The sequence below is a fragment of the Neotabrizicola paludis genome (genome assembly GCF_044142105.1).
Classification (GTDB): Bacteria; Pseudomonadota; Alphaproteobacteria; order Rhodobacterales; family Rhodobacteraceae; genus Pseudogemmobacter.
On the sequence record NZ_JBGTYM010000012.1, the window covers coordinates 1 to 109,040 of the forward strand.

Sequence of the window (109,040 nt, forward strand, 5' to 3'; positions counted from 1 at the left end):
GTCAGGATGCCCCTGATCACGGGAGAGAGCCAGCGCCAGTACTATCAGGGCCTGACCTTTGTTTCTGAGGCGACCGGCCTTGAGAGCGAGGTTCTGGACTCCACCATCGGCAGTTCTGGCGGTGCGCATATTCAGGTCAAGATGCGCCAGTCGGATTTCCCAACCCTGCCGGTCGTAGCCGGCGGCGCGCATTGTCGGGTTCCAGACAGCGCTGCCGCGAATGTTCTGGTAGACGGATGGTGCGACTGGTTCAACTCTTCGTCGCCGCAGGCGGGGTACTCGTCCTACAATCCTTCCCCGAACAAGACGTACTCCTATGGCGGCGTGATCTCCGGCCGCATCCCCGACGGATATCGTCCGATCGAAACGCCCGGCGCCTTCCTCTACATGGCAAAGGCTCTGGGCTTCTGGCCGACTGGCGAGGCGCAATATGAAATTGCCCTTAAGGCGACCGTTAACACGATCCGCCCGAATTTTCCCGGCCCAGGCCTTATGAATATCCCGTGGACCGGAACATCATTCGGTCGTCAGGTGTGGGAGGCGCATGCCGCTACGCTAGGCATTCCGACCTGACCTGCGCCGGAGAGCAACTGCCCCTGAAATCGCCATGAGAAGCAGCGGGGCGGTTGCAGGCAAGGGGACGGGCGATGGTGAAACATCCCAAGTTCCGCCAGTCCCGAAGGTGTAAAACCCTTCCTGATTGATCCAATATCCACTCCAGTCGTTGAGGGTAAGATATTGGCCTTCCCAATAGGCATCCCATTCAAACCATAGGTCTACAAGCTTTCCGGCTGCGTCGGTCTTTATCCTAAGGACTGTCGTTGACCATCCTGTTGGCCATTGAGGAAGTCCCAACACGGGCGGGATCAGATCATCAAGCCATTCAGATCCATCGCCCGTGTCATAGTCTTGGAAGATGTCCAGATTTTTGAAGGATGGCACATCCAGGACGATCTGAGGATTTTCGAAGCACTCGAACTCGCCTTCGCCGTAGCAGTAGGGTTCATCCGCGATGAATGTCAGGGTGTAGACCGCCGCCCCCGCGTTGCCCGCCCAGATCGCAGCCGCAGCTGCCAGCAAAATCGCCCGCATGGAAACCCCCGTGAAAATGACCGGGGCCATGGACGCACGCCTGCACGATTCGGGGAAGGGGGTTTGCGCTAACCGCGCTCTGCGGATGCGGCGGGGATGCGTCAACCATCACCACAAATCCTCCGAAAACAGTTCATGATCTCCGCCTGTCTGCTTTGGGTCTTGTCCTGCCATATGCGCGATCTGGCGGGCCTGCACCCTGTTCACAAAACGACCTTTTGACGTGATAAACCCCTGCACTTCAGTTACCCGATACGCCTCCTCTACGAAGATGGACGCGCAGGCCAAAACCTGTCCGTGCCTTGCGGGTTGTGGTAGGGATATGGTTACGCCCTCAATCTGGATTGCGGCGGCGACGATGCGCTCCGTCATCCCCGCCCTCCCATCTCGCGCAGCACATCGTCGGCGGTGATTTTGCCGATGTTTTCTGCATCATTGAAGTCGTAGACGGCTTCCCGCGCTATCTCCAGCGCCTTCTGCACATGCGCCCGGATCACCCGGTCAAGGGCTGCGGTGCTGGAAGTGGTGGCGAGGGCGCGGATGATATGTGAGCATAGACCGGCTGACCGGCGGTAGTCACGGTTGAAATCCAGCGTGTTTCCAGCGATCTTGTCGCAGTGCTTCGCCGCCTTCTCCAGCGCCACCGCCCGCGCGGCCAGCAGCCGGTCGTATGCGTCGGGGGTCAGGGTGATCGTGGCGGTGGGCCTTGAGCATTGCCCACACGCTTCCCAATCCCATTTCCCGTGGACGCACTGACCGCGCCAACCTTTGCCGTATGTGGCATCCAGACCAGCCTCAGCGGTTTTGGCCATCGCCTTCCACATGTCTCGGTTGGCTTCCAGCCGGTCCAGTTCGTCATGCAGCGCCGCGTTCTCGGGGGTGTGCGGGCCAAGGTGGTCGCGGAGGGTCATAGCGGCTTCCAGTGCGTTGGCGTGTAGTAGACGTAGACGGTCAGGTCCGGGAAAAACCAAAGCGGTCTGGTCTTGCCGGGTTCGCGCGTGACCTTCACGAGGGATTGTTCGTTGCGCGCACCCTTCTCGTCTTCGATCTTCGTCATGACTTCGACGCCTTCCGGCGCTGTTTCAATCGGTTGCCAGTCTTCCATCACCCCTCTCCCTTCTCTGCTTCTGCGATGGCGGCGCGGGCACGGATTGCCGCCATGATTTCCTTGATCGTGGTCCATGGCACGTAAGTTTTGGCGGCGACTTCATTGCCATCTTCATCCGTGCTGATCGACTGGAAGCTGAACTCGCCCATGTAGGCGGCCTTCGTGTCTCCGCTTGGGGTCAGCGCCTCCACCAGCTTGCGGTTCTGGGCCTGTAGCGCGGTGATGCGGTCGGCGGCTTCATCCCAATCTGCCGCAAGTTTTGCGTCGTTCTCGGCACATTTCTTATGGTTAAGACCAAGGCGTACTGCGAACGTGTTGTGTGACCCATCCCGTCGCGCAAAAGCCTCCAACTGTGGCTTAAGGGCTTCGGCCACTGCTTCGTTATTTATTTGGATTTCTCGCTCATCTTTGGCGCGCTTACGCAGCCGTTCCACCAGATCGTCAGCCATGGTCAGCCTCCATCATGTGCTTGCGGGCGCGGACTTCCCAATCGTGAAGGTCGCGCTGAAACTGATCTTCCGCCCATAGCTGCGGCGTCAGGCTGCGGGTCTCAATGTGCCGCCACGGGTCGCAGGTGCAGTTGTGGCGCTCGACATAGGCATCAAACCGGCCAGAGGCCTGCCATTCCTCGGGTTCAGCCGATGCGCCAAGAGTGTCCGCGCGCCGCTGGATGGCGTCCAGGTTTCGCCCGCGAACCGTCAGGTTAAGCGCCTCGTTCAGCAGATCGCGGCAGGTGGGGCACCCGTCAGCCATGGTCTGCGCCCTCCGATGCGGGCGGAACCCACGGGATGATCGGATTGTCGTAGCCCAGCATCAGGGGGTGCTTAGGGTGGCCGCATTTCGCTGGAGCACCGATGCTGTAAGGATCAAGAGCCGCCCCTCTGATCATGGTCAGCACGTTCAAGAAGCGGTTCCGCTGCATCCGGGGCTGCTTGCCGAGCGGCCCCCACGCGCAGATCACTTGGTCGCTCTCCGCTAGGATTTCGATCAGGTGGTGATCGTTCTGGGGTCCAATTGGATCGACTACCGCCCCCAACTGCCGCACGTCGGTAGCCCTAAAAGCGAACAGATTTCCGACGATGATACGCCCCCAACCGTTCCTGCGCCCGAAGCCTTTCAACTTGCGGATAGTCGCATCATCTTCTGACGCATCTGCAGTCGAGGGATTCACCATGATTACGGCGATGGTGCTGCGGCCCCCAAGGTCGCGTTCGAGGCGGTAGCGGTATCGCCCGCACTCGCTGATGACGGCGCTGGACTGGCGAAACAGATCGGACATCACGTGCCCTCCGATGTGGGCGGGGACCGATCAAAGACAATGCGTCTGATCCGCCCCGGAAACGACTGTACCACATAGTCCATCAGACCAACTGCATCCTCGTAGGTTGAGCAAGCAAACCCGCAGTCGCCCCAACGCGGATTGATAGGATCAACTCCCTTCCACACCTTCCATTCTTCGATCCGGTAAGTTCCTCGACCGCCCCACCCATCACCGGGCGACACGAGGGCTGCGCGGATGCGGGCTTCGATGGCTTGCTTGGCGTCCTCTGCGGTTGCGAAACCGCCGTCAACGAAAGTCGCGCAATATCCGGGAACGGACCAAAGCGCCTGCCACGGTCCGTTGCCGTATCGCTCGACGCGGAACGATCCGAAGAGCGGGGCAGTTGCCCGCCAAGCGTAACCGTCAAGGTCTTCCCAGACGAGATTGACCTGCACCCCTTGCCCCCGGCGCGCCAGTTCGGCCTCGGCGGCCTCCGCGCGGCGTTGCATCTGACAATAGGTTCCACCGCCGTCGTGATAAACCAGCCCCGTCTTGCCGTCGGTGAATTCGCACTGCCATGACGCCAGCGAGAAATTCTCCGCCTCCAACGCAGCGCCACGGGCGCGCATGGCGGCGGCAATTGCCTCGATCATTTCGCGCGCTTTGAACGCATCGACTGACCGCGCAATCGTGATCCGCTCCCCATCCTGCGGGTAAATGGCTAGCCCCCAGCCGATGCTGCCATCTGGTTCTGGCAACTCTCCTGCAAATAGAGCCGCATCACCAAGCCCGACGCTGATCCCAACGTCCGGTCCAGCGTCATCGCCGCTTGAATGCCAAACGGTTTCGCCGCTCTGATACATGTGCGCCTCTGCCAGCGCGTCCAGTTCTTCGGGGGTGGTCATATGCGGTCCTCCGCAGGAATGGGCCATTGGCACAGCAGCGCGTAACGCTTCCAGTGCCCTTCGGCGTTGTGCTGGATGGTGACTTCGCCATCGGCCCGATACTGCTGGGCGTAGTGCCAGATGTAGCCCTCGGCATTCTCCCCTTCGGCCCGCGCGACGGTCATGCCGTTCTGGCGAATGCGGAAAGCGATATTCTTGGTGGTCATGTGCGAAGTGCTCCTTGGTTCGCGGAACCGGACAGAACAGCAACCCATGCCGAAGGTGCGTTCGCAGGTTCGGTAAAAAGCGGTGGTTTCGCGGGGATACGGGCGGTTGCGACCGCCGCGCTTCGTTCACATCGAAGTGCGCGGCGGTTCAGGTCGCGATTTTGCAACGCGGAGCGCAACCCATTGACGTGCAACGGGGTGATATTTTGCACCTGAAGGGCGTTAAGGCCCTTATTTTGCTGAGAAATGGCGATCCTCCCGCGATCGCCAATCATCGCCTGCGCCTTGACCTCTCAGGTCTTTGACGGAGCGCCCCCTTCGAAACGGTTGCCGTGGCGATAGTCGCAAGGCGCCTCTTGCATCTGCAGATGCAGCCCGCTGCCGGTATAGGGATGGGCGCGGGCGAGGTCTTCGTCGAAATCGATGCCTAGGCCGGGCGTTTCGGGCGGCAGGATATAGCCGTCTTCCCATGTGATCGTGTTGCGGATCAGCGCCAGATGGAAGGCGCCGCCGGTCTGGATCGTCTCGGCGATCAGCAGGTTCGGGATCGAGACCGAGAGGTGGATATTCGCCGCCCATTCCACCGGACCGGCGTAAAGATGCGGCGCCAACTCGGCATTGAAGATCTCGGCAATGGCGGCAAGTTTGCGGGCCTCAAGGATGCCGCCCAGGCGGCCAAGGGCGGGTTGCAGGATTTTCACCCCGCCGGCGCGCAGGAGCATGCCGAATTCGGTCTTGGTGGTCAGCCTTTCGCCCGTGGCGATGGGAATGCGGACCTGTCGGGCCACTTCGGCGAATTCCAGCAGGTTGTCGGGCGGGATCGGCTCTTCATACCAGAGCGGGTTGTAGGGTTCCAATTCCCGCCCCAGCCGGATCGCGCCGGGGGTGGAGAACTGGCCATGGGTGCCGAACAACAGATCGGCGCGGTCGCCGACGGCCTCGCGGATTTTCTTGCAAAAGGCAACCGAGCGGGAAATGTCGGACATGGCCGGCTCATGGCCGCCCCGGATGGTATAGGGGCCGGCCGGATCAAACTTGACAGCGGTAAAACCCTGGGCGACGGCCTTGGCGGCGGCATCGGCCTGCCAGTCTGGGTTGACCCAGAATTCAGTCTGGTCCTGGTCCGGCTCGGGGTAGAGATAGGTATAGCTGCGCACGCGGTCATTCATCCGCCCGCCGATCAGCGCCCAGACCGGGCGGTTGCGCGCCTTGCCCAGGATGTCCCAGCAGGCGATTTCCAGCCCCGCGAAAGCGCCCATCACCGTGGGGTCGGGGCGCTGGGTAAAGCCCGAGGAATAGACCCGGCGGAACATTAGCTCCAGATTTTCGGGGTTCTCGCTGCGCATGTGGCGGTCGAAGACATCCTCGATCACCGCTTGCATCGCCCTGGGGCCGACGGTCGAGGCGTAGCATTCGCCATAACCGACGATTCCGGTATCGGTGGTCAGTTTCGGAAAGATCCAGTAGCGCCCGCCCCAGCCGGGCGCGGGTGGCGCGACGACGAAAATCTCGAGATCCTTGAGCTTCATGGCCGGGCCTTTCGCTTGGCGAGGCGGTCCGGGGATTTCACACCCCCGCACCCCCTTGGGATATTTGGGAACAGAAGAGGAGGCTAAGAAGGATTTCGACGCGGTGCGAAGGTGAATGCGACATGATCAGTCGTGTTCAGACGATGGTCCTGGCGATCCGGTCGATGAGCCGGGCGAGATTTTCGGGACGGGAGAAGAAAGGGGAATGCGAGGCGGGCAGGTCGAAGCGGTTCTCGGGCGGCAGGGCGGCGGCCATCTCGGCCTGTTGCGCGGGCGGGATTGCGTGGTCTTCGCTGCAGCGGATGTAGAATTGCGGGCGGGTGGACTTGCCCGGCGGATAAGGCGTTTCATGCGGGGCGCGGGGTTCGGCGCAGAGATGGCGCGCGGCCAGGACGCGGTCTTCGGGCGGGCAGTCGTGATAGAACAGCGCCTCTACTCCGGCCGGGTCGAAACTGTAAGACAGGCGGTCCGGCGACAGGCGCAGGGCCGGGCCGAGGGGATTGTCGGGCCAGGCGCGGCGCAGATCGGCCAGGCTGCGTCCGGCCTGCGGCAGCCAAGCGGCAAGATGAATCACAGCCCTAATCTTGCTGTCGTCAAGATTGGCGGCGCGGCTGGCGGGGTAGCCTGCGGCGGAATGGGCGACAAGGATGGTCGGGCCGGTCAGGGCGGTGAGGATGGCCTGGGCTTGGGCGTCGAGCGTCGTGGTAGTGCCGCCGCGCCCGGGCAGGTCGATGGCGCGTGCCGTGTGTCCAAGGTCCGCAAGGGCGGGGATCAGCCGGTGCCAGCACCAGGCGCCGTGCCCGGCACCATGGATCAGCAGCACGTCAGCCATGGCCGATGCGGGTGAGGAAGGCATCCAGAACCGCGGCATATTCGGCGGGGCGTTCCGCCATCGGAAGGTGGCCCGCGCGCTGGATCAGGGCGAAGGTGCTGCCGGGGATCAGGTCGGCGGTCTCGCGCACCAGATCGGGCGGGGTGGAGCCGTCATTGCCGCCGGCAATCGCCAGTGTGGGCAGGCGCAGCGTGGCGGTGGTTTCGTAAAAATCCGTGCCGGCAATGGCACTTGCGCAGCCGATCCAGCCCTTGGGGTCGGTCGCCAGCATGCGCGCGCGCAGGGCGGGCATGGCCGGGTTGTTCTGCCAGCCACGGCCGAACCAACGCGCCATCGTCGGCTCGATCTGGGCGGCAAGACCGTCTTCCAGAACGGTCTTGATTCTGTCTTCCCATTGTCTTCCAAGGCCGATCCGGGCGGCGGTGTTCGACAGGACCAGCGCCCGGACGAGATCAAGCCGCTTGACCGCCAGGCCCTGCGCGATGAGGCCCCCCAGCGAGACGCCCAGAAGAACGGTGTCGCGCAGGCCGAAATGGTCGATGACCCTTTCGGCATCGCGGATCAGCGCGCCCATCGCATAGGGAGGGTCAGGCACGTCCGAGGCGCCATGGCCGCGCAGGTCAAGCCGCAGGATGCGGTGGCGCGGGAAGGCCTCGACCAGAGGGTCGAACAGCGTGAGATCGGTGCCGAGCGCATGCAGGAAGACCAGCGGCGGGCCGTCTTGCGGGCCGTCAAGGCGGGCGTTGACGCGAAGATCGGGCAGGAAAACGGCGGGCATGTTCGGATTCTTCAAGATTTTGGAGGTAGACGGGCCAAATTCGGGCCCGGAATGTTCGATTCATGCAGCAAAGCGGGCGATGACCTGGCTGAAAAGCGCGGGGTCGACATTGCCGCCCGAGACCGTGCAGACCACCGTGTCGGGCAGATCGGGGGCGAAAAGCGCGGCGGCCAGTGCGACAGCGCCACCCGGCTCGGCCACGATGCGCAGATGCTGGAAGGCCAGCGCCATGGCCTGTAGCGCCTGATCGTCGCTGACCACGAGGCCAGGCCGGGCATGGGCCTGCAGGATCGGCAGGGTCAGCTTGCCGGGCGCGGGGGTCAGGATGGCGTCGCAAAGCGAGCCGGTCGTGGCCGGATTGCGCTGGGGCGTGCCGGTGGCAAGCGAGCGGGTCATGTCGTCAAAGCCCTGCGGCTCGACCGGGTGAACGCGCAGACCGGGCGCACGGGCGGCGAGGGCAAGGGCGATGCCGGAGGTCAGCCCGCCGCCGCCACAGCAGACCAGAACCTCGGCCCGGCTGATGCCAAGGGCCTGCGTCTGGGCGGCGATCTCAAGGCCCGTCGTGCCCTGTCCGGCGATCACAAGCGGGTGATCGAAGGGCGGAATCAGCGCAAGGCCGCGCTCGGCGGAGAGGCGGGCGGCGATTGCGTCGCGGTCGTCGCCGGCGCGGTCATACAGCACGACCTCGGCGCCATAGGCCCTGGTATTGGCGATCTTTACCGCGGGTGCGTCGGAGGGCATGACGATGACCGCGGTCATGCCATGCGCGGCGGCGGCCCAGGCGACGCCCTGGGCGTGGTTGCCCGAGGACATGGCAAGGACGCCCGGCGTGCCCTTGGGCAGGGCCGAGATGGCCGACCAGGCGCCGCGCGCCTTGAACGAGCCGGTCACTTGCAGGCATTCGGCCTTGACCAGAATGCGGCGGTTGGCAAGCCGGTCGAGCAGCGGGGCCGAGAGCATCGGCGTCTGGCGGACATTGCCGCGCAGACGGAGGGCGGCGGCGTCGATATCGTCGATGGTCACGGTCATTGCATTGCCTTCAGCCAGGCCGCGAGGGCCGCCACGGATTCGGGTTCATCGAGAAAGGGCACATGGCCCCGCCCGGGAACACGGGCGAGGATCGTGTCGGGCCGGATCTCCAGCATCCGGGCGATCGTGGCCTGCGACAGAAGGTCGGTGCCATCGCCGTAGATCAGAGCGACGGGCAGGCCCTGGCTGGCCGCCCAGCCGCGCCAATCGCCCCGGTGAGGTGGGGTGTATTCGGCGGCAAAGCCGTCGCGTAGGGCCGGGTCATAGGTGATGCGCAACCCCGCCGGTGTTTCGCGGTAGAAGCGGGTGACTTCGGACAGCCATTTGCCGGGGGGAAGCGGGCCGAAGCCGGGCATGGCGGCGGGCATCTTCTCGGCCAGGTCGGCCAGAGTTTTCGGGGCCGGATTGCGGCCGAGATAGAGAAAGATGCGGTCCAGCCCTGCACGGGGGATCTCGGGGCCGATGTCGTTGAGGCAAAGGCCGCGCAGGCGGTCCCTGGCGCGGACCATCAGGTCGAGGCCGATGAGCCCGCCGCGCGAGGTGCCCAGAAGGGCGGCGCGGGGGATGGCCAGATGGTCAAGCAGCGCCAAAGCGTCATCGCCCTCTTGCGCCAGCGTGTAGGTTGCGGGGCCGGTCCAGGCGCTTTCGCCGCGCCCCCGGTAATCCATGCGGATCACCCGGCAGCCAGCCAGCGCGGGCAGCGCATCGTCGAAATCATGCCGCTCGCGCGTCAGGCCCGAAAGGCAGAGCACGGGCAGGCCGGGGCCGCCCGTATCGTCATAGGCAAGGGTTGCGCCGTCGGGGGCGGTGAAAAAGGCCATCGGCGGCTCCTGCCTTGGGTCGCGGGCAGAGTTGCATGGGGGGCGCGCAAGGGAAAGGGGTGGCGGCGGCGGGGAAAACGGCGCGACATTTGCAGCGCTTGCCCCGCAAGAGCCTGCCGCTTAAACCCGGTCGCCAGATGACCGCAAGCGAGACGCCCATGGCCCGCCGACCCTCGACCGCCCCGACTGAAGACCGCCCCAGCTCGCGACAGGTGGGGGCGCTGTCGGGCCTGGCCCCGTTCATCCGGCCCTATCGCAAGCTGGCCCTTGCCGCGCTGGCGGCCCTGATCCTGACGGCCTCGGTCAGCCTGGTGCTGCCTTTGGCGGTGCGCCGGGTGGTGGATGGGTTCAACACCGCACATGTCGGCCTGCTGGACGATTATTTCCTGGCCTTTCTGGCGATTGCCGGGCTTTTGGCGCTGGGCACCGGGGCGCGCTATTACATCGTGACCCTGTTGGGCGAGCGGGTGGTGGCCGATATTCGCCGCGCTGTCTTTGACAAGGTCATGGGCCTCTCTCCGGCTTTTTTCGAAAAGATCCTGACCGGCGAGGTGCTGAGCCGGATCACCACGGACACGACGCTGATCCTGTCGGTGATCGGCTCTTCGGTGTCGATCGCGCTGCGCAACCTGCTGATGCTTCTGGGCGGGCTGGTGATGCTGATGCTGACCTCGGCCAAGCTGACCGGGCTTGTGCTTCTGGTCGTGCCGGCGGTGGTGGTGCCGATCATCGTGCTGGGGCGGCGGCTGCGGGTTCTGAGCCGCGAGAACCAGGATTGGATCGCCTCTTCCTCGGGTTCGGCCTCAGAGGCGCTTCTGGCGGTCCAGACGGTGCAAAGCTTTACCCATGAGGGGCGCACGCGCGGCGCCTTTGCCGAGGTGACGGAAAAGGCCTTCGGCTCGTCCAAGGCGCGCATCCGCACGCGGGCGGTGATGACGGTGATCGTGATCTTTCTGGTTTTCTCGGGGGTTGTCGGCGTTCTGTGGGTTGGCGCTCGGGACGTGCGGACAGGCACGATGTCGGTGGGTGAGCTGATCCAGTTCGTCATCTACGCGGTGATGGTGGCCGGATCGGTCGGCGCGCTGTCGGAGATCTGGGGCGAATTGCAGCGGGCGGCTGGGGCGACCGAGCGGCTGGTGGAACTGCTGGCCGTAGAGGACAAGGTGCAGGATCCGGCCCATCCGCGCGCGCTGCCGCAGCCGGTGCGGGGCGAGATCGCCTTTGAGGATGTGAGCTTCCGCTATCCGGCGCGGCCCGAGACCTCGGCCCTGAACGGGGTCAGCCTGCATGTGCGGCCGGGCGAGACGGTGGCGCTGGTCGGGCCGTCGGGGGCCGGGAAGACCACGGTCCTGCAATTGTTGCAGCGTTTCTACGATCCGCAGGAGGGGCGGATCACGCTGGATGGTGTCGATCTGCGCGAGATGCGGCGCGACGCGTTCCGCAAGTCGATTGCGCTGGTGCCGCAGGATCCGGTGATCTTCGCCGCCTCGGCGCGCGAGAACATCCGCTTCGGGCGGCCCGAGGCCAGCGATGCCGAGGTCGAGGCCGCGGCGCGGGCGGCGGCGGCACATGAGTTCCTGAACGCGCTGCCGCAGGGTTATGACACGTTTCTGGGCGAGAGGGGCGTGATGCTGTCGGGCGGGCAGAAGCAGAGGGTGGCGATCGCGCGGGCGATTTTGCGCGATGCGCCGGTGCTGCTGCTGGACGAGGCGACGAGCGCGCTGGATGCCGAAAGCGAACGCGCGGTGCAGGCGGCGGTGGAGCGGCTGGCCGAGGGGCGCACGACGCTGGTCGTGGCGCATCGGCTGGCGACAGTAAAGCGGGCCGACCGGATCGTGGTCTTCGAGCAGGGCCGCATCGCCGCAATCGGCACGCATGACGAGCTGGTGGCGCAGGACGGGCTTTATGCGCGGCTGGCCCGGCTGCAATTCACCGAAGGCGCGGCCTGAGTCTTTGCGCGTCGGCGACGTTGCGTCGGCAAGCGCCGTTTGCTGTTGGCAAAGCGCGGAGGAGACCTCACATTCCCCGTAGGGAGAGGCCGTGCGGCAGAATGCGGCCAGAGACGTCAGGGGAGGACCGGATGACCAGTTTCGCCACTTTGGCCGATGTGAAGGCGCTTGAGGCAGAGGCGGCCAATTGGGCCGACCGCGATGTCGCCCGCACCATGTATCAATTCGTCACCCGAGCCCGCGATGCCCATGGCGCGCGCCCGGCGATCAGCTACCAGCTTTTCTCGGCCCCCGATGCCCCCAAGGTCACGCTGACCTGGACCGAATTGCATGGCCGGGTCACCCGGGCCGCGAACCTGTTCCGGTCGCTGGGCGTGGGGCCGAAGGATGTAGTCGCCTATATCCTGCCCAACACGATGGAAACCGCGGTCACCCTGATCGCGGGGGCGGTGGCCGGGATCGTCAACCCGATCAATCCGCTGCTGGAACCCGAGCAGATCAGCGCCATCCTGCGCGAGACCGGCGCCAAGGTCGTGGTCACGCTGAAGCCTTTCCCCAAGACCGATCTGTCGCAGAAAGTGGCCGAGGCGGTGAAATTCGCGCCCGGCGTGAAGACCGTGGTCGAGGTTGATCTGCTGACCTATCTGAGCGGCCTGAAGAAGCTGATCGTGCCGCTGGTTCGTCCGAAGAACCCGGTTCGGCACCATGCCCAGCTGATCAATTTCCATACCGCGACCGCCGCCCAGCCCGCCGACCGGCTGACCTTCGACGACCCGCCCGAAGATCGCGTCGCCGCCTATTTCCACACCGGTGGCACGACGGGGATGCCGAAGGTGGCGCAGCACAAGGTTTCGGGCATGGTCTATAACGGCTGGCTCGGCTCGACCATCCTGTTCCGGGAATCCGACGTGCTGATGTGCCCGCTGCCGCTGTTCCACGTCTTCGCGGCCTATCCGATCCTGATGTCGGTGATCGGGGCGGGGGCGCATGTCGTCTTTCCGACGCCGCAGGGCTATCGGGGCGAGGGGGTGTTCGACAATCTGTGGAAACTCTGCGCCCGCTATGGCGTGACCTATCTGATCACCGTGCCCACCGCGCTGTCGGCGTTGATGCAAAGAAAGATCGATGCCGATATCTCGACCCTGCGCGGGGCGTTTTCGGGCTCGTCACCCCTGCCGCTGGAACTGTTCGCTCGGTTCGAAAAGGCGACCGGCATACAGATCATCGAGGGCTATGGCCTGACCGAATGCACCTGCCTTGTCGCCTGCAACCCACCTGCGGGGCAGAAGAAGATCGGCTCGGTCGGGCTGCCCTTCCCGCATACCCATGTCCGCATCCTGACCAAAGAAGGGGCCATCGGATTCCGTGAATGCGCGGTCGATGAAGTGGGCGAAATCTGCGTCGCCAATCCCGGCGTCTATGAAGGCTCGACCTATACCGAGGCCGACAAGAACAGGGATCTCTTCGCCGAGGGTCGCTTTCTGCGCACCGGCGATCTGGGCCGGATCGACGCGGATGGCTATCTGTTCATCACCGGGCGGGCCAAGGACCTGATCATCCGGGGCGGTCACAACATCGACCCGGCCCTGATCGAAGAGGCGCTGATGGGCCATCCGGCAGTGGCTTTCGTGGGCGCGATCGGCCAGCCCGATGCCCATTCGGGGGAATTGCCGGTCGCTTATGTGGAGCTGGTCAAGGGCGCCAGCGTGACCGAGGCCGAGCTTCTGGCCTTTGCCGAATCCCATATTGCCGAGCGTGCCGCCGTGCCGAAGCGGATCGAGATCCTGGACGAATTGCCCAAGACGGCGGTGGGCAAGGTCTTCAAGCCCGACCTGCGCCGCCGGGCGATCACCCGGGTCTTCGATGCTGCCCTGGCCAAGGCCGGGCTGCCCGCTACGGTCTGCGCCGTGGTCGAGGACAAGAAGCGCGGTCTGGTGGCCCAGGTCAAGAAATCCGGCGAATGCGACGCGGCCGAGACGAGCCGCGTGCTAGGGGCCTTTCCCGGCGCATGGGACTGGGCGGATTGACGCCTCGCCAGGCCCGCGCCCGTCTTTGATGATCCCCAGGGGGGGAATGCGGCGGTCGCCCATCGTTTGGCAAGCCGTCGGCGCTGGGGCGTGAACGCCCCGGCGGCCCGCCAAGGCCCCGCAGATGACAGGTTTTTTCATTTGCCTGGCCGCGATGCAGGACGCAAAGTACACGCGATCATCACGACGCCTTGAAGGATTTCTCCGATGAAGATTGCCAGCTTCCTTGTCGCTGCCGCGACCACGGCGGCCTCGGTTCTGCCCGCCTTTGCCACGCCGCAATCGGAAGTGCTGTTCTCGCACAAGAACTGGCAGGTCGAACTTGTGGCCTGGGATGACGGCGGATTGGGCTGCGTCGCTCAGGTTTCAGCGCCGGGCGAGAGCTTCTCGATCTGGACCTTCCAGGATGAAAGCGTACAATTGCAATTCTATTCGACGTCCTGGAGCTTTGGCGAGGGCTCGACCGCCGATCTGGTGGTGCAGGTCGACCGCAAGCCGTCCTGGAACCTGACGGCGGCCGAGCTTTATCAGAATTCAGTGCTGTTCACCCTGCCGAACAGCGATGCCGGGGTCGAATTCATCACCGAGATCGCGCGGGGCAACCGGTTGTATTTGCGCGACAACAAGGGCGGATCGGTGCAGGATTATTCGCTGTCCGGGTCCAAGGCCTCGATCGACGCGCTGATCGAGTGCGGCAATGTGATCACACAGAAAAGCCCGTCCAACCCGTTCAATTGAGCGCCAGCCCGGAAGGGCCGGATCTTTCGACGGAAAACCGGAATGCGGTCACATCTGGTCGGTGTCGATCCAGATCGTCACCGGGCCGTCATTCACCAGCTCCACCGCCATATCGGCGCCAAAGTTGCCGGTTTCGACCGGCAGGCCTTCGGCGGCAAGGCGTGCCGCGAAATGTTCATAGAGGGCGCGGCCGCGTTCGGGCGGCGCGGCGGTCGAAAAGCCCGGACGGTTGCCGCGCAGATCGGCCGCCAGGGTGAACTGGCTGATCACCAGGGCCGCGCCGCCGATGTCGCGGATCGAGAGGTTCATCTTGTCCTGATCGTCGCGGAAGATGCGCATCTTGGCCACTTTGGCGGCCAGCTTTTCCGCCTCGGCCTCGGCATCGCCCTGCATCGCGCAGACCAGAACCAGCAGGCCGCGCCCGCAGCGCCCGATCACCTGACCCCCGACCGAGACTTGCGCGCGGGTTACGCGCTGAAGGATCGCCCTCACAGCTCGTTGGCCCAGGGCGGGTTGGCCCCGGCACGGCTGACGGTGATGGCAGCGGCCCGGGTGCCCAGCGACAGGGCCTGATCCAGAACACCTTCGGTCAGCGCCCCGACCCCCGCCTTGGTCAGCGCGCCCGCCTGATGCAGCGCGGCCAGGACGCCCGCGTTGAACGTGTCGCCCGCGCCAACTGTATCGGCAACCTCGACCTTGGTCGCCGCGACAAAGCGGTTCTGCGCTGCCGTCACCGCCCGCGCGCCCTTGGCGCCTTCGGTGATGAAGACGGCTTTCGGCCCGCGCGCCAGGATGCCCTGTGCCAGCGCGGTCAGATCGCCCGCGCCTTCCAGCCAGTGCAGATCCTCGTCCGACAGTTTCACCAGATCGGCCCGGCCGATCATGCGGTTGATGCGGGCGCGATAGGCCTCTTCCTTGCCGGCGATGAACCCGGGGCGGATATTGGGGTCGATCATGGTGACGCGCCGTCCGCATTCGCGGATCTGCAACTCTTCATAGGTCGAAGCGGCGGGGTCGTTGACCAGGGAAATCCCGCCGAGGAACAGCGCCTGCACATCTTCGGCCAGGATCGGCAGTTCGGCGGGAGACAGCATCCGGCCCGCCGTGCCCTCGTCATAGAAGGCATAAGTGGCCTGGCCGTTCACCAGTTTGACGAAGGCGACGGTGGTGGGCCGGTCAGACCGCGCCAGATAGCGCAGGTCGACCTTCGACGCGGCCAGCGTATCCGCCAGAATATCGCCCAGCATGTCGGTCGAGACGCCTGAGAAGAAGGCCGAGGGCGCGCCGAGGCGGCCCAAGGCGATGGCGGTGTTGAAGACGGCTCCGCCCGCATAGGGGGCGAAACAGGCCTCGCCCGCGGTCGAGACCCGCGGCAGCATGTCGATCAGTGCTTCGCCGCAGCTGAGAATCATCGGCTTTCTCTCCCCCAATCCCGCGCGCATGCTAGCCGGTTCCGGGCGGGTAGCGCAAACAATCGCTCATGACGTGAAGTATTGCTCAAGATTGCCGCGAACACGGTCCAGCGGTGTGGCGCCGGATGTATCGGGCACGAAGGTTTTGCCAGTGATCATTTCATAGGCCTCGACATAGACCTGCGCCGTGCGGGCGATCATCTCGGACGGGATTTCCGGGACGGGGTCCTTGTAGGGGTCGCAGCGGGCCACGACCCAGGCGCGGATCACATCCTTGTCGAAGCTGGGCGGGCGGGCGCCGGTCTCGAAAGCCTGCTGATAGCCATCGGCCAGCCAGTAGCGGCTGGAATCGGGCGTATGGATTTCGTCGGCCAGCAGAATGCGGCCCGTCTCGTCGCGGCCGAACTCGTATTTGGTGTCGACAAGGATCAGACCGCGATCCGCGGCCATCTTCTGGCCACGGGCGAAAAGCGCCAGCGCATGGGCCGAGACCTCGTCCCATTCGGCACGGGTCAGAAGCCCCTGCGACAGGATCTCGTCCTGGGTCAACGGCTCGTCATGGGCGCCGTCAAAGGCCTTTGACGTGGGGGTGATAAGCGCGGCGGGCAATTGCTGATTGTCGCGCATTCCGTTGGGCAGCCGGTGGCCATACATCTCGCGCGCGCCGGCCTTGTATTGCGTCAGGATCGAGGTGGAGGTGGTTCCCGCCAGATAGCCGCGCACCACCACTTCGACCGGCAGGATCTCGACCCGGCGCCCGATCACCACATTGGGGTCGGGATAGGCGGTGACGTGGTTGGGGCAAATATCGGCGGTCTGATCGAACCAGTAGCGCGCGGTCTGGGTCAGGACCTGGCCCTTCCACGGGATCGCCGCAAGGATGCGGTCGAAGGCCGAGATACGGTCGGAAGAAATCAGGATGCGGCGGCCCGCCGGATACCCGGGCGAGGGCGGCAGATCATAGCAATCGCGGACCTTGCCGTAATAGGGCGCGGGAAGCTCGGGGATATGCGCCTGCGGCAGGACGCGGGTCAGATCAAGGGCCATGCGAGCCTCCGGTTGCTGCCGCGCTTTTCGGGCCGGGCGGGAGAGGAGTCAAGTTGCGGGCGGCAGGATCAGGATGGCGCGGAAATCGTTCACATTGGTCAGGGTCGGTCCGGTGACAACCTGCGCGCCGATGCGACCGAAAAAGCCATGCGAGTCGTTTTCGGCCAGAGCCGCCTTGGCCTCATCCGTGTGGCCCTTGAGGGTGGCCGGGCCGATCAGCGCGCCCGCCACCTCGGCGGCGCCATCGACCCCGTCGGTGTCGCAGGCGATGGCGTGAATCTGGGGATGGCCGTTCAGAGCCAGGGCAAGCGCAAGGCAGAACTCGGCATTCGGCCCGCCCGAGCCGGCGCCGCGCCGGGTGACGGTCAACTCGCCGCCCGAAAGCAGCAGCCGGGGCGCGTCGCCGGGCCGCAGCGTCGCGGCGATTGCCATCGCCTGCGCGGCCTGATCGGCCGCGACCTCGCGCGCTTCGCCTTCCAGCCGGTCGCCCAGCACCGTAACCTCGCAGCCCGCCGCGCGGGCGCGCTGGGCGGCGGCATCAAGGCTTTGCGCCGGGGCCGCGACGACGCGATTTTCGACACGCGACAGGCGCGGATCGCCGGGCGGGACGACGCCGGTCTTGCCCGCCAGCACGGCCTGAACCGATTGCGGCGCGGCAATCTGCCAGCGCTCCAGCACGGCGCGGGCCTCGGCGGCGGTGCTGGCATCGGGGACGGTGGGGCCAGAGCCGATCAGCGCCGGGTCATCGCCCGTCACATCCGAGATCATCAGCGCCAGCATCCGCGCCGGATAGGCGGCGGCGGCAAGCTGGCCGCCCTTCACCCGGCTCAGATGCTTGCGCAACAGGTTCATCGCCGAAATCGGCGCGCCTGAGGCCAGAAGGGCGGCATTGACGGCCTGTTTCTCAGCCAGGGTGATCTGTCCCGCCGGTGCCACCAGCAGGGCGGACGCCCCGCCCGAGATCAGCGCGACGACCAGATCGTCCGATCCAAGACCTTGCAGCAGGTCCAGCATCCTTGCGGTGGCGGCCGCGCCTGCGGCATCGGGCACGGGATGGGCAGCCTCGACGATCTCGATCCCCCGGCAGGGGCGGCCATAGCCGTAGCGGGTGATCACCAGCCCCTCACAGGGGCCCCAGGCGGCCTCAAGCGCTTCGGCCATGCGGGCGCTGGCCTTGCCCGCGCCGATGACCAGCACGCGGCCCGGGGGGCGCGGCGGCAGGTGCGAGGCGAGCATCCGCATCGGATCCGCCACTTCCACGGCAAGGTCGAACAGGCTGCGCAGGAAGGGGGCAGGTGTCATCGTTTGCTATAGATCCAGGCTGCCACGCCTGCGACAATTGCCGCAGCCAGGACGGCAAAGGCGATCTTCCAGGCCGACCAAGGCCTTTCGCCCTGCACCTTGCCGGTCTGACCGTTGACGAGGAAGCGGTAGCTTTTGCCGTTGTACTTATAGGCCGCCAGCCAGATCGGCAGCAGGATGTGCTTGAAGGTCTCGTCCGACCAGTCGGTGTCGATGGTATCGACCCGCTGCTCGTCGCCCCCGATATCCTGAAGCACGTCCTGATGGATCACCCAGGACATCTCTTCCTGCGCCTGATCATGGGCGGGGGCCAGATCGACCGTATAGCCTTCGGCATCGAAACCGGCGAGGTAATCGGGCGCGTAGGGAACAAGGGCGGAGAGGCTCCAGGGCGCAAGGCCCTTGGCCATGCCTTGCGGCAGGCTGGCCGAACCGAGGATCAGCACATCGTCGAAATCGCGCGCCACCCGGCCCGAAGCGGGATACCAGCGCGTCTTGCGCACCCGTTCCTGGCGCTGCACCGAACGGCCGTTTTCCCGCACGGTGACGGTGCGTGTCTCGTAATAATACTCGCCGCGCTGACCGCTATAGCGGCTGCGCGTCTCGGCATCGAAGGTCCAGTAGGGCGCATAGACGCCGTTCATCGCACGGCCCTTGCGGGCATATTCCATCAGCGTGTTGGGGGCGAACCACAGGCTGCCCATCCAGCCCACCATGGCCTCGCGCGCCTGCCTTTCGGTCAGCGCGAAGGGCACCAGCGCCTGCGGCTTGATCTGGCGATGCGCGCCGCTGTCAAGCACGACGGGCGAGGCACAGAAAGGGCATTCCGTGGCATGGGTGGCGCCCTGGAATTCGATCAGCGCGCCGCAGCCGGTACAGGTGGCGGTGCGGACCTCTTCCATCGCGCCGCGCGGCAGGTCGTCGCGCAAGGCGGCCAGAAGGTCATGCTCGGCCAGCGCCTCGGCCTGGCCGCGCGCATCGCGGGCCGGGATCTTCTGCACATGGCCGCAATGATCGCAGACCAACTCGGTCTGGCCCGGGGCGAAGCGAAGCTGCGCGCCGCATTGCTCGCAGGGCCAGCGGAATTCCTGTTGTCCGGTCATGGTCGATCAGGCTTCGCGGATCAGGGGGCGGGGGGTGGCGGCGGAACCTGCGCGAAAAGCCGGGCCAGTTCGGTATCGGCGGCGGGCTTCCAGCCCTCCATCCCGGCCGACCAGACCATGCTGGCGCGGCCCAGCGCGCCCGAGGCTACCATGCCGGACAGGTCGGCCTCGGAGAAGGGGCCCTTGGTCGCGCCGTTTTCGGCGACATGCCACTGCTTGCCCGCCGGCGGCGGGGGCGGCGGGGCAGAGGGATTGGCCGGGGCGGCACCCCAGGGGCCCATGTTCTGCGCCATACCCATGCCCATGCCGGCGGCCATGCCCGCGCCCATCATGCCGCCAGCCCCGGAGGCCGGATTGGCCAGCGCCTCGGCGGCGTTGAACTGCATGTATTTGTTCAGATCACCCGCCACGCCCATCGAGGTGCGCTTGTCGAGGACCTTTTCGACCTCTTCCGGCAGGCTGATGTTCTCGACATAGAATTCCGGGATCGACAACCCGTATTCCGCCACTTTGGGGGCGATGCGGGTGGCGATGATCTTGCCCAGATCCTCAAGATTCGCGGCCATGTCGAGGACGGGGATGCCCGAACCCGCCAGAACCTGGCTTGCCGCCTGCACGATCATGTTGCGGATCTGCATCGAGACTTCGTCGGTGGTGAATTCGCCATCGGTGCCGACGATCTCGGTCATGAACTTGCCGGGGTCGGTCACGCGCATGGAATATGTGCCGAAGGCGCGGATGCGGACCGGGCCGAATTCCGGGTCGCGCGCCATGATCGGGTTTTTCGTGCCCCATTTCTGGTCGTTGAAGCGCGTGGTCGAGACGAAATACACCTCGGACTTGAACGGCGACTGGAAGCCGTGGTCCCAGTGCTGCAGCGTGGTCATGATCGGCATGTTGTTGGTCTGCAATTCATAGAGCCCCGGACCGAACGTGTCGGCCAACTGCCCCTCATGGATGAAGACCGCCGCCTGGCCCTCGCGCACCGTCAGCTTGGCGCCCATCTTGATCGCCTGGTCGCGCCGGTCAAAGCGCCAGACCATCGTGTCGCGCGTGTCGTCGAGCCAGGAGATGACGTCGATGAACTCGCCCTTGAGGAAATCGAAGACCATGGCTTTGTCCTTCCAATTCGCAATCAGACCCGGGAATGCGGGTCAACTGTTCCCGCCGAACAGCCGGCGTGCAAGCGATTCCACGATGGGCCGGGCCTCGGCCAGCCGCATCCCCGGCCGCAAGGCCGGATCGTAGAGGATGCGCAGCATCATCTCGTCCTGCTTGGTCAGCAGCGCGAATTCCTCGTCATCGTTGAAGATCGAGGGGCGCGCCTTGGGGCTGTCATTGGCCAGGCCCAGCCCCTGCGCGATTTCCTCATGGAAGCAGGATTGGCGCAGCAGGTCGGGATGCTCGGCGCGGACCACGGCGACGGCGCGGTTATAGGCGCCGGTATTGCCGGGCGAGAGCGCATAGACCATGCAATAGGTCGTCCGCGGCATCTGGGTGACATCCGATATGTCGCGCGACGACAGGCCCGGCATCGCTGCGGCAAGCTGTGGCGCCAAGGCCTCGCGTTCGTCTTCCGAAACGATGAAAATGGTGAAATTCACCTCGCTGTCCGCCAGGGCGATCGGATGGCCGGTCAGACGCGCCAGATGCGCCAGATAAGAGGCGATCCTTGCCCGGTCGGTGGCCTGCCGGTCGGGCGGCACCGAGGCGCCGAAGCGCAGGCCGACGCGAACCGGCACTTCCCACTTCCGCAGGATCGACGAGGTTTCGCCGCGCACGAAGCCACCGCCGGCACGAGAATATTCGTCATAAAGCGCCACGCGGAGGAAATTCTCGGCCAGGATGCGGTCGTCGAAGGGCGTGTCCGGCCCGCCGCCATCGGTGCGCATCAGCCCCTCGGCCAGAAGTGCGCGCTGCACCTCGGAAAAATAGGCCCGGGCGGCGGCGGATTTCGCCGTCACCGCCGCCGGAGGCGCCGCGACGGGCCGCGCCGCCGGGGCGGGGGACGTGGCGACCACGGTCGGATCTACGCAGCCCGACAGGGCCAGCGCAGTCAGCGCGGGGGCAAGAAGCAGGAAGCGAACGGGATGCGTCAAGAAAAGTCTCGGTGCCGATGGGTCAGGTGGGATTTGCAGGCGGGGTCGGGGGCGCGGGGCGGCGCGCGCTGGCAGAAGCGAGGGTCTCGCGCAGTTCGACCTCCATCTTCGTCAACTCGATCTCGGCGGCGGCGCGCTTGGCCTTGCCCTCGTCGGCGATGCGCAGGCTGTCCTCGATGGTGGCGATCAGCGTCTCATTGGCCTTCTTGACCGTCTCAATGTCGAAGATGCCGCGTTCCATCTCTTCGCGCACCACACGGTTCGCTTCGTTCAGGTTCTTGGCATTGGCCTCAAGCAGTTCGTTGGTGAGATCCGAGGCCTCGCGCACTGCCTCGGCCGCCTCGCGCGAGCGCTGGATGGTCACGGCCTGCGCCAGTTGGGTTTCCCACAGCGGCACGGTGTTGACGAGGGTCGAGTTGATCTTGGTGATCAGGCTCTTGTCGTTTTCCTGCACCAGCCGGATCGACGGCAGCGACTGCATGGTCACCTGGCGCGTCAGCTTCAGGTCATGGACCCGGCGCTCCAAATCGTCGCGTGCGGCGCGCAGGTCGCGCATTTCCTGACTTTTCAGGATTTTGTCGTTTTCCGCCGCCGCGGCGATCTCGGCCTCTTTGGCCGGGATGACCTTAGCATCCACTTCGGCGAGCTTCGCCTCGCCGGCGGCGATGTAGAGACCGAGTTCATTGTAGAAGGTCAGGGTCTTGGCATAAAGCAGATCGAGCGACTTCACGTCCTTCAGAAGCTTGGTCTCATGGCCCAGAAGGTCGTCGGTGATCTTGTCGATCTGGCCCTGCACATCCTCATATTGCGCCACGAATTCGGCAAAGGGCGCGGCCTTGCCCAGCAGCCGCTCCCACCAGCTGGCCTCGCGGCGCAGATCCAGTTCCTCGGCCGAAAAGCCGCGGATCGTGGTGACGATCTTGCGCAGGCTGTCGCCCGCCGGGCCGACATCCTTGTTCTTCACATCCTGAAGCATTTCCTGGCTGATGACCTGCAATTCCGCCTGCGCACCCGAGCCGAAGGAAATGATCGACTGGGTGTTCGACAGATCCAGCTCGTCCATCCGCTTGCGGATCGCGGCGGCCTGATCGGGGGTCGCGGCGTCCAGCGGCACGATCTCGCCCGTGGGTTCGGGCAGAAGGACGGCAGAGACTTTCTCGACTTCGGCCAGCAGGGTTTCAGCGTCGTTGCGGGTGGCTTCACTGGTCATGGCCTGATCCTTCTGGATGGGGCGGCACTGCCGCTGTCTGACAGATGCGGCGCGGGGCCGCTAGCGGGTCTCGAACTTAAGCCGGTCGCGCAACACTGATATTTCGATGTCAAGATCGCTGTGGTCATTCTCCAGCAGCGCCTTGGAGCGGTCGGCGAAGGTGGTTTCAAGGTCGGTCAGCAAGGTCTCGTAATCCGTGCGGGCCTTGGGATCCTTGGTATTGGCCCAGAGATCGGCGAACTTGACCGTCGCGTCACGGGCGCCGGTCAGATAGACCGACAGATATTTGCGGGCGGCGGTCAGGTCGCCGGGGTCTTCCTCGACCCTGCGGAACAGGGCGCGGGCCGATTGGGCGAAGGCGTCGACGCGGGCTTCCAGCGTGGCATCGCCCGCGCGCAGGATCGCGTCTTTCATCTGGGCCAGGGTCTTTTCCGCCTCGGAAACCGCCCGGGCGACCCGCTCGGTCTGGAAGCGGTCGATGCCCTCCATCCCCTTGTCTTTCATCGGGTCGGCGCCGAAGGCCCCGAAATGCAGGCCGGCGCCGAGCAAGCCGTATAGCAGGGGCATCAGCGTGATTCCCTGGCCGATCACGCCACCCAGCGCCAAGGCCACGCCCGTCACCACCGCCCCGGCCGCGAGGCGCGGAAAGGCCGGTCGGCGGGCGACTTTGCGGGCCTCGAAGGCGGCGCGGGCGCGCATGCCTTCGCGGGCCAGCCAGGCGGCAAGGATCAGGGCGCCCCCGGCCAGCAGGCCAAGCATCATCGCCGAAGGGCCGTCACCGAAGGCGGGGAAGAGGAAGGCGAAGGAGAGAAGGAACAGAAGGTACGCCCGCCATTCGCCGGGCGCGCGGCCTTCCGGGCGGGCCACGGGCACGCTGTCCCAGTTCAGGCCGGGTTCGGGTGCGAGCTTTTCGGGCGCGACGCCTGCGCTGCCGCCCTGTCCGGGGCTGTATTTTCCGCCGTAGCGTTTGGCCATCACATGCCTCCCGATCCGGCGATGTAAAGGATCAGCGCCGCAAGAAGCGCCAGGGAGAGGGTGCGAAGGCCGGTCTCGGACATGCCGCTATTCTCGAACGGTTCAAGGTCTGGTCACGCGCGATTGTTCACGCCTCGGGCCGATCCTAGCGGATGGATTTTCCGCTTGCCAGCGAAGAGGCGGGGGCGGGCGGGGGAATGGGCGGGAATTCTCCCCTTGCGCGGTCCCGGGGCGCGCAGAGAGGCGTCCCGGTCTTTCCACTGCCTATTTCCGCCGCGGCCCGCCCGCTGGTGCATTGCGCGTGGGCGCATTGCGGGTCGCGGGCTTGCGGCTGGATGGTTTTCCCGGGGCAGGCGGTCTGGTCGCGGGTTTCTCGGCCGGCTTCGCCGGGGCCTTGGCATAGGGTTTTGTCGCAGGCTTGGCCGCGCCGGCAGCGACCGATCTTGCGGGACGGGCGGTGGTCTTGCGCGCGGGGGCTGCGTCCTCCTCGCCCGGCAGGCGGGGGCGGACAGCCTCTTTCCAGGCGGAAGAGAGCATGCGCACCCCGTCGCCCGGTTTCTGCGGCTTGGGCAAGGGTTTGCGCGGGGCAGGGGTCATCTCTACGGCGGGCTTGCCCGCGCCGCGCGGGCCGGGTTTCGCGCCAGGAGCGGCCGGGGACCGGACCGGAACCTTGTGCGATGACCGTCTCGGTCGGGCGGGACCTGTGGTGTCATGCTCCTCGGGCGACAGACCCAACTGGTCGCGCAGGACCTTGGGGCGCACCTCCTCGACCTCGCCGGGCTGCAATTCGCCCAGGCGGAAGGGGCCATAGGAGGTGCGGATCAGCCGGTTCACGTAAAGCCCGATCGCGTTCATCGCGCGGCGGATTTCACGGTTTTTGCCTTCGCGCAGGCCCACGGTCAGCCAGGCATTCGCGCCCTGCACCCGGTCCAGCACAACATGCATCGGCTGGAATTTCTCGCCATCGACCACGATTCCCTTGCGTAGCGGATCCAGGTCGGGATCGACCGGATTGCCGTTCACCCGGACGCGATACTTGCGCAGCCAGCCGGTCGAGGGCAGTTCGAGGCGGCGCTTCAGTTCTCCATCATTGGTCAGCAGCAGAAGGCCCTCGGAATTGAGGTCGAGCCGACCCACCGACATGACGCGGGGCATATCCTCGGGCAGATGGTCGAAGACCGTGTCGCGACCTTTCTCGTCGGAGGCAGAGGTCACCAGCCCCTCGGGCTTGTAATAAAGCCAGAGCCGCGCCGGTTCTTCCGCGGGCAGGGGCTGCCCAGAGACGGTGATGCGGTCCTTCGCCGTCACGTTCAGCGCCGGGCTGTCGATGCGCTTGCCGTTGACGGTGACCTCGCCCGCCTCGATCAGCCGCTCGGCCTCGCGCCGCGAGGCAATGCCGCGGCGAGACAGGACCTTGGCGATGCGTTCGCCTTCGGGCGTCGCGGCGGCTACCGCTTTGGGGGTTGATTTGTCGGCCATCCGGGGAAACCTTTCGCGGGCGGAGAACGCGCCCCGGGGGTTTTCCACCCCCGGACCCCCGGAGAGTATTTGAGCCAAGATGAAGGTGCAATGAGCGGTTTCCGGTCTTTCATGGAGGCGGCGCTGGACGAGGCGCGTGCGGCAGGGGCGCGGGGCGAGGTTCCGATCGGTGCGGTCGTCGTGGCGCCGGACGGCGCGGTGGTGGCGCGGGCGGGCAACCGGACACGGGAATTGTCGGACCCGACAGCCCATGCCGAAGTCCTGGCCCTGCGTGCGGCCTGCGCGGTGGCGGGGTCGGAGCGGCTGCCCGGCCATGATATCTACGTCACGCTGGAGCCCTGCCCGATGTGCGCGGCGGCGATTTCCTTCGCGCGGGTGGCGCGGCTTTACTATGCGGCGGCGGACCCGAAATCGGGCGGCGTGGCGCAGGGCGCGCGGGTGTTTTCGCATCCGCAATGCCACCATGCACCCGAGATCTATGACGGGATCGGCGGGGCCGAGGCGGAGCTTCTGTTGAAAGAGTTCTTTGCCGCGCGCCGCGGTCAGGACGGGGTTTGAGCGTTTTCGGCCAGTTTCACCATGACCCAAAGCGCCCGGTTGACCGGGGCAGAAAGGCCAAGCGCCTCGGCCCGGCGCAGGACCTCGCCATTCAGATAGTCGATCTCGGTCTTGCGGCCGCGCATTATGTCTTGCGCGGTCGAGGAATATTGCGCCTGCATCTGGGTCGCGATCCCTTCGGCCATCTGCATCAGGTTGGCGGGCAGGGGCACGCCGGAGGCTTCGGCGACAGCGCGGCATTCGTCGATGATGTCGGCCATCATTGCATAGGCGCCGGGCTGGGCGGCGATGCGGCCATAGGGCTGGCGGGTCAGCGCCGAAAGGGCGTTGAAGGCGCAGTTGATGGTGAATTTCACCCATTGTGCGACCCGGGCCTGGTCTGAGACCTCGACCTTGATCCCTGCGCCGCGCAGGATGGCGGCGGCCTCTTCGGCGCCGGGGCCGGGGGCGAAGATCAGTTCGCCCCGTCCGTGATGGCGGACATGGCCCGGCCCGGCCATATCGGTCGCGACATAGACCACGGCGGCGATGACGGGGCGGTCCAGCGCGGCGGAAAGCGTCTCGGGGTTGGAAATGCCGTTCTGGAAAGACAGGAGGATGGCGTCGGGGGAAAGATGCGGCGCGATCTGGCGCGCGGCCTCGGCGCTGTCGCCGGATTTTACCGCGACGATGACGATCCTGGCGCCCGCGACAGCGGCAGGATCGGCGCTGGCGGCAAGCGGCACGCTGATCTTCTGACCTGCTTTTTCAAGGATCAGGCCGCGCTCCGCCACCGCTTGGGCCAGGGCGGGGCGACCGATCAGGGTGACAGGCAGGCCCGCAAGCGCCAGTTCGGCGCCGTAATAGCAGCCGACGGCGCCCGCCCCCATGATCGCGATCTTCGGCTGGGCCATGGGGATCTCCTGTTCTCGGGCTGCGGGCGGCACGATAGGCCGCCCCCTGGGCAAGCGAAACCCTTACCAGGTGATCGGATCCATCACCTCATGCTCGATCAGGCTGACGCCGGCGGGCAGGCCGGAGCGCAGCTCGGATGTATCCTGTGCCAGAAGTGGGAAGGTGCGGTGGTGGCAGGGAATGACCCAGCGGAAGTTGAAATACTTCCGTGCGGCCCAGGCGGCGCGGGCCATGTCCATCGTGTAATGGCCGCCGCAGCAAAGGATGCCGATATCGGGCTGGTGCAGCTCGGCCATCCATTCCATGTCGGCCATGATGTCGGTATCGCCCGAGACATAGATCGTGTGGCCTTCGCCCGAGATCATGAACCCCGCTGCCGACCCTGCGGGCAGCAGGCCCCTGCCGGTGAAGTCGATCGAGGCGGAATGGGTTGCATTCACCATCGTGACCTTGGCGCCGTTCAGAGCCAGCGTACCGCCTTTGCCGAAGCCGATGGTCTCGCATCCCCCTTCGGCGTTCAGCCATTCCGAGACTTCATGGATGCAGCAGACCGCGATTCCTTTTTCTTTGGCGATGGCGGCCGCATCGGCGGCATGATCGCCATGGGCATGAGTCAAAAGCACATGAGTCGCGCCCTCGAGGGCCTTTTCCCGTTGCGCCTGAGGAAACATCGGGTTTCCTGTCAGCCAGGGATCGACCAGCAGCACGGCCTGTTCGATTGCGATGCGAAAGCCGGAATGGCCCAGCCAGGTGATTTCCATCTTGTGTCTCCTTTTCGCGAATAGTTCGCGCAAGTTTTTGACAAAATTGTCTAAATGATGCCTGAGCCCGTCTCGGGCGCCCTGCGGGCAATCCGCATGGCGTCATGCACGCCTGCTCTGTGGTGCCGGGTGTCCCGGGCGCGGCTGTGCGTTTGACTGCGCCGGTATCGACCACTTGTGGGACTGACGCAAGCCGCGAGGCAGTATAAACTGATCTTGTATCTGTGTGCGCCGAAGGGCGGGTTACCGTGTTTGTAACGATTGACGCTTATTGCGAGCGCCATGGGCCTGGCCCGTGGCAGGAACCGCTGAATATGATCGCCTGTCTGGCGTTGTGCATGGCCGCGCTGTGGCTGACGCGGCGCCTGGCGTACAATCCGCCCTATCGGCGTCTGGCATTGGCCCTTGCCGGGGTCGGCGTCGGAGGGCTGTTCCTGCATGGCTATGATGTCGTGGCGTCGCAGGTGCTGGGCCTCGGCATGATTGCGCTCTTCGCCATTCTCGCGATCCATCGGTTGACTCAGGACTTTCTCGATCTGAGCCCGATGCAGGGCGCGTTGGTGACGGCCATCTTCCTGCCCTTCACCTTGTCGGCGATCCCACTGATGGCCTTGGCGAAAGGGGCGCTGGGCAGTTTGGGGCTTGCGCCTTTCCCGATCCTGCTTCTGGGCATGGCAGCGCTGCTGCAACTGCGCAATACGCAGCTGTCGGGCGAGTTTCTGCTTGCGGGCATCGGGCTGGCGGGGGCGCTTGCGCTGCGCGGGCTGGACCAGCCGCTCTGCGCGACCGTGCCCATCGGGACGCACTTCCTTTATATCCTGCTGGCGGGCGGTATCCTTCTGCGGCTTGTGGCCGTCGCGGCGCGCCACGCGCTTGCAGGCCGGGCCTAAAGGCGGCTAAAGGGGGCGAAACCCTGCCAAAGCCGCCCGGCGCGTCCGGGAGACCCTGGAGATCCCTGATGTCGATCGACATTGATACGGCGCGCAAAGTCGCCAAGCTGGCGCGGATCCGCGTCGAGGAAGAGGCGCTGCCAGCGCTGGCCAGCGAATTGTCGGGCATACTGACGTTCATGGAACAGCTGAACGAGGTGGATGTGACCGGGATCGAACCCATGGTCAGCGTCACGCCGATGCGGTTGAAGCGGCGGCAGGATGTGGTGACCGATGGCGGGATGCAGGAGGCCGTGCTGAAGAATGCGCCCCTGGCGCATGAGGGCTTTTTTGCCGTGCCGAAGGTGGTGGAATGAGCGCGAATACCCTGACCATCGCCGCGGCGCGTGATGCGCTGCGCAAGCGCGAACTTTCGGCGGTCGACCTGACCATGTCCTGCCTGACGGCGATCGACGCGTCCGACGGGCTGAACGCCTTTGTCCACAAGACCCCTGAGATCGCGCTGGAACAGGCCCGCGCCGCCGATGCGCGGCTGGCCGCTGGTGACGCGCCTGCGATGTGCGGCATCCCCCTGGGCATCAAGGATCTGTTTGCCACCAAGGGCGTGGCGACGCAGGCGGCGTCGAATATCCTGCGCGGCTTCAAGCCCGAATATGAATCGACCGTGACCACGAAGCTGTTCGAGGCGGGTTCGGTCATGCTGGGCAAGCTGAACATGGACGAATTCGCCATGGGCAGCTCGAACGAAAGCGCCTGCTACGGCAATGCGGTCAATCCCTGGCGCGCCAAGGGGTCGAATATCCAGCTGACGCCGGGCGGCTCTTCGGGCGGTTCGGCCGCGGCCGTCGCGGCCGATCTGTGCCTTGCCGCAACGGGGACCGACACTGGCGGCTCGATCCGTCAGCCTGCCGCCTTTACCGGCATCACCGGCATCAAGCCGACCTATGGCCGGGTCAGCCGCTGGGGCATCGTGGCCTTCGCCTCGTCGCTGGACCAGGCCGGGCCGATGACGAAATCGGTGCGCGACGCGGCGATCTTCCTGCAAGCGATGGCAGGGCATGATCCGAAGGATTCGACCAGCGCCGACCTGGCCGTGCCTGATTTCGAGGCGGCGCTGACCGGCGATATCCGAGGCAAGGTGATCGGCATTCCGCGCGAATACCGGCTGGACGGCATCCCGGCGGAAATCGACGCGCTTTGGCAGCGCGGCATCGAGATGCTGCGCGATGCGGGCGCCGAAGTGCGCGACATCAGCCTGCCGCATACGAAATACGCGCTGCCCGCCTATTACGTCATTGCGCCCGCCGAGGCATCGTCGAACCTCGCCCGCTATGACGGTGTGCGCTATGGCCATCGGGCCAAGCTGGCGCAGGGAGACGGCATCACCGAGATGTATGAGAAGACCCGCGCCGAGGGCTTTGGCCCCGAAGTGCAGCGTCGGGTGATGATCGGCACTTATGTCCTGTCGGCGGGTTTCTACGACGCCTATTACAACCGCGCCCGCAAGGTTCGTGCCCTCATCAAGCGCGATTTCGAGACGGTCTTTGCCGAAGGCGTCGATGCGATCCTGACGCCTGCGACTCCCTCCTCGGCCTTTGGGCTGGGGGCGATGTCGACGGCCTCGCCGGTCGAGATGTATCTCAACGACGTCTTTACCGTGACGGTGAACCTGGCCGGTTTGCCGGGCATCGCTGTGCCGGTGGGTCTCGATGCGCAGGGCTTGCCCCTGGGCCTGCAACTGATCGGCAAACCCTGGGACGAGGCGGGGTTGCTCAATCACGCCTATGTGCTGGAGCGCGCGGCGGGCTTTGTGGCAAAGGCGGAAAAATGGTGGTAAGGGGCGGAAAAAGGGCGCTTCGCGTCCGCTGAACCCCTGCCCATGATCCCTGCACAGGCCCTGCCGATGATCCGCCGCTCCGCCGCCCTGATCGCCCTTCTTTCCGCTGCCGCCTGCACGCCGTCAGTGCCCGATTCGGGCGCTGGCGTCGGATTTCAGGACTACAACACCTATATCCACGGCGCTTCCGTGCCTCCTGCCGGCACAACTGCCGCACCCGCGGCGGGTTTTGACCCTGCCGCGGCCTCGGCCGCGATCGACCGCGCCTCGGGCGTGACCCCGGCGGCCCCGGCTGCGGCGGCGGGCAGCACCGTCTACACGCCCCCTGCCGCCACCGACGGCGCCCGGCCGCGCGGCAATGCGCCCGCTGGCATCAAGGAAGAATCCGGCGAGATGGCCCATGCCAATACCGGCATCTCGGACGAGCAGGATTTCAGCGCCGTCTCGGCGCGTGAGACCATTGCCAGCGACAAGGAACGGATCGAGCAGAACCGGGCGCAATATGTCGTGGTCCAGCCGAAGGACCTGCCGGTCCGTCCGGGCGATACCGGGCCGAACATCGCCGACTATGCGCTCAAGACCACGAATGATCCGGGCACGGCTCTGTATCACCGCTCGGGCAGCCTGAGGAATTCGGCCAATTCCTGTGCCAAGTTCTCCTCACCCGATCTCGCCCAGCAGGAATTTCTCGCCAAGGGCGGGCCGGATCGCGACCGTCTGAACCTTGATCCCGATGGCGATGGCTTTGCCTGCGGCTGGGATCCGCGCCCCTTCCGCAAAGCCTTGCAGTGAACGGCTTCCCCTCGCCGAATTTCGGCGAGCGGCGCGAGGGCGTGAAGCCGTCGATCATCGTGATCCATTATACGGCCATGGCCAGCTGTGCCGAGGCAAGGGCGCGGCTGTGCGACCCTGAGGCCGAGGTTTCGGCCCATTGGTTGATCGCGGAGGACGGCGCGGTCGAGGCGCTGGTGGATGAGGCCGCGCGGGCCTGGCATGCCGGGGCCGGGCATTGGGCCGGGCTTTCCGACATCAACAGCCATTCCATCGGCATCGAGCTGGCAAACCGGGGCACCCACCCATTCCCCGAGCCGCAGATGGCGGCGCTTGAGGGGCTGTTGCGTGACATCATGGCGCGCTGGGCCATTCCGCCTGTGCGCGTCATTGGCCATTCCGACATGGCGCCTGCCCGCAAGACCGACCCGGGTCCGCGCTTTGACTGGCGGCGGCTGGCGATGCAGGGGCTTGCGGTCTGGCCGGGCCCCGCCGAGATTCCTACGGGCGCGACGTTGCGCGATCTGGCAGGGGCGGCGGGCTATGATCCGGCTCTGGACGAGGGTCTTCTCTTGACCGCCGTCCGGCTGAGGTTCCGGCCTTGGGCGCACGGGCCGGTGGACGAGGCGGACCTTGCGCTCCTTGCCGGGCTGGTGCGTTTCGCCGTTGACGGGGCGGGGCCAAGCGCCTAAGCCGCCGCTTGCGCGGATGGCCGGATGACCGCGAGGGGCAACCTTCGAGGAAAGTCCGGACTCCATGAAGCAAGGGTGCCGGGTAACGCCCGGCGGGGGCAACCCCAGGGAAAGCGCCACAGAGAACAGACAGCCCCGCTTGCGGGGCCAAGGTGAAACGGTGGGGTAAAGGCCCACCGCGGGACGGGCAACCGGACCGGCACGGCAAGCCCCACCCGGAGCAATGCCGAATAGGGGCCTCGCGCGGGTCACGTGTCCGGGCGACCGGAAACCGCCGCAGGGATGCTTCAGCCCGAGAGGCCCGGGTTGGCAGCTGGATCCCGTCCGCAAGGGCGGGGCGAGAGGAATGGTCATCCAGAGGGGGCAACTCCTTGGACAGAATCCGGCTTACAGGCCATCCGCGCGTTTCAGCATAGGACGGGGCTGTGCCCACGCCGCCTGCGGCCTTGCCCGCAAAGTAACCCTGGCCACGATGAAGCGGTGCGGGCGGGGATGGTCTTTGCTTCCGCCCGGCTGCTAAACGGGGCTGTAGAGCGGCAAGGGAAAGGGCAGGGCGATGACGGCAACGCAGGCGGAAGACGGGATTCATCCGGTGGCGCAGGAGCAGCCGCCTTTCGCCCAATATCTTGGCCTGCGGATCACGGCGGCGCGGCCTGACCGGGTCGAGGCGGAAATGCCGGTTATCCCCGAGTTGATCAACCGCAATGGCGTTCTGCATGGCGGGGCGATCATGGGCATCGCCGACAATCTGGGCGGTACCGGGGCCTTCATGAATCTGGGCCCGGATGAGGGCACGACGACGGTGGAATCGAAGACCAATTTCCTGCGCGCGGTGCCGCCGGGCGATCTGTTGCGGGCGGTGTCCGTGCCCCTGCATATCGGTCGGAAGACCCAGATTTGGCAGACCACGCTGCTGCGTGGCGATGGCAAGGTGGCGGCGATCGTGACCCAGACCCAGCTTACGCTGCGCCCGGGCGACCGCGGCTGAGGCGGGGCTGCAAAATCCCGCCGCAAAGCGCGGTTTCGCTGTTGACTCTGCCCGTCCCGCGACTAAAAGGCGGGCTTCAAGGATTTCGCGGGGAAGCATGGCTTTCCCGGCACAGGAGAGACGACTATGGCGAAGCCGGCGACGATCAAGATCCGTCTGAACTCGACGGCGGGCACCGGGCACTTCTATGTGACCAAGAAGAACGCCCGCACCATGACCGAGAAGATGGTTGTTAAGAAATATGACCCCGTGAAGCGGGAGCATGTCGAATACAAGGAAGGCAAGATCAAGTAGGATCTTGTCTGCCTGACTGGATGCAGGGCCGCCCTTTCGGGCGGCCTTTTCATTTGTTCCCCGGCGCGAGGCCGGCCCGGACGGGTCTTGCCGACGATATAAGCGCCCGCTCACCCGATCGCGCGCGGTTGCGCTTGACCTTCAGGCCCCGTGGATGTGCCGTGCCGGTGCAGCATGAAAAGGGGCGGCACATGGAGCGGAATCACCGGGAAGAGCATTATGTGGCGCGCGTGGGCTGGCTGCGGGCGGCGGTTCTAGGGGCGAATGACGGGATCGTCTCGACCGCCTCGCTGATCGTGGGGGTGGCGGCGGCGTCCGGCCGGGCCGAGGTTCTGGTGGCCGGTGCGGCCGGGCTTGCGGCAGGTGCGCTGTCCATGGCGGCGGGCGAATATGTCTCGGTCTCGTCCCAATCCGATACCGAGGCGGCCGATATCCGACGCGAGCGGGCGGAGATCGACGCCGACCCGGCGGAAGAGTTGCGGGCCCTGGCCGGTATCTATGAAGATCGCGGCGTGCCGCCCGACCTGGCGCGGCAGGTGGCCGAGGCGCTGCATGCCAGGGACCCGTTGGCCGCCCATGTGCGGGACGAACTGGGCATATTCGAGCATAACGAGGCGCAGCCCCTGGTGGCGGCCGCAGCCTCGGCCCTGACATTCGGCCTTGGCGCTGCCCTGCCCCTTGTGACGGCCACGCTGGTGCCAGAGGCACAGATCGCGCTTTGGGTCACCGCACTGTCGCTTGTGTTTCTGGCTGTTCTTGGAACGGTTGGGGCGCGGGCCGGAGGCGCGCCTGTCCCACGGGCCGTGGCGCGCGTGACCTTCTGGGGGGCCGTGGCGATGGCAGTGACCTGGGCGGTCGGCCATTTCTTCGGGGCCGTGGTTTGATGGATCGGCTTGGGTTAATTAAAAAGGCCGGGGTTTCCCCCGGCCTTTTGTCTTTCGGACTTGCTGCGCTTATTCGCGGTTGCCCAGGAATTGCAGCAGGAACATGAACAGGTTGATGAAGTCGAGATAGAGGTTCAAGGCACCCATGATGGCGGCCTTGCCCAGCCATTCCTGATCCATCGAAGCGGCATGCTGGATGTAGGTGTTCTTGATGTTCTGGGTGTCCCAGGCGGTCAGACCCGCAAAGATCAGCACACCGATGGCCGAGATAGCGAAGGCAAGACCTTCCGAGGCCAGGAACCAGTTCACGATCATCGCGACGATCAGGCCGATCAGACCCATCATCAGGAAGGCGCCCATCGGGGCCAGATCGCGCTTGGTCAGATAGCCGTAGAGCGACAGCGACGCGAAGGCGATTGCCGTGATCAGGAAGGTCTGCGCGATCGAGGTGCCGGTGAAGACCAGGAAGATCGACGACAGCGACAGACCCATCAGCGCCGCATAGGCGTAGAAGTACAGTTGCGCGGCTGCGGCCGACAGGCGGTTGATCACCGCGCCGAACAGGAAGACCATGGCCAGCGGGGCCAGCATGATCACCCATTTCAAGGGCGAGACGTAAAGCGCATAGCCAAGGCCGGTCAGATATTCATTGGCGCCGATCTGGTATTCGGTGGGGGTCGAGGTCACCGACAGCCCAGCCAAAGCCCAAGCTGCGCCGCCCGTGACCAGCATCGCCACGGACATCAGCCCGTAGACCTTGTTCATATGGGCGCGCAACCCTTCGTCGATCTGGGCGCGGGCGCCTACGCCGACGCCACGAACCGTGTCAAATTGAGCCATTAAAGCCTCCGATGTTGTCCCTAAGGGCAACGCCGATTTGGCCGGCGGTACCGCATCCGCGAAATATCGGAACTCTTGGCGCATATTTCAAGAATTTCCGTCTGGAATTTCGCGCGGTTGCGGGCACTAGGGTGCTGGAGAGCGGTCAGTCATGCCAATGTGCCGGGGAATCCCAGGCCGAACGTTCGGTTTCTGCCTCGGCCATGGTGCGGGTGATGCCGATATCAGACAGCAGTCGGTCGTCGAGAAGCCGCAGGCGCGCCTTCTGCCGTGCCGTCTCGCGCCAGGCGAGAAACCGGGCGAAAAGCGACAGGCGCAGCTGGGGTTGGCGGGATGTCTTGCTAGCGGTGGTCGCGGGAAACATCTGAGTGGCCTTTCATCATCGTTTGCTTGGCTGGTTCGGCTTAGCATCAGGATGCTTGATGAATACGCCGTGACTGGTTATGATGAAAACGAATGTTGGTGATGAAGTAGATCAAGGATCGTGATATGCCGCGCAACCTCGACCTGACTGCCTTGCGTGCCTTTGTCACCGTTGCCGAAGTGGGCGGGGTGACCCGGGCGGCGGGTTTCCTGAACCTGACGCAATCGGCGGTGTCGATGCAGATCAAGCGGTTGGAAGAGGCGCTGGGCCAGACGTTGTTCCTGCGTGCGGCGCGCAAGCTGGCGCTTTCGTCAGAGGGTGAGCAATTGCTCTCCTATGGCCGCAGGATGCTGGCGCTGAATGACGAGGCGCTGTCGCGGATGGGGCTGGGCGTCTATGACGGCGAGATCCGGCTGGGCGTGCCGCATGACGTTGTCTATCCGATGATCCCCGTGATCATGAAGCGTCTGGCGCAGTGCTATCCGCGGGTGCGGATCAACCTGACCTCCTGTTTCACCGTCTTGCTGAAAGAGGGTCTGGCGCGCGGCGACTACGATGTGATCCTGACTACAGAAGAGCAACCGGGTGCGGGGGCCGAGATTCTGGGCAGCCGGCCGATGGTCTGGATCGGTGCCATCGAGGGCACTGCCTGGCAGCAGCGCCCGCTTCGGCTGGGTTTCAAGAACAGTTGCATCTTCCGCCCAGCTGCGCAGGCGGCGCTGGATGCGGCGGGGATTCCCTGGGAAATGGCAGCGGGCGGCGAAAGCGAGCAGGTGGTCGAGGCGACGGTCGCGGCAGATCTTGCCGTCTCGGTGCGGATGCTGGGGAACATCCCCGAGGGCACGGCGCCCATCGCGGGCGACAATGTTTTGCCCGCTTTGGGTCAAACACAGATTTGCCTCTATTCCGGTGATCAAAGACGTGACGAGGTGATCGATTGCCTCTTGTCCGAGCTGCGCTGCGCCTATTCCTGCTGATGGTCGACGCGCAGCACGATCTTGCCTGTGGCCGCGCGGTCGCGCAAAAGCGCCAAGCCTTCGGGCAGCCTGTCAAAGGGCAGGATATGGCTGACATGGGGGGCGAGGCGACCGTCTTCCCACCAACGGATCAGCTGGGCCAAGCTGTCTGTCATCACCACGGGCGCGAAATCGGCATAGGCGCCCCACCAAAGGCCAGCGATGGTGACATTGCGGACGAGAAGCTGGTTGAGCGGCACTTGCGGCACCTCGCCGCCAGCAAAGCCGATTGCTAGCATCCGCCCGCCCGGCCGGGTCGCGCGCAGTGCCGCATCGAAGCCCGGGCCGCCGACCGTGTCATAAGTGACATCCAGGCCGCCCAGGGCGCGAAGGGCGTCTTTCAGGCCTTCGCCGCCTGGATGCGCCTCGCTGTCGATCACCGTTTCAGCCCCTGCTTTGCGCGCGATTTCGGCTTTTTCGGGTCCGCGCACCGAGGCGATGACCCGGGCGCCCAGCAGGCGGCCGATCTCGACAGCGGTCAGCCCGACCCCGCCCGCAGCGCCGGTGACGAAAAGCGTCTCGTTCGCTTGCAGCCGCGCGAGATGCGTCAGCCCGAGGTGCGAGGTGCCGTAGGCGATCTGGAACCCGGCTGCGATGGAAAAGGGCATGGCGGCGGGCAGGGGCAGCAGCCGGTCGACGGGGACGACGGCATATTCCGCAAAGGCGCCGAGGCCGGCATAGGCTGCGACCCTTGTGCCAGCTGGCGGCGCCATGGTCTCGGGGCCGACCCGCATCACCGTTCCCGCCAGTTCAAGCCCCGGCACGAAAGGCGGCGCGGGGCGGGTCTGGTATCGGCCTTGCAACATGAGCAGATCGGCGAAATTCAGGCCAGCCGCCGCGACGCGCAGAAGCACTTCGCCCCGCCCGGGTTCAGGACACGGAATTGCCGTGATCTCTGGCTGCGCGTAAAGCTTGGCAACGGTCCAGGCCTGCATATTGCCCTCATTTCCAGCGATGATATCGGGCAGAGACTAGCGGGGCGTCGCGCCAGACGCCATTGGATCGGATGTCGCGCAGTCGCGGGAGTGGGGTCTACCGGCACTCAACCGTTAAGATTGTTGCAGAAAGGGTTTCAAATTGCAATGCATTTTGCAAAACGCGCAAAAGGCGAGTGCTGTCAAGGTAAGGCATACCGTGACGTTAATCCTGACAGGGTGCGGAAAGATTGCACGATCGAATAATTGCACCTGTCGAAATGGACAGGTTTTTACGAAGATTGGGGAAAACTTCCGTTTCTTTCAGGATTCGACAGTGTTGGCACGGTTCTTGCTTATCAACAAGTGAGGGGACCCGCGCAATTTCTGCGCAACCACGGAGTGAAGTATGAAGCATCCTGTTGACGCCCATGTAGGGAAACGCATCCGCCACCGTCGTTGGATGGTGGGAATGACCCAGCAACAACTGGCCGACAAGGTCGGAATCAAGTTCCAGCAGATCCAAAAATACGAGACCGGCATGAACCGTGTCAGCGCCTCCCGCCTTTGGGATATCGCGGATGCGCTGGGTGTCCAGATCGCCTTCTTTTTCGAAGGCCTGAACGAAAGCGAAGCCGCCCAACCCGCTCAGGGCGATATGATGGCCGACAAGGAAGCGCTGGAGCTTGTCCGTTCCTATTATGCGATTCCCGAGGCGCAGCGCCGTCGCCTGTTCGATCTGGCCCGCGTCTTGTCGGACGCCGCCTAGCTGAACCCTTGAGGGTCAGGGGGGCGAAGACGGCTTCCCGGCGGGTCGCGCAGCGCCTGCCAGTGCCCTTGAAGGCCAATCCAGCGTCTGAGGCCATTTGCCCAAGCTTGACCCCACCCCCGGCGAGCGATAGCGCCGGGGGTGGCGTCTTTTAAAGCGCAGGGTTTGCGGGGGAAACATGGACATCGACAGCGCTTTGGCGGCCGAACTGGCCGATGTGGCCCATGAGCTTGCGGATGCGGCACGGGCGGCGACGCTTCTGCATTTTCGCCAGGCTGGGCTGGACGCCGAGAACAAGGAAATCGAGCGCTTCGATCCGGTGACCGTGGCTGACCGCCTGTCAGAACGGCAGATGCGCGACATTCTGGCACGCCGCCGCCCGCAGGACGGCATTCTGGGCGAGGAATATGGCACCAGCCCGGGCACCAGCGGTCTCTGCTGGGTGCTGGACCCGATCGACGGCACGCGCGGCTATCTGTCGGGCACGCCCACCTGGGGTGTTCTGATCTCGGTCGCCGACGCGACTGGCGCCGCCATGCGCCCGCTCTACGGCCTGATCGATCAGCCGCATATCGGGGAACGCTTTGAAGGCGGCTTCGGCCTTGCCCGGCTGGCCGGGCCGCGCGGCGAGATGCCGTTGCGCACGCGTCCGGCGCGGGCCTTGTCCGAAGCCATCCTGTTCACGACTTTCCCCGAGGTCGGTACGGCTGAAGAAGGCGCTGCCTTCCGGCGGGTGGTGCCCAGGGCCAGATTGGTGCGCTATGGCATGGATTGCTATGCCTATGCGCTGATTGCGGCGGGTCAGATCGACCTTGTGATCGAAGCCGGCTTGCAGGCCTATGACGTGCAGGCGCCCATCGCGGTGATCGAGGCGGCGGGCGGCATCGTCACCGACTGGCAGGGCCGGCCCTGTCCGATGGGCGGCCGCGTCCTGGCCGCCGCCAATCCGCAGATCCATGCCGAGGCGCTGGCCTTGCTGAACGCCGGCTGACTTTGGCTGGCCGTGCCGGGCAATGGTCCGCATTTTACGCCCGCAATGATTGAGACCGCGTCGCCTTTGCGCTAGAACCGCAGGGCGGCGCCCGAGTCCTTCCCCCCTTCTGTCGGCCCGCCGGTCCCGATCAACCGAAGGGGCGGCCCGCTGGGGCCAAGGGGGAAGGCATGGCCGATATCCTGATCCGCAACGCAACCGCGATTGTCACGATGGATGCCGCAAGGCGCGAGATCACGGGGGGCGATGTCCTGATCCGCGGCGGCGTGATCGCCGCTGTCGGGCAGGGGCTGTCAGCGCCCGCCGGTGCCGAGATCGTTCAGGCCCAGGGCTGCGTCGTCACGCCCGGCCTGGTCAACACCCATCATCACCTGTTCCAGACCCTGACCCGTGCCGTGCCGGGCGGGCAGGATGCGCTGCTCTTCGGCTGGCTCAAGACGCTTTACCCGATCTGGGCGCGGTTTGGGCCGGAGGAAATGCGCAGCTCGGCCCGGATCGGGCTGGCGGAACTGGCGCTCTCGGGCTGCACGCTGACATCGGATCATCTCTACCTCTTCCCCAATGGCGCGCGGCTTGAGGATACGATCGAGGCGGCTGCGGAGGTGGGGCTGCGCTTTCATCCGACGCGCGGCGCGATGAGCATTGGCGAAAGCGCGGGCGGTCTGCCGCCGGATGCCTTGGTCGAAACCGAGGCGGCGATCCTTGACGACATGATCCGGGTCGTCGATGCGTTCCACGACCCATCTGAGGGCGCGATGGTGCGGGTCGGGCTGGCGCCCTGTTCGCCCTTTTCGGTCAGCCGCGAGTTGATGCGCGACGCGGCGCTTCTGGCGCGCGACAAGGGCGTGATGCTGCACACCCATCTGGCCGAGAATGACGAGGATATCGCCTATTCCCAGGCCAATTTCGGCTGCCGTCCGGGGCAATATGCCGAAGAGCTGGGCTGGACCGGGGACGATGTCTGGCACGCCCATTGCGTTAAGCTGGATCGTTCGGAAATTGAACTTTTTGCCCGGAGTTTGACGGGTGTCGCCCATTGCCCGTGTTCGAATTGTCGCCTTGGCTCTGGCATCGCGCCTGTGCGCGCGATGCGGGATGCAGGGGTGAAAGTGGCGCTGGGCGTCGATGGCTCGGCCTCGAGTGATGCCAGCAACCTAGCTGCCGAAATGCGCATGGCGCTTTTGTTGCAGCGCGTGGCGCGCGGGGCGGATGCGATGGCCGCGCGCGAGGCGCTGGAGATTGCGACGCTGGGTGGAGCGCAGGTTCTGGGCCGGTCTGATTGCGGCAGTCTGGCGCCCGGCAAGCGGGCGGACTTGGCGATCTGGGATCTCAGCGGCATCGAGGCGTCCGGCGCCTGGGATCCGGTGGCGGCGCTGGTCCTGTGCGGGCCGCAGCGGGTGCGCGACCTTTTCGTCGAGGGCCGCGCCGTGGTGCGCGGGGGGCAAACGGTTCGGTTGGACCTGCCGCGCGCGCTGGAAGATCAGGCGCGGCTGGTGCGGCGCCTGGCCTAGCGCCGGCTGCCGACGCCGATAAGGCCGGTCAACAGCAGGATTAGCGCGCCGGCACCCCATGCCCAGGCGCCCATGCCCAGTACATCCGAGACCGAGTTGAAGATCTGGCCAAGGTCATTGCTGTCGGGCAGGGGCAGGCCGACAGACAGCGCGCCGTCACGCGCCTGAAGGAAGCCATAGGCAACAATCCCGGCGGCCAAAGCGCCGGTCAGGAAGGCCAGTGCCCGCGAGGGCAGGCCGACAATGGCCAGAAGGACGTAAAGCGCGGCAAGAAGGAAGGTGCCAAGGAAGCACAGCAGCGGGGGCGGTGCCTGCTGCACGAAATCCCGCACTTGTTGGATGTCAGGGTTCAGTCCCTTGATCAGATCATAGGGCACGAAGCTGCTGCCGGGGCCCTGAAGCGCCAGCCAGGGCAGGAAAAGGCTGATCACCATGGCGGCGGCGGCAAGAATGGAAAGGGCGCGCATCTTGGGCTCCGATCTGTGATGCGGTCATGTGACCGGGCGGCAGGGCTTTGGTCAAGTCACTCGCGCGGCGGCGGTTCCGGCCGCAAGATCCGCAGGGGGTGAGGATTTCCGGCTTTGCCAGCCGTGCCGAGGCATGGCACATCGACGGCAGAGTTGAAGGAACCCGTTTCATGCACCGCTTTCTCAGACCGCTTTCCGCCGCTGTCTTCGCCCTTCCCATGCTTTGTGCCACGTTTGCTTCTCCCGCGCGGGCCGAGACCGCTCTGGGCGATGTCAGCGGCAACTGGGCGGGCGCCTCGGGCCAGGGCTTTGTGTTCCGCGCCGTCTTGACCGATGAGGGGGGGCAGGCACGGCTGCGGATATGGCAGGGCATGGACGCGGCCAGCCTTCAGGGCGAGGCACAACTGGATGTTGCTCCGGTTGTCTATCGCGACAATATCGTCGCGGGGGACAAGCAGGGGCTTGAGCTTGCCGTGGGGCAGGATGCGAGCACGCTGAAGATCGTGACGGACAGCGACGACGAGCAGTATCGCTTTCAGGAAACCGTCTCGGTCCAGTTTCTGGACTTCCAGTTTACGGTCGTCGCCTATGATGTGATCGTGACGGATTTCACCGATCCGGCGCAGAGCTATGCCTGTTCGGTCGATCTGCGCGCAAATTCGCGCGTCGTGAATGGCGTAGCTGAAAGCCTGCCGCCCCGTGGCTTTGAGGAGGACAACCTGTCCTCCTGGGGACCGGATGCCGCTTTGAGCAAGGGCCTCTGTCCCGCGCCGGGCTGAGGCAGGCGCCGCGCGGGCTTGAGCGGGGCAGGGGCGCGGGCTATGAGGGGCCATGAGCCATGATTACGCCCGCCAGCGCCGCGAGACCTTTGACACGTTCCGCCAGTCGCGCGGGGTGAAGCTGCCCGAACGCGCGGTCGTGGATTTTGCCTTCTTCGTCGAAGAGAACGACGCCGACTGGGCGCGGTTCGAGCGTGTGCTGCGCGCAAAGGGCTTTCGTTCGAAACGGCTGAAGGATGGCGAGACGCTGATCGCTTCGGTCGGGCCGATCGCCGTGACGGCCGAAGAAATCTGGCAGTGGGAAGAGCTGGCGACGGGAATCGCGCTTCAGTTCGATTTTTATCCCGATGGCTGGGAACTCGATCTCTGACTTCGCGTTGTCTGGTCGCGGGCGCCTGATGGCGGCCCGCTGCCGAGGCCTGCCCCGGTCAGCGGCGGATTATCGCGCATGCAGCACACGGGGCTGTTTCAGCGTGTTGCATCCTGCGTGAGCCTGCGGAAAGTAACCCCCAACGAAAAAACACCGTCTGGGGGACAGATGCTGGGGAAACGTTCGGGCGCCTTCGCGCCGCGGTTGGTTCTTGTTTGCGCGATGCTGGGGTTGCTGGGCGCCTGCTCGACCACGATGTCGACGAAATCGGCCCCAGACACACTCTCTCTCAAGGAAATTGGCATAGACCCCGGTCGGCAGGCCTTGGCCTTTGTCGAGGTCAAGGAAAAGAAGGCCAGGGGCCAGCGCGTCTGGTGCGTGCCTTATGCCCGTACCCTTTCGGGCGTCGAACTGCGCGGCAATGCCGGAACCTGGTGGAACGCGGCGAAAGGCGTCTATGAGCGCGGCCATGAGCCCGAACTGGGCGCCGTGATGGTGTTCTCGTCCACCAAGAAGCTGCCGATGGGCCATGTCGCGGTCGTGTCGGACGTGGTCTCTGACCGCGAGCTGCTGATCAATCACGCCAATTGGAAGCGCAATCAGGTTTCGACTGCGATGAAGGTGGTGGATGTCTCCAAGGCGGGCGACTGGTCTTCGGTCAAGGTCGAAAGCCAGCCCGGCAGCTATGGCCGCGTCTACCCGATTTCGGGCTTTGTCTATCCGACGCCCGCGGGCTGAGACCAAAGACAATCATTGGGACGCCGCCCATCCGGGCGGTGTTTTTCTTTGGGGATCAGAGTTTTCTGCCGTTGATCCAGGTGGCTGCAATGGCGCGGTCGTCGCCCATCATGATGGTTGGGAAGATTTGTTGCCAGATCGTCTCGGCCCGCCGCGTCGCCTGTTCGATGGCGGGGGTGGAGACGAGATCGACCACGACCAGATCGGCCTCCATGCCGGGGGCGATATTGCCGATGCGCTCCTCGGCCCGCAGGGCGCGCGCGGAGCCCTGGGTCGCCAGCCACCAAAGCTGGGCCGGGTGCAGGGATTGGCCGCGCAACTGCGCCACTTCATAAGCCGCCGCCATGGTGTGCAGCATCGAGAAGTTGGATCCGCCGCCGGTGTCGGTCGCCAGCCCCACGCGCAGGTGGCGCGCCAGTCCCATGTCGAACAGGCCCGAGCCGATGAAGGTGTTCGAAGTCGGGCAATGTACCAGGCTCGCCCCCGCCTCGATCAGCCGGGCCTTTTCGCGTTCCGTCAGGTGGATCGCATGGCCATACAGCGCGCCCTCGCGCAGCAGTCCTTGCGTCTCGTATGTGTCCAGATAGTCGCGGGCCTGCGGATGAAGCGCATGGACCCACTCAATCTCGTCGGTCTGCTCGCTGAGATGGGTCTGCATCAGGCAGTCGGGGTATTCGGCCCAAAGGCCACCAAGCGCCGCAAGTTGCTCTGGCGTCGACGTGGGCGAGAATCGCGGCGTGATGACATAGGACAGGCGATCGACGCCGTCCCATCGGTTCAAGAGCGCCTTCGACTCGTCATAGGCGCGTTGCGGCGTGTCGCGCAAACCCTCGGGCGCATTACGGTCCATGCAGGTCTTTCCAGCGTAAAGACGCATCCCGCGCGTCTGAGCGGCTGTAAAGATCGCATCCACGCTGGCTGGATGGATCGTCGCATAGGAACAGACGGTGGTCGTACCGCGCGCGGTGATCAGATCGAGATAGCGTTCTGCGATGTCCTTGGCATAGGCGGGGTCGCAAAAACGCATCTCCTCCGGGAAGGTATAGAGGTTCAGCCAATCGATCAGGCGCTTGCCCCAGGAAGCGATGATCGCCGTCTGCGGATAGTGGACATGGGCATCAATGAACCCGGCCGAGATGAGCGCGCGGCCATAGTCATGCAGTTTTGCTAGCGGATGCGCGGCGCGAAGGGCGCTTGCGTCGCCGACAGCCACGACCTTGCCCTGATCGATCAGAACCGCGCCCTGCGCCAGATGCCGCGCGGCAGCCTCGCCCATTTCGAAGGGGTCGCCGGAAAAGGACAGAACCTGTCCGCACAGAAGATCGGCCATCTCACGCTCCGCATTGATACCGCCAGAATAAGCCATGGCGTGTGAAAGGGAATCCGCCCATTGCCCCTGTTTCCCCGAAACACCTTCCGTTAAGGTCCGCGCAATCGCGACGGGGGCGGCATGGCGGAAGACCGGGCAGAACTGGACGAGGAAGAGGCGGCGATGGAACGCCTGACCGCTGTTCTGGCCGCGGTCGAGGCGGGCGATGTCGCCGCCATTGCCGCCCTGCTCGAGCCGTTGCACGCCGCAGACATCGCCGACCTTCTGGAGCAGATCGACCCCGACGAACGCGATGCGCTGCTAGCGCTGTGGCATCCCGCCGACGATGGCGAGGCGCTGGGCGAGGTTCTGTCGGAACTGTCCGATTCGATCCGCGAAGAGGTGATCGAGGCGCTCCCCGAGGCGCGTGTTGCCGAAGCGATGCGCGAGCTTGAAACAGACGATGTCGTCGACATCCTGGAAGATCTGGACGAGCCGGCGCAGGAAAAGATCCTTGAGGCGCTGGATGACAGCGACCGCGTCGCCGTCGAACAGGCGCTGTCCTACCCGGAATATTCCGCCGGACGCCTGATGCAGCGCGAGACGGTGGTCGGGCCAGAGCATTGGACGGTGGGCGATGCGATCGATCATATGCGCGCGGCCGACTGGCTGCCCGACCAGTTTTACCATGTCATCCTGACCGATCCGCGAATGAAGCCGACCGGCTATGTCACGTTGGGGCGCATCCTATCATCGAACCGTGACGTGAAGCTGAAGGAGATTGTCGAAGACAGTTTCCGCACCGTCGAGGCGACCGATCCTGAGGCCGATGTGGCCTATATCTTCAACCAGTATCACCTGATCTCCTGCCCGGTGGTCGATGAGAGTGGCCGTCTGGTTGGTGTGATCACCATCGATGACGCGATGAATGTGCTGGATGAAGAGCATCAGGAAGACATGCTGCGTCTGGCCGGCGTGGGCGACGAATCGACCGTCGCCGATGGCCCGGTCGAGACGGTGAAGCAGCGCCTGCCCTGGCTGGTGGCGAATCTGTTCACCGCCAGCTTCTCGGCCATCGTGATCAGCCAGTTCCAGTCGACCATCGCCGGGCTGGTGGCGCTGGCCGCTTTGATGCCCATCGTCGCGTCGACCGGCGGCATCGCGGGCACGCAATCCCTGGCCGTGGCGGTGCGGGCGCTGGCGACGCGCGACCTGACGCGGGCCAATGCGGGGCGCGTGGTGCGGCGCGAGCTGTCGGCAGGGGTGATGAACGGGCTGGGGCTGGCCGTGATTCTGGGCCTAGCGGGTGTCGTGATCTTCGGCGACTGGCATCTGGGTTTCGTACTGGCAGCAGCGATGATCGCGAACCAGATCGTCGCGGCGCTGGGCGGCGTTCTGGTGCCGCTGACGCTGGATCGCCTGGGTCTTGACCCGGCGCTGGCCTCGGGCACCTTCGTGACCACTTTGACAGACGTGATGGGCTATTTCGCCTTTCTCGGCCTTGCGACCCTGGTGCTGATATGACCGATCTTTCCGCCGTCAAGACGGACGCCCGCGCCCGCGCCTTCGCGGCGCGCAAGGAAGCCCACATGAAGGGACAGGGGCAGGCAGCGGAAATCCTTGCAGATTTCCTGACAGCCTATCAGCAGAAACCTTTGGCAGGCTATATGGCCATGCGGACCGAGATCGACCCCATGCCCGCCATGGCGGCGCATCAGGGGCCGGTGGGCGTGCCGGTGATCCTGGGGGCGGGGCAGGCGCTAAAGTTCCGCGAATGGGCGCCGGGCTGTGCGCTGGTCGAGGGGGCGTTCAAGGCGATGATCCCCGCCGAGGGTGCCTGGATTGAACCGGAAGTGCTGATCGTGCCGCTTGTGGCCTTTGATACCCGTGGCTATCGGCTGGGCTACGGTGGTGGCTTTTATGACCGCACGCTGGAAGGGTTGCGAGCCAAGCGCCCGACCCTTGCCGTCGGCTTCGCCTTCGCCGCGCAGGAGATGGAAGCAGTGCCGATCGAGCCGACCGATCAGCGGCTTGACGTGATCGTGACGGAAAGGGGCGTTCTGACCTTCTGACCCTCGGGTTTCCCGTTCTTGCGCGGCGCGGAAGGCGCAGCCATTCTGGTGCCAGTTAAGGAGATTTCCATGACCCGCTTCTTTGCCCTTTCATTCGTCCTTGCCTTGCCGGGCGCGGCCTTGGCCGAGTGCCCCGAGATCATCCAGAAGGCCACTTACAATTCCGGTGCCGTGGTCGAGGTGGTGGAGCGCAAACCCGACTCGTTGCTCTATCGTCAGACCGTGGTGGAAACCGGCAAGACCGTCGAGATGACGGTGCAGGCTGCGTTGTTCACGCTGACGGCGCTGCGCGACGGTGAAGGGGCGGTCTTCGACTGGAAGACGGCGTTACCCGGCGTGGCCGATCTGGTGCCCGGCGCGACATTTCGTGCCGAAGCGACACTAACCACGCCGGGATTCCTGCCGCCGCGTCCCTTTACTGCAGATGTCGAAGTGCTGGGCATGGAAGATGTCACCGTCGCGGGCTGCACCTATCCGGCGCTGAAAGTGCTTGTGAAGAACAACGAGGCGGGCCGCCCCCTGGGCGACAATACCAAGTGGATCCACCTCCCCAGCCTGATCACGCTGAAAAGCGAGATTGCCGAGAAGGGCGACGTCAAGGGGCAGGAAGTGATCGCCCTGGAATAGCTCGCGCGACTCGGGGTCTCGGGATAGTCTAGAGTTGCGCTTGCAACCTTTGTCCCCGAGGTTCGCCATGCAGTTACGCCTTGCCCTTCTTTCCTGCGCCTTGATCGCCGGACCGGTGCTGGCCGATTGTCCCACCTCCAGACAAATGCCGTCGCGCGTGATCTTTGGCGATGCTTTGGTGGAAGAGGGTTTTCAGATCACTGATGAAAATCTGGAGTCTGTGACAACATTTGCCGATGGCACCGTAACGATCATGCAATCGGCCTACGGGCTTTACACGCGCAACCTGATCAGCGGCGATACGGCGATGAGCTGGGCCTGGACCCCGCCGGATCTGTCGGCTCCGCAAGACCTGCCGCTCGAAAAGGACGTCGTGCTCAGTGCCGTGGTCACGGATCCAACCGGCGCGCATCAGCTGGCGATCCGCTATACATTCCGCTCGCATGGGGCAGAGGATCTGGCGGTGGGCGTTTGCAGGATTGCGGTCATCCATCTGGATCAGCGCCAGGACTTTCTGGACGGCAGCGGCACCATCGTCAGCCAGGTCTGGATTGACCCAGAGCGCATGATCATTCTCAAGACCGAGCGCGACAAACTGGATGGGTCGGGCGCGGTGGTCGACCACAAGGCGAGTCAGGCCACCGCCTTCGAGCTTTAGCGCGCGATCGCCTCTTGCTTGACGAACATATTGCCCCAGGCCCTGTCGATCAGGTCGGGGGTCATCTGATAGGGGATTCCCTCGAATTCGCACATGGCGATCATCTGGTCGATCAGGAAGGTCGGCATGTAATTGGCGTAGTTCATGTTGATGGTGGGGAAGCGATCCTTCAGCAGATGCATCAGGGCCTTTTCATCCAGCGGCATCTTCTTCTTGCGGGCGACCATGGCGAAGATCTTCAGGAAATTCGCCTGATCCGGCCCGTCGATCTTGATCTTGAAGAAGATCCGGCGCAGCGCGGCGCCGTCAAAGATCTCGTTCGGGTGGAAGTTCGTCGAAAAGATCACCAGCGTGTCGAAGGGCACGGTGAATTTTTCGCCCGATTGCAGGGCAAGGATGTCGCGGCTTTCTTCCAGCGGCACGATCCAACGGTTGACGATCTTCTGCGGCGGTTCGGCCTGCCGGCCAAGGTCGTCGATGATGAAGATGCCGCCAGTGGCCTTGAGCTGCAAGGGCGCCTGATAGGTGCGCGCGGTGGGATTATAGGCCAGGTCCAGCATATCTAGCGAGAGTTCGCCGCCGGTGATCACCGAGGGGCGTTCGCAATAGACATAGCGGTTGTCGAAACGGTTCGAGGTGCGGCGCAGGCTGTTTGGGTCATCCACCGCGGCTTCGGCGGCGGCATGGACGATCGGGTCATAGACCGAGATGATCTGCCCGGAATATTCGATGGCGCGCGGCACATAGACCTTGTCGCCGATGGCGGCGCGGATGCCGTGCGAGATACTGGACTTGCCATTGCCGGGCGGGCCATACATCAGGATCGACCGGCCCGAGGTCACGGCCGGGCCAAGGTTGCCGATCAGGTCCGGCGGCAGGATCAGATGGCCCATGCCTGACAGAAGCTGCTCGCGGGTCAGCTTGATGTTGCGGATCGACTGGCGCTTGATCTGCTCGGCATATTGGTCCAGCGGCACCGGGCAGGCGCCATAATATTCCGATTGCGACAGCGCGTCCAAGGCGCGGCTTTTGCCGGCATCGGTCAGCTGATAGCCCATCTCATTGCCGGCATTGGCATGGAGCGTGCCGGTCGCTTCAAGCAGGCGCTGGCTGCGGGCAAGATCCACCAGTTCCTGCGTCAGCGGCACGGAAAGGCAGATCGATTTCGCGATGGCCGAGACGAGGTCCAGATTGGTGCGGAACATCGTCTTGAGAAGGAGGTCGCGCAGGATGACGGTGTTGATTCCAGTCTCGGCCAGCGAGCGCGGGTTGGCAGGGGGCTGCACGCCCGATGGCACCGGCGCCGTATTGACCTGGACGTTCATCTGTTGCCCCCGAAATGACAATGACCGGGCAGATTGCCCCGCCATGCGTCATGCCCGAGAAAAATGTCAGCCTTTGGGCAGGAAGGCGGCGAGCAGATAGAAAAGCACCATTCCAGCCAAGGCGAGGCCCATGGGGAATTTCTTACTGGTCCAGCTTTTCCAGTCTGGGGTCGCCGCGCGGAAGGCGGGCATGTGCTTCATCGCCCGATGCGCGGCAAAGGCCGCCAGCGAGCAGGTGGCATAGAGCGCGCCGATCAGACGGATATCTCCGCCCACGAAGATTGGTGCCATGGCGGCCGCGAATTTCGCATCTCCCGCCCCGAAAAGCCCGATGATATTCGCCAGGAACCCCGCCACCAGCACAATGGCCAGAAGCGCGAAACCCCAGAGCCAAAGATTCAGGGGCAGGGCGATCCAGCCCAGAAGTGGCCAAAGCGCTGCCATGGCCAGAACCGCCTTGTTCGGGATCTTCATGAACTTCATGTCAGACCAGGCGACCCAGATGCAGATCGGGATCACGAAGGGCAGGAAAACCAGCGCAAGCCGGACCGGCGGCAGGGCGAACTCCATCCCTCAGCCCGCCACGTTGGCGTCCAGCGCCGCAAGGCTGCGCGAGGCAGCCTCGAAATATTGCGGATGGGTGTCGATCGCCTGCTGCAATAGCCCCTTGCCGACCGAGACATCGCCATTCTTGATCGCGGCCAGCGCCATCGTGTACAGCAGCTCGGCCCGTTCGGTCTGGCTCATCTCGACCACCGGCAGATCATATTTGCGCTGCGCGGCGCGCGACAGGACAAGGTTGTTCTTGGCGGTGAAGAGGCCCGGCTCATAGGTCAGCGCTTGCTGGAACAGCTTTTCTGCGCCGGGGTAGTCCTTGCGCGTCAGCTTCGAGAAACCCCAGTTGTTCAGCACGCCTGCGGGCTTGGCGGTCAGACCGGCGGCGATTTCGTAGAAGCTGTCCGCCTTCTTCCAGTTCTTGTCGCTGTCGGCGATCATCGCCTCAAGACGGTAGCGGTCATAGGTTTCGTGGGTGGGCGGCACGCTGGAGAGCGTGGCCTTGGCCTTGTCCCAGAGATTGGCGCGGATCTGTGCATCGGCCAGCATGACCTTGTCGTCATTGGTGCCCTCGGCGCTGGCAACGACCGTCTCCCAGACCTTCGCCGCCTCGAGCGGCTTTTGGGCGCGGACCAGAGACTTGGCAAGACCGCGCATCAGATCGACCCGGCCGGGATCTTTCTGAAGGGAGTTCTGGAAATAGGCTACCGCCTGATTGGGGTCGCCCACGGTCAGCATAATGTCGTTGAGATTGCTCTCGTCGATCACGTTCACGTCCTTGACCGCCCGCTGCACTTCGGCGTCGGACATGCCCTTGTTGCAAGCGGCAAGCGCGGTCGTGCCGGCAAGGCACAGAACAAGCAAAGCAGGGTGGCGCATTTCGCGTCCTTTTCGTTGACTGCCCGTCTTCTATCTTTGTCCTCGCGGCCGGGGCCGGGGGTCTTTCGCCGTTCTTATCGCTCTAGAGCTGGGTCAGAAGGACATATTGCCCCTTCTCCCTGCGCACGAGCTGGAACGTGCCTGCGTCTTCTTCCTCACCGGCATCATAGGCCGGGGTCTCGCTGCGCGCGATAGCCAGTTTGAGATTTTCACGGATCGAGTCAGATTGGCCACTGTCAAGCGCATAGGCCTGCTGGAAGACAACACGCGCTTCACCGACCTTGCCGCGTTCCATCAGCACGCAGCCCAGGTTGTTCAGCGCGGGCACGAAGGTCGGGTCCTGCTCCAGCGCCCGCCGCAAGATCTGTTCGGCCTGGCCCAGACGGCCCAGCGCCAGATTTGCCGAGCCGATGGCGGACAGCGTGTCGACGGTGATACCATCCTCGCCCGCCGCGCGCAGATAGGCTTTGAGCGCAAGTTCAGGTTCGCCCGCCGCCATCAGCCGGTGGCCGACGAGCAGGCCATCGACGCCCGCGCCGCGCGGATCGGCGCCATAGGGAGTGTTGCGGCTTGCCCCGCCGCCAAACAGGCCAGAGCCGCCCGTGTTGCCACAGGCGGCCAGGAAACTTGCAACGATCAGCGCGGTTACGCCTGTTCTTGTCACACTGCCCTCACGGGCCGCCAGTCCCCATTTGCCCCAGCATCGTGGCGATGCCATAGACCGAAGGACCGATGAGGATGATCATCAGCGGCGGCACGGTGAACATCATAGTGCCAAGAGTTAGCTTTGTCGGCAACATGTTTGCCTTTTCCTCGGCGCGCATCACCCGTTTGTCACGCATATCGGCCGAATAGACCCGCAGCGCCTCGGCGATCGACGTGCCGAAGGTCGCCGACTGGACCAGCGTCGTCACGAAGGAGGCAACGTCGGGGATGCCGACACGATCCGACATGTCCTTGAGCACGGTGACACGCTCTTTGCCGGCCTTGACCTCATGCGCGACCATCTCGAATTCGTCGGCAAGGGCCGGATAGCCCGCACGGCTTTCATTCGCGACTCGGATGATCGACTGATCAAGCGACTGTCCCGCCTCGACGCAGACCAGCATCATATCAAGCGCATCGGGGAAGCCCTCGATAATCTCGTTCTGGCGTTTGGTCATGCGCTTGTTGACCCAGTACTGCGGCAGGTAATAGCCGATGGCACCAGGAACGAGGGTGTAGAGGATCATCGACTGGGTCGAGACTTCTGTCGTGGCCGATTGAACCAGTGCATAGATCAGCCCCAGCGCCAATGCGCCCACGCCCAGCACCATCTTGGCGGCGTGAAACACCCGCACTGCGCCTTTGTCGGGATACCCCGCGCGCAGCAGCTTCATCCGCACGGCCGACAGTTCCTCGGCCTTTTGCGGCTCAAGGAAATGGGCGTATTTCTCAAGCTTGTCGGCCTGGCCGCCGCGACGAAGCTTCTTGTCCTCGCCCACCGATTTCGGGCGGGCTTCGTTCTTCAACTCGGCGAAGCGGTCGCGTTGCTTGCGCAGCATCGTTGGCAGGGCGACGAGGATCAGCAGGACGCCCAGCATCCCGACCGCGATCAGCGGCCCCAGCGGCCCCAGCTTGTCGACGAGTAACGTGTTGACGGTGGACAGCATGGCGCGGCCTCAGACCTTGATGTTGACCATGATCTTCATGAAGATCACGTTGATGACGAGGAAGGCGCAGACCACCAGCGCCGCCGGAATGAAGGCCGCGGTCTGGCGGACATCGTCGTAATAATTGGGCTGGATCACGTTGATCATGACCAGCGCCAGGATCGGGAAGGCCGACAGGAACATGCCGGACCATTTCGCCTCGGCGGTGATGGCGCGAACCCGGCGGAACAGCTTGAAGCGTGCGCGGATCACCTTGGCCAGACCTTCCAGAATTTCGGCCAGGTTGCCGCCGGATTGCTGCTGGATCGTCACGGCCACGGCAAGGAAGCGCAGGTCCTGGCTGTCCATCCGCTCGGCAAAGGCCTTGAGGCTTTCCGAGACATCGCGGCCATAGGCGGCCTCGTCGGCGATCACGCCGAATTCGGACCCCAGCGGATCGGGGATTTCCTTGGCGACGATGCCGATGGCGGAGGAGAAGGGGTGACCGACGCGCAGGGATCGCACCATTAGTTCGACCGCGTCGGGAAGCTGTTCTTCCAGAAGCGACATGCGGGCCTTGGCCTTCTTGTTCACCCAGAAATAGACCCCGCCCACGCCCATCACGATGGAGACGATCACGCGCACTCCCATTTCGGCAGCGGTGCCCACGGTCAGCAGCAGGAAGGCAAAGACCGACAGGCCAGCCATGATGCCGATCAGCGCCTTGGGCGAGAAAGCGATGTTCGCGCGCTGCGCCTTCTTGGCAAGGATCGAGTAAAGCGGGATCGAACGCGAAGCGAGGTGCTGGTTCATCTCCTTGCGGAGCTGCTCCAGAACCTGTTCGCGGTTGCCGTTCTTTTCCAGAAGCGTCAGGCGGCGCGAAATGCGGCTGTTGAGGCTGATCGACTTGCCGAAGACGGTCAGGTAGATGCCTTCGACAAGGACCACCACCGCCACGAAGATCATGATGTAGATCAGCGGTGCTGCCGAGATTTCCATGGTAGCTCTACCTCTTAGACGATCGGTTCATAGATCGACGGCGGCAGGTCGAAGCCCCACTGCCGGAAGCGATCCGAATAGGCGCTGCGGATGCCGGTCGCGTTGAAGCGGCCGATGATCTTGCCCGAAGGCTCGATCCCGAGGCGCTCGTAGCGGAAGATTTCCTGCATCGAGATGACCTCGCCTTCCATGCCGGTGATCTCGGTGATCGAGACCATGCGGCGCGAGCCATCCTGAAGGCGCGAAGCCTGCACGATCAGGTTGACGGCCGAGGCGATCTGGCTGCGCACGGCCTTAAGCGGCATTTCGATGCCGGCCATGGCGACCATGTTTTCCAGACGTGAGATGCCGTCGCGCGGGTTGTTGGCGTGGATCGTGGTCATTGAGCCGTCATGGCCGGTGTTCATGGCCTGAAGCATGTCGATGACTTCCTCGCCGCGCGTTTCGCCGACGATGATCCGGTCGGGGCGCATCCGCAGGGCGTTGCGCAGGCAGTCGCGCTGGCTGACCGCGCCCTTGCCTTCGACGTTGGCGGGGCGGCTTTCCATCCGGCCGACATGGACCTGCTGAAGCTGAAGTTCCGCCGTATCCTCGATGGTCAGGACGCGTTCGTGATTGTCGATGAAGGACGACAGCGCATTGAGTGTGGTGGTCTTGCCGGAACCCGTGCCGCCCGAGACGATGATGTTCAGTCGCGTTGACACGGCGGCCTGAAGATAGGCGGCCATTTCCTCGGTGAAGGCGCCGAAACGCACAAGGTCCATGACCTTGAGCTTTTCCTTTTTGAACTTTCGGATCGAGACCAGAGAGCCGTCCACCGCGACCGGCGGCACCATGCAGTTGAAACGCGAACCGTCTGCAAGACGGGCGTCGCAATAGGGGTTCGATTCATCGACGCGGCGGCCCACGGCCGAGACGATCTTGTCGATGATCCGCATCAGGTGGCGTTCGTCGCGGAAGGTGACGTCCGACAGTTCCAGCTTGCCCGCGCGTTCGACGAAGACCCGTTTCGGCCCGTTCACCAGAATATCGTTGACCGTCTCGTCTTTCAGAAGCGGCTCCAGCGGGCCAAGGCCCATGACCTCGTCATAAAGCTCCTGCACCAGGATGGCGCGGTCGTCCTTGTTGAGCGCGATGGACATCTCGTCCAGCGCCTCGCCGGCAAGGGCCGAGATCTCGCCCTTCAGATTCTGTTCCGAGGCATGTTCCAGCGCGGCAAGGTTCAGCGTCTCGAGCAGGCGTTTGTGGATCTCGAGCTTTAGCTCCATCAGCCGCTGCTTGCGTTTGGCCTCCTTGTCCGCGGCCACGGCCTCAGCCGGGCTTCGCGCGGACTGAGTGGGCGAGACGGGGCGCATCGCGGTCGGGTTGGGCTTCGGCGCGGCCTGCGCAGCCGCTGGGGCGGCAGCGGTGGGTCGGGCGGCGGGCGCTGCGTCTTTCTTGAAGCGGCTGAACACGTTTGGGATCCCCCGGGTTTACGACCTGGCGCTCGCCGCGGCCTTGTTCAGGTCGTAGAGCGATTTCGCGAGTTTCTGCAGTTCTTTGCGCAGCGGGTTCTTGGCCGCGCTTTCGGCCAAAGGCAGGCCGTGGTCATTGGCCTGGGTGACCTGCGCGCCGCCGTCGGGCAGTTGCACTTCGATGTCGATGTCCAGACTTTCCGCCATGCGCTTGACCCGGCTTTTCGCCGAAAGATCGGTGAAGCGGGGTGCACGATTCAGAACATAGCGGAGCTTTTCGAACGGCAGGGCCTCGGCCTTGAGGGCGCGCACGAAGCGCAGAATGTTCTGCGCCGACCGCAGGTCAAGGTCGAGAAGGCCGAAATAGACATGGCTGCGAGTCAGCACCGCCTCGGTCCAGGACACCACGGTCGAGGGCATGTCGATGACCACGAAGTCGAAATTCGCCAGCAGAAGATCGATCAGCCGACCCAGATCCTCGCCCGAGATGATGTCGAGCGGAAGCATGTCGGCCGGGGCGGTGAAAACATAAAGCTTGTCATTGTAGGTTTGCAGCGATTTCAACAGGCTGTCGCTGTCTTGCGCGCCGGGATCGGTCAGAACCTCGAAGATGGCTTCCTTGCGGGGCAGGTCGAGATAGGTGGCGATTGAACCATATTGGAAATCGAGATCCAGCAGGCAGACACGCGGACCGCCGGTCTTGGCCACCGTTGCCAGTTCCCAGGCCAGGTTGGTCGCGAACGTGGAAGAGCCTGTGCCGCCGGCCATGCCGTGAACCGGCAGCAGAACGCCCTGACGGTCGCCCTTGGCCTTGAAACTGGGCGCGGGGCCTGCGCCATCCTCGACCGGGGCCGCTTCCGGTGCGACGGGGACAGGTGTGGCGGCTGTGGGTTCCGGCTTGCGGATACGCTCGACCGCATCATGCAGCGCACCTTCGGGCAGGGGGTAAGGCACAAAATCGTCGGCGCCCAGGCGCATCAACTGATGCAGGGCCATTGGACTGATCTCGGACGCGACAAGAATGACGCGTACCCTCCGCGCCTTGGCGGCGCGGATCACGGCGGAAATTCGGCTCAGATCACCTTCGTCGGCGGCATCGACCGCGACAGCGATGAATTCCAGCGTTGCGGAGTCCGGCTGGTCCAGAAAGATGGCCGCATCGTCGAAGCTCAGATCCCCCCAGGCTTCGCCCAGTTCGGATTCCATATCGTCGATGAGGATCTCGAAATTCTGAACGTCGCGTGAAACAGTGCACGCGACGATTGGCGCCGGATCCGGTTGCAAGGTCGCCACGCTTGTCATCTGCCTCACGTCCTTTCAGTGGCGGCATCGCAAGGCTTTAGCTGCCACAGGAATGCGGCAAGAATCGTACAGCCCCGGACACGCGCAACAGGGTCTTCTGACCCCGAATGATCGTTCCCATTGCCGACAAGGTGCAGGGCGATAGCGGCGAGATTGGGGCCGAAACGGCAATAATCCATGGAATCTTGCGGTCGCGTTAACCCGCGGACTGTTAACCGAAATTCATCCACAGAAATCTGCCAGAAATTCGCTTTCTGCGACGCAGCATCCGCATGAAAAAGGCCGGGCGATGGCGCCCGGCCGGAGTATTCCACGCATTTCCCTAAACAGTCTCAGCCGCCCGAGGGGTTGGTCTGCGTGACGACTTCGATATTGGCCGGGTGGGGCCGCTCGGCCAGCGAGCTGGTGGTGGCCGGATTGGCATAGGTGCGCCACACGATCTGGGCATATTTGCCGTTCAGGACCATCGGATTGTTTTTCACGAAGCCGGACACTTCGGTGACGGTGCGGCGGTTGCGCATCTCAGGCTCGCTGGTCTGGATGATCGGGCGGGTCTTGCCATAGCTGACCAGCGCCTCAAGCCGCGAGCGCGAGATGCCCTGCGCCACGAGGAAATTGACCACGGCCTTCGCGCGGCGCAGGCCCAGATTGTAATTGTAGCCCTGGCTGCCGACGAGGTCGGTATGGCCGAAGACCTTGAAACGGACTTCGGGGAACTGCTTGATGAAATTCGCCTGTTGCAGCAGAACCTGCTGCGCCTCGGGCGAAAGCGTGGCGCTGTCGAAGGCGAAGTTCACGGTATCTTCGACTTCGGCATTGAACCGCTGGGCCAGCGCGACAGTATATTCCATCTCGCCGGTCATCAGCAGCGTGTTGTTCATCGTGGCATTGCCGAACTGGCCCTTGTCCACTTCGGCGCCCATCTCCTTGTCGAAGCTGGTCGAGGTGTCGCCGCAGGCCGCAAGGGCCAGAAGGGCGGTCGTCGCAAGTAGGCTTCCCAATCCGCGCTGCATCCGCCTCACTCCATCACATAGCCGTAGGGCGACGAGAAGTCCTGCCGGGCCACTTCGCCCGCGGCGCCCTTCTTCGGCTTGCCCGCAACTTCGCCGTAAAGGAACAGCTCACGCTCGGTCGGGATGCGCACCCGGTCGGTCGGCAGTGCCAGCACATCGCCCGAGACCGGCGTCACCAGATGCGGCGTGACGATGATGACCAGTTCCGACTGCGCCCGGTTGTAATCGGCCGAACGGAAAAGCGCGCCCAGGATCGGCACATCGCCCAGCCACGGCACTTGCGCGTTGATGTTGCGGAAATCGTCCTGCAACAGGCCCGCGATGGCGAAGCTTTCCCCATCGCGCATCTCGACCGTGGTCGAGGTCTCGCGGCGCTTGAAGGCGTTGACGGTTAGGCCATTGGCCTCGATCGCGGTCGTGGTGTCGATCGAACTCACCGAGGCGTTGATCGTCAGGTTGATGATGTCACCATCAACCACCACGGGCGTGAAGTTGAGTTCGACCCCGAAAGGCTTGTATTCGATCCCGATCCCGTCGCTGTCGGGCACGGGAACCGGATATTCGCCGCCGGCCAGAAATTTGGCTTCCTGGCCCGACAGCGCCGTCAGGTTCGGTTCAGCTAGGGTGCGGACCATGCCCTTGCTCTCAAGTGCTTCGAGCAGCACACCGAATTCCAGCGCCCCCGCGGAAAAGCCCAGGCTCATCCGTCCCGCCGCCTCATTGGGCGAAGTGATCGATTTGCCTGACATGAAATCGCTGAGCTTCGTGCCGTCTGCCAGAACGCCGGTGCCGATCCCGCCGCCCACAGAACCCGAATTCGAAATCACACCCAGCGAGGCCGAAAGGTTCTTGGCGACCGAGCGTTGCATCTCGGCGAAGCGTACCTTGAGCATCACCTGCTGCGTGCCGCCGACCACCATCAGGTTCGACACGCGGTCGGGGGCATAGCGACTGGCCAGGTCAAGGGCGCGGTCAAGCTTGGCGGTCGAGCTGACAACGCCCGACAGCACGATGCCGTCATTCGCGGTGCGTACTTCGATATTCTCGCCCGGCAGAATCTGGCGCAGGCGTTCCTTGAATTCCGCGATGTCGGGCGTGACGTGCACATCGACATTCGAAATCAGCTTGCCCTCGGGCGACAACAGCGTCAGCGTTGTCCGCCCGGGCGCCTTGCCAAGCACATAAATCGTCTTGTCCGACAGGGTCGAGATATCGGCGATGCCCGGATTCGCGATGGAAAGTTCCGAGAAGGGGACGTCGCTTTCGACGACAACCGCGCGGTTCATCGGCACGTTCAAGGCGCCTTGGGCCTGTCCGGTCATCACACGCAGAACTTCCGCATGGGCCGCACTGGGAGCGGTCGTTGCCAAGGCAACGCCGATCAGTCCGGCCGCAATGGTCTTTTTCATGCTCATGTGATCTGCCCTTTCGATCACGCCTCTGGTTTTCGGGTCTTTTCGCCCATCTTTCCGCATCACATTGCCGGATGCAGCCTTTTTTTGCAAGAATCAAACCCTTGGGGGGGGATCTTGATGTGGATAACTTGCAACAGAACCTTAATATGGTGAACGCAAAGCAGCACGGCCCCCAGATACGGTAGCCGCGCTGCCTGATTTATGCCGTCTCAATTGGTGCAGGGGATCGGCATTTCCACCACGTCGGCGCCCTTGCGGGTCTTGATGGTGCAGACTTCGGGGGCCCGTTCGACTACCACTTCCTGCTGCTGAATGCCGAGAAGCGAGTTGCTGTCCACTTCAACCAGGCCCGAGACTGCATCCTCGGGCGAGGCAACCAGCGACATCGCCAACCGACCCGTGGCCTGGGCCTGCGCCAGGCGCGCGACCTGTTCGGGCGTGCCTGCCACTGTCACCGTACGGGCATTGCCAGCCAGCATCTGGCCTTCGCCTGAGGCCTGGTCCACGGCGATCACGCGGATCGCGCTTTCGATCAGCCGGGTCACTTCGCCCCCGACCGAGGAACTGCTCGTGCCGGTCCAGTAGATGTCGATGTGATCGTCCGGGGCCACAAAGCCTGCAACGCCCGAGGCGACGTCGACCTTGATCTGGAAGGCCCGCATCCCCTTGTCCAGCTTGCCGGTCAGCCCGGCCACTTCGCCCGGCTCGGTCACGCGGCTGACCAGGAGAATTTCGTTCTGTTCCATCGAGCGCATGATGAAGCGGGGCTTCTGCTGATCATCGCCGAACAGCGGCGGCACAACCACCGGCGCGGGATCGCCTTTCTTGGCCGGGGCTGCGGCGGGGGTGGCCGCTGCAGGGGCGGTGTCGCCCTCTTTCGGCACGCGGAAGGCGCCAGCGGGCAGGAATTTCTCCTGCACATAGACCGAGACCACATCGTCCTTGGTCAGTGGGTCGCCGTATTTCATCGGTTTGCTGACGGCATAGACCTCAACCAGCTTGCCGGTCTTCTCGCGATAGGCCGTTGCCTTGGCCAGCGCGTTCTGTGTTTGGCTCATATAGCCCTGCGCCAAGTAGACCGCAGCGCCCGCAAGCGCCATGCCGACCACCAGCACCAATGCGAAAACTGCCCGCATTCCCGACCCCTTTTCATCTTTGCCGACGGCCCATGCCGCGGCAGTCTTTCCGGTTGTCGCCTGTCCGGCGCCATTCGGCCCTAGTTGAGGAAATCACCGTATTCTTCGGCTTTGGCACCGATCGATTCCGAGACACTGACCAGCGCGTTGCGCATGGGCGTGAGCAGAAGCACAACCTGAACTCCCACGATCAGGGCGGTCAGCACGACCCAATCGACCGTGATGGCACCGTCATCGTTGCGGGCAAAGGACCTCAGTCTGGCAAGCATCTTTGCAATCTCCATATCCCTCGGGCCATCTGCCTGCCCATTTCTGGCAAGCTGCCCGGAAAATGCGGCGAAACTATGGGGTGGCGGCGGGCTTTTCAGGGGCTTTTGGTGCAATTCCCGCAGTACTTCCGGCCTTCGCGGCAAGGCCGCGCCCCTTGCGGAGACGCGGCCTTGGTCTGTCCTGGGTGCCGGGCTGAACCCGGCGCGGGATCAGAAGTTGTCGTCGGCGGCTTCGATCTCGGTGGCGATCGAGCTCGACAGGTTCTTGATCGCCGGCTGGATGGCGCCCATGACGATCAGGCCAAGGCCCACGATGGCGGCGGTCAGCACGACCCAGTCAACGGTCACGGCGCCGTCTTCGTCTTTCTGGAAGCGCTTGAAGATGTTCAGCAGTTTCATGGTCAGGTTCCTTTCACGTTACATCGAGTTTCGTTTCATCCTCCCGGTCGGACCTGGCGCAGCCTCTGTTCTGCGCCACCCGGTTCCGGTCGGGATGAGACGATATAGCCCCCCGATCGTGGCAAGGTTTTGGTCTGGCGGCCGCGGATTGGGGCATTTTCGGGGTCATTTTTCAGCATTGCTCAGATTCGCTGCCACAGACGGCATGTGCGTGAGGGACGGGCGGAACACGGCAGCGGCAGGCAATGACGCGCATCTGAAACAGAGAAGGGTGGGGCGCCGCGGCAGCGTTGCGATCCTTGGCTCCAGGCGGCAGTCTGAATCGAAAGCCAAAGGCCGCGCTCCTTGCGGAGGCGCGGCCCTGGTCTATCCTATATGCCGGGCCAAGCCCGACGCGGGATCAGAAGTTGTCGTCGGCAGCTTCGATCTCGGTGGCGATCGAGCTCGACAGATTCTTGATCGCCGGCTGGATGGCGGCCATGACGATCAGGCCAAGGCCCACGATGGCGGCGGTCAGCACGACCCAGTCAACGGTCACGGCGCCGTCTTCGTCTTTCTGGAAGCGCTTGAAGATGTTCAGCAGTTTCATGGTCAGGTTCCTATGCGAGGGGTTCGGGGGCATTCCTATCCGCCGGGCATCTTCGGATCCGATCTTGTGTCGGGCGATCCGCCTTTCGGGATGAAGCCAGTAAGCCGGTGAATGTTGGCGGGAATTTGGAAAACGAAGCGGAAATTAAGGTCATTTGGTGAAACCTTTGGGCCAGTTTCGCGGCGTTCCCAATGGGTCAGGCGGCGCGTGAGCGAAGAAGAACCAGGGCGGAAAAACCAAGGACCGCGCCCCTTGCGGAGACGCGGCCCTAGTCTGTCCTGGGTGCCGGGCTGAACCCGGCGCGGGATCAGAAGTTGTCGTCGGCGGCTTCGATCTCGGTGGCGATCGAGCTCGACAGGTTCTTGATCGCCGGCTGGATGGCGCCCATGACGATCAGGCCAAGGCCCACGATGGCGGCGGTCAGCACGACCCAGTCAACGGTCACGGCGCCGTCTTCGTCTTTCTGGAAGCGCTTGAAGATGTTCAGCAGTTTCATGGTCAGGTTCCTGTCAAGGTTCAGTTGCAATCTTGTCCGCCAGGCATTTCCCGTCCGATCTTGCACCGGGCGATCCGCCTTTCGGGGTAGGTCCCTTAAAGCCGCCGATCATGGCTGGATTAGGGAAGATTAACCTTGAATTAAGGTCATTCAGGGGAAGTCTTGCGCCGTTCCCGGGGCGGGCTGCCAGAAACCGACGTGGCATATCGGTCTATGTCGGGCCGGAAAGCGCGAGGAGTGCCAGGATTCACTTTGCGAAAAGCGCTGCTTCTGCCAGTCTGGCGGCAATCAAAGCGGGCAGGCATCGCAAAGATGCGCAGACTGACAGGCATATTGACGCTGGGCCTTGGTGTTCTGGCCGCGCTGTCCCCGGCGCGGGCACAGGAGGATTTTACCTTTCGCCGCGTCAAGGTCAGCGATGCGGTGCCCGGCAAGCGGATCACCGTGCAGATCGACCCGGTCGAGCAGGCCCGCCGTCTGGCCGCCACCGCTTGGAAAGACCCGGCTTTGTCCAGCGCTACGGCACCCGCCGCTCCCGAGGCGCTGCCGGACGGTTCCATCGCGCCGGCGCCGTCGTCGAATTACGCCTGGTTCTGGGACAAGGTGCCAACTGGGCTTGGCAACGCCCAGGACCGCTTCGAGCTGGCCATGGCCTCGCTGGCGCAGGGACCGGGCGGAGCGGCCGTCCGCGCGCCGCGGATGCAGTCGATGCAGACCATCGCAGATGTCTATGGCAAGGACATTCTAGTCGCGACGCTGGACACCGACGTCTCGCCCGCGCTGGTGCTGGCGGTGATGGGGATCGAAAGCGCGGGGCGCAAGGACGCGGTATCGAACAAGGGGGCAACCGGGCTGATGCAGCTCATGCCGGCCACGGCGGAGCGTTTCGGCGTTACCGACAGCACCGATCCGGTGCAGAACATCAAGGGCGGCGTGGCCTATCTGAACTGGCTGATGAAGGAATTCGACAGCGATCCGCTGATGGTTCTTGCGGCCTATAATGCGGGCGAGGGCGCGGTTAAGGCCAATCAGGGCGTCCCGCCCTATGCCGAGACGCGCGACTACGTGCCCAAGGTTCTGGCGGCCTTTCAGGTGGCGCAGGGCCTGTGCCTGACACCGCCGATGCTGGTCAGCGATCCCTGTGTCTTCAAGGTGAATGCGGCTTCTGGCGGTTGAGACGCTGGACTGTCCGCCTGCGGCCCCTGGCGCGTTGCGGCGCCAGGGTGAAACTCAGGCCTGAAACACATCCGCCCATTCCGGGTGTTTCTTGCGCTGGGCATTCACGAAGGGGCAGAGGGGCACGATCTTGAATCCCTCGGCCCGCGCCGCGGCGACCAGCGCCTCGACCAGCGCCAGCCCCGCGCCGGTGCCGCGAAAGGCATCGGGCACGCCGGTGTGATCGGCGATGATCAGCGTCGGCGTGGTGATCGAATAGGTCAGCTCGGCCTCTGCGCCCTCCTTGCGGATGACGAAGCGGCCCTTGGTTTCGCCCTTTTCGCGGGTGACGATGTGTTCAGTCAACGAGCGTCGCCTCCGTCGCTGCGCGCATCTCGGCTTCGGTCACGCCATCGGCAAGCTGCACGATCTTCAGGCCGCCCGGCACCACATCCAGCACGCCCAGATTGGTGATGATCCGATCAACCACGGCCTTCCCGGTCAGGGGCAGGGTGCATTGCTTGAGCACTTTGGACTCGCCGTGCTTGGAGGTGTGGTCCATGACCACGACCACCCGGCCCACGCCGGCGACAAGATCCATCGCGCCGCCCATGCCCTTGACCAGCTTGCCGGGGATCATCCAGTTCGCCAGGTCACCATTCTCGGCCACTTCCATCGCGCCCAGGATCGCCATGGCAATCTTGCCGCCCCGGATCATGGCGAAGGAGGTGGCGGAATCGAAAAAAGCGGTCTGCGGCAATTCGGTAATGGTCTGTTTGCCCGCATTGATCAGGTCGGCATCCTCTTCGCCCTCATAGGGGAAGGGCCCCATGCCAAGCATGCCGTTTTCCGATTGCAGCGTGACATTCACGCCTTCGGGGATATAGTTCGACACCAGCGTCGGAATGCCGATGCCAAGGTTCACATACCAGCCATCCTGCAATTCCTGCGCGGCGCGGGCGGCCATCTGGTTCCGATCCCAGCCCTTGCTTTCCCCGGCCATCACACAGCCTCCTTCTTGCGGGTTGTGCGCTGCTCGATGCGCTTTTCATGCGGCCCCTGCACGATGCGGTGCACGTAGATGCCGGGGAGGTGGATATGGTCGGGGTCCAGGCTGCCCAGAGGCACGATCTCTTCGACCTCGGCCACGCAGATCTTGCCGCAGGTCGCGGCGGGCGCGTTGAAGTTGCGCGCGGTCTTGCGGAAGACGAGATTGCCCGAAGGGTCGGCCTTCCAGGCCTTCACGATCGCCAGATCGGCCACGATTCCCCGTTCCAGGATATATTCCTGGCCGTCGAAGACTTTTATATCCTTGCCTTCCGCGATCACCGTGCCGACCCCGGTCTTGGTGTAGAAGCCGGGGATGCCTGCGCCGCCCGCCCGCATCCGCTCGGCCAGCGTGCCCTGCGGGTTGAATTCCAGCTCAAGCTCGCCTGACAGATACTGGCGCATGAATTCGGCATTCTCGCCGACATAGGAGGAGATCATCTTCTTGATCTGCCGCGTCTCCAAGAGCTTGCCAAGGCCAAAGCCGTCGACGCCCGCATTGTTCGAGGCGACCGTAAGGTCCTGGACGCCCGAGGCGACCAGGGCGTCGATCAGAAGTTCCGGTATGCCGCACAGACCGAATCCCCCGGCCGCGATCAGCATTCCATCCGACAAGAGGCCGTCCAGTGCGCCGGCGGCTGTCTCGTAAGTCTTGCTCATTGGTCTCCCCCGAACATTTCGCCTGTCATAAAGAAGGCCGCCCTGTCCCTTGTCAATCGCTGTGCTGCACTGCGGCGGTGGCGGTCCGGCAAAGCGCAATCCGCTTTGCGACCATTGGCTCTTTCGCCCGCCGCCGATCTGGCTAGACTGGCGCCGCCCCTGCGTGGCCCGCGTGGTGAAATGGTAGACACAGGGGACTTAAACTCCCCAGCCTTCGGGCGTGCCGGTTCAAGTCCGGCCGCGGGCACCATATTGATCTTATTATAAAATATTTGATTCGTGCGACCGGCTGTCTGGCAAGGCATGTCGGCGGTTCCCACTTGAGGCCGCTACGGGCATGTTTCACCCCTGTTCTGTTTCCGACGATTCTGGGCCGCTCTGGTCAGGTGCCGCTTGGCGGAACTGCCGCGCCGATCAGGGCGAGAACGATGGTTGCGGCAAACTTCGCCGACATCGCCGCTGGTCTGGGCGACAAACTCAACAGCGCGTGGAGATGTCGCCGGAACAACCGGGCCGCTGTTTGGATTTGACCTGTGGCTGGTGATCGAGTCGAACCCGATGGCAGCGGCTTGCGCGGTCGCACCGGCTGCAAGAGACGCGGTGAACGCAGCATCTAAACTGCACCAGTGTTCCATGCCCCAGATGCTGTGCATGACACGGCTCTTGCGGGTTTCAATGAAAATCCCGGCTTGGAAACAGCCGCTTGCCCTGTTCGCGCGGATGCATGGCGCGCGCGGGTGCCAGGCGGCGTGGAGCACTGTCGGTCTTTGCGGTAGCCAGCCCCAGAAGGTTGTCCAGCGGATGACCGAGATCGGAGAGGCGATGGGACAGATCCTCGATCTGGTCCGCGATCAGATGTACCACGATTCCTTCGCGTTCCAGCCGGCCGGTCACCCGCAGAAGCCGCCCGTCCATGACGATGCGGCGGAAGCGGTTGTAGATCCGCTTCCAGACCACCACATTCGAAACACCTGTCTCATCCTCGAGCGTCAAAAAGATTACGCCCGAGGCGGTGCCGGGGCGCTGGCGGGTGATGACCAGGCCGCAGACGGTGACGCGGCGGGGCGGGATCTCGGCCAGCCGGTCATGCGGGGTCAGACCGGGCAGCGTGGGACGCAGAAGTTCCATCGGATGGGCGCGCAGGGTCAGGCGAGTGGCGAGGTAATCCTCGACCACCTCTTCGCCCAGATGCATGGTGGGCAGGCGGGCCTCAGGTTCGGCAATGCCCTCGCCGTCGATCGGGTCGCTGAACAGCGGCAGCGGCGCCGGACTGCGGATCGCGCGGACCTGCCAAAGCGCCTCGCGGCGGGTCAGGCCGAGTGCCAGGAAGGCATCCGCCTCGGCCAGGCGTTCCAGCACTTCGGGGGCGAGGCCGGCGCGCAGCCACATCGCCTCGACATCGGGATAGCCATTGCCACGGGCATGGGCGATGCGATCGGCATCCGCCTGGCGAAACCCTTTGATCTGGCGAAAGCCCAGCCGCAGCGCCAGCGCGCCGTCGGCGCGGCGTTCCAGCTGGTTGTCCCAGTCGCTGCTGTTCACACAGACGGGCCGCAGCACCACCCCATGCTCCCGGGCGTCGCGCACGATCTGGGCCGGGGCATAGAAGCCCATGGGCTGGGAATTCAACAGCGCGCAGGCGAAGACCGCCGGGTGATGGCATTTCAGCCAGGCCGAGACATAGGCCAGCATGGCGAAGGCCGCGGCATGGCTTTCGGGAAAGCCGTAATCGGCGAAGCCCGCGATCTGGCCGAAGCAGCGTTCGGCTGTCTCGACGCTGTAGCCATTGGCCAGCATCCCAGCGATGAACGTGTTGCGATGCTCGCCGATCGTGCCCATCCGCCGGAACGAGGCGAGCGAGCGGCGCAGGCGGTCGGCCTCTTCCGCCGTATAGCCGGCGCCGACCACGGCGATCTGCATCGCCTGTTCCTGGAAAAGCGGCACGCCCAGGGTGCGCCGTGTCACCTCCTCCAGTTCCGGGCCGAAGGGCTCGGCATCCTCCAGCCCCTGCCGCCGGCGGATATAGGGTTTCACCATCCCGCCCTGGATCGGGCCCGGGCGGACGATGGCGACCTCGATCACCAGATCGTAGAACTTGGCGGGTTTCATCCGCGGCAGGAAATTCATCTGCGCCCGGCTTTCGACCTGGAAGACGCCCACCGCATCGGCCTTTTGCAGCATGGCATAGGTCGCCCGGTCCTCCTGCGGAACCGAAGCGATGCTCAGGGTCTTGCCCTCGTGACTGGCCATCAGGTCGAAGGCCTTGCGAATGCAGGTCAGCATCCCCAGCCCCAGCACATCGACCTTGAGAATACCGAGCGCGTCGATGTCGTCCTTGTCCCATTCGATGACGGTGCGGTCCTCCATCGCCGCATTCTCGATCGGGCATAGCTCGTCCAGCCGTCCCTTGGTGATGACGAAGCCGCCGACATGCTGCGACAGATGGCGGGGAAAGTCGATGATCTCGCCGATCAGGCGGATGGTCTGGGCCAGGCGGCGGTCGGTGGGATCAAGGCCCAGTTCGCGCACCCGTGCCGGATCGGCGCCGCCGTTCGACATACCCCAGATCTGGCCCGACAGCGCCGCCGTGACGTCTTGCGACAAGCCCATCACCTTGCCCACCTCACGGATCGCAGAGCGTGATCGGAAATGGATCACGGTGGCGCAAAGCCCGGCGCGGTGGCGACCGTATTTCGCATAGATCCACTGGATCACCTCTTCGCGCCGCTCATGCTCGAAATCCACGTCGATATCGGGCGGCTCGCCGCGGTATTTCGAGATGAAACGCTCGAAGACCATGGCAATCATCCCTGGTGCCACATCGGTGATACCGAGGAGATAGCAGAGGATCGAATTGGCGGCTGAACCGCGGCCCTGGCAGAGGATGCCCTGTGAACGGGCGTATTGCACGATGTCATGGACGGTCAGGAAATAGGCGGGGTATTTCAGCTCACCGACGAGGTGCAGTTCCTTGGCCAGGAGATCGTGGATCTTTTGCGGCGCCCCTTCGGGATAGCGGCGGGCAAGCCCTTCTTGCGCCAGCCGTTCCAGCCGGGCCTGGGGCAGCTCGGAGCCGGAAATCTCGTCGGGATAGTCATGGCTGAGTTCCGACAGGTCGAAGCTGCAGCGCGCGGCGATCTCCAGCGTGCGGCGCAGGGCGCCGGGATGGTCGCGGAACAGCCGCGCCATATCCTTGTACCCCTTCAGGCGGCGTTCGGCATTTGGCAGCGCGCGGGTGCCGATCCGGTCGATGGTGATGTGCTCGCGCATGCAGGTCAGCACATCGGCCATCTGGCGGCGGCTGGCGTGATGCATCAGCACATCGCCCAGCGCCACCATCGGGGTCGCGCAGGCTATGGCCAGTCGGGCGCAGGCCGTCAGCCAGGCCTGGTCTGAACCGTCATAGCGCGGGGCAGCGCCGAGGAAGACCTGACCGGGAAAGCGGCGCTGCATCTGGTGAAGATGCGTGGCCGCCTCGTCCAGCCGGGGCGGCGGCACGGCGATCAGGATCATGCCGGAGCCGCCCTCCAGCAGATCGGCGCGGTCCAGATGGCAGTCGCCCTTCCCCGCCCGCTCTTTGCCCAGGGTCAGAAGGCGGCTCAGCCGGTGATAGGCGGCGCGGTCCTGCGGCAGGGCCAACCAGTGCACCGGGCTGTCGCGCAGCACCAGCCGCGCGCCGACGATCAGCTTCGGCAGCCGCGGCGCCAAGGGTCGGACGATATCCTCGGGCGAACCCGTTTCCAGCCGCGAACAGGGATCGGTGCGGTGCTGCGAGCGGATGCGGATCGTCTCTTCCACCTTCTCTCGCAGGGCCTTGAGCGCGGACCAGGCCCGCACCACCCCGGCCAGTGTGTTGCGGTCGGTGATGGCGATGGCGGCAAGGCCCAACTCGGCGGCGCGGGTGACCAGTTCCTCGGGATGCGAGGCCCCGGTCAGGAAGGTGAAATTCGTGGTGACACAAAGCTCTGCATAGCCAGCGCTTTCGGGGGCGGGGGCATCGGCGCGGCTCACTCCGCTCTTGCCGGGGGCGCGAGACGGGTCGCTCATGCGAATTCTCCCTGCACGAACCAGCCGGGGGTCTGCGGCGTGTGGAACAGCCATAGCCGCAGGCCCTGTCGGGTCTCGACATGCCAGTAGTCGCGCATTCCGCTGCGCCAGTTTTCATCCTCAAGCCACCATTCCGGGGCGATCCGTTCCGGCCCCGTCGCCCGGGCCGTGGTCAGCGTTATCCGTCGCCAGCGGAACTGCCGCGGCGGCTGTGGCCCGGTGCCGTCGATCGGCTCGGGCGGGAACAGCCGCAGCGGTCGCGACCGCTGCGCGACCCAGGAACCGCCCGGTTCGGACCAGGCGGCGGGCGCGACCAGGAAGCCGTGTTCGGGGATATGGCTGTCGGCCGGCAGGAAGCGCTGCACGTTTTCCAGCCCGATCCGCAGGCCGATCCGGCTGATCAGATCGTCGAGCTGGCCTGCCCGACCCGAGGCGACATGGCTGATCTGCTCGACGGGCAACGGTTCAACCAAAGTCGCCTCAAGCCGCAACTGGTCGATGCCGTAACCGGCATCGACCTCGCTGATGCCCCGTTCGAACAGGGGCAGGATGCGCCCCGCATCGCGCAGCGCTCCGGCCAGGCGCAGTTCGACCGTCTGGACCCGTTGATCGACCCGGCGCAGGCTCAGGCAGAGGGCCCGCGCCCCGGCCTCCTGCGTCTTCAGCCGGATGCAGAGTTGATCCAACAGGCGTGCGATCCCAGCCATAACATCCTCAACCAGCCCGATCGGATCGGGAAAGGTCAACCGTACCCCGTAATGCGGAGGCTCAGCCGCCGGGGTGACCTGTTCGCTCTGCCGACCCAGAGCCTGATCAAGCCGCAGCAGCAGCCCGGGGCCGAAGCGCCGCGCCAGCGCGGCACGGGGGGCCGCCTCCAAAGCGCCGATGCTGCGCAGCCCCAGCCGTTGCAGGGCAGTGTCGGTCCTGTCGTCCAGTCGCAGGGCCGCGACCGGAAGCCGGGCCAGTGTCGCAAGCGCCTGGCCTGGCGCGGCGCTGCCCTCGACGGAATGTGCCAGCGCCCAGGCGGCGCCACGGCTGTCGCCCAGCCCCAACCGCAGCGAAAGCCCCGCCCGGGCCAGTCGCGTGCGCATATCGGCCAGCATCGCCGCTTCGCCGCCGAAGAGATGCGCTGCCCCGGTCACATCCAGCACCAGCCCGTCCTTGCCCTCTAGTCCCACCCAGGGACAATAGCGCGTGGCCCATCGCCGCAGCGTTTGCAGGAACCGCGCATCGCCGACCGGATTCGCCGGCCGGCTTTGCAGCCCGGGGCAGAAGGAACGGGCATCGGCATAGGACATGCCCCGGTGCAAGCCCTGCCGTTCAGCTTGGTCATTCAGGTCGTAAAGCCGGATTGCATTGGCCTCGTTCAGCGTCAGGGCAAAGGGGCCGTCAACCGGGCGCGCCCGCAGGGCCCGGTCGCTCGGCAACCGGGGAAACCACATCGAGACGATGCGACGTTGCATCCCACCGAACATGCCAAAGGCCCAAAGTTCCTGATTTGTTCTTGATAAGCTCCCATCGCATGAGTGTCGAGTCGGATGCGGCGGCATCGAAGACAGGGGCGCAACGCCAGCGCGTTTCGGCCGCATTGCTGCCCATCCCCTCGGGGATCAGGCACAATCCCGTCGTCTGCCCCGCCTTGGCCGCCAATTGCAGCCGCCGCCCCTCGCGCAGATCCAGCGGGCGGGTGATCTCCATCACGACAAAAGCGACGGCGCCGTCCTTCAGCGCTTCCTCGGCGACGGCGAGACTGTCGCTCTGGTTCTTCGTCCGGGCGAGCAAAACCCCCGCAGGATCGAGAAACCGCGCCAGACCAAGCGGGTTCAGCGTCTCGCGCTGCCAAGTCTCACACACCCAGAGCACGGGGGAGAACCTTCGGGTGGCAAGGGCTGCGAAAGCGAGAGAACCCGGCCCGCAGACCTCATGGACACGCGAGGGACGCAGCGGGAAGTGAGTGAGAACGTCGGTCGGCATGGCGACAAACTAAGACAGAACATGATCCCTGCCAACGACCGTGGGCAGAGTGCCATGCAGGCCGAACGCGATTGGCAAAGACCAGTAGGGGCGGGTCCACATTTCCAAAGCATTCTTGGTTCGTCTGTAGGACCTTTGCCGATCGTCGTCTCGTCGCACAACGGATGCCGACGAACTTAAACTCGCCGGGCTTCGGGCGTGCCGGTTCTAGCACAGATGCAGGTCCCGGCACGATTTTGCGGGAGAGGAGACTCGTCGAAGGCTTCCCCGTCTGAAGAGACAGCGATTTTTGTGATTCCCATGGGCGGTTCCCAAGGCGATGTGTTACCTCTGACCTGGTCCCGCCGCTTCCAGGCAGCCCGCGACAGGTGCTGCTTGCTGGCCTTCTTTCCGCAACAGGCGCCCATGATCGCGGACGGACAGCGCGCGACCCGTGAAGCCTACCCGTAGTCCTTCTAGGCCGACGTCCACCCCCGGACCTCCCTGGCAAGCCAATCCCAAAACGGCAGCGCAGAGGCGAGAGAGCCAGCCGGAACATCTACCGCCGATGCTCAATGTGCCGAAGAGCAGCCTCTATGGGGGCTGGATCGCTGTGCAAAGAAAAGCGGATCGGGCGATTTCCGGTCGCGCTTGGAATCTGGGGAGCTGTCGACCGTCCTGGTCCCCTGAGCGAAATGCGGCACAGCGCCGACCCAAGACAGGATCGGCGCCTCAGCCTCAGGCGACCTGGATCTGAACCTCGTCGCCCTCGATCCGCACGGGATAGGTGCGCAGGTCGACGCAGGCGGGCAGCTTGCGCGATTCTCCGGTCTTGTAGTCGAACGTGCCGAAATGCCGGGGGCATTCGATGATCGCGCCATCGACCAGCCCGTCGGCCAGATGGATCTTCTCATGCGAGCAATGGCCGTCCATCGCGTAGAAATCGCCCTCGGGCGAGCGGATCACAACATAGGTCCGCCCGGCATGATCGAAGCGCTTCACATCTTCGGGCGGGATGTCGTCGACGCGGCAGGCCGGGACCCATTGGCCTGCGGGCCGGGCGGCGGGAGAGTTGGTCATGGCTTGGCTTTCCGTTCCAGTTCCGTCAGCGCACCAGCTTTTTGGCGCGGATGCGGCGATACATCGCCTCGTCCGCCTCGGCAGAGCCGTCATGGGCGGTGCCGAACCATTCGTCGAGCGGGATGCGGCGCTCGCCGTAATTCACCTCGAAATACTTGTGGTGCAGGTAGTGGTAGTAATTGTCGGTGTTGATGGCCGAGTCCTCGGAGGTCACGATCCGGTCGAAACCGACATGCGACTTGGCGGGCGACAACCCGGCATGGACCAGCTGGAACATGCCATGCACCGGGTGCAGCGGCACGATGAAATGGATCAGCACGCCCGAGAAGTAGAAGATATGCTCAAGGGTCGACATCGACATGCCCGACCAGGGACCCGGATTGACGTTCTTGTGGTGAGTCTTGTGGATCAGGTGATAGAGCGGCCCGACATGGATCAGCCGGTGGATCAGGTAGAAATGCAGCTCGCGCCAGGCGGGCATCAGCAGCAGCGCCACGACGAACCAGACCGGATGGGCGGCGAAATCCAGGAAGGGCAGATGGTTGTTGGCGTAAAGCCACCAGAGCCCGCATTCAAAGGCCGTCCAGACCGGTACGCCGCTGCAGAAGGTCCAGAAAACATTCTCGGCATTCTGGCTGCCGAAAAGGAAGGTCGGATTGTCCGTGTCGGGCCAGCGGGCATTGTATTTGAAGTTCGTTTCCTGATGGCGCTGGATGTAAAGCACCAGATGGAAGCCGCCATAGAAGACCAGCGTCCAGGCGGCGTTGCGCAGAAGGATCAGCGCCATCCAGTCCCATTGGAAGGTCTGCATGCGGGCCATGTCGGGCGTTAGGAAAACCCAAGAGATCAGCGCGACCAGAAAATAGGCCGTGTTCCAGGGCCAGACATAGCCCGGCAGCCATTTGAGGAATTTCCTGGGCTGCGCCGGCCAGACGAAGATCGGGGCGCGCTGCGGCTTCTTGTTCGGCGTCCAGTGGCCGCGCTTGTCTCGGGTGCCGAAGTCGCTGTCTCTCATCGTATGTCTCGTTCCTTGAAGGGGCGGAGGCGGATCACTGGGATCCGTCAGGTGTCAAGCCGCTGGGTGATCTCGTCGAGAAGGGCCTGCGGCAGCGAGGCGGTCTCTTGCGGGGCCGGGAAGTGACCGGCGGTCACGTCCTGGCGGAAAGCAGTCAGCGCCCTCAGCCTTTCGGCCTGAACCTCGCGCTGAAGGCGGGCAAGGTCGCCGTAGCGGCGGGCATGGCGCGGGGTGGTCTCGGTCTCGCCGCAGATGTCCGAGGTGAAGAGGAAGACAACCTCGGCACCCTTGCCCGATCCCAGCGAGACGGTGACCAGGCCCGAGCGGCGGGACAGTTCAGCCATCAGCGGTGCGGGCACCAGTTCGGCCTCGACGGCGAAGGCGCCGGCCTCTTCCAGGCGGCGGAAGCGGTGATGCAGCTCGACCGCCTCGTCGACCGTCTTGCCCACGGCGCGCACCGAGCCGACCCAGGTGGATTTGCGCGGCACAAAGCCCAGATGGCCCATGACGGGAATGTCCTCGGCGGCGAGAAGCGAGACGACCGAAAGGCGGCGCGCGGTGATCACTGCATCGGCGCCATCGGTCAGGGCCTTGAAGGCGGTGCGCAGGATCTCGTCATCGGTCACCGCCTCTGCAAAACCAAGCGCGGCGGTCAGGAACATCCGGGGCGCACCACGGCGCACCTCGGCCACGTTGCGCGCCCGGCAGATCGCCAGTTCGATCCCGGCGGCCTCGGCGGCGGCGGCTTCGACCGCGCTGTCACAGGTGACCTGGGCAAAGGCCGCGTGGCGGCCCTTGGCCTGCCTAAGCGAAGCCACGGTTGCCAGGCGGGTGCTGTCCCGGACGGCCCAGTCGAAGATCCGCGCCACCTGGGTCAGCCCTTCGTCATCTTGGCGGCATATTCGGGCGGAGCCACGGTGCCGGGCTTCGAGAACCATTGCGGCACGTCGACGCCGGAATAGAGCAGGATATTGCCCCAAGGATCGAAGGCGCCGGTGCGCACGATCACCTTGGCCCGCGCCGCCATCTCGCCCAGGATCGCGGCATGGGGCAGGGTGGTGTGGTCGCTGTCGGCGAAAAGCGCCTTCACAGTCTGCAGCAGAAGCGGGTTGTGGGTGGGCAGATTGTCGGCATAGGCGACCTTTTCGGCCACCATATCCTCGGCGATCAGGCCCAGCACGGTCTTGAGGTCGGGCAGGTCGGGCATGATCGCCAGATCGATGCGCCAGGCCGTGTCCGGGATCGGGAAGCCGGCATCGCAGACGATCATCAGATCGCCATGGCCCATCGAGGCGATGGCATGGTTCAGCTCGGCATTGAGCAGTTTGCCGCGTTTCATGTCCTGTCTCCCTTATCCAGAGTTGCTCCGGTCATTTTTCCAGCATCCCCATCAGCTCGTCGCGATGCGCCATCGAGGGGATGACGCCCAGACGCGTGCAGGCATGGGCCCCCGCGGCCACACCCCAGCGGACCGCTTCGACCAGGGGAAGCCCTTCGCCGATCGCCACGGCGAAGGCCGCGTTGAAACTGTCGCCCGCACCGGTGGTGTCGACCACATCGACCGCAGGGGCCGGCACCATCAGATCAAGCTCGTCGTTCAGGATCAGCGCGCCCGCGCCACCCATGGTCACGATCACCGTTCCCACCCCGCGCCGCCGCAAGGCCAGGGCCAGTTCATGCGTTTCGGTCGGATCGTCGGGACGCAGGCCCAGAAGCAGCCGCAGCTCGCTTTCATTCGGGGTCAGGTAATCGACATGTTCCAGAAGCCCGTCAGGCAGGGCAATCGCCGGGGCCGGGTTGAGAATGGTGCGCGCCCCGGCTTCGCGGCCCAGCTTCATCGCCCGGGCGGCGGCGGCGACCGGGATCTCCAGCACGGACATCACCACATCGCTGCCTGCGATGCAGTCGCGCGCGGTATCGACCCGCACCGGGTCCATCAGCGTATTGGCGCCCATGTCGAGGATGATGAAATTGTCGCCCGAGGCATTCAGGACGATGAAGCCCACACCGGTCGCCTTGTCGGCGGTGCGGTGCAGATGCGTGGTGTCCACGCCTTCGGCCTCATAAAGCCGGGTCGCGACCCCGGCCAGTTCGTCCTGACCAAGGCAGGCGACGATCGAGGATTGCGCGCCCAGCCGCGCCACGCCGACCGCCTGGTTCGAGCCCTTGCCGCCCGGCCCCAGGTCGAAATCCGACCCGAACAGTGTCTGGCCGAAGACCGGGATGATCGGGGTTCGGATGGTCAGGCCGACGGCGAAACTGCCGACCACGGTGATTTTCGGACCTGTCTTGGGGGCGTCAATGGACATGATGTGCTGCCTTTTGCGTGGCCAGCGACATGACCGCCTCTTCGGTCACATCGCCGCCGGTCAGTTCTCCGGTCACCTGCCTGTCGGCCATGACCACGACGCGGCCGGAATGCAGGACGATCTCGGGCAGTTCCGAAGAGATCATCAGGATCGCCAGCCCATCTGCGGCAAGGTTTTTGAGGATGGCGTAGATCTCGGCCTTGGCGCCCACGTCGATGCCGCGCGTGGGTTCGTGCAGGATCAGCAGCTTGGGCTGCGAGACCAGGCCGCGCGCTAGGATGATCTTCTGCTGGTTGCCGCCCGAGAGCGTGGCGATGCGCTGACCGAAATCAGACACCTTGGCCTGCAAGTCGTTGACATAGCGGCTGGCGCAATCCCGGATCTGGCGGCGGCGCAGAAAGCCCGCCCGGCTGAAGACCCGCAGGGTCGAGGAGACGACATTGTCGGCCACGCTCATGGTCAAAAGCGCGCCCGCACCACGGCGGTCTGCCGGGATCAGCGCCATGCCCGCGGCGATGGCGTGCGAGGGTTGCGAAGGGGCAAGCCGGATACCGCCAATCTCGACCGTGCCGCTGCGGGGCATCAGGCCGAAGATCGCCTCGGCCAGACAGTCCTTGCCGCTGTCGGGCAGGCCTGCCACGCCGACGATCTCGCCCGCGGCGACCGAAAGGTCGATACCGTCGATCCGGCCCGGCACGCGCAGCCCGCTGATCCGCAGCACCGGCGCCGCATCCTTGGCAGCGGGCGGCGCAAGGCGGGAATATTGTTCGGCCGTATCCACGGCGCGACCGACCATATGGGCGACAAGATCGGCTGAGGTCAGGTCGGGCGTGTTGTCGAGAGTGATCTGTAGACGCCCGTCGCGCATCACGGAAATGCGGTCGGCCAGCGCACGCACCTCGTCCAGATGGTGCGAGACATAGAGCACGGTCACGCCGCGCGCCCGAAGCGCGCGCACCACGTCAAAAAGCCGCGCGCTTTCGGTGGGCGACAGGGCGGAATTCGGTTCATCCAGCACCAGAAGCCGCGCCTCCTGCGAAATCGCGCGGGCGATTTCCACCATCTGCTTCTGCGCCACGGTCAGGCTGCGCACCGGGTCATGGATGCCGATCTCGGTCAGGCCCAGCCGGTCCAGCGCCTCGGTCGCGGCTTCCGAGGCGCGGCGGCGATCCAGCAGCGACAGCGGACGCCCCGCCGCATAGCGGCCAAGGACGACATTCTCGCCCACGGTCAGGTTTTCGCAAAGCGACAATTCCTGAAACACGACGCGGACGCCAAGCGCCTGACTGGCAAGCGCCGAGCCGATGGTCACGGGCGTGCCGTCGACAAGGATCGTGCCACTGTTGGGCAGCAATTCCCCCGCGAGCACGTTCATCATCGTGCTCTTGCCCGCGCCATTCTCGCCGATGATCGCATGGACCTCGCCGGGACGAAATCCGACCGAGACGCGATCCATGGCGACAACGCCCGGAAAGGCCTTGGTGATGTCCCGCAATTCGAGGAAGGGGGCCGACATGGGGATTGCCTATTCGTCTTTCAGGGCAGGGGGCGCCCCGGACAGCGGGCCCGGGACGCCAGAGCGGATTACTTGGCGACTTCGCCGATGTTTTCGGGGGTGAAGATGCCGACGCCGGTGTCGAGATTGTCGATCGGCTGGCCCTTCAGGAAGCTGACCAGCAGGTTCACCGCCTCATAGCCCTGACGCTCGGGTGCCTGGTCGATGGTGGCCTGGATCACGCCATCGCTGACAAGATCGACCGTCTGGTCCAGAAGGTCGAAGCCGACAACCTTGACCTCGTCTTTCTTGTTGTTGCGCGACACCCATTCGCCGGCGGCCGGGGTCGAGCAGCATTCCAGCGAAAGGATGCCGGTGATGCCCGGATCGGCCAGCATTGCGTTTTCGATCGCGGCGTAGATTTCCTGCGGATCGGTGCCGGTGTTCAGGGTGCGGACGACCTCAATATCCGGGAAGGCGGCCAGACCTTCGCGTGCGCCCTTTTCGCGGTCCAGCGACCATTGCGCCGAGGCATCGATGGTGGCGATCATCACCCGGCCCTTGCCGCCCAGCACGTCGCCCATCAGCTTGCCCGCCTCGCGCCCGGACTGGACAAGGTCCTGCCCGGCAAAGACCAGCCGTTTGCTGTCGGGATTGTCGGTGTTGTAGGTGATGACCGGGATGCCCGCCTCGATCACGCGATTGATGATCGGCGCCAGGGCGTCGGTGCTGACGGACGAGATCGCCAGCCCGTCCATGTCATTCATCAAGGTCTCGATTTCCGAGATCTGGGCATCGGCATCGGCGCCAACTGGCCCGATGAAATGCGCGGTCACGCCCTCGATGGCGTCGCCCTTCTCGACGCCAGCCTTGATGGCCGGGGCGAATTCGTTCGAGGTGTCGTGATAGGAGACATAGATATTCAGCTCTCCGCCCGCTGCCACCTTCTCCTTGATGCGCGGCGCCAGCGCAAAGCTGTCGACGCTGACCGGATCCGCCATGGCGGGCGCCGCAAGCGCCAGCCCGGCGATCAGGGCGATCACACTGGCCTTCAATTTCATTCCTTCCTCCCTCTGGTTTTGTTCCGCTGGCGATCTCGGGGGGCTCAGGTCCGATGGGACCGGATGCTCCACCTGTCGATCGCGACGGCCACGATGATGACCAGTCCGATCATCACTTCCTGGGTGAACGGCGAGACGCCGCTCAGCACGAGCCCATTGCGCAGGACGCCAATGATCAGCACGCCCAGCACGGTTCCAAGGATGCTGCCGCTGCCCCCGGCCAGCGATGCGCCGCCCACCACGACGGCGGCGATCACATCCAGCTCCAGTCCGATCCCGGTACGGCCAGCCTGGCCGCTGGGAAGGAAGGCCATGGACAGAATGCCCGCCACTGCGGCGAGAGCGCCCATGACCACGAAGGCCCAGATCTTCACCGCATCGACATTGATCCCCGAGACGCGCGCCGCCTTGGGGCTGCCGCCCACGGCGAAGATGCGGAAGCCAAAGCTGGTGCGCGACAGCAAGACCCAGCCCAACACGGCGGCGAGGATGAAGAAAACAAGCTGCATCGGGACCAGATCGGCGATGCGGCCCTGACCCAAAGCGAGAAAGGTTTCCAGCACGCCCGGATCGGCGCCATTGCGGGTGTTGACCGTCACCGGCTCGCCATTGGTCATCAAAAGAGCCACGCCGCGGATCACCGACATCATGCCCAGCGTCGCGATCAGCGAAGGCAGGCGTCCATAGGTCGACAGAAGCCCGTTGATCAGGCCGACCAGAACGCCAAGCGACAGGCCAAGCGCAATCGCCGGCGCCACGCCATAGCCCGCCACGATTGCCATTCCCGCGCCCAGCCCGGCCAGCGCATAGGTGGATCCGATGGACAGATCGATCTCGCCCGAAATCAGCACGAAGGTCATGCCGACCGCCATGATGCCCAGAAGCGAGACCTGGCGGCCCACATTCAAGAGGTTGGCAAGGGTCAGGAAACTGTCGGTGGTCAGCGCCAGAAAGGCGCACATCACCACGAAAGCGAGGAATACGCCGGTCTCGCGCGCGCCCAGAAGCCGCGACCGCATCGAGATGCCCCGGACGCGCCCCGGAGCCACGGCCTTACCAATCTGGGCGGTCATTGATGCGCCTCGCAGCGCGCGCGCAGGCGTTTGCCTGCGATGCAGAATTTCGATGCGAGCATCCGTTCCTCCCGGCAGCTGGCGCTTTTCTCCTACTCCAAGACTCATCGTTAAGCAGATGGGCGCTGTCTGCGAATAGACGCGATGTGAAAATACATGTACGAAACGCGCATGACTGAAAATTCCAGAACTGCCGTCACGCGGCTGAGCCTCTACCACCTGCCCGATGCCGCAGCGCGGTATCTTTTCCTCTCGGTCCTGCGCGCGGGATGGATCGACGCAGCGCCCGGCGGCGGCATCGCGCGGCAAAATTGCCCGGGCGATGACGTGCTCTACTGCCTTTCGGGTCGGGGCGAGGTACGGATCGGGGCCGAGCTGCTGCGTATCGCGCCGGGGCAGCTTGTATGGATCCCGGGGGATCAGCCGCATGAGCATTGGGCGGATATTGCCGACCCCTGGTCGGTGATGTGGTTCCGGATGCAGGGGCCGGACCTGCCCCTGTTGCGGTTGAGGATCCTTGGTCAGGGCGGGCCGCAGGTGAACATCGCCAGCGGCGCCGAGATGATCGCCTGGTTCCAGACCCTGTTCAGCACTCTGTCGGACCAGCGGCCCGGGGTCGAGGTGCGGCTGAACGCGGTGCTGGCCCGGTTTCTGGAACTCCTGTCCGGGCCTGCGAATTCCGAGGCACGCAGCCTTCTGCCCGCGCCGCTCGACCGGCTGATGAAACAGATGATGGACCACCCCGAGGCGCCCTGGACCGCCGAAGACATGGCCAAGGTCGCTAGGCTAAGCCATTCGCAGTTGCGCAGGCTGTTCCATCAGCATGTGGGGGTCACGCCCCGCAGCTTCCTTCGAAATCAACGGCTTGTCCGTGCGCAGCGCTTGATGCAGGAAAGCAAGCTGAGCCTGAAGCAGATCGCCGAGGCGACCGGGTTCTTCGACGCCTTCCACTTCAGCCGCGAGTTCAAGCGTGCCGTCGGACAGTCGCCCGCGGTCTGGCGCGTCGCGGAATGGCGCGGTTGACCGGGGCCATGCGCGCGCTCCAACCCACAGGGGCCGACACGGCAGTTGTCAGCCGCGCCACGTCCGACGCAGGACGGATTGCCAGTTGCGATGCGCCAGCTTCTCGATCAGGGCGCGGTCATAGCCATGCCGTGACAGAGCATCAAGCAAGTGCGGCAGGCCGGTCACGTCGCCCAGTATCTCGGGCGTCAGGCAGCCGTCGTAATCGGAGCCCAGTCCGACATGATCCTCGCCCAGCGCCTCGATCAGATGGTCAAGATGGCGCAGCATCACATCCCAGCCGGTCTGCGCGATCCGCTGCCCGTCGGGCCGCAGGAACGAGACCGAGAAATTCAGCCCCACCATGCCGCCGGTCTCGCGGATCATCGCCAGTTGCCGGTCGGTCAGGTTGCGCGACGACGGTGTGACGGCATGGGCATTGGAATGGGTGGCGACCAGCGGCGCGTCCGACAGCGCCGCCACATCGTTGAACCCGGCCTCGTTCAGATGGCTCAGATCCAGCATCACCCCCAGCGCGTTACAGTCGCGCACAAGGCGTTTGCCCGCATCGGTCAGGCCCGGCCCGGTATCAGGGCTGGATGGGTAAGCGAAGGGCACGCCATGGCCAAAGATCGTGGGCCGCGACCAGACCGGGCCCAGCGAGCGCAGGCCCGCCGCATGGAAAACATGCAGCGCATCAAGGCTTTCGTCGATCGCCTCGGCGCCTTCCATATGCATCACCGCGGCGATGGTGCCGTCAGCAAGGCAGGCGTCCAGCGCATCGGCATCGCGCACGATCTTCACGGCACCGCCGCTGGCGCGTTCCATCCACATCAGATGCCCCATGGCCGCAAGGGCAGGGGGCACGGCCTGATCGAAGGGAATCGCTTCGGGCAGGGGCAGGCGATAGGGCGGTGTCTCCATCGACTTGTGATGGGCCGCATCGTCGGGGTCGGGGGGCGAGGGCAGGTAGATGGCGAAGAAGCCGCCGGCAAACCCGGCGGCTTTCATGCGCGGCAGGTCGAGATGGCCCTTGCCCTCGCCCGTCAGGAAGATCTGGTCGCGGCGGGCGGGATCCAGCAGCAGGCGCAGGAGCAGGTCATTGTGGCCGTCGAAGACCGGGGTCATGACGCCAGGGTTCATGTCGTGGCATCCAGCATGCGGTCGGCCGAGGCTTCGAACAGGCTGCGGGCGTAGTCTGTCTTCATCCTGGCATTGGCAAGATCGGCGCGGGCCAGTTCCTCGACCGCGCGGCCATGCTGCATGACCAGAACGCGGTCGCACATGTGGTCGATCACCGCCAGGTCATGGCTGACCATCAGGAAGGTCAGGCCGCGGTCCTCGCGCAGCGCGGACAGCAGGTTCAGCACTTCGGCCTGAACGCTGGCATCCAGCGCGCTGGTCGGTTCGTCCAGCAGCAGGATCTTCGGCTCCAGCATCAGGGCGCGGGCGATGGCGACGCGCTGTCGCTGCCCGCCCGACAATTGATGCGGATAGCGGAAGCGGAACGAGGCAGGCAGGCCAACATCCGTAAGCGCCTTGACCACGCGGCGGTCAGACTCGGCGATGCCATGGATCGCCAGCGGCTCGGACAGGGTGCGGTCGATGGTATGGCGCGGATGCAGGCTGGCATAGGGATCCTGGAAGACCATCTGCACCTGACGCGCAAAGCCATGGCCCGCATTCAGCGGCTGACCGTCCAGCCGGATCGCCCCGGCCGAGACCGGCGCCATGCCGCAGATCGCACGCAGGATGGTGGATTTGCCCGAACCGGATTCGCCCACCAGCCCATAGCTTTCGCGGGCCTCGACATTAAAGGATACATCCTGCACCGCCCGAACCTCGCGGCCTTGGGCCTGGAAGGTGACAGAAAGCTTCTCGATCTCGATCAGGCTCATGCCGCGCCCTCCCTGGCCCAGTCGCCCGTTCGGTCAAGACCGGGCAGGGGGCCGCGGTCGCCGCCGATCCGGGGCAGGCAGTTCAACAGGCCCTGGGTATAGGGGTGCCTGGCCTGCATCAGATCGCGGGCGGCCAGTTCCTCCACCACCTTGCCCTTGTACATCACCAGCACCCGGTCGCAGAACCGCGACACCAGCCGCAGGTCATGGCTGATGAAGATCAGGCCCATGCCGCGATCCTTTACCAGACCATCAAGGATCGACAGGACTTCGGCCTGCACCGTCACGTCCAGCGCAGAGGTGGGTTCGTCGGCGATCAGCAGGTCGGGCTCCGGGATCAGCATCATCGCGATCATCACCCGCTGGCCCATGCCGCCCGAAAGCTCATGCGGATAGGCCGCCATCACCCGCTCGGGGTCGCGGATCTGCACCGCTTCCAGCGCGGCAAGCGCCTTGGCGCGGGCATCCTTGCGGCCCAGCCCGTCGCGGCGCCGCAGCCCCTCGGTCAACTGGTCGCCCACGTTCATCACTGGGTTGAGGCTGTACTTCGGGTCCTGCATCACCATGCCGATGCGCTTGCCACGCAACGCACGCATCTCGCGTTCCCCGGCCTTCATCAGATCCTGCCCGTCGAACCGCATCGCATCCGCCGCGATCCGCCCCGGCGGCCGGATCAGCCGCAGGACCGAGCGCCCGGTCATGGTCTTGCCCGAGCCCGACTCGCCCACGATGCCCAGCCGCTCGCGCCCCAGGCTGAACGACACGCCGCGCACCGCCTCGACCGGCCCGGTCTCGGTGTCAAAGGTCACGCGCAGGTTCTTCACGTCCAGAAGCGGGGTCATCGCGCGGCACTCCTCGGGTCCAGCACGTCGCGCAACCCGTCGCCCAGAAGGTTGAAGCCCAGCGAGACGATGAAGATCGCAAGACCCGGCATGGTGGCGACCCACCATTGCTCGAACAGGTATTTCCGCCCTGTCGAGATCATCAGACCCCATTCGGGCAGGGGCGGCTGCACGCCAAGGCCAAGGAAGCCCAGACCGGCGGCGATCAGGATCACACCCGCCATGTCCAGCGTCACCCGGATGATGACCGAGGGCAGGCACATCGGCACGATATGCCCGGCGATGATCCGCACCGGCCCCGCACCCTGAAGGCGGATGGCGGCGATATAGTCCGATTTGCGCACGGTCAGCGTCTCGGCCCGGGCAACGCGGGCATAGGGCGGCCAGGCGGTCAGGGCGATGGCCAGGACGGCATTCTCGATCCCCGGCCCCAGGACGGCGACCAGCGCAAGCGCCAGGATCAGGCGGGGGAAGGCAAGGAAAATGTCGGTCAGCCGCATCAGCACCGCATCGACCCAGCCGCCGAAATACCCGGCGACCGTGCCGATCAAGAGGCCCAGAACCGGCGCGGTCACGGCGACCAGCCCGATGATATACAGCGTGATCCGGCTGCCATAGATGATCCGGCTCAGGATATCCCGGCCGAAATCGTCGGTGCCCAGCCAGTTGCCGGGCGTGCCGGGCGGCAAAAGCCGCCGCGACAGATCCTGCACCAGCGGGTCATGCGGCGCGATCCAGGGCGCGAAGGCGGCGGCGAACAGAAGGATGCCGACGATCACCAGCCCGGCCATGGCCAGGTTGTTGCGCTTGATCCGCAGCCAGGCCAGCCACCATTGCCCAAGGCGGGCCTGACGGCGCGAAGAGGGGCTGGGATCGGTCACCCATTGCCGCCAGGTCTGTGCGCCGCTCATGCCCGCGCCCTCGGATCGACCAGCCGGTAAAGGATGTCGGAGGCCATGTTCAGCGTGACGAAAGCCACACCAACGACAACGGTGCCGCCCAGAACGGCGGGCATGTCGGCGGCGAACAGGGCATCGGTGATATAGCTGCCCAGGCCGGGCCAGGCAAAGATCGTCTCGGTCAGGACCGACCCCTCCAGAAGATAGGCATAGGACAACGCGATGACGGTGATCAGCGGCACCATGACATTGCGCATGGCATGAACCCAGATCACACGCCATTCCGGCATGCCCTTCACGCGGGCAGTGGTGATATATTCCTGGCCCAGCTCGTTCATCATGAAGCTGCGGGTCATCCGGCTGATATAGGCCATCGAGATATAGCCCAGCAGGCCCGCGGGCAGGATGATATGCGACAGCGCGTTGCGGAAGATGTCCCAGGCGCCGTTCAAGAGCGAATCCAGCAGCACCATGCCGGTATATTGCGTAAGCTGGAACTCCAGCATCATGTCATAGGCCGGGTCGAGGCGCCCCGGGCCGGCCACCCAGTCAAGCTTGCCGTAAAAGATCAGAAGCCCCACAAGACCCAGCCAGAAGACCGGCATCGAATAGCCCATCAGGCCAACCAGCCGCACAAGCTGATCCGAGATCGATCCGGGTCTGGTCGCCGCCAGCACCCCCGCCGGAATGCCGACCAGCGTGCCGAAGATCGTGCCCAGCGTCGCCAGTTCCAGCGTGGCGGGGAAGAAGCGGGCAATGTCCTGCGCCACGGGCATGCCGGTGCGGATCGAACGACCCAGATCGCCCTGCAGCGCATCGCGGACGTAGATGTAGAATTGCTCCCACATCGGCAGGTCCAGCCCCAGCGCGTCGCGCACGGCCTGCATCTGGGCGGGTGTCGCGCGCTCGCCCACAATGGACAGGACGGGGTCGATGGGCACGACCCGGCCAATGATGAAGGTGATGAGAAGAAGGCCAAGGATGGTGATCGCCAGCGTGCCAAGGCCAAGCAGGATTTGCACCAGCAGCCGGGCGAGGCGATTGCCGCCCTGGGGGGTCGAGATGTCGCTCATGAATCAAAACGGCCGCCGCGGACCCGTTGGGGCACGCGGCGGCCTGTCGCTTACTTGGTGATCGTCCAGTAGGTGACCGAGTCGGTCGCCCCACCGGCATAGAAGCCCTCTACATTGGCGCGCAGCCCGTCCTGCCGCGCCTGCTGGAACATCAGCACGAAGGCCGAAGTGTCGCGCACCTTGCGTTGCAGGTCCTCATACATGGCCTTGCGCTTGTCGGTGTCCTTCTCGACCACGGCCGCGTCGGTCTCGGCATTGATCTCGGCACCCGGATCCCAAGCGGTCCGCCACGCCAGATAGCCGGTCGCGCCCGCTTCGTCGCTGTTGTCGGGGTTCGAGGCAAAGGTCGAGGCGTTGGTATGCGGATCGGGATAGTCCGGGCCCCAGGTTTGCAGCGTGATGTCATGCTTGCGGCCACGATAGGTTTCCAGACCCTGCTTGCCGTCGCCCACATCCATTTTCAGATTGATGCCGATCTGGGCGAAGGTGTTCTGGATCGAGGTCGCGATGTCCAGCCGTTCCTGGTTGTTGCGGACGGTGAAGCCGATCTCGATCGGCAGGGTCAGACCCGATTCCGCCATCAGCGCCTTGGCTTTCTCGATATCCAGGCTGTAGGGGTTCTCATCCAGCGCGCCCAGGAAGCCCTGCGGCAAGAAGTTCTGGTGCACGACCCACATGCCCTTCAGGATGCTGTCAGTCATGCCCTTGTAATCAATGGCATAACGCATGGCTTCCTGAACCTTGGGATTGGCCAGCGCTTCGTTCTTCTGGTTCAGCGCCAGATAGTAGATCTGGCCGCCCACATCGCCCTGGATCTTCACATCCGGGTTGCCCGACAGGCCCTCGATATCGGTCGGCGTCAGTTCGCGCGCGATGTCGATATCGCCCTTTTCCAAGAGCAGGCGCTCGGTCGCGCCTTCCGGGATATGTTGCATGAACACAGTCTTCAGCTTGGCATCGCCGCGCCAATGGCCTTCGCGGCGCTCCAGCACATAGCCTTCATTCGGCTTGAAGCTTTTCAGCACATAGGCGCCGGTGCCGGCCGAATTGGCCTTCAGCCATTCATTGCCCATATCGCCATTGACCTCATGGGTCATGACTTCGGTCATGTCGACGATATTCGCCACGCCCGCAGTCAGGCAGTTGTAGACGAAAGAGGGTGCATAGGCCTTGTCGGTCTTCAGCGTGACCGTATCGCCGTCGGCGGTGATCATCTGATCGACATTTTCCGCCGTCAGGCCGAACTGCGTCAGGATGAAGGCCGGGGTCTTGTTCAGTTTGACCACGCGCTTCAGCGAGTCTGCCGCGACTTGCGCCGTCAGCGGGTTGCCGCTGCTGAAGGTGATGCCCGACTTGATCTTGAAGGTATAGGTCACGCCGTCATCGGCCACCGACCAGCTTTCGGCCAGGCCCGGCACCAGCTCGCCCGGCTTGGTCGGGTCCAGCTCGATCAGCGTGTCATAGACGTTGTTGTTCAGGTCGACGCCCGAGAATTCAAAGGCCTCCGCCGGGTCGATCGAGACGATATCGTCGATCGCATCGGCCACGACCAGCGTGTCCGCCGGGGTTTCGGCCATCAGTGCCACAGGGGCAGTGCCCGCAAGCAAGACCGCAATCGCCGCAGCGCGGCCAAGACCGTGTTTCAGGAACATGTCAGAACTCCCAGTGGTTCGCCCGGCCATTCCTTGCGGCCGGTTCTTTGACCAGTTGGACAATTCGTCCGGGCGGGAGTCAAGGGTTTCTCCGCGCGTCGGGCCGTCAGGGCACCTGACGCTGCGGATCTGCCCGCGGCGTCAACTGCCAAAAGGCATCGCCGGAAAGGTTTTGCCACGGCCCGGGTGCCGCGCCCGGCCAGGTGATGCGCACATCGGCCTTATCCGCCGCCCCAAGCCCGAAATGCTGCCAACCCAGATGGCCGCCGCCATGCCCACCGCCCACGGTGATCTCATGGGTCTGCAAGGGCAGGTCCTTGGCACGAACTTCGATGATCGCGCCGATTCCATCGCGATTGCCCTCCGGCTGCGACAGGCGCAGCGACAGGAAATGGCCGATGCCTGACCCGCCGGTATTGCGCCAAAGCTGCGTCGGGGCATTTCGGTTGACGGAAATCAGATCAGGCAAGCCATCGGCATTCAGGTCGACCGCCGCCCCACCACGGCCCTCGGCCATGCTGGCGACATCGGCAAGGCCCGCCGCTTCGAGGAATGTGCCATCTTCGCGCTGCAACAGCAGGTTATTCGGGTCTTTTTCTGCAAAGTCCGGCATGTCCCAGACATTTCCCTTGACGATGTAAAGATCGTCATACCCGTCGTTGTTGACATCAGAAAATTCCGCATGCCAGGCGGTCGAGGGCCGCTTGTCATCGCCGATGAAGGGCCGATGCGCGGTGACGCCACGCTTGAAGGCCTCGTCGGTGAATTGCGGCTTGCCGGTCGCGGGGTCGGCCAGGACCTGCAACTTGTTGTCGGCCATCGAGGTCAGAAAATAGTCGGGATAGCCGTCGCCAGTCACGTCGGTCTGGGCGATGCCCATGCCCCAGATGCGCAACCGCGCCCAACCTTCCTCGGCGGTGTACAGGGCCGGTGGCGCATTTGGCGGGAAATGCCAAAGCTGCTCTTGCCCGCCCTTGTAATATTCGCGGTCATTCGACACCCGCAGGCTGGGCGCGCCCGAGCGGTTCCAGTCGGTGAACAGGATCGACAGGGCGCAGAAGCCCGGCTTCAACGCGATCGGCGCGCCATAGCCGCCCGTCGCAGCCGGACGATACAGGTGGTTCGGCGTACACGATCCCCAGGGAAAGGCCTCTTGCGTGCGGTCGATGTAAGAACCGACCGCAAGTGTCGGCCAGGATTGGCCTTTCTCCCACATGGCGGCAAAGGCGGTGGACCACAGGTCCAACCCGTCAAAGCCCCAGCTGGCGCTTGCATCTTCGAACTTGCAATCGCCAAGGCCGCGCATCAGCCGGTCCTCTCCCACGCGCAGAACTGCCAGATCGGTGATCCCGTCCCCATCGATGTCCAGTGGCCAGGCGCCCGAAACCTGGTCGATTTCCAGGCCGCTTTCGGCTGCGGCGAATTTCAGCGCGCCACCGGTCTCGCTTTCGTTCAGGAAAAGCCGCGCCGACGCGGTGCCGCCCGCAAGAAAGACCTCGGGTTTCAGATCGCCATTGCAATCGAACACCGCCGCCCCGCCACCGACCATGAAGGTCCATTCACCCGAGAATGTGTGGCTCAGCCCGGATGTTGCGGTTTCTTCCTCATACCCCGGCACGACCGGGTCCGCCGCGGTTTCTCCCTTGGCGGCGGCCGCCAGCAGAAGGGCGGTCAGGATGGCGGCGAAGATCACTGCGCTGTTCATGCCTGGATCCTCAGCCGAACCGCATAGGCGCCGATACACGCCCCTTGCTCCAATCCGCGCTCGATCGCGGCGCGGAAATGAATGCCGCCATAGAGCCGCGAAATACCCGCCTCCTGCGCTGCCGCCTGGAAATTGGCGAAGGGCCGTTCCGGGATGCCGTCATCCAGATGGGTGCCATCGACAAAGGCATGGTCGGCGCCGAACACCGCATCCAGCACCGCCGCCGCCGCGCCGGATTGGGTGGAATGGCCCGAAGGATATTCCGGGAAGGGCGGCGTGTTCAGGATCGGCTGCCATTTCGGGTCGATCACGCGCTGGATATAGGTGATGGGCCGGACCAGATCGTATTCGAACTTGGTATGCCAGCAGCCGATAAAGGCATCGGCCAGCGTGATCCCCAGCCGCGCCATAACTGCCGCCCAGCGTGTCGCTGGCGCGCCCTCGGCATCCAGCTCGGTCATCGCGATCGAGATCCAGTGCCCGGGCGGGGTCGAGGACAGCATCGGATCATCCGACCAGAAGGCGGCAATGGCCCGCTGTTCCGGGGTCAGGTTCTTGACCGCTTCATAGACCTCCTTCGCCTCGGCGTAGAATTCGGACGCGGGGTCCTCGGAATAGGCGGGCGGCGGCGGCAGGGGGCAGCTGTTGCCTTCCGGCATAGCGAAGGGGCGCACGTTGCCCCAGTAGGGCAGCAGCGGTTTCTGCTGCACGGCGACGGTGCTGGTGGGCACCCAATGCGCCGGGCCGGGGGTCAGTTCCCAGGTCTCGGGAAAGCCCAGATTTTCCACCACGGCGCCACGATCCGCCCCCGACCAGGCGCTGACATGCAGCACCACCGCCTCGGCAAAGTCCCGGCTGCGCCGCAGCACATCGGGCGCGATGCCGGTTTCTACCTGTGCCGTCAGCACCTTTTCCATCGCTTGCATGGCGCGCTGGCCGGTCGGCCCGGTGTTCGAGAAGAATTCCTTCACCGCCAGGGCCAGCGCCGCGTTCAACAGCACCGCCTCGTCATAGGCGACACCACCCTCGCGGTCGGGCAGGGGAAGAAGCTCGTTCAACTGGCCCGCCAGCGTCACCCCGCCACCCGGTCCGCCGCGCAGAGCCTCATGTGCGATCACGCCGATATAGGCAAAGGCGCGGCTGGCCACGGGGGGCGAATAGGTCGGTGTGTGGCGCACCAGCTCCAGCATCAGCCGGTACCATTGCCGGATCACCTGCACGCCGCTGTCTTCGGCCGCCTGCCCGGGCGCGGGCAAGCCGAATGCGGCAAAAGCGGCCAGTCCCAGGCCAAATCCCCTGCGGCTGATCTTCATGCCTGTCTCCCCGCCGCCCCCTGCGACGCGGCGATCAAAGCACGCCAGCCCCCCGCCGGGCAAGCCGCCGCAGAAGGGGTTCCCGCAACAGGGCTCGGTCTCAGATCTCGACGATATCGACGCTGTGGCTGCCCGATTGGTGGCCCTGCATCCGAAGCATTCCGATCACCGGCGCGGCCTCGGAATAATCGCGCGCGGCGCCCACGGTCACATGATCGGCGCCGACGAAACAGGCATTGGTCGGGTCGTAATCCAGCCAGCCGCCCTCGATTCCGGTCCAGGCCCGCACCCAGGCATGCATGGCATCCGCCCCCACGAGGCGCAGCTTGCCCGGTGGGGGCAGGGTGCGCAGATAGCCCGAGACATACGCCGCGGGAATACCAAGGCTGCGCAATCCGGCGACCATGATCTGCGACAGGTCCTGGCAGACGCCGCGCCTGTCGGAAAAGGCGCGGGCGATGGGCGTGTCGGCCTCGGTTGCCCGCGGGTCAAAGGTCATCGCGCCGTTCAGCGCGAGACCCAGCGCCTCGACCATGGCCGCCACGGTTCCCGCCCCGGCCGCGGCTTTGCGGGCGAAGGCTTCGATCTCGGCCACACGCGGGATATGGGGCGAGGGCGCAAGATAGTGATGCGGGGCCGCCGGGCCAAAGCCGGTCGTTGCGGCGATCTCGGCGGCCAGCGCGTCGGGCCGGACCGAAAGATCGAAGCGCGGCCCCGTCTCCTGCCGTTCCACCCTGGCCGACATGGAAAAGCGCAGCGCTTCCAAGCCGGGCGGCAAAGTGAACTCCGCGACCTGAAAACCGTAGAAATCGGTGAAGCGGCCCTGCTCCAGCGGCGCGGGTGTCATCGTCAGGCTGTACGCCTCGACCGACTGCACCCCCGTCATTTGCGCCGGATGCACCCGCAAAAGCTGCCGCCCCAAGCCGGGGGGGCGTTCGAACTCATATTGGATGGTCAGGTTAAGCTGATAACGCATGACATCAGGTCAGATAGGCGCGAGTAAGAAGATCGGAAAGATCCGCGATGCGGTCGCGGAAATCCTCAAGCACTTCGGTGGTCATCGCTTCGGCATCGCTGACCGCAAGGTCGGTTTGCAAACGCAGGATATCGCGTGCGACCGGCGAAAGGGTTCCGTGGTCTCGCGCATCGGGCAACAGGTCGATCTGGGCGCGCATCCCGTCGATCTGGTGGCGCAGCGAACGCGGGTTCATCGGATCCAGCGCCAGAAGGTCGATCACGGTCTGTCGCGAGGTATAGACCGAAAAGCGCCGCCGATGGGTCAGCACGGAATCGCCGACCTCGACCGCCAGTTCCAGCGCCCCGGACGGGGCATCGTCATCGGCAAGGATCGACAGCCAATGCGCCATGGACATCGCGCGCTCATGCTGGCGCCCGATGGTCAGGAAGCGCCAGCCGACAAAGCGATACATGTTCTCGTTCACAAGGCCGGAAATCCCGGCCAGCTTGCGCAACAATGCCGAAAGCGCGCGGGCCGCATCGTCGCCGGGCGTCACACGTGCCGCCATGCGCGTCGCCGTCTTCTGCAGGTCGGCCAGCGCCGTCCAGGCATCGGGCGAGAACCGGTCGCGCACTTGCCCGGCGCTGGTGATCGCCGCGGCCAGCGTGTCGCGCAGCCCTTTGGGAATGCCTTCCTCGGGGTCCACGCCCTGCGCCGACAGAAGGGGGGCGATGCAGTCGAACAGGGGGGCCTGCGCCGCGCCGCTTTCGGCCAGCCTGGTGTTTCGGGCGCGCAGAAGCCGGATGATCCCCTCGGCCCTTTCGACATAGCGGCCCAGCCAGAACAGGTTGTCGGCCGCGCGTGAGGGCAGGGCCGAGGGCAGCGGACGGCGATAGGCTTCGGGCCGCGCGGGCACCATGGACAGCGGTTCGACCTTGTGGTCCGAGACGATCCAGACATCGGCCGTCTTGCCGCCGCGCTGCAAGGCAAGGGCGGCGGGGTCAGCGGTCGCGCCGATGCGTGCGAAGCCGCCCGGCATCACCGCCCAGCCGCTTTGGCTGCGGGCCAGGAAGACGCGCAGCGTCATCGGGCGCGGCACGATGGCGCCGTCGATCAGCGCGGGCGTGGTGGAAAGCGTGACGGATTCCTCAGCCACCAACCCTGCGCCTTCGGTCTCGAGCCTGGCTTGCAATTCGGCAGGCGGCATGGCGGCGGCCATGCGGCGGCCCGCATCGGCGTCAAAGGGCAGCGCGGTCGAGAAGGCAGGTCCCAGGACCATCCGGTCGGCGGCGGCCAGAACGGCCTGCCGTGCGGCACCATCGCCGCACCACCAGCTTGCGACATTGGGGATCAGCAGCGGCTCGCCCAGCAGATGCTGGCAGAGCTTGGGCAGGAAGGCCATGAGCGCACGGCTTTCCACCACGCCCGACCCAAGCGCGTTGATCAGCGACACCTGGCCCGCGCGGATCGCGGCCAGAAGGCCCGGCGTGCCGATGCGCGAGGACTGGTTCAGTTCCAACGGATCGGTGAAGCTGCTGTCCATCCGCCGCCACAGAACCTCGACGGGCTTCGGCCCCGAGACGGTGCGCAGCATCAGCCGCCCGTCCTGAACCGACATGTCCTCGCCCTGCACCAGGTTGAAGGCCAGATAGCGCGCGATATAGCTGTGCTCGAAATAGGTCTCGTTCAGCGGGCCGGGGGTCAGGATCGCGGCGCGCCCGTTGCGGTCCACCCGATGCGCCAGCAATGCGTCGCGGAAGTCGCGGAAGAAGCCCGCAAGGCGGTGGACATTCTCCTCGGCATAGAATTCCGACAGCGCGCGCGAGGTGGCGACGCGATTTTCCAGGGCATAGCCCGCGCCCGAAGGCGCCTGCGCACGGTCCGCCAGCACCCACCATCTGCCATCCGGGCCCCGGCCCAGCTCGAAGGCGACGAAATGCAGGTAATGGCCGGTGCGGGGTCTTATGCCCACCATCGGGCGCAGCCATTCCGGGTTGGCGGCGATCAGTTCCGCTGGCAACCGTCCCGCGGTGACCAGGCGGTTTGGCCCGTAAAGATCGGCCATCACCGCTTCCAGCAGATCCGCCCTTTGCCGCAGGGCCGGTTCCAGCGCCTGCCATTCCGCCTCGTCCACCAGGACCGGCACGGGCGAGAGCGGCCAGCGCCGCTCGACCGAACCCTCGGCGCCATACATGCGGTAGAAGACGCCGGAATCGTTCAGATACTGGTCGGCACGGGCGAAATGGGTCGCGCGCTCGACCGGGCTCAGGCCATCGAGATACCCCGCCAGACCCTGCCATAGCGGCCGGATGCGGCCTTTCGGGTCGACCAATTCGTCAGGAACGCCCGGCAAGGGGCGATAGGCCAGAAGGCCGCCCTCCGACGCCAAGCCCTTGCCCTGCTGCGGTTGCATGGGATGGTTAGACCCCGGCCGAGCGTCTCAGGTCAAGGGTGAACGGGAATTCGGCAAAGCGCCGTTCGACAGGGGGCCGCTGCCAATGGCCGGGACGATGGCCATAGGGTTCGAACCGCGCCAGCCTGCGGGCTTCGGCCTCGTTGCCGTTCACCGGGAAGGTATCGTAGTTGCGCCCGCCAGGATGGGCGACATGATAGGTCGCCCCGCCAATCGGCCGCTCGGACCAGGTGTCATGGATGTCGAAATGCAGGGGCGTGTCGACCGGCACGACCGGATGCAGGGCGCTTGCCGGTTGCCAGGCCTTGTAGCGCACCGCCGCCACCGCCGCGCCGCCGCCGATATCGGCCAGCGGCATCCGCCGCCCGTTGCACAGAACCTCATATCGCCCCGGCTGCGCGGCGGTCAGCTTGGCCTGAAGCCGCTCGGTCGAGCTGTCGGTATAGCGCACCGTGCCGCCGATCGCGCCAGTCTCGCCCAGCACATGCCAGGGCTCCAGCGCCTGGCGGATCTCCAGCGTCACGCCCTCGACCGAAACCTCGCCGCAGAAGGGGAAGCGGAATTCCTGCTGGGCGACGAACCATTCCTCGCGCATCGGGAAACCGTGGCGGTTCAGGTCGCGCAGCACGTCCTGGAAATCTTCCCAGACGAAATGCGGCAGCATGAACCGGTCATGCAGCGCCGTGCCCCAGCGCGTCAGGTCGCCCGTCGCGGGCAAGACCCAGAACCGCGCGATCAAAGCGCGCAACAAAAGCTGCTGGGCCAGGCTCATCCGCGCATCGGGCGGCATTTCAAAGCCGCGGAACTCGACCAGTCCCAGCCGTCCGGTCGGCCCGTCCGGCGAATAGAGCTTGTCGATGCAGATCTCTGCCCTATGCGTGTTGCCGGTGACATCGGTCAGGATGTTGCGCAACAGCCGGTCGGTCAGCCAGGGCATCGGCGGCGCGCCCGACGCGCCCGGCGCGGGCATCTGGGCCAGCGCAATTTCCAGCTCATACAAGGAATCGTGGCGCGCCTCGTCGATGCGCGGCGCCTGGCTGGTCGGCCCGATGAACAGGCCCGAGAACAGATAGGACAGGCTCGGATGCCGGTTCCAGTGCAGGATCAGGGATTTGAGCAGATCCGGCCGGCGCAGGAAGGGGCTGTCCATCGTCGTCGCGCCGCCCACAACGACATGATTGCCGCCGCCGGTGCCGCAATGCTTGCCGTCGATCATGAACTTGTCGGCGCCCAGCCGCGACTGACGGGCTTCCTCATAGACGGTCTGGGTGATCGCCACGCAATCCTTCCAGCTTGCGGCGGGATGGATATTCACCTCGATCACGCCCGGATCGGGCGCCACCCGGATGACGTTCAGGCGCGCGTCATGCGGCGGCTGATAGCCTTCGATATGCACTTTGAGGCCCAGCCGCAAAGCCGCCGCCTCGGCGGCGTGCAGAAGATCGAGATAGTCTTCCAACGTGGGCACCGGCGGCATGAAAACGCAAAGCCGCCCGTCGCGCGGCTCCACCGACAGCGCGGTGCGCACCCAGCCCTCGACCTCTGACGCGGATTGCGGCACGACGTTCTGGACCGGCGCGGCGGGCAGGAAGCTTGCCAGCGGCTGCGACTTGCGCCGCGCGTCGAGATCCTGTGGGTCGGGCAGATCGGGCAGATCGACCGTCGGGTCGGCCGGGGTGATATAGGGAAATTGCGCCGGGGTCAGATAGGGCAGGCTGTCCAGCGGAAGCCGATAGCCGACCGGGCTGTCGCCCGGCACCAGAAATACCTTGCCGCGGCGCAGCCGCCACTTTTCCGAATACCATTTCCGCCGTCCAGACCGCGCCTGCCAGGGCTGCACCGGCAGGACAAAGCCTACCGGCTCGGTCAGGCCCCGGTTGAAGACGGTGGCCAGGCGGTGGCGCTCCTCGGGGTCTTTAAGCCTGGAGTTTTCGGGGCTGACATTGTCGGGCAGCGCGGCCTCTTTCAGCAGCCATTCCGCCGGGTCTTCATAGGCGGGTTCGATATTGTCTTCTTCCACCGCCAGCTCGGCCGCCACTTCGCGCAGGAACTCCTGCGCCTGCATCGCACTGGCGCCGAAATCCTGCCCCTCATCCGCGATCAAGCCAGGATTCTGCCAGACCGGCAGCCCGTCCTTGCGCCAGTAGAGGCTGAAGGTCCAGCGCGGCAGGGTTTCGCCCGGATACCACTTGCCCTGACCGTAATGCAGAAAGCCATTGGGCGCGAAGCGGGTTTGCAGCTTGCGGATCAGCCGGTCGGCCAGCACCCGCTTGGTTGGACCCACGGCGGCGGTATTCCATTCCGCGCTTTCGAAATCGTCGATCGACACGAAGGTCGGCTCGCCGCCCATGGTCAGACGCACATCGCCTTCGGCCAGGGCCATATCAACCTTCTCGCCAAGCGCATTCAGTTCGTCCCAGGCGGCGTCGCTGAAAGGCTTGGTGATGCGCGGATGTTCGGCCACGCGCGCCACCTTCATATCGAAAGCAAACTCCGTCTCGGGCGTACCCGCCGCCGAAAAGCCCCCGACGATGGGGGCGGCGCTGCGGTAATGCGGCGTCGCCGCCAGCGGGATATGGCTTTCCCCGGCCAAGAGACCCGATGTCGGGTCCAGCCCGATCCAGCCCGCGCCGGGCAGATAGACCTCGGCCCAGGCATGGAGGTCGGTGAAATCCACCTCCGTTCCCGAAGGCCCGTCCAGCGCCTTCAGATCCGGCTTCAACTGAATGAGATAGCCCGAGACGAAGCGTGCGGCGAAACCGAAATGCCGCAGCGCCTGCACCAGAAGCCAGGTCGAGTCACGGCACGAGCCCGATCCGATCCCCAGGGTCTCCTCCGGCGTCTGGACGCCCGGCTCCATGCGGATCGTATAGGCGACACGCTGTGAGACCATCGCATTCAGGTTCACGACGAAATCCACCGTCCGCACCCGGCCGCGCGGCACGCTGTCCAGGAATTTCTGAAGCGACGGCCCCGCCGGCGCGTGCTTGCGGTAGATCGACAGGTCGTCGACCAGATCGAGCGCATAGTCGAAGGGCCAGTGCTCTGCGCTTTCCTCGACGAAAAAGTCGAACGGGTTGTAAACCGTCATATCCGCGACCAGATCGACCTCGATCTTGAATTCGCGCACGGGTTCAGGAAAGACGAAGCGCGACAACCAGTTGCCGAACGGATCCTGCTGGTGGTTCACGAAGTGCTTTTCGGGACTGACCTTCAGGCTATGCGCCAAGACGCGCGTGCGGCTGTGCGGGGCCGGGCGCAGCCGGATGATCTGCGGCCCCAGCACGACCGGACGGTCATAGCGGTAATGGGTCAGATGATAGATGCTGGCCTTGATCGACATGTCCGGGCTCCGACTTTTGGGGCGCTTCGCCCCGCTACCCTGTCGCTGCCCGGGGCCAAAGGAAAGGACGACACGGGCGCAGCGCCGAAATTTTCGGCATGCCGCAGGCCTGCGGCCGCCTTTGCCGGTTTTTCAGGCGCGCCGGCGAAGGGGTCAGAACCGAAGCCGGATCGCGTTGTCCTTCAGCTCTGTCACCAGCCTGCGCCCCTGTGCCGCCAAGGCCCCCGGCACCAGCGCGAAATGCACCTGGCCCGCGGCGATTTCAGGTGGGGCATGGCGTTCGGTCAGCACTTCCCAGAGCGCAGGGTCGATCTTCATCCGTGCCGCCTCGGCCTGGATCAGCCAGCCGGTCTCGCCCCGCTCGACCCGAACCTTGCCGCCATAGGCCAGCGCCGTTTCCACGCATTGCAGCAGCAGAAAGGCCAGCTTCACCTCGGGCCGCGACAATTCGGGCGGGCTCAGCCAGTCCACCTGGATACGCCCGCCGCGCATCATGTCGGCAAGGATCGAGACCACCTCGCCGCGCGCGATCCTTGCATCCTGCCCCGCCGCGCCAAAGGCCACCCGGAAAAAGCGGATGCGGGCATTGGCATTGGCGACGCTTTCGGCGATCAGGGCCATTTCCGGGCTTGCCGCACCGCGCTCCATCATCAAAAGCTCGACCCCGTTGCCTATGGCGCCGATCGGACTGATCAGATCATGGCAGATGCGCGAACCGATCAGCGCGGCGAGGTCGGGGTGTTCGGACATGTTAAAAACCTCAAGGATGGCGTCACCGTGAATTCACTTCTCGAACCCGGCATGTTCGTCCGCCACCCCCAGCGTCCTGATTGGGGCCTTGGTCAGGTCCAGTCGGTGATCGACGGACGCTGTACGGCGAATTTCGAACACGTGGGCAAACAGGTCATCGATTTGCGGCAGGTCACACTTTTGCCATGTTTCCCACCCTGACACGCATAGTGGGCAATCCGTCGCGTATTGCAACCTCAGATGGCGGCGCGCGCGCAACAGTCGCCCGCGCGCCCCGTTGCATTGCCTGCCCTACGACTTTAAGCCGAAGAGGCGCCACCGGACCGGACCCATGACCCAGGCCCCCATGACCCAAGCCGATGACACCAGCTACCGTCTGCGCCTCGCGACCGAGGCCGCCGATCTTGAGGGCGCGCAGCGCCTGCGCTACCGCGTCTTCGTGCAGGAGCTGGGTGCCGAGGGTCCGCTGGTCGACCATGACGCCCGGCTGGAACGCGACGAATACGACCCGTTCTTCGACCATCTGATTCTGGTCGACACCCGTATCGACCCCGCCACCCGCGACCATGTCGTCGGCGCCTACCGCCTGCTCACCTCGGAAAAGATGCGCGCGCTGGGCCGGTTCTATTCCGCCTCGGAATACGACCTTTCCCCCCTCATCGCCTCGAACCGCCGCCTGCTGGAACTGGGCCGCACCTGCGTGCATCCCGACCATCGCGGCGGCGCCTCGATGTTCCTCCTCTGGAACGGCCTGGCCGAATATGTCCTCGAGCGCGGGGTCGAGATCCTGTTCGGCGCCGCCTCCTTCCACGGCACCGATGTGCAGGCGCTGGCGGAACCGCTCAGCTACCTCTACCACCACCACCTCTCGCCGCCCGACATGCGCGTCCGCGCCCTGCCGCCGGGCCGGGCTGAGATGAACCTTCTGCCCGGCGACCGCCTGTCGCGGCCCGCCGCCATGGCCGCCATGCCCGCGCTGATCAAGGCCTATCTCCGCCTCGGCGGCTCGGTCGGCGACGGCGCCTATATCGACCGCGCCTTCAACACCACCGATGTCTGCCTGGTGATGGACACCGGCCGCATGTCGGCCCGCCACCGCGATTTCTACACCCGCAAGAAGGCCCCGGCTTGAACGACTGGTCTTCCGCGCCACCGCCGCATCCGCGCATCGGCCCCCTGGGCTGGGCGCGCGCCCTGGCCCGTGGCCTGCCCATGGCGCTTGTCACCTTCGGCGGCCTCGCGCTTCTCCTCGCCCTGCGGCTGGTCGAGGCGCCGCTTTTCGGCCCCGCCCGCCCCTGGACGCCGCATATCACCCAAGCCGTCTGCCGCCTGAACCTCCGCCTCCTCGGCCTCAGCCGCACCACCACCGGCACCCCCATGACCGCCCGCGGCGCCGTCGTCGCCAACCATGCCTCCTGGCTGGATATTTTCGTGCTGAACGCCGGCCAGCGCATCTATTTCGTGGCCAAGGCCGAGGTCGCGGGCTGGGCCTTCATCGGCTGGCTCGCCCGCGCCACCGGCACCGTCTTCATCCGCCGCAACGCCGCCGAGGCGCGCGACCAGCAACGCCTGTTCGAGACCCGGCTTCTCTCCGGCCACCAATTGCTGTTCTTCCCCGAGGGCACCTCGACCGACAGCCTCCGCGTCCTGCCGTTCAAGCCCACGCTCTTCCAGGCCTTTTTCGCCCCCGACCTGTACCGCGAATTGCAGATCCAGCCCGTGACGGTGCGCTACATCGCGCCTCGGGGAGCGGACCCGCGCTTCTACGGCTGGTGGGGCGAAATGGACTTCGCCCCCCACCTGCTGCTGACGCTGGCCGCAAGGCGGCAGGGAAGCGTCGAGGTGATCTACCACCCCCCGGTCCCGGTGGACGCTTTTGACGGCCGCAAGGAGCTGGCGGCCCATTGCGAGCGGGTGGTGCGGGCGTCGCATGGGGGGTAGGGTGGGCTTGGTGGATATTCAGGTTCGTCGCCAGAACTTGAGAAGTCCCGACCGAGGAATTCACTCCAAGATCGGTACCAGCCCGATTTCGGGAGAGTCTTTAAATGTTGCTTTCTTAAACGATACAAATCCGGGTCTAAGCTTTTCTGTCATTCTGCTGTCGTCGTAGTAAACAGACATAAGGCTTTGAAGCATACGTTGGAGTGGGATATGTTGTTCATTGCGGCAATCAACTGAAACGTATCGAGCATTGTTCGCTGGAGCATTCTCGCGACGAACTTTGAAGACACACGTTCGCGCGAGTACTGAAACCTCATTAACCATCGGGTCGAAGGCTGAATTTTTGTGTGCTTCACTGATGGCTTCGAAGATTCTCTTGTTTAGCTTGCCCTCTTCTTTTTCCTCAGCGGAGAACGAAACGAGCGCGGTAAACGGCCCTCTTCGATCTCTGTCGCGGCAGATAAATGCTGCTGATTTGAGGGCGTCGATTTCGTCCTTAATTTGGGAATTGTACAGCTTTTTTTTAACCGAGATTATGCCGATAACTCCTTCCGGCGGTACAATGCAAAACTCTTCGAATCTCTCGTATACCGGGTATGAGTTGACATCGTATATAATTATATCAAGTTGTGAGCTGTGTTGATCGTCCGATTCAATCACGCGCTCGATATTCTGTATTCCAGTCTTCGTCGATGGGCGCAGGATGAATCCGGAAACCGCTACAAGGCTTTTGGGGAGATGTTTATTGAGGAAGGATCGAATTAAAGATTCGATGAATCGGCCTTCCTCTCCTCTGTGTGCTGAACCTGCTGTCTTTTCGTTCGGCAGTAGTGTCTCAATAATTTTATAGTTTTCCAAAATCGACTTTGCTTCGATCTCGAAAAACCTGCGAACTCTCAAGCCCTTGTTAAGATCGCTCAAAGCATTTCCTTGCAGTTGGAGTTTTGTGGCCATCCGTGATCTTCAAAAAGTAGTATTTCGTGCTCAAGGGGTTTAGATTTATTTCGCGTGGTCAGTTTGTGAGGCTAGTGGCTTCTGAGAACAACGCGGCATGGTGTGTGTCAAAGTGCCTTGCTTCAAGCTGTTGAAGTGTGTCCTTCGTTAACAACCCCTTAATTCCACTCCCCTAACCCCTTGAAATCCCTCACTCCACCCCCTGTCTCACCGTGAGACACCCCTCTCACCCCAGACAGGAAACCAGCCGCTTCAGGCTCTGGGCCGAATCCGTTGCGGCCCAGATCTCCTCGCCCACCGCGAAGAAATCGGTGACCGGGCCGAAGCGGGCCACCAGCGCCTCGGTCACGCCGCCCTCGGCGATCACCGGCACCTCGATCATCTCGGACCACCATTCGAACAGCTCGAAGGGCGCCAGCGACCCGTCGCCCAGCCCCTCGCCGCCGATCGGCCCGAAGGCCACGTAATCCGCCCCAGCCTCGCCGGCCGAAATCCCCTCATGCCGGCTGATGCCGCAGAAGGCGCCGACGATGGCATCCGCCCCCAGATCCTTGCGCGCCTTGCGCACCGACCGCGCCCCGTCGGTCAGATGCACCCCGTCCAGCCCGTGCCGCTCGGCCAGCATCAGGTGGTTGTCGATCACCACCGCCACGTCGCGGGCATGGGCGACCAGACGGCAGGCATCCGCCGCGCGGCCCAAGCTATCGGTGTCGCGGCTGGCCAGCGACAGGCGCAGGCAGGCGACCTCCACCGTGTCCAGCACCAAAGCCAGCCGGTCGGGGAAGGTGTCCAGGTCCAGCATGGCGGGGGTGATCAGGGTGATCTGCGGGCGGTCTTTAGCGGCCATTCTTGCGGGCTCCTGCGGGATATCGGCCCGTCCTAGCAGCAACGCGAAGGCTTGGCCATATTGCCCCCAAGGCGCGCGCGCCGTATCAGGGCGGCCATGATCGAACCCGCCTTCATCCTTGTCCGCCCGCAGATGGGCGAGAATATCGGCGCCGCCGCCCGCGCCATGCTGAATTTCGGCCTGACCCGCATGCGCGTGGTCGACCCGCGCGACGGCTGGCCCAACCCCAAGGCGGTGGCGATGGCCAGCGGCGCGGGCCGCATCCTCGACCATGCCGGGATCTTCCCGGATCTGGGCGCCGCCGTCGCCGATTGCGATTTCGTCTTCGCCACCACGGCGCGCTCGCGCGAACTGGTGAAGGAAATCGTCACCCCCGAACGCGCCATGGCCATGGCGCGCGAGATGGCGGGGCAGGGCAAGAAGCTGGGCTTTCTCTTCGGCCCCGAACGCGCCGGGCTGGAGAATGAAGACATCGCCCATGCAAATGCCATCGTCACCGTGCCGGTGAACCCCGAGTTCTTCTCGCTGAACCTGGCGCAGGCGGTGCTGCTTCTGGCCTATGAATGGGGCCGTCAGGGCAGCGATGTGCCCGCCAGCGCCATGGAACTGGCACGCACCGAACTGGCCAGCCGCGAGGACATCCAGCGCCTGGCCGGGCATTTCGAGGAACGGCTGGAGACGGCGGGGTTCTTCTTCCCGCCGACCAAGGCCGCCAACATGCGGCTCAACCTGCGCAACATGTGGGGCCGGCTGGCGCTGACCAAGGCCGAGGTGCAGACCTTCCACGGCATGCTGCGCCAGATCGCCTACCGGCTGAAGAAGCAGGATGAGCAGGGTGGCTGATCGCCGCCCATTCCGCGCCACGGCGCGGGCCTGAAGGCTTCCGTCGGCCCGGTCCCTCGTCTACTCTGTCCAGAACAGGCAAAAAGGCGGGCAGGCAGATGATTTCGCGGCGTTTCTTTTCCCTTGCAACTCTGGCTTCCGGCCTCTCGGCCTGCGTTGGCGGGACCACGGGCGGTGGCGGTGGCACCTCTGCCCCGCCCCGGATCGCGCCGAACCCGGCCTTCGACGCCTGGCTTGCGGGCTATCGCGACCGGGCGGCGGCGCGGGGGATCAGTGCAAGCACGATGAACGCGGCCTTTCGCCATGCGGGTTATCTGCCGGAGGTTGTTGAGAAAGATCGCAACCAGACCGAGTTCACCCGCACGACCGAAGATTATCTCAACATCGCCATGTCGGATGAGCGCCTCAGCATAGGGCGGCAGAAATATGCCGCGCTCGGCGGCGTGCTGAGGGCGATCGAAAGCCGCTATGGGGTGGAGCCGCATGTCGTCACCGCCTTCTGGGGGATGGAGAGTTTTTATGGGACGCGCCAGGGCAATGTGCCCGTGGTCTCGGCGCTGGCGACGCTGGCCTTTGACGGACGGCGGGGCGCGTTTTTCGAGCAGCAGCTGACGGCGGCGTTGCGGATCGTGCAGGCTGGCGACATCGCGCCCGACCGGATGACCGGAAGCTGGGCCGGGGCGATGGGTCATACCCAGTTCATCCCGACCTCGTTCCTGGAATATGCCGTCGATTTCACCGGCGACGGCCATCGCGACATATGGTCGGACGATCCGAGCGACGCGCTCGCCTCGACAGCCAACTACATGAAGCGGGCAGGCTGGGTGCATGGCCTGCCCTGGGGGATGGAAGTGATCCTGCCTGCCGGTTTCGACGGCGGACTGCTGGGGCGCGGCAAGGGGCGCTCGGCGGCGGAATGGTCTGGACTGGGCGTGCGGGCGGCGCAGGGCGGCGGGCTGCAATCCGGCTCGATCATCGCACCGATGGGCCTGGGCAGCCCGGCCTTCCTGCTGACGCAGAATTTCAACGCGATCCTGCGCTATAACAATGCCGAGAATTACGCTCTGGGGATCGGCACCCTTTCGGACCGGCTGCGCGGCGGTGGCCCCCTGGTCGGGACATTCGGGCCGGACAAGAGCGGCATGACCAAGGCCGACCGGCAGGCGTTGCAAGAGCGGCTGACCGCGGCGGGCTATGACACGGGCGGGCATGACGGCGTGATCGGGGCCAAGACCAAATCGGCGATCAGCGCCTTTCAGGCGGCGCGCGGCCTGGCCGTGACCGGAGAGCCTTCGTTGCAATTGCTGGCAATGCTGCGCTGAACGGGCGACAGCGCCCGTGGCGGGTCGGGACCTCCGGCGGGAGTATTTGGGCCAAGATGAAGCAGCCGGGTGGCCTTGAAGGTGCCGGGCGGGGGGCCTAGTCTCCGCGCGCAATCTGGACGGGGCAGGGCATGGCCGGCAAACGCAGCATTTTCGAAGAGGTCGGGACCAAGGAGACGGCGATGCCGTCACCGGCGGGCGGGCTGATCGACCAGCGGCCCAAGGGTGCGCGCGGGGCGATCCGGCTATGGCTGATCGTTCTGTTCCTGATGGTCGCGGCCATGATCGTGGTGGGCGGCCTGACGCGGCTGACCGAATCCGGCCTGTCCATCACCGAATGGAAGCCGGTGACCGGCGTGGTGCCGCCTTTGTCCGAGGCCGACTGGGCCTTTGAATTCGACAAGTACAAGGCGACGCCACAATTCGCCTTGGTCAACAGCTCGATGACCGTCGAGGAGTTCAAGTCGATCTTCTGGTGGGAATGGGCGCATCGTCTGTTGGGCCGCGCGGTGGGGCTGGTCTGGGGCCTGGGCTTCGTCTGGTTCCTGGCGCGGCGGCAGATTCCGCCGGGCTGGAGCGGGCGGCTTCTGGGGGTGGGGCTTCTGGGCGGGGCCCAGGGGGCGGTCGGCTGGCTGATGGTCAAGTCTGGCTTGGTCGGCCAGATGGTCAGCGTGGCGAGCTATATGCTAGCCTTCCATCTGGGCATCGCCTTCGTGATCCTGGGGCTTCTGGCCTGGTATGCAATGCTTCTGGGTCGCAGCGAGGCGTCGCTGATGACGGCGCGGCGCGGGCGCGAGGCGAAGCTGTTCTCGTTGTCTACCGGGCTGATGCATTTCGCCTTCTTGCAGATCTTGCTCGGCGCCTTGGTCGCGGGGCTGGATGCCGGATTGGCCTTTCCGAACTGGCCGCTGATGGGTGAGGGGTTCTTCCCGCCCGACGCTTTCTATGTGCCCGATGGCGCGGGCGGCAGCCTGCCGGTCTGGCATGCCTTCTTTGAGAATGCCGGACTGGTGCAGTTCATGCACCGCGTGTCCGGCTACCTTCTGGTGATCTTCGGCGTTGTCGTTTGGCTTCGCGGCCGGAAATCGGCCCATCGCCAGACCCGCTTTGCCTTCCACATGGTGATGTTGACCCTGCTGGCGCAGGCAACCCTGGGGGTGATGACGATTTTGACCGGGGTGCATCTGCATGTCGCGATCACCCATCAGATCGGTGCGGTGATCCTGTGGGTTCTGATCCTGCGGGCACGGCATCTGGCACAATACCCCGTGGCGGGGTCGATCCGGGAAGGGACGGCGTGATGCAGAACGAGGCTTACGGCGCGCTGCTGGCGCATGCGCGCGAAACGGCGGCATTGGAACAGGTCTCGGGCCGCTTGGGTTGGGATCAGGAAACCACCATGCCGCGTGGCGCGGCCGAGCAGCGCGGCGAAGAAATGGCGGCGATGGAAGGCGTGCTGCATGCCCGCCGCACCGATCCACGTCTGGCCGAGTGGCTGGCGGCGGTGGAACCGGCCGATGCGGTGGCGGCGGCGCAGGTGGCAAAGGTCGCCCGTGCGTATGCCCGCGCGATGAAAGTGCCGGGCAAGCTGGCGCAGGAGATCGCGCGGGTCACCTCGGTTTCGCAGGGCATCTGGGCCGAGGCGCGGTCGCGCGACGACGTGGCGGGTTTCCTGCCGACGCTGGCCGAGGTGATCCGGCTGAAGCGCGAGGAAGGGGCGGCGCTGGCCGAGGGCGGCGATGCCTATGACGCGCTGGTCGATGACTACGAACCCGAGATGACGGGCGCGGACATTGCCCGCATGTTCGGCGAGATGCGCCCCCGGCTGGTGGCGCTGCGCGAGAAGGTTCTGGGCGCGGCGCATCAGCCGAAGCCGCTGGACGGCGCTTTCGGGGCCGATGCGCAGATGCGGCTTGCTCGCGATCTGGCCACCGCCTTCGGCTATGACTGGAGCCGCGGACGGCTGGACATTGCGGTGCATCCGTTCAGCTCGGGCTCGGGCAATGATGTGCGGATCACCACGCGGATTGCTGAGAGCGACCCGTTCAACTGCTTCTACTCGACCATCCACGAGGTCGGCCATGCCGCCTATGAACAGGGCATCGACCCCGACTACCTGCTAACACCGATCGGGCAGGGCGTATCGATGGGGGTGCATGAAAGCCAGAGCCGGATCTACGAGAACCAGCTGGGCCGTTCGCGCGCCTTTACCGGCTGGCTCTTCAGCCAGATGACCGAACGCTTCGGGGCCTTTGGTGTGTCCGACGCTGATGCCTTCTTTGGTGCGGTGAACCGGGTGCAGCCTGGGTTCATCCGCACCGAGGCCGATGAGGTGCATTACAACCTCCACATCATGATGCGTTTCGATCTGGAGCGCGCTTTGATGCAGGGCGCCTTGCAGGTGGGTGATCTGGAAGCGGCCTGGAATGACCGGTTCAAGGCCGATTTCGGCGTGGCGGTGGATCGGCCCTCGAATGGTGTCCTGCAGGATGTGCATTGGTCGGTCGGCCTGTTTGGCTATTTCCCGACCTATTCTCTGGGCAATCTTTACGCGGGCTGTCTGCACAAGGCGCTGCGGGCCGGTGTGCAGGACCTTGATGCGCAGATGGCGGCGGGCGACCTGTCGGCGGCGACCGGCTGGCTGCGCGAGAAGGTGCAGCGCCACGGATCGTCGATGGCCCCGCGCGATGTCATCGCCCAGGCCTGCGGCTTTGCGCCTTCGGCCGGGCCGCTTCTCGACTATCTGGAAGCCAAGTTCGGCGCGATCTACGGGGTCTGACCTGCCGCCCGTGACCTCAGAGACCGAAGCCGCCGCCGGGGACAGTCCGGCGGTCTGGCTTTTGGCGCTGGGGCAGACGCTGGTCTATGCCGCGACCTATTACAGCTTTCCGGCACTTCTGCCCGATCTCGAGGCTGCGACCGGCTGGGACAAGGCGACGCTTGCCCTGGGGCCGACATTGGCCTTTGCCTTGCTGGCGGTGCTGACGCCTTTTGCCGGTCGGTTGATCGACCGGGGATTGGGCGGTGAAATGTTGATCTTTGGGCCGCTTCTGGCGGCCATGGGCGTTGCGGCCCTGGCTTTCGCCGCAACGCCTCTGCATTGGATCCTGGCCTGGATCGTCATCGGTGCCGCACAGGCGGGTAGCCTCTATGAAACCTGCTTCGCTTTCCTGACGCGCCGTCTTGGCCTTGGCGCAAGGGCTGCGATCACAAGGGTGACGCTGGTCGCGGGCTTTGCGGGCACGCTGGCCTTTCCCTTGGGCCGGGTTCTAGGGGAAAGCCTGGGCGGTCAGGGTGCCATGCTGGTCTTTGCCGCGATGATCGTGCTGGGTGTGGTGCCGGTCAACCTGGTTGCCGTGACGCGTCTGCGCCGGATCGAGCGGGCGGCGGCGATCCCGCGCCTGCCCGATCCGCGCGGCGCCTTGCGGGACGCAATGCGGAAAGCCGCCTTCTGGGTGATCGCGCTGGCCTTTGGTCTGGCCTATCTGAACCACGCCATCCTGATCACCTATATCTTGCCGCTGTTGCAGGATCGCGGTGCGGGCGCCACTCTGGCGGCCACCGCTGCGGCCTGCATCGGCCCGTCGCAGGTGGCAGGTCGGCTGGCGCTGGTCGCGGCGGGCGCGCGGATCGGCACGGGGGAAGCGGTGCTTTTGTCCTTTGCCGGAGTGGTGCTGGCTGCGCTTTGCCTGGCTTTCGCCGGGGTGGCGCTGCCGCTTATCTTCGCCTTCGCGCTGTTGCAGGGGGCTGGGGCAGGGCTGATGTCGATCCTGCGGCCGGTGCTTGTGGCCGAAACTCTGGGAAGGGCCGGCTTTGGCGCAATTTCCGGCGCGGTGGCGGTGGCACCGATCCTTGGCTCGGCGGCGGGGCCAGCGATTGGCGCGGCCTTGCTGGCGCAGGGTGGGGCAGGGGCGGTGATCGCGGCCTGCGGTGCCATGGCCGTTGCGGGCTTGGCATCGGTGATCTGGTTGGAACGCAAAGGGAAAGGAGGCGCGTGATGCTGGCCATGGAGGCGACGGCGCTTGCCGTCTTTATGGAGCGCGATTTCCCCGAGGTCGCGGCGGATTTCGTTGTCGAACGGGCGGATGAACAGGGCCTCTGCCTGCGCCTGAAAGTCGCCTCGCGCCATCTGCGCCCGGGCGGCACGGTCAGCGGCCCGTCGATCTTTGCCCTGGCCGATGTGGCGTTTTACCTGACCATCCTGTCGCGCATCGGCCCGGTCGCCCTGGCCGTGACCACCAATTGCGCCGTGGATTTCCTGCGCAAACCGAAAGCGGGCTGCGATCTGCTGGCCGAAGCGCGGCTTTTGAAACTTGGCCGTCGTCTGGCGGTGGGCGATGTGCTGGTCTTTTCAGAGGGCAGCAGCGATCCGGTCGCGCGCGCCGGGCTGACCTATTCAATTCCGCCTGATCGCTGATGCATCAGGCCTCGGGGCGCAGGAAACGGCCCTCGATCTGGGCACCGCTTTCGATCACGAGCGTCCTGTAGGTCACTTCCGCTGCGACCTGGGCAGAGGCGCGCATGGTGAAACTCTCGGACGTGACCTTGCCGTCCAGACGCCCCTTGACCTCGACCGAGCGGGCATTGACGGAGCCGGAAATCCGCCCCTCGGCGCCGATGGTCAGGCTGTCGGCGGTCAGGTTGCCGTCGATTTCGCCCAGCACCTCAAGCGCGCCGGAAGAGGTGATCTCGCCGGTGATGCGCAGGTCCGGGCCCAGCACCGACCGGCTTGCATTGCCTCCCGAAGCCGGGCTGGGCGGGGCAGAGGTCGGGTCGGCGGTCTTGGAAAACATCTGGGATAGTCCTGTGTTGGCCTTGGCCCGATAAGGGCGCGAAGGGGGGGCTCAGGTCAAGGGGGCGCGGAGGGGCAGGGAAGAGGACAGGCGGAAATCCCGCCTCGCCATGTCGTTTCAGGGCCTGACAGGACCGGGCGCGGATGGTTGGATGACCCGGGGAATCGCAGGTCGGAAAGGGCATGCTATGTCGGAAGGGTTTTTCACGCCGGTCTCGGGCTTTGATCTGCCGCGATTCGCCGGCGTGCCCACATTCATGCGTCTGCCGCATGTCGGTTTCGACCATCCGCGCTTTGCCGAGGTCGAGGTCGGCCTGATCGGTGCGCCCTGGGATGGCGGCACGACGAACCGCCCCGGTCCGCGGCATGGTCCGCGCCAGTTGCGCGATCTGTCGACCATGATCCGGGCGGCGAATGGCGCGACATGGGTGCGGCCCTTTGATCTGGTGAATTGTGCCGATCTGGGCGACGTGGCCCCCAATCCTGGCGATCTGATGGATTCGATGGCGCGGATGGAGGCTTTCTATGACCGCGTGGTCGCGGCGGGCATCCGGCCTCTGACCGGCGGCGGCGACCACTTGTGTTCGCTGCCGATCCTGCGGGCGGTGGGCAAGGCGCGGCCCGTTGGCATGATCCAGTTCGACAGCCATACCGACCTGAACGACATCTATTTCGGGACATCGCGCTACAATCACGGCACGCCTTTCCGTCGCGCGGTGGAAGAGGGGCTGATCGACCCCAAGCGTTATTGCCTGATCGGCATCCGCGGCACGGCCTATGGCCGCGAAGACTGGGATTTCGCCGCTGCGAACGGCATCCGCATCATCCCGATCGCCGAATTCCATGCCCGCGGGGCAGAGGATGTGATGGTCGAGGCGCGCGAGATTGCGGGCGTGGGGCCGGTCTATGTGACCTATGACATCGACTTCGTTGACCCGACCTTCGCGCCGGGAACCGGCACGCCGGAAGTGGGCGGGCCGAATTCCTGGCAGGCCTTGCAGGTGGCGCGGGGGTTGCGGGGCCTGGATATCGTGGGCGCGGATCTGGTCGAGGTCTCGCCACCCTTCGACGCATCGGGCGGGACGGCCTGGCTTGGGATCAGCCTCATGTTCGAGATGCTGTGTTCCATCGCGGAAGCCGTGGTTCGCGGGCGCTAGGCCGCCGGGATTCGACCCCCAGACCCCGGGATATATTTGAAAAGAACAAGGAGCGAGCCTGTGCAGGCTGATATGATCGTGACCAATGGCCGCGTGTTGACCATGGACGAGGCACAGCCCCGCGCCGAGGCCGTGGCCCTGGGCGGAGGCAAGGTTCTGGCCGTGGGCGCGGCGTCCGAGGTGCTGGCGCTGGCCGGGCCGGGCTGTCGGGTGATCGATGCGGGCGGGCGTACGGTTCTGCCAGGCTTTGTCGAAAGCCATCTGCATCTGGTTCTCGGCGGGGCAGAGCTGGTGCAGTTGCAGCTTGGCGGCGTCGCGGGCTTTGAGGCGCTCAAGGCGGCGTTTCTCGACTATGCCGCCGCCAATCCCGACCGGGCGCTACTGATGGCGCAGGGCGCGGCCTATGAGGTCTTGGATCACCCCGTCACCCGCCATGATCTGGATGCGGTGATCGCCGATCGGCCCATCGCCATGATGGCGCCGGATCACCATACTGTCTGGGCCAATACCGCAGCTCTTTCGGCCGCCGGTCTTCTTCACGGTGCCGCCATGCCGCATGGCCATGAGGTCGTGATGGGGGCGGACGGTACCGCGACTGGCGAACTGCGCGAATTCGAGGCCTTTGGCCCGGTCCTCGCACTGGGCGGCGAGGCGCATTTGCAACTGGGCATCGCCACGGGCGGCGAGCCCGATCCCTGGCCCGATGCCGCGATGCGCGCGGCGGACAAGGACAAGGTGGCGGCGGGCCTCGCGCATTGCGCGCGCCATGGCATCACCTCGATGGTGAACATGGATGGCAACCGCTACACCTGTGTGCTGCTTTCCGCACTGCTGGAAGAGGGCCGGCTGACGGCGCGGGTGAAGGTGCCCTTCCACTTCAAGCCGCATATGGACCTGTCGGAACTGGATCGCGCCAGCGCGATGACGGCCGAGTTCGACAATGACTGGCTGCGTTCGGGCTTTGTGAAGATGTTCATGGACGGTGTGGTCGACAGCCGCACCGCCTATATGCTTAACGACTATCCCGGCGTGCCGGGCCACCGGGCGGAACCGCTGTTCGAGGCCGGACGCTTTAAGGATATCTGCATCGAGGCCGACCGGCGCGGGCTGCAGATCGCCGTTCATGCCATCGGCGACGGGGCCGTGCGCCAGACCATCGACGGCTATGAGGCGGCGCAAAAGGCGAATGGCCGCCGCGACAGCCGCCACCGCATCGAACATATCGAGCTGATCGACCGGGCCGATGTGCCGCGGCTCGGCGCCCTGGGCATCACGGCAAGCGTCCAGCCGCCGCATCCGCCCGGGGCGATGGACTTCCCGATGTCCAGCATGGACCATGTCTTCCATCGTGACCGCTGGCGCGATGCCTACCTGACCCGTACGCTGGCCGATCACGGCGCGCACCTGGCCTTCGCCAGCGATTGGCCGGTGACCGATGTGAATGTGATGCGCGGCATCCAGGCAGCGCTGACCCGTGTTCCTTATGACGGGGCAGCGGATGAGCGGGTCGGCCTGATGGAGGTTCTGCATGCCTATACGGCGGGCGGCGCCTGGGCCGGGCAATGGGAGGACGTGACCGGCCGGCTGCGCCCCGGGCTGGCGGCGGATCTGGTGGTGATCGATGGCGATATCGAAACGATCGAACCGGCCCGACTCGGGGTCATGGGAATCGCTTTGACGGTCGCAGGCGGCCGTATCACCCATGATTCCGGGGTCTTGGCCTGAGTTTTCCACAGGAAAGCCGTGGATAACTGCCAAAAGCGTAGGCGGCGTTCCGCGAAAATCCGCGGCTTTCTTGGGATCTGACAAAAAATCGTCACGAAGCGCATTTTTTCTCTTGCGGCTCCCGAAGCGCAGACGTAAACACCGCCTCACCGAAGCGGACGGGACGCGGAAACGCCGAACGGAAGCGACGGGAAGCGGGGCCGCAGAGCTTCGCAGACTACCCGGAGGCAAGGCTGCAGGATGCGCCAAGAGATTGGCGGCTCTGCGATTTTTGTGTCCGACGCTCTTTGACATTGATGATGAAGAAGGGATATGCGGGCGGTTTGGTCGTTTCGGCGGCGAACGTTTTGCATATCGG

112 protein-coding genes, 1 tRNA gene and 1 other RNA gene are annotated in these 109,040 nt (G+C 64.8%); 39 read left to right on the forward strand and 75 right to left on the reverse strand.

Translation table 11 applies throughout. The features are described 5' to 3' along the window. Positions 1-573: hypothetical protein (locus ACED67_RS19525; RefSeq protein WP_395543408.1), on the forward strand; the 573-nt coding region annotated here is incomplete at its 5' end. Here ACED67_RS19525 and ACED67_RS19530 read toward each other — a convergent pair. From ACED67_RS19530 to ACED67_RS19595, 14 genes are all read right to left on the reverse strand, one after another. Then, positions 556-1,122: a VPLPA-CTERM sorting domain-containing protein gene (locus ACED67_RS19530; protein ID WP_395543409.1), complete on the reverse strand. Its 567-nt coding sequence runs from the start codon at positions 1,120-1,122 to the stop codon at positions 556-558. The two genes, ACED67_RS19525 and ACED67_RS19530, sit on opposite strands and share 18 nt — an antisense overlap. Positions 1,123-1,200: 78 nt before the next feature. After that, the gene (locus ACED67_RS19535; protein ID WP_395543410.1) at positions 1,201-1,464 is read right to left on the reverse strand and encodes a Y16D family protein; all 264 of its coding nucleotides are present in this window, start codon (positions 1,462-1,464) and stop codon (positions 1,201-1,203) included. Then, a complete protein-coding gene (locus ACED67_RS19540; protein WP_395543411.1) occupies positions 1,461-2,003 on the reverse strand; it encodes a hypothetical protein in 543 nt (180 codons plus the stop codon). The genes ACED67_RS19535 and ACED67_RS19540 overlap by 4 nt, the downstream gene beginning before the upstream one ends. Next, positions 2,000-2,197, reverse strand: coding sequence for a hypothetical protein (locus tag ACED67_RS19545; RefSeq protein WP_395543412.1), 198 nt, complete (start codon positions 2,195-2,197; stop codon positions 2,000-2,002). Before ACED67_RS19545 ends, ACED67_RS19540 begins: the two co-directional genes overlap by 4 nt. After that, the gene (locus tag ACED67_RS19550) at positions 2,197-2,649 is read right to left on the reverse strand and encodes a hypothetical protein (protein WP_395543413.1); all 453 of its coding nucleotides are present in this window, start codon (positions 2,647-2,649) and stop codon (positions 2,197-2,199) included. Before ACED67_RS19550 ends, ACED67_RS19545 begins: the two co-directional genes overlap by 1 nt. Then, positions 2,642-2,953, reverse strand: coding sequence for a hypothetical protein (locus ACED67_RS19555; protein WP_395543414.1), 312 nt, complete (start codon positions 2,951-2,953; stop codon positions 2,642-2,644). Before ACED67_RS19555 ends, ACED67_RS19550 begins: the two co-directional genes overlap by 8 nt. Next, positions 2,946-3,479 carry a DUF1643 domain-containing protein gene (locus ACED67_RS19560; protein WP_395543415.1) on the reverse strand — a complete coding sequence of 178 codons (534 nt, stop codon included), beginning with the start codon at positions 3,477-3,479 and terminating at the stop codon, positions 2,946-2,948. The genes ACED67_RS19555 and ACED67_RS19560 overlap by 8 nt, the downstream gene beginning before the upstream one ends. Beyond that, positions 3,479-4,366 (reverse strand): hypothetical protein, encoded by an 888-nt coding sequence (locus tag ACED67_RS19565; protein ID WP_395543416.1) that lies wholly within the window; start codon positions 4,364-4,366, stop codon positions 3,479-3,481. Before ACED67_RS19565 ends, ACED67_RS19560 begins: the two co-directional genes overlap by 1 nt. Further along, positions 4,363-4,572 (reverse strand): hypothetical protein, encoded by a 210-nt coding sequence (locus ACED67_RS19570; RefSeq protein ID WP_395543417.1) that lies wholly within the window; start codon positions 4,570-4,572, stop codon positions 4,363-4,365. The genes ACED67_RS19565 and ACED67_RS19570 overlap by 4 nt, the downstream gene beginning before the upstream one ends. A gap of 293 nt (positions 4,573-4,865) precedes the next feature. Beyond that, positions 4,866-6,101 (reverse strand): mandelate racemase/muconate lactonizing enzyme family protein, encoded by a 1,236-nt coding sequence (locus tag ACED67_RS19575; protein ID WP_395543418.1) that lies wholly within the window; start codon positions 6,099-6,101, stop codon positions 4,866-4,868. A gap of 136 nt (positions 6,102-6,237) precedes the next feature. Further along, complete coding sequence (locus tag ACED67_RS19580) at positions 6,238-6,933, reverse strand: alpha/beta fold hydrolase (protein ID WP_395543419.1); 696 nt, start codon at positions 6,931-6,933, stop codon at positions 6,238-6,240. After that, complete coding sequence (gene pcaD, locus ACED67_RS19585; RefSeq protein WP_395543420.1) at positions 6,926-7,711, reverse strand: 3-oxoadipate enol-lactonase; 786 nt, start codon at positions 7,709-7,711, stop codon at positions 6,926-6,928. Before pcaD ends, ACED67_RS19580 begins: the two co-directional genes overlap by 8 nt. Positions 7,712-7,771: 60 nt before the next feature. Beyond that, on the reverse strand, positions 7,772-8,740 hold the full coding sequence (locus tag ACED67_RS19590) for a threonine ammonia-lyase (RefSeq protein ID WP_395543421.1): 969 nt from the start codon (positions 8,738-8,740) through the stop codon (positions 7,772-7,774). Beyond that, positions 8,737-9,561: an alpha/beta fold hydrolase gene (locus tag ACED67_RS19595; protein ID WP_395543422.1), complete on the reverse strand. Its 825-nt coding sequence runs from the start codon at positions 9,559-9,561 to the stop codon at positions 8,737-8,739. Before ACED67_RS19595 ends, ACED67_RS19590 begins: the two co-directional genes overlap by 4 nt. Positions 9,562-9,719: 158 nt before the next feature. Here ACED67_RS19595 and ACED67_RS19600 point away from each other — a divergent pair, with 158 nt between their 5' ends. The 3 genes from ACED67_RS19600 (at position 9,720) to ACED67_RS19610 (ending at position 14,275) form a co-directional block, all read left to right on the forward strand. Next, complete coding sequence (locus tag ACED67_RS19600) at positions 9,720-11,510, forward strand: ABC transporter transmembrane domain-containing protein (RefSeq protein ID WP_395543514.1); 1,791 nt, start codon at positions 9,720-9,722, stop codon at positions 11,508-11,510. A 131-nt stretch (positions 11,511-11,641) separates the two neighbouring features. Further along, a complete protein-coding gene (locus tag ACED67_RS19605; RefSeq protein ID WP_395543423.1) occupies positions 11,642-13,537 on the forward strand; it encodes an acyl-CoA synthetase in 1,896 nt (631 codons plus the stop codon). 207 nt (positions 13,538-13,744) lie between these two features. Beyond that, complete coding sequence (locus ACED67_RS19610) at positions 13,745-14,275, forward strand: DUF1176 domain-containing protein (RefSeq protein WP_395543424.1); 531 nt, start codon at positions 13,745-13,747, stop codon at positions 14,273-14,275. Positions 14,276-14,323: 48 nt separating this feature from the next. Here ACED67_RS19610 and dtd read toward each other — a convergent pair whose 3' ends face one another. The 10 genes from dtd to ACED67_RS19660 form a co-directional block, all read right to left on the reverse strand. Further along, entirely contained in the window at positions 14,324-14,767 is a 444-nt protein-coding gene (dtd, locus tag ACED67_RS19615) for a D-aminoacyl-tRNA deacylase (RefSeq protein ID WP_395543425.1), read from the reverse strand. Continuing rightward, positions 14,764-15,687, reverse strand: a complete 924-nt coding sequence (locus ACED67_RS19620; protein WP_395543426.1) for a carbohydrate kinase family protein — start codon at positions 15,685-15,687, stop codon at positions 14,764-14,766. Before ACED67_RS19620 ends, dtd begins: the two co-directional genes overlap by 4 nt. A gap of 66 nt (positions 15,688-15,753) precedes the next feature. After that, positions 15,754-16,734 carry a phosphoribosylaminoimidazolesuccinocarboxamide synthase gene (locus tag ACED67_RS19625; RefSeq protein ID WP_395543427.1) on the reverse strand — a complete coding sequence of 327 codons (981 nt, stop codon included), beginning with the start codon at positions 16,732-16,734 and terminating at the stop codon, positions 15,754-15,756. A 48-nt stretch (positions 16,735-16,782) separates the two neighbouring features. Further along, complete coding sequence (locus ACED67_RS19630; RefSeq protein ID WP_395543428.1) at positions 16,783-18,036, reverse strand: glycerate kinase type-2 family protein; 1,254 nt, start codon at positions 18,034-18,036, stop codon at positions 16,783-16,785. After that, positions 18,033-19,139 (reverse strand): TFIIB-type zinc ribbon-containing protein, encoded by a 1,107-nt coding sequence (locus ACED67_RS19635; protein ID WP_395543429.1) that lies wholly within the window; start codon positions 19,137-19,139, stop codon positions 18,033-18,035. The genes ACED67_RS19630 and ACED67_RS19635 overlap by 4 nt, the downstream gene beginning before the upstream one ends. Positions 19,140-19,159: 20 nt before the next feature. After that, the gene (locus ACED67_RS19640; protein WP_395543430.1) at positions 19,160-20,251 is read right to left on the reverse strand and encodes an SPFH domain-containing protein; all 1,092 of its coding nucleotides are present in this window, start codon (positions 20,249-20,251) and stop codon (positions 19,160-19,162) included. A gap of 42 nt (positions 20,252-20,293) precedes the next feature. Then, on the reverse strand, positions 20,294-21,238 hold the full coding sequence (locus tag ACED67_RS19645; RefSeq protein ID WP_395543431.1) for a DUF2927 domain-containing protein: 945 nt from the start codon (positions 21,236-21,238) through the stop codon (positions 20,294-20,296). A 22-nt stretch (positions 21,239-21,260) separates the two neighbouring features. Next, positions 21,261-22,448, reverse strand: coding sequence for a toxic anion resistance protein (locus ACED67_RS19650; protein ID WP_395543432.1), 1,188 nt, complete (start codon positions 22,446-22,448; stop codon positions 21,261-21,263). Between the two features lie 60 nt (positions 22,449-22,508). After that, complete coding sequence (locus tag ACED67_RS19655) at positions 22,509-23,423, reverse strand: 5-bromo-4-chloroindolyl phosphate hydrolysis family protein (protein WP_395543433.1); 915 nt, start codon at positions 23,421-23,423, stop codon at positions 22,509-22,511. 264 nt (positions 23,424-23,687) lie between these two features. Continuing rightward, entirely contained in the window at positions 23,688-24,902 is a 1,215-nt protein-coding gene (locus tag ACED67_RS19660; RefSeq protein ID WP_395543434.1) for a pseudouridine synthase, read from the reverse strand. Between the two features lie 90 nt (positions 24,903-24,992). Here ACED67_RS19660 and ACED67_RS19665 point away from each other — a divergent pair, with 90 nt between their 5' ends. Beyond that, positions 24,993-25,460, forward strand: coding sequence for a nucleoside deaminase (locus tag ACED67_RS19665; protein ID WP_395543435.1), 468 nt, complete (start codon positions 24,993-24,995; stop codon positions 25,458-25,460). Here ACED67_RS19665 and ACED67_RS19670 read toward each other — a convergent pair. Further along, the gene (locus tag ACED67_RS19670) at positions 25,445-26,353 is read right to left on the reverse strand and encodes a ketopantoate reductase family protein (RefSeq protein ID WP_395543436.1); all 909 of its coding nucleotides are present in this window, start codon (positions 26,351-26,353) and stop codon (positions 25,445-25,447) included. The two genes, ACED67_RS19665 and ACED67_RS19670, sit on opposite strands and share 16 nt — an antisense overlap. A gap of 63 nt (positions 26,354-26,416) precedes the next feature. After that, complete coding sequence (locus ACED67_RS19675) at positions 26,417-27,115, reverse strand: metal-dependent hydrolase (protein ID WP_395543437.1); 699 nt, start codon at positions 27,113-27,115, stop codon at positions 26,417-26,419. 314 nt (positions 27,116-27,429) lie between these two features. Between ACED67_RS19675 and ACED67_RS19680 the strand changes: the two genes are divergently transcribed. The 9 genes from ACED67_RS19680 to ACED67_RS19720 all read left to right on the forward strand — a co-directional run bounded on the left by ACED67_RS19680 (position 27,430) and on the right by ACED67_RS19720 (position 33,471). Further along, on the forward strand, positions 27,430-28,005 hold the full coding sequence (locus ACED67_RS19680) for a hypothetical protein (protein ID WP_395543438.1): 576 nt from the start codon (positions 27,430-27,432) through the stop codon (positions 28,003-28,005). A 68-nt stretch (positions 28,006-28,073) separates the two neighbouring features. Continuing rightward, positions 28,074-28,361, forward strand: a complete 288-nt coding sequence (gatC, locus tag ACED67_RS19685; RefSeq protein WP_395543439.1) for an Asp-tRNA(Asn)/Glu-tRNA(Gln) amidotransferase subunit GatC — start codon at positions 28,074-28,076, stop codon at positions 28,359-28,361. Beyond that, a complete protein-coding gene (gene gatA / locus ACED67_RS19690; protein ID WP_395543440.1) occupies positions 28,358-29,842 on the forward strand; it encodes an Asp-tRNA(Asn)/Glu-tRNA(Gln) amidotransferase subunit GatA in 1,485 nt (494 codons plus the stop codon). Before gatC ends, gatA begins: the two co-directional genes overlap by 4 nt. 66 nt (positions 29,843-29,908) lie before the next feature. Next, positions 29,909-30,634 carry a hypothetical protein gene (locus tag ACED67_RS19695; RefSeq protein WP_395543441.1) on the forward strand — a complete coding sequence of 242 codons (726 nt, stop codon included), beginning with the start codon at positions 29,909-29,911 and terminating at the stop codon, positions 30,632-30,634. Then, a complete protein-coding gene (locus ACED67_RS19700; RefSeq protein ID WP_395543442.1) occupies positions 30,631-31,305 on the forward strand; it encodes an N-acetylmuramoyl-L-alanine amidase in 675 nt (224 codons plus the stop codon). The genes ACED67_RS19695 and ACED67_RS19700 overlap by 4 nt, the downstream gene beginning before the upstream one ends. Before the next feature lie 12 nt (positions 31,306-31,317). Continuing rightward, positions 31,318-31,711: RNase P RNA component class A (rnpB, locus tag ACED67_RS19705), an RNA gene on the forward strand. Positions 31,712-31,861: 150 nt separating this feature from the next. Then, positions 31,862-32,293, forward strand: coding sequence for a PaaI family thioesterase (locus ACED67_RS19710; protein WP_395543443.1), 432 nt, complete (start codon positions 31,862-31,864; stop codon positions 32,291-32,293). A 126-nt stretch (positions 32,294-32,419) separates the two neighbouring features. Beyond that, positions 32,420-32,587, forward strand: coding sequence for a 50S ribosomal protein L33 (rpmG, locus tag ACED67_RS19715; protein ID WP_008027883.1), 168 nt, complete (start codon positions 32,420-32,422; stop codon positions 32,585-32,587). A 191-nt stretch (positions 32,588-32,778) separates the two neighbouring features. Then, a complete protein-coding gene (locus ACED67_RS19720) occupies positions 32,779-33,471 on the forward strand; it encodes a VIT1/CCC1 transporter family protein (protein WP_395543444.1) in 693 nt (230 codons plus the stop codon). Positions 33,472-33,540: 69 nt separating this feature from the next. Here the strand turns inward: ACED67_RS19720 and ACED67_RS19725 are convergent, their stop codons facing one another. Further along, entirely contained in the window at positions 33,541-34,311 is a 771-nt protein-coding gene (locus tag ACED67_RS19725; protein ID WP_395543445.1) for a Bax inhibitor-1/YccA family protein, read from the reverse strand. 145 nt (positions 34,312-34,456) lie between these two features. Continuing rightward, positions 34,457-34,675, reverse strand: coding sequence for a YjiS-like domain-containing protein (locus tag ACED67_RS19730; RefSeq protein WP_395543446.1), 219 nt, complete (start codon positions 34,673-34,675; stop codon positions 34,457-34,459). Between the two features lie 125 nt (positions 34,676-34,800). Here ACED67_RS19730 and ACED67_RS19735 point away from each other — a divergent pair, with 125 nt between their 5' ends. Continuing rightward, a complete protein-coding gene (locus ACED67_RS19735; protein WP_395543447.1) occupies positions 34,801-35,652 on the forward strand; it encodes a LysR family transcriptional regulator in 852 nt (283 codons plus the stop codon). On the opposite strand, the gene ACED67_RS19740 is transcribed toward ACED67_RS19735, so the two are convergent. Next, positions 35,640-36,626, reverse strand: coding sequence for an NADPH:quinone oxidoreductase family protein (locus tag ACED67_RS19740; protein WP_395543448.1), 987 nt, complete (start codon positions 36,624-36,626; stop codon positions 35,640-35,642). The two genes, ACED67_RS19735 and ACED67_RS19740, sit on opposite strands and share 13 nt — an antisense overlap. A gap of 388 nt (positions 36,627-37,014) precedes the next feature. Here ACED67_RS19740 and ACED67_RS19745 point away from each other — a divergent pair, with 388 nt between their 5' ends. The 3 genes from ACED67_RS19745 to ACED67_RS19755 all read left to right on the forward strand — a co-directional run bounded on the left by ACED67_RS19745 (position 37,015) and on the right by ACED67_RS19755 (position 39,876). Next, entirely contained in the window at positions 37,015-37,374 is a 360-nt protein-coding gene (locus tag ACED67_RS19745; protein WP_395543449.1) for a helix-turn-helix domain-containing protein, read from the forward strand. A 178-nt stretch (positions 37,375-37,552) separates the two neighbouring features. Further along, entirely contained in the window at positions 37,553-38,365 is an 813-nt protein-coding gene (locus tag ACED67_RS19750) for an inositol monophosphatase family protein (protein WP_395543450.1), read from the forward strand. Positions 38,366-38,535: 170 nt separating this feature from the next. Next, complete coding sequence (locus tag ACED67_RS19755) at positions 38,536-39,876, forward strand: 8-oxoguanine deaminase (RefSeq protein ID WP_395543451.1); 1,341 nt, start codon at positions 38,536-38,538, stop codon at positions 39,874-39,876. On the opposite strand, the gene ACED67_RS19760 is transcribed toward ACED67_RS19755, so the two are convergent. After that, positions 39,873-40,343 carry a hypothetical protein gene (locus ACED67_RS19760; RefSeq protein WP_395543452.1) on the reverse strand — a complete coding sequence of 157 codons (471 nt, stop codon included), beginning with the start codon at positions 40,341-40,343 and terminating at the stop codon, positions 39,873-39,875. The two genes, ACED67_RS19755 and ACED67_RS19760, sit on opposite strands and share 4 nt — an antisense overlap. A gap of 170 nt (positions 40,344-40,513) precedes the next feature. On the opposite strand from ACED67_RS19760, the gene ACED67_RS19765 reads away from it, so the two are divergent. The 3 genes from ACED67_RS19765 to ACED67_RS19775 all read left to right on the forward strand — a co-directional run bounded on the left by ACED67_RS19765 (position 40,514) and on the right by ACED67_RS19775 (position 42,230). Beyond that, a complete protein-coding gene (locus ACED67_RS19765) occupies positions 40,514-41,122 on the forward strand; it encodes a hypothetical protein (RefSeq protein WP_395543453.1) in 609 nt (202 codons plus the stop codon). A gap of 52 nt (positions 41,123-41,174) precedes the next feature. Beyond that, entirely contained in the window at positions 41,175-41,492 is a 318-nt protein-coding gene (locus tag ACED67_RS19770) for a ribonuclease E inhibitor RraB (RefSeq protein ID WP_395543454.1), read from the forward strand. 168 nt (positions 41,493-41,660) lie between these two features. Continuing rightward, positions 41,661-42,230 carry a CHAP domain-containing protein gene (locus ACED67_RS19775; protein WP_395543455.1) on the forward strand — a complete coding sequence of 190 codons (570 nt, stop codon included), beginning with the start codon at positions 41,661-41,663 and terminating at the stop codon, positions 42,228-42,230. Positions 42,231-42,285: 55 nt separating this feature from the next. On the opposite strand, the gene guaD is transcribed toward ACED67_RS19775, so the two are convergent. Next, a complete protein-coding gene (gene guaD, locus ACED67_RS19780) occupies positions 42,286-43,560 on the reverse strand; it encodes a guanine deaminase (protein ID WP_395543456.1) in 1,275 nt (424 codons plus the stop codon). 120 nt (positions 43,561-43,680) lie between these two features. Between guaD and mgtE the strand changes: the two genes are divergently transcribed. The 4 genes from mgtE to ACED67_RS19800 all read left to right on the forward strand — a co-directional run bounded on the left by mgtE (position 43,681) and on the right by ACED67_RS19800 (position 46,896). Continuing rightward, the gene (gene mgtE, locus ACED67_RS19785) at positions 43,681-45,063 is read left to right on the forward strand and encodes a magnesium transporter (RefSeq protein WP_395543457.1); all 1,383 of its coding nucleotides are present in this window, start codon (positions 43,681-43,683) and stop codon (positions 45,061-45,063) included. After that, positions 45,060-45,611, forward strand: a complete 552-nt coding sequence (locus tag ACED67_RS19790) for a 5-formyltetrahydrofolate cyclo-ligase (protein ID WP_395543458.1) — start codon at positions 45,060-45,062, stop codon at positions 45,609-45,611. Before mgtE ends, ACED67_RS19790 begins: the two co-directional genes overlap by 4 nt. Positions 45,612-45,680: 69 nt before the next feature. Continuing rightward, positions 45,681-46,238: a hypothetical protein gene (locus tag ACED67_RS19795; protein ID WP_395543459.1), complete on the forward strand. Its 558-nt coding sequence runs from the start codon at positions 45,681-45,683 to the stop codon at positions 46,236-46,238. Between the two features lie 67 nt (positions 46,239-46,305). After that, positions 46,306-46,896 (forward strand): hypothetical protein, encoded by a 591-nt coding sequence (locus ACED67_RS19800; RefSeq protein WP_395543460.1) that lies wholly within the window; start codon positions 46,306-46,308, stop codon positions 46,894-46,896. Here the strand turns inward: ACED67_RS19800 and ACED67_RS19805 are convergent. The 15 genes from ACED67_RS19805 to ACED67_RS19875 form a co-directional block, all read right to left on the reverse strand. Continuing rightward, the gene (locus ACED67_RS19805) at positions 46,893-48,221 is read right to left on the reverse strand and encodes a DUF8689 domain-containing protein (RefSeq protein ID WP_395543461.1); all 1,329 of its coding nucleotides are present in this window, start codon (positions 48,219-48,221) and stop codon (positions 46,893-46,895) included. The two genes, ACED67_RS19800 and ACED67_RS19805, sit on opposite strands and share 4 nt — an antisense overlap. Before the next feature lie 66 nt (positions 48,222-48,287). After that, positions 48,288-48,791: an A24 family peptidase gene (locus ACED67_RS19810; protein ID WP_395543462.1), complete on the reverse strand. Its 504-nt coding sequence runs from the start codon at positions 48,789-48,791 to the stop codon at positions 48,288-48,290. A 3-nt stretch (positions 48,792-48,794) separates the two neighbouring features. Next, a complete protein-coding gene (locus ACED67_RS19815) occupies positions 48,795-49,655 on the reverse strand; it encodes a tetratricopeptide repeat protein (protein ID WP_395543463.1) in 861 nt (286 codons plus the stop codon). A gap of 82 nt (positions 49,656-49,737) precedes the next feature. Next, positions 49,738-50,319 carry a tetratricopeptide repeat protein gene (locus ACED67_RS19820; RefSeq protein WP_395543464.1) on the reverse strand — a complete coding sequence of 194 codons (582 nt, stop codon included), beginning with the start codon at positions 50,317-50,319 and terminating at the stop codon, positions 49,738-49,740. A gap of 7 nt (positions 50,320-50,326) precedes the next feature. Next, on the reverse strand, positions 50,327-51,307 hold the full coding sequence (locus ACED67_RS19825; RefSeq protein ID WP_395543465.1) for a type II secretion system F family protein: 981 nt from the start codon (positions 51,305-51,307) through the stop codon (positions 50,327-50,329). Between the two features lie 9 nt (positions 51,308-51,316). Continuing rightward, positions 51,317-52,285, reverse strand: a complete 969-nt coding sequence (locus ACED67_RS19830; protein ID WP_395543466.1) for a type II secretion system F family protein — start codon at positions 52,283-52,285, stop codon at positions 51,317-51,319. A 14-nt stretch (positions 52,286-52,299) separates the two neighbouring features. Beyond that, a complete protein-coding gene (locus tag ACED67_RS19835; RefSeq protein WP_395543467.1) occupies positions 52,300-53,739 on the reverse strand; it encodes a TadA family conjugal transfer-associated ATPase in 1,440 nt (479 codons plus the stop codon). Between the two features lie 18 nt (positions 53,740-53,757). Then, positions 53,758-55,041: a CpaE/TadZ family protein gene (locus ACED67_RS19840; RefSeq protein ID WP_395543468.1), complete on the reverse strand. Its 1,284-nt coding sequence runs from the start codon at positions 55,039-55,041 to the stop codon at positions 53,758-53,760. Between the two features lie 332 nt (positions 55,042-55,373). Continuing rightward, positions 55,374-56,054 carry an OmpA family protein gene (locus ACED67_RS19845; RefSeq protein WP_395543469.1) on the reverse strand — a complete coding sequence of 227 codons (681 nt, stop codon included), beginning with the start codon at positions 56,052-56,054 and terminating at the stop codon, positions 55,374-55,376. A gap of 5 nt (positions 56,055-56,059) precedes the next feature. After that, positions 56,060-57,469, reverse strand: a complete 1,410-nt coding sequence (locus ACED67_RS19850; RefSeq protein WP_395543470.1) for a type II and III secretion system protein family protein — start codon at positions 57,467-57,469, stop codon at positions 56,060-56,062. Positions 57,470-57,678: 209 nt separating this feature from the next. After that, positions 57,679-58,605, reverse strand: coding sequence for a Flp pilus assembly protein CpaB (gene cpaB, locus ACED67_RS19855; RefSeq protein WP_395543471.1), 927 nt, complete (start codon positions 58,603-58,605; stop codon positions 57,679-57,681). Between the two features lie 80 nt (positions 58,606-58,685). Then, entirely contained in the window at positions 58,686-58,874 is a 189-nt protein-coding gene (locus ACED67_RS19860) for a Flp family type IVb pilin (protein ID WP_395543472.1), read from the reverse strand. Positions 58,875-59,084: 210 nt separating this feature from the next. Continuing rightward, a complete protein-coding gene (locus ACED67_RS19865; RefSeq protein ID WP_395543473.1) occupies positions 59,085-59,273 on the reverse strand; it encodes a Flp family type IVb pilin in 189 nt (62 codons plus the stop codon). 400 nt (positions 59,274-59,673) lie between these two features. Beyond that, entirely contained in the window at positions 59,674-59,862 is a 189-nt protein-coding gene (locus ACED67_RS19870) for a Flp family type IVb pilin (protein WP_395543474.1), read from the reverse strand. A 307-nt stretch (positions 59,863-60,169) separates the two neighbouring features. Continuing rightward, positions 60,170-60,358 (reverse strand): Flp family type IVb pilin, encoded by a 189-nt coding sequence (locus tag ACED67_RS19875; RefSeq protein ID WP_395543473.1) that lies wholly within the window; start codon positions 60,356-60,358, stop codon positions 60,170-60,172. 312 nt (positions 60,359-60,670) lie between these two features. Here ACED67_RS19875 and ACED67_RS19880 point away from each other — a divergent pair, with 312 nt between their 5' ends. Next, complete coding sequence (locus ACED67_RS19880) at positions 60,671-61,534, forward strand: lytic transglycosylase domain-containing protein (RefSeq protein ID WP_395543475.1); 864 nt, start codon at positions 60,671-60,673, stop codon at positions 61,532-61,534. A gap of 54 nt (positions 61,535-61,588) precedes the next feature. Here ACED67_RS19880 and ACED67_RS19885 read toward each other — a convergent pair whose 3' ends face one another. The 3 genes from ACED67_RS19885 to ACED67_RS19895 are packed head-to-tail and all read right to left on the reverse strand — an operon-like array spanning position 61,589 to position 63,220. Further along, a complete protein-coding gene (locus ACED67_RS19885; protein WP_395543476.1) occupies positions 61,589-61,879 on the reverse strand; it encodes a GNAT family N-acetyltransferase in 291 nt (96 codons plus the stop codon). Beyond that, on the reverse strand, positions 61,872-62,516 hold the full coding sequence (locus ACED67_RS19890; RefSeq protein WP_395543477.1) for a 3-oxoacid CoA-transferase subunit B: 645 nt from the start codon (positions 62,514-62,516) through the stop codon (positions 61,872-61,874). The genes ACED67_RS19885 and ACED67_RS19890 overlap by 8 nt, the downstream gene beginning before the upstream one ends. Continuing rightward, positions 62,516-63,220, reverse strand: a complete 705-nt coding sequence (locus ACED67_RS19895; protein WP_395543478.1) for a CoA transferase subunit A — start codon at positions 63,218-63,220, stop codon at positions 62,516-62,518. The genes ACED67_RS19890 and ACED67_RS19895 overlap by 1 nt, the downstream gene beginning before the upstream one ends. A gap of 166 nt (positions 63,221-63,386) precedes the next feature. Between ACED67_RS19895 and ACED67_RS19900 the strand changes: the two genes are divergently transcribed. After that, positions 63,387-63,470: transfer RNA gene (locus tag ACED67_RS19900), tRNA-Leu, on the forward strand. A gap of 422 nt (positions 63,471-63,892) precedes the next feature. Here the strand turns inward: ACED67_RS19900 and ACED67_RS19905 are convergent. The 11 genes from ACED67_RS19905 to ACED67_RS19955 all read right to left on the reverse strand — a co-directional run bounded on the left by ACED67_RS19905 (position 63,893) and on the right by ACED67_RS19955 (position 77,253). Continuing rightward, a complete protein-coding gene (locus tag ACED67_RS19905) occupies positions 63,893-67,267 on the reverse strand; it encodes an error-prone DNA polymerase (RefSeq protein ID WP_395543479.1) in 3,375 nt (1,124 codons plus the stop codon). Further along, positions 67,264-68,742 carry a Y-family DNA polymerase gene (locus ACED67_RS19910; RefSeq protein WP_395543480.1) on the reverse strand — a complete coding sequence of 493 codons (1,479 nt, stop codon included), beginning with the start codon at positions 68,740-68,742 and terminating at the stop codon, positions 67,264-67,266. The genes ACED67_RS19905 and ACED67_RS19910 overlap by 4 nt, the downstream gene beginning before the upstream one ends. Further along, positions 68,657-69,241, reverse strand: a complete 585-nt coding sequence (locus ACED67_RS19915; RefSeq protein ID WP_395543481.1) for an ImuA family protein — start codon at positions 69,239-69,241, stop codon at positions 68,657-68,659. Before ACED67_RS19915 ends, ACED67_RS19910 begins: the two co-directional genes overlap by 86 nt. Before the next feature lie 717 nt (positions 69,242-69,958). Further along, positions 69,959-70,300, reverse strand: coding sequence for a MocE family 2Fe-2S type ferredoxin (locus ACED67_RS19920; protein ID WP_395543482.1), 342 nt, complete (start codon positions 70,298-70,300; stop codon positions 69,959-69,961). Positions 70,301-70,325: 25 nt separating this feature from the next. After that, the gene (locus tag ACED67_RS19925; protein WP_395543483.1) at positions 70,326-71,315 is read right to left on the reverse strand and encodes a sterol desaturase family protein; all 990 of its coding nucleotides are present in this window, start codon (positions 71,313-71,315) and stop codon (positions 70,326-70,328) included. A 47-nt stretch (positions 71,316-71,362) separates the two neighbouring features. Continuing rightward, a complete protein-coding gene (locus ACED67_RS19930) occupies positions 71,363-72,184 on the reverse strand; it encodes a 3-methyl-2-oxobutanoate hydroxymethyltransferase (RefSeq protein WP_395543484.1) in 822 nt (273 codons plus the stop codon). A 5-nt stretch (positions 72,185-72,189) separates the two neighbouring features. Continuing rightward, positions 72,190-72,654, reverse strand: a complete 465-nt coding sequence (rbsD, locus tag ACED67_RS19935) for a D-ribose pyranase (RefSeq protein ID WP_395543485.1) — start codon at positions 72,652-72,654, stop codon at positions 72,190-72,192. A gap of 31 nt (positions 72,655-72,685) precedes the next feature. Then, positions 72,686-73,624 (reverse strand): ribokinase, encoded by a 939-nt coding sequence (locus tag ACED67_RS19940; RefSeq protein ID WP_395543486.1) that lies wholly within the window; start codon positions 73,622-73,624, stop codon positions 72,686-72,688. After that, the gene (locus ACED67_RS19945; protein ID WP_395543487.1) at positions 73,614-75,140 is read right to left on the reverse strand and encodes a sugar ABC transporter ATP-binding protein; all 1,527 of its coding nucleotides are present in this window, start codon (positions 75,138-75,140) and stop codon (positions 73,614-73,616) included. The genes ACED67_RS19940 and ACED67_RS19945 overlap by 11 nt, the downstream gene beginning before the upstream one ends. 68 nt (positions 75,141-75,208) lie before the next feature. Beyond that, complete coding sequence (locus ACED67_RS19950; RefSeq protein WP_395543488.1) at positions 75,209-76,180, reverse strand: sugar ABC transporter substrate-binding protein; 972 nt, start codon at positions 76,178-76,180, stop codon at positions 75,209-75,211. A 44-nt stretch (positions 76,181-76,224) separates the two neighbouring features. After that, positions 76,225-77,253 (reverse strand): ABC transporter permease, encoded by a 1,029-nt coding sequence (locus ACED67_RS19955; protein WP_395543489.1) that lies wholly within the window; start codon positions 77,251-77,253, stop codon positions 76,225-76,227. 171 nt (positions 77,254-77,424) lie between these two features. Here ACED67_RS19955 and ACED67_RS19960 point away from each other — a divergent pair, with 171 nt between their 5' ends. After that, a complete protein-coding gene (locus ACED67_RS19960; protein WP_395543490.1) occupies positions 77,425-78,276 on the forward strand; it encodes a helix-turn-helix transcriptional regulator in 852 nt (283 codons plus the stop codon). Between the two features lie 48 nt (positions 78,277-78,324). Here the strand turns inward: ACED67_RS19960 and ACED67_RS19965 are convergent, their stop codons facing one another. The 12 genes from ACED67_RS19965 to ACED67_RS20020 form a co-directional block, all read right to left on the reverse strand. Next, the gene (locus ACED67_RS19965; RefSeq protein WP_395543515.1) at positions 78,325-79,383 is read right to left on the reverse strand and encodes a dipeptidase; all 1,059 of its coding nucleotides are present in this window, start codon (positions 79,381-79,383) and stop codon (positions 78,325-78,327) included. Positions 79,384-79,394: 11 nt separating this feature from the next. Continuing rightward, the gene (locus ACED67_RS19970; RefSeq protein ID WP_395543491.1) at positions 79,395-80,153 is read right to left on the reverse strand and encodes an ABC transporter ATP-binding protein; all 759 of its coding nucleotides are present in this window, start codon (positions 80,151-80,153) and stop codon (positions 79,395-79,397) included. After that, complete coding sequence (locus ACED67_RS19975; protein WP_395543492.1) at positions 80,150-80,995, reverse strand: ABC transporter ATP-binding protein; 846 nt, start codon at positions 80,993-80,995, stop codon at positions 80,150-80,152. Before ACED67_RS19975 ends, ACED67_RS19970 begins: the two co-directional genes overlap by 4 nt. After that, complete coding sequence (locus ACED67_RS19980; RefSeq protein ID WP_395543493.1) at positions 80,992-81,906, reverse strand: ABC transporter permease; 915 nt, start codon at positions 81,904-81,906, stop codon at positions 80,992-80,994. Before ACED67_RS19980 ends, ACED67_RS19975 begins: the two co-directional genes overlap by 4 nt. Then, positions 81,903-82,967, reverse strand: coding sequence for an ABC transporter permease (locus tag ACED67_RS19985; protein WP_395543494.1), 1,065 nt, complete (start codon positions 82,965-82,967; stop codon positions 81,903-81,905). Before ACED67_RS19985 ends, ACED67_RS19980 begins: the two co-directional genes overlap by 4 nt. Before the next feature lie 50 nt (positions 82,968-83,017). Next, complete coding sequence (locus ACED67_RS19990; RefSeq protein ID WP_395543495.1) at positions 83,018-84,619, reverse strand: ABC transporter substrate-binding protein; 1,602 nt, start codon at positions 84,617-84,619, stop codon at positions 83,018-83,020. 106 nt (positions 84,620-84,725) lie between these two features. Next, positions 84,726-86,324 carry an FG-GAP repeat domain-containing protein gene (locus tag ACED67_RS19995; protein WP_395543496.1) on the reverse strand — a complete coding sequence of 533 codons (1,599 nt, stop codon included), beginning with the start codon at positions 86,322-86,324 and terminating at the stop codon, positions 84,726-84,728. Then, a complete protein-coding gene (locus ACED67_RS20000; RefSeq protein ID WP_395543497.1) occupies positions 86,321-87,637 on the reverse strand; it encodes a vanadium-dependent haloperoxidase in 1,317 nt (438 codons plus the stop codon). The genes ACED67_RS19995 and ACED67_RS20000 overlap by 4 nt, the downstream gene beginning before the upstream one ends. A gap of 100 nt (positions 87,638-87,737) precedes the next feature. After that, positions 87,738-88,613 carry a transglutaminase family protein gene (locus ACED67_RS20005; RefSeq protein WP_395543498.1) on the reverse strand — a complete coding sequence of 292 codons (876 nt, stop codon included), beginning with the start codon at positions 88,611-88,613 and terminating at the stop codon, positions 87,738-87,740. Between the two features lie 4 nt (positions 88,614-88,617). After that, positions 88,618-90,984 (reverse strand): circularly permuted type 2 ATP-grasp protein, encoded by a 2,367-nt coding sequence (locus tag ACED67_RS20010; protein ID WP_395543499.1) that lies wholly within the window; start codon positions 90,982-90,984, stop codon positions 88,618-88,620. Positions 90,985-91,015: 31 nt separating this feature from the next. Beyond that, the gene (locus tag ACED67_RS20015; protein WP_395543500.1) at positions 91,016-94,351 is read right to left on the reverse strand and encodes a transglutaminase family protein; all 3,336 of its coding nucleotides are present in this window, start codon (positions 94,349-94,351) and stop codon (positions 91,016-91,018) included. A gap of 153 nt (positions 94,352-94,504) precedes the next feature. Continuing rightward, a complete protein-coding gene (locus tag ACED67_RS20020) occupies positions 94,505-95,101 on the reverse strand; it encodes a histidine phosphotransferase family protein (RefSeq protein ID WP_395543501.1) in 597 nt (198 codons plus the stop codon). A 51-nt stretch (positions 95,102-95,152) separates the two neighbouring features. Here ACED67_RS20020 and ACED67_RS20025 point away from each other — a divergent pair, with 51 nt between their 5' ends. The 3 genes from ACED67_RS20025 to olsA all read left to right on the forward strand — a co-directional run bounded on the left by ACED67_RS20025 (position 95,153) and on the right by olsA (position 97,042). Then, entirely contained in the window at positions 95,153-95,302 is a 150-nt protein-coding gene (locus tag ACED67_RS20025; RefSeq protein ID WP_395543516.1) for a DUF3553 domain-containing protein, read from the forward strand. 130 nt (positions 95,303-95,432) lie between these two features. After that, a complete protein-coding gene (gene olsB, locus ACED67_RS20030) occupies positions 95,433-96,233 on the forward strand; it encodes an L-ornithine N(alpha)-acyltransferase (protein ID WP_395543502.1) in 801 nt (266 codons plus the stop codon). Continuing rightward, complete coding sequence (olsA, locus tag ACED67_RS20035; protein WP_395543503.1) at positions 96,230-97,042, forward strand: lyso-ornithine lipid O-acyltransferase; 813 nt, start codon at positions 96,230-96,232, stop codon at positions 97,040-97,042. Before olsB ends, olsA begins: the two co-directional genes overlap by 4 nt. Before the next feature lie 60 nt (positions 97,043-97,102). Here the strand turns inward: olsA and ACED67_RS20040 are convergent, their stop codons facing one another. Together ACED67_RS20040 and ACED67_RS20045 are read right to left on the reverse strand one after the other, a co-directional pair. Beyond that, entirely contained in the window at positions 97,103-97,996 is an 894-nt protein-coding gene (locus ACED67_RS20040) for a DUF6602 domain-containing protein (protein ID WP_395543504.1), read from the reverse strand. 226 nt (positions 97,997-98,222) lie between these two features. Then, on the reverse strand, positions 98,223-98,843 hold the full coding sequence (locus tag ACED67_RS20045; protein ID WP_395543505.1) for a thiamine phosphate synthase: 621 nt from the start codon (positions 98,841-98,843) through the stop codon (positions 98,223-98,225). A 96-nt stretch (positions 98,844-98,939) separates the two neighbouring features. Between ACED67_RS20045 and ACED67_RS20050 the strand changes: the two genes are divergently transcribed. From ACED67_RS20050 to ACED67_RS20075, 6 genes are all read left to right on the forward strand, one after another. Beyond that, entirely contained in the window at positions 98,940-99,686 is a 747-nt protein-coding gene (locus tag ACED67_RS20050; protein WP_395543506.1) for an RNA methyltransferase, read from the forward strand. A 98-nt stretch (positions 99,687-99,784) separates the two neighbouring features. Next, positions 99,785-101,008, forward strand: coding sequence for a lytic murein transglycosylase (locus ACED67_RS20055; RefSeq protein WP_395543507.1), 1,224 nt, complete (start codon positions 99,785-99,787; stop codon positions 101,006-101,008). A 131-nt stretch (positions 101,009-101,139) separates the two neighbouring features. Next, entirely contained in the window at positions 101,140-102,309 is a 1,170-nt protein-coding gene (gene ctaA, locus ACED67_RS20060) for a heme A synthase (protein ID WP_395543508.1), read from the forward strand. Continuing rightward, positions 102,309-103,787, forward strand: a complete 1,479-nt coding sequence (locus tag ACED67_RS20065) for a carboxypeptidase M32 (RefSeq protein WP_395543509.1) — start codon at positions 102,309-102,311, stop codon at positions 103,785-103,787. The genes ctaA and ACED67_RS20065 overlap by 1 nt, the downstream gene beginning before the upstream one ends. Before the next feature lie 10 nt (positions 103,788-103,797). Then, on the forward strand, positions 103,798-105,006 hold the full coding sequence (locus ACED67_RS20070; RefSeq protein ID WP_395543510.1) for an MFS transporter: 1,209 nt from the start codon (positions 103,798-103,800) through the stop codon (positions 105,004-105,006). Beyond that, positions 105,003-105,425, forward strand: a complete 423-nt coding sequence (locus tag ACED67_RS20075) for a PaaI family thioesterase (RefSeq protein WP_395543511.1) — start codon at positions 105,003-105,005, stop codon at positions 105,423-105,425. The genes ACED67_RS20070 and ACED67_RS20075 overlap by 4 nt, the downstream gene beginning before the upstream one ends. Positions 105,426-105,429: 4 nt before the next feature. Here ACED67_RS20075 and ACED67_RS20080 read toward each other — a convergent pair whose 3' ends face one another. Further along, positions 105,430-105,801, reverse strand: coding sequence for a bactofilin family protein (locus tag ACED67_RS20080; protein WP_395543512.1), 372 nt, complete (start codon positions 105,799-105,801; stop codon positions 105,430-105,432). A gap of 187 nt (positions 105,802-105,988) precedes the next feature. Between ACED67_RS20080 and ACED67_RS20085 the strand changes: the two genes are divergently transcribed. Both ACED67_RS20085 and ACED67_RS20090 read left to right on the forward strand, forming a co-directional pair. Continuing rightward, positions 105,989-106,957, forward strand: coding sequence for an agmatinase (locus ACED67_RS20085; protein WP_395543513.1), 969 nt, complete (start codon positions 105,989-105,991; stop codon positions 106,955-106,957). Positions 106,958-107,029: 72 nt separating this feature from the next. Beyond that, entirely contained in the window at positions 107,030-108,682 is a 1,653-nt protein-coding gene (locus tag ACED67_RS20090) for an amidohydrolase (RefSeq protein ID WP_395543517.1), read from the forward strand. Positions 108,683-109,040: the final 358 nt, after the last annotated feature.

Excerpts from the sequence above, each read along its gene's own strand:
- ACED67_RS19915 (WP_395543481.1), bottom strand. The coding sequence starts at position 69,241 with ATGCCGACCGACGTTCTCACTCACTTCCCGCTGCGTCCCTCGCGTGTC.
- ACED67_RS19730 (WP_395543446.1), bottom strand. The coding sequence starts at position 34,675 with ATGTTTCCCGCGACCACCGCTAGCAAGACATCCCGCCAACCCCAGCTG.
- ACED67_RS19985 (WP_395543494.1), bottom strand. The coding sequence starts at position 82,967 with ATGAGCGACATCTCGACCCCCCAGGGCGGCAATCGCCTCGCCCGGCTG.
- ACED67_RS19765 (WP_395543453.1), top strand. The coding sequence starts at position 40,514 with ATGCACCGCTTTCTCAGACCGCTTTCCGCCGCTGTCTTCGCCCTTCCC.
- ACED67_RS19680 (WP_395543438.1), top strand. The coding sequence starts at position 27,430 with ATGATCGCCTGTCTGGCGTTGTGCATGGCCGCGCTGTGGCTGACGCGG.
- ACED67_RS19950 (WP_395543488.1), bottom strand. The coding sequence starts at position 76,180 with ATGAAATTGAAGGCCAGTGTGATCGCCCTGATCGCCGGGCTGGCGCTT.
- ACED67_RS19750 (WP_395543450.1), top strand. The coding sequence starts at position 37,553 with ATGGACATCGACAGCGCTTTGGCGGCCGAACTGGCCGATGTGGCCCAT.
- ACED67_RS19880 (WP_395543475.1), top strand. The coding sequence starts at position 60,671 with ATGCGCAGACTGACAGGCATATTGACGCTGGGCCTTGGTGTTCTGGCC.
- ACED67_RS19675 (WP_395543437.1), bottom strand. The coding sequence starts at position 27,115 with ATGGAAATCACCTGGCTGGGCCATTCCGGCTTTCGCATCGCAATCGAA.
- ACED67_RS19945 (WP_395543487.1), bottom strand. The coding sequence starts at position 75,140 with ATGTCGGCCCCCTTCCTCGAATTGCGGGACATCACCAAGGCCTTTCCG.
- ACED67_RS19790 (WP_395543458.1), top strand. The coding sequence starts at position 45,060 with ATGACCGATCTTTCCGCCGTCAAGACGGACGCCCGCGCCCGCGCCTTC.
- ACED67_RS20080 (WP_395543512.1), bottom strand. The coding sequence starts at position 105,801 with ATGTTTTCCAAGACCGCCGACCCGACCTCTGCCCCGCCCAGCCCGGCT.
- ACED67_RS19660 (WP_395543434.1), bottom strand. The coding sequence starts at position 24,902 with ATGGCCGACAAATCAACCCCCAAAGCGGTAGCCGCCGCGACGCCCGAA.
- ACED67_RS19635 (WP_395543429.1), bottom strand. The coding sequence starts at position 19,139 with ATGACCGGACAACAGGAATTCCGCTGGCCCTGCGAGCAATGCGGCGCG.
- ACED67_RS19535 (WP_395543410.1), bottom strand. The coding sequence starts at position 1,464 with ATGACGGAGCGCATCGTCGCCGCCGCAATCCAGATTGAGGGCGTAACC.
- ACED67_RS19670 (WP_395543436.1), bottom strand. The coding sequence starts at position 26,353 with ATGGCCCAGCCGAAGATCGCGATCATGGGGGCGGGCGCCGTCGGCTGC.
- ACED67_RS19970 (WP_395543491.1), bottom strand. The coding sequence starts at position 80,153 with ATGAGCCTGATCGAGATCGAGAAGCTTTCTGTCACCTTCCAGGCCCAA.
- ACED67_RS19575 (WP_395543418.1), bottom strand. The coding sequence starts at position 6,101 with ATGAAGCTCAAGGATCTCGAGATTTTCGTCGTCGCGCCACCCGCGCCC.
- ACED67_RS19965 (WP_395543515.1), bottom strand. The coding sequence starts at position 79,383 with ATGACCCCGGTCTTCGACGGCCACAATGACCTGCTCCTGCGCCTGCTG.
- ACED67_RS19870 (WP_395543474.1), bottom strand. The coding sequence starts at position 59,862 with ATGAAACTGCTGAACATCTTCAAGCGCTTCCAGAAAGACGAAGACGGC.
- ACED67_RS19815 (WP_395543463.1), bottom strand. The coding sequence starts at position 49,655 with ATGCGCCACCCTGCTTTGCTTGTTCTGTGCCTTGCCGGCACGACCGCG.
- ACED67_RS19875 (WP_395543473.1), bottom strand. The coding sequence starts at position 60,358 with ATGAAACTGCTGAACATCTTCAAGCGCTTCCAGAAAGACGAAGACGGC.
- ACED67_RS19955 (WP_395543489.1), bottom strand. The coding sequence starts at position 77,253 with ATGACCGCCCAGATTGGTAAGGCCGTGGCTCCGGGGCGCGTCCGGGGC.
- ACED67_RS19590 (WP_395543421.1), bottom strand. The coding sequence starts at position 8,740 with ATGACCGTGACCATCGACGATATCGACGCCGCCGCCCTCCGTCTGCGC.
- ACED67_RS19565 (WP_395543416.1), bottom strand. The coding sequence starts at position 4,366 with ATGACCACCCCCGAAGAACTGGACGCGCTGGCAGAGGCGCACATGTAT.
- ACED67_RS19530 (WP_395543409.1), bottom strand. The coding sequence starts at position 1,122 with ATGGCCCCGGTCATTTTCACGGGGGTTTCCATGCGGGCGATTTTGCTG.
- guaD (WP_395543456.1), bottom strand. The coding sequence starts at position 43,560 with ATGGCCGATCTTCTGTGCGGACAGGTTCTGTCCTTTTCCGGCGACCCC.
- ACED67_RS19910 (WP_395543480.1), bottom strand. The coding sequence starts at position 68,742 with ATGTTCGGTGGGATGCAACGTCGCATCGTCTCGATGTGGTTTCCCCGG.
- ACED67_RS20025 (WP_395543516.1), top strand. The coding sequence starts at position 95,153 with ATGTTCGTCCGCCACCCCCAGCGTCCTGATTGGGGCCTTGGTCAGGTC.
- ACED67_RS19640 (WP_395543430.1), bottom strand. The coding sequence starts at position 20,251 with ATGGTCTTCGATTTCCTCAAGGGCGAGTTCATCGACGTCATCTCCTGG.
- ACED67_RS19990 (WP_395543495.1), bottom strand. The coding sequence starts at position 84,619 with ATGTTCCTGAAACACGGTCTTGGCCGCGCTGCGGCGATTGCGGTCTTG.
- ACED67_RS20040 (WP_395543504.1), bottom strand. The coding sequence starts at position 97,996 with ATGGCCACAAAACTCCAACTGCAAGGAAATGCTTTGAGCGATCTTAAC.
- ACED67_RS19810 (WP_395543462.1), bottom strand. The coding sequence starts at position 48,791 with ATGGAGTTCGCCCTGCCGCCGGTCCGGCTTGCGCTGGTTTTCCTGCCC.
- ACED67_RS19895 (WP_395543478.1), bottom strand. The coding sequence starts at position 63,220 with ATGAGCAAGACTTACGAGACAGCCGCCGGCGCACTGGACGGCCTCTTG.
- ACED67_RS19940 (WP_395543486.1), bottom strand. The coding sequence starts at position 73,624 with ATGTCCATTGACGCCCCCAAGACAGGTCCGAAAATCACCGTGGTCGGC.
- ACED67_RS20090 (WP_395543517.1), top strand. The coding sequence starts at position 107,030 with ATGATCGTGACCAATGGCCGCGTGTTGACCATGGACGAGGCACAGCCC.
- ACED67_RS19860 (WP_395543472.1), bottom strand. The coding sequence starts at position 58,874 with ATGCTTGCCAGACTGAGGTCCTTTGCCCGCAACGATGACGGTGCCATC.
- ACED67_RS20015 (WP_395543500.1), bottom strand. The coding sequence starts at position 94,351 with ATGTCGATCAAGGCCAGCATCTATCATCTGACCCATTACCGCTATGAC.
- ACED67_RS19845 (WP_395543469.1), bottom strand. The coding sequence starts at position 56,054 with ATGCAGCGCGGATTGGGAAGCCTACTTGCGACGACCGCCCTTCTGGCC.
- ACED67_RS19580 (WP_395543419.1), bottom strand. The coding sequence starts at position 6,933 with ATGGCTGACGTGCTGCTGATCCATGGTGCCGGGCACGGCGCCTGGTGC.
- ACED67_RS19650 (WP_395543432.1), bottom strand. The coding sequence starts at position 22,448 with ATGACCAGTGAAGCCACCCGCAACGACGCTGAAACCCTGCTGGCCGAA.
- ACED67_RS19800 (WP_395543460.1), top strand. The coding sequence starts at position 46,306 with ATGCAGTTACGCCTTGCCCTTCTTTCCTGCGCCTTGATCGCCGGACCG.
- ACED67_RS19805 (WP_395543461.1), bottom strand. The coding sequence starts at position 48,221 with ATGAACGTCCAGGTCAATACGGCGCCGGTGCCATCGGGCGTGCAGCCC.
- ACED67_RS20005 (WP_395543498.1), bottom strand. The coding sequence starts at position 88,613 with ATGCGTTATCAGCTTAACCTGACCATCCAATATGAGTTCGAACGCCCC.
- cpaB (WP_395543471.1), bottom strand. The coding sequence starts at position 58,605 with ATGCGGGCAGTTTTCGCATTGGTGCTGGTGGTCGGCATGGCGCTTGCG.
- ACED67_RS19960 (WP_395543490.1), top strand. The coding sequence starts at position 77,425 with ATGACTGAAAATTCCAGAACTGCCGTCACGCGGCTGAGCCTCTACCAC.
- ACED67_RS19770 (WP_395543454.1), top strand. The coding sequence starts at position 41,175 with ATGAGCCATGATTACGCCCGCCAGCGCCGCGAGACCTTTGACACGTTC.
- gatA (WP_395543440.1), top strand. The coding sequence starts at position 28,358 with ATGAGCGCGAATACCCTGACCATCGCCGCGGCGCGTGATGCGCTGCGC.
- ACED67_RS19755 (WP_395543451.1), top strand. The coding sequence starts at position 38,536 with ATGGCCGATATCCTGATCCGCAACGCAACCGCGATTGTCACGATGGAT.
- ACED67_RS19695 (WP_395543441.1), top strand. The coding sequence starts at position 29,909 with ATGATCCGCCGCTCCGCCGCCCTGATCGCCCTTCTTTCCGCTGCCGCC.
- ACED67_RS19540 (WP_395543411.1), bottom strand. The coding sequence starts at position 2,003 with ATGACCCTCCGCGACCACCTTGGCCCGCACACCCCCGAGAACGCGGCG.
- ACED67_RS19665 (WP_395543435.1), top strand. The coding sequence starts at position 24,993 with ATGAGCGGTTTCCGGTCTTTCATGGAGGCGGCGCTGGACGAGGCGCGT.
- ACED67_RS19890 (WP_395543477.1), bottom strand. The coding sequence starts at position 62,516 with ATGGCCGGGGAAAGCAAGGGCTGGGATCGGAACCAGATGGCCGCCCGC.
- ACED67_RS19550 (WP_395543413.1), bottom strand. The coding sequence starts at position 2,649 with ATGGCTGACGATCTGGTGGAACGGCTGCGTAAGCGCGCCAAAGATGAG.
- ACED67_RS19560 (WP_395543415.1), bottom strand. The coding sequence starts at position 3,479 with ATGTCCGATCTGTTTCGCCAGTCCAGCGCCGTCATCAGCGAGTGCGGG.
- ACED67_RS19745 (WP_395543449.1), top strand. The coding sequence starts at position 37,015 with ATGAAGCATCCTGTTGACGCCCATGTAGGGAAACGCATCCGCCACCGT.
- ACED67_RS19655 (WP_395543433.1), bottom strand. The coding sequence starts at position 23,423 with ATGGCCAAACGCTACGGCGGAAAATACAGCCCCGGACAGGGCGGCAGC.
- ACED67_RS19570 (WP_395543417.1), bottom strand. The coding sequence starts at position 4,572 with ATGACCACCAAGAATATCGCTTTCCGCATTCGCCAGAACGGCATGACC.
- ACED67_RS20045 (WP_395543505.1), bottom strand. The coding sequence starts at position 98,843 with ATGGCCGCTAAAGACCGCCCGCAGATCACCCTGATCACCCCCGCCATG.
- ACED67_RS19610 (WP_395543424.1), top strand. The coding sequence starts at position 13,745 with ATGAAGATTGCCAGCTTCCTTGTCGCTGCCGCGACCACGGCGGCCTCG.
- ACED67_RS19630 (WP_395543428.1), bottom strand. The coding sequence starts at position 18,036 with ATGACACCTGCCCCCTTCCTGCGCAGCCTGTTCGACCTTGCCGTGGAA.
- ACED67_RS19735 (WP_395543447.1), top strand. The coding sequence starts at position 34,801 with ATGCCGCGCAACCTCGACCTGACTGCCTTGCGTGCCTTTGTCACCGTT.
- ACED67_RS19620 (WP_395543426.1), bottom strand. The coding sequence starts at position 15,687 with ATGATTCTCAGCTGCGGCGAAGCACTGATCGACATGCTGCCGCGGGTC.
- ACED67_RS19840 (WP_395543468.1), bottom strand. The coding sequence starts at position 55,041 with ATGACAAGCGTGGCGACCTTGCAACCGGATCCGGCGCCAATCGTCGCG.
- ACED67_RS19980 (WP_395543493.1), bottom strand. The coding sequence starts at position 81,906 with ATGAGCGGCGCACAGACCTGGCGGCAATGGGTGACCGATCCCAGCCCC.
- gatC (WP_395543439.1), top strand. The coding sequence starts at position 28,074 with ATGTCGATCGACATTGATACGGCGCGCAAAGTCGCCAAGCTGGCGCGG.
- ACED67_RS19865 (WP_395543473.1), bottom strand. The coding sequence starts at position 59,273 with ATGAAACTGCTGAACATCTTCAAGCGCTTCCAGAAAGACGAAGACGGC.
- ACED67_RS19740 (WP_395543448.1), bottom strand. The coding sequence starts at position 36,626 with ATGCAGGCCTGGACCGTTGCCAAGCTTTACGCGCAGCCAGAGATCACG.
- ACED67_RS19920 (WP_395543482.1), bottom strand. The coding sequence starts at position 70,300 with ATGACCAACTCTCCCGCCGCCCGGCCCGCAGGCCAATGGGTCCCGGCC.
- pcaD (WP_395543420.1), bottom strand. The coding sequence starts at position 7,711 with ATGCCCGCCGTTTTCCTGCCCGATCTTCGCGTCAACGCCCGCCTTGAC.
- ACED67_RS19600 (WP_395543514.1), top strand. The coding sequence starts at position 9,720 with ATGGCCCGCCGACCCTCGACCGCCCCGACTGAAGACCGCCCCAGCTCG.
- ACED67_RS19545 (WP_395543412.1), bottom strand. The coding sequence starts at position 2,197 with ATGGAAGACTGGCAACCGATTGAAACAGCGCCGGAAGGCGTCGAAGTC.
- rpmG (WP_008027883.1), top strand. The coding sequence starts at position 32,420 with ATGGCGAAGCCGGCGACGATCAAGATCCGTCTGAACTCGACGGCGGGC.
- ACED67_RS19555 (WP_395543414.1), bottom strand. The coding sequence starts at position 2,953 with ATGGCTGACGGGTGCCCCACCTGCCGCGATCTGCTGAACGAGGCGCTT.
- ACED67_RS19760 (WP_395543452.1), bottom strand. The coding sequence starts at position 40,343 with ATGCGCGCCCTTTCCATTCTTGCCGCCGCCGCCATGGTGATCAGCCTT.
- olsB (WP_395543502.1), top strand. The coding sequence starts at position 95,433 with ATGACCCAGGCCCCCATGACCCAAGCCGATGACACCAGCTACCGTCTG.
- ACED67_RS20065 (WP_395543509.1), top strand. The coding sequence starts at position 102,309 with ATGCAGAACGAGGCTTACGGCGCGCTGCTGGCGCATGCGCGCGAAACG.
- ACED67_RS19975 (WP_395543492.1), bottom strand. The coding sequence starts at position 80,995 with ATGACCCCGCTTCTGGACGTGAAGAACCTGCGCGTGACCTTTGACACC.
- ACED67_RS19795 (WP_395543459.1), top strand. The coding sequence starts at position 45,681 with ATGACCCGCTTCTTTGCCCTTTCATTCGTCCTTGCCTTGCCGGGCGCG.
- mgtE (WP_395543457.1), top strand. The coding sequence starts at position 43,681 with ATGGCGGAAGACCGGGCAGAACTGGACGAGGAAGAGGCGGCGATGGAA.
- ctaA (WP_395543508.1), top strand. The coding sequence starts at position 101,140 with ATGGCCGGCAAACGCAGCATTTTCGAAGAGGTCGGGACCAAGGAGACG.
- ACED67_RS19825 (WP_395543465.1), bottom strand. The coding sequence starts at position 51,307 with ATGCTGTCCACCGTCAACACGTTACTCGTCGACAAGCTGGGGCCGCTG.
- ACED67_RS19720 (WP_395543444.1), top strand. The coding sequence starts at position 32,779 with ATGGAGCGGAATCACCGGGAAGAGCATTATGTGGCGCGCGTGGGCTGG.
- ACED67_RS19925 (WP_395543483.1), bottom strand. The coding sequence starts at position 71,315 with ATGAGAGACAGCGACTTCGGCACCCGAGACAAGCGCGGCCACTGGACG.
- ACED67_RS19725 (WP_395543445.1), bottom strand. The coding sequence starts at position 34,311 with ATGGCTCAATTTGACACGGTTCGTGGCGTCGGCGTAGGCGCCCGCGCC.
- ACED67_RS19905 (WP_395543479.1), bottom strand. The coding sequence starts at position 67,267 with ATGAGCGACCCGTCTCGCGCCCCCGGCAAGAGCGGAGTGAGCCGCGCC.
- ACED67_RS19625 (WP_395543427.1), bottom strand. The coding sequence starts at position 16,734 with ATGGCCCTTGATCTGACCCGCGTCCTGCCGCAGGCGCATATCCCCGAG.
- ACED67_RS19595 (WP_395543422.1), bottom strand. The coding sequence starts at position 9,561 with ATGGCCTTTTTCACCGCCCCCGACGGCGCAACCCTTGCCTATGACGAT.
- ACED67_RS20055 (WP_395543507.1), top strand. The coding sequence starts at position 99,785 with ATGATTTCGCGGCGTTTCTTTTCCCTTGCAACTCTGGCTTCCGGCCTC.
- ACED67_RS19710 (WP_395543443.1), top strand. The coding sequence starts at position 31,862 with ATGACGGCAACGCAGGCGGAAGACGGGATTCATCCGGTGGCGCAGGAG.
- ACED67_RS20020 (WP_395543501.1), bottom strand. The coding sequence starts at position 95,101 with ATGTCCGAACACCCCGACCTCGCCGCGCTGATCGGTTCGCGCATCTGC.
- ACED67_RS19995 (WP_395543496.1), bottom strand. The coding sequence starts at position 86,324 with ATGAACAGCGCAGTGATCTTCGCCGCCATCCTGACCGCCCTTCTGCTG.
- ACED67_RS19605 (WP_395543423.1), top strand. The coding sequence starts at position 11,642 with ATGACCAGTTTCGCCACTTTGGCCGATGTGAAGGCGCTTGAGGCAGAG.
- ACED67_RS19775 (WP_395543455.1), top strand. The coding sequence starts at position 41,661 with ATGCTGGGGAAACGTTCGGGCGCCTTCGCGCCGCGGTTGGTTCTTGTT.
- ACED67_RS19850 (WP_395543470.1), bottom strand. The coding sequence starts at position 57,469 with ATGAGCATGAAAAAGACCATTGCGGCCGGACTGATCGGCGTTGCCTTG.
- ACED67_RS19830 (WP_395543466.1), bottom strand. The coding sequence starts at position 52,285 with ATGGAAATCTCGGCAGCACCGCTGATCTACATCATGATCTTCGTGGCG.
- ACED67_RS20085 (WP_395543513.1), top strand. The coding sequence starts at position 105,989 with ATGTCGGAAGGGTTTTTCACGCCGGTCTCGGGCTTTGATCTGCCGCGA.
- rbsD (WP_395543485.1), bottom strand. The coding sequence starts at position 72,654 with ATGAAACGCGGCAAACTGCTCAATGCCGAGCTGAACCATGCCATCGCC.
- ACED67_RS20000 (WP_395543497.1), bottom strand. The coding sequence starts at position 87,637 with ATGAAGATCAGCCGCAGGGGATTTGGCCTGGGACTGGCCGCTTTTGCC.
- ACED67_RS20050 (WP_395543506.1), top strand. The coding sequence starts at position 98,940 with ATGATCGAACCCGCCTTCATCCTTGTCCGCCCGCAGATGGGCGAGAAT.